At 62.2% G+C, this 110,990-nt stretch carries 114 protein-coding genes, 1 tRNA gene and 1 pseudogene (2 of these 116 only partly in view); 46 read left to right on the top strand and 70 right to left on the bottom strand.

The features are described from left to right. From infB to PSV05_RS08115, 20 genes are all read right to left on the bottom strand, one after another. Positions 1–1,752, bottom strand: the 5' portion of a protein-coding gene (infB, locus tag PSV05_RS08210; RefSeq protein ID WP_300063986.1) for a translation initiation factor IF-2. Its footprint begins 861 nt before the window's first position; only the first 1,752 of its 2,613 coding nucleotides appear in the window; it begins with the start codon at positions 1,750–1,752; its stop codon lies beyond the left edge, outside the window. Between the two features lie 113 nt (positions 1,753–1,865). Beyond that, positions 1,866–3,353 (bottom strand): transcription termination factor NusA, encoded by a 1,488-nt coding sequence (nusA, locus tag PSV05_RS08205; RefSeq protein WP_300063984.1) that lies wholly within the window; start codon positions 3,351–3,353, stop codon positions 1,866–1,868. A gap of 6 nt (positions 3,354–3,359) precedes the next feature. After that, complete coding sequence (rimP, locus tag PSV05_RS08200) at positions 3,360–3,998, bottom strand: ribosome maturation factor RimP (protein ID WP_300063982.1); 639 nt, start codon at positions 3,996–3,998, stop codon at positions 3,360–3,362. Positions 3,999–4,274: 276 nt separating this feature from the next. Continuing rightward, positions 4,275–4,351 (bottom strand) — tRNA-Met (locus PSV05_RS08195). 73 nt (positions 4,352–4,424) lie between these two features. Then, positions 4,425–5,879 (bottom strand): NADH-quinone oxidoreductase subunit NuoN, encoded by a 1,455-nt coding sequence (nuoN, locus tag PSV05_RS08190; protein ID WP_300063979.1) that lies wholly within the window; start codon positions 5,877–5,879, stop codon positions 4,425–4,427. A gap of 15 nt (positions 5,880–5,894) precedes the next feature. Then, positions 5,895–7,421 (bottom strand): NADH-quinone oxidoreductase subunit M, encoded by a 1,527-nt coding sequence (locus tag PSV05_RS08185; protein ID WP_300063977.1) that lies wholly within the window; start codon positions 7,419–7,421, stop codon positions 5,895–5,897. Between the two features lie 16 nt (positions 7,422–7,437). Continuing rightward, positions 7,438–9,516, bottom strand: a complete 2,079-nt coding sequence (gene nuoL, locus PSV05_RS08180; protein WP_300063975.1) for an NADH-quinone oxidoreductase subunit L — start codon at positions 9,514–9,516, stop codon at positions 7,438–7,440. A gap of 3 nt (positions 9,517–9,519) precedes the next feature. Continuing rightward, entirely contained in the window at positions 9,520–9,843 is a 324-nt protein-coding gene (gene nuoK, locus PSV05_RS08175; RefSeq protein ID WP_300063973.1) for an NADH-quinone oxidoreductase subunit NuoK, read from the bottom strand. Further along, a complete protein-coding gene (locus tag PSV05_RS08170; protein WP_300065405.1) occupies positions 9,840–10,502 on the bottom strand; it encodes an NADH-quinone oxidoreductase subunit J in 663 nt (220 codons plus the stop codon). The genes nuoK and PSV05_RS08170 overlap by 4 nt, the downstream gene beginning before the upstream one ends. A gap of 23 nt (positions 10,503–10,525) precedes the next feature. Next, entirely contained in the window at positions 10,526–11,014 is a 489-nt protein-coding gene (gene nuoI, locus PSV05_RS08165; protein ID WP_300063971.1) for an NADH-quinone oxidoreductase subunit NuoI, read from the bottom strand. A gap of 7 nt (positions 11,015–11,021) precedes the next feature. Continuing rightward, positions 11,022–12,098: an NADH-quinone oxidoreductase subunit NuoH gene (gene nuoH, locus PSV05_RS08160; RefSeq protein WP_300065403.1), complete on the bottom strand. Its 1,077-nt coding sequence runs from the start codon at positions 12,096–12,098 to the stop codon at positions 11,022–11,024. Positions 12,099–12,118: 20 nt separating this feature from the next. Beyond that, entirely contained in the window at positions 12,119–14,371 is a 2,253-nt protein-coding gene (gene nuoG, locus PSV05_RS08155) for an NADH-quinone oxidoreductase subunit NuoG (RefSeq protein WP_300063969.1), read from the bottom strand. After that, a complete protein-coding gene (gene nuoF, locus PSV05_RS08150; RefSeq protein WP_300065402.1) occupies positions 14,368–15,732 on the bottom strand; it encodes an NADH-quinone oxidoreductase subunit NuoF in 1,365 nt (454 codons plus the stop codon). Before nuoF ends, nuoG begins: the two co-directional genes overlap by 4 nt. A gap of 12 nt (positions 15,733–15,744) precedes the next feature. Beyond that, positions 15,745–16,272, bottom strand: a complete 528-nt coding sequence (gene nuoE, locus PSV05_RS08145) for an NADH-quinone oxidoreductase subunit NuoE (RefSeq protein ID WP_300063967.1) — start codon at positions 16,270–16,272, stop codon at positions 15,745–15,747. Next, the gene (locus tag PSV05_RS08140; protein ID WP_300063965.1) at positions 16,269–17,573 is read right to left on the bottom strand and encodes an NADH-quinone oxidoreductase subunit D; all 1,305 of its coding nucleotides are present in this window, start codon (positions 17,571–17,573) and stop codon (positions 16,269–16,271) included. The genes nuoE and PSV05_RS08140 overlap by 4 nt, the downstream gene beginning before the upstream one ends. After that, entirely contained in the window at positions 17,570–18,331 is a 762-nt protein-coding gene (locus PSV05_RS08135) for an NADH-quinone oxidoreductase subunit C (protein WP_300063963.1), read from the bottom strand. The genes PSV05_RS08140 and PSV05_RS08135 overlap by 4 nt, the downstream gene beginning before the upstream one ends. Next, a complete protein-coding gene (locus PSV05_RS08130; protein ID WP_300063961.1) occupies positions 18,328–18,915 on the bottom strand; it encodes an NADH-quinone oxidoreductase subunit B in 588 nt (195 codons plus the stop codon). Before PSV05_RS08130 ends, PSV05_RS08135 begins: the two co-directional genes overlap by 4 nt. Beyond that, positions 18,906–19,262, bottom strand: coding sequence for an NADH-quinone oxidoreductase subunit A (locus PSV05_RS08125; protein WP_300063959.1), 357 nt, complete (start codon positions 19,260–19,262; stop codon positions 18,906–18,908). Before PSV05_RS08125 ends, PSV05_RS08130 begins: the two co-directional genes overlap by 10 nt. 133 nt (positions 19,263–19,395) lie before the next feature. Next, on the bottom strand, positions 19,396–21,264 hold the full coding sequence (locus PSV05_RS08120; protein ID WP_300063957.1) for an ATP-binding cassette domain-containing protein: 1,869 nt from the start codon (positions 21,262–21,264) through the stop codon (positions 19,396–19,398). A gap of 226 nt (positions 21,265–21,490) precedes the next feature. Then, positions 21,491–23,050, bottom strand: coding sequence for a protein adenylyltransferase SelO (locus tag PSV05_RS08115; protein WP_300063955.1), 1,560 nt, complete (start codon positions 23,048–23,050; stop codon positions 21,491–21,493). A 112-nt stretch (positions 23,051–23,162) separates the two neighbouring features. Between PSV05_RS08115 and PSV05_RS08110 the strand changes: the two genes are divergently transcribed. The 3 genes from PSV05_RS08110 (at position 23,163) to PSV05_RS08100 (ending at position 27,077) form a co-directional block, all read left to right on the top strand. Further along, the gene (locus tag PSV05_RS08110; protein WP_300063954.1) at positions 23,163–24,992 is read left to right on the top strand and encodes a DEAD/DEAH box helicase; all 1,830 of its coding nucleotides are present in this window, start codon (positions 23,163–23,165) and stop codon (positions 24,990–24,992) included. A 134-nt stretch (positions 24,993–25,126) separates the two neighbouring features. Further along, positions 25,127–25,882, top strand: coding sequence for a gamma-glutamyl-gamma-aminobutyrate hydrolase family protein (locus tag PSV05_RS08105; RefSeq protein ID WP_300063952.1), 756 nt, complete (start codon positions 25,127–25,129; stop codon positions 25,880–25,882). Between the two features lie 4 nt (positions 25,883–25,886). Then, complete coding sequence (locus PSV05_RS08100; RefSeq protein WP_300063950.1) at positions 25,887–27,077, top strand: NAD(P)/FAD-dependent oxidoreductase; 1,191 nt, start codon at positions 25,887–25,889, stop codon at positions 27,075–27,077. A 147-nt stretch (positions 27,078–27,224) separates the two neighbouring features. Here the strand turns inward: PSV05_RS08100 and PSV05_RS08095 are convergent, their stop codons facing one another. The 3 genes from PSV05_RS08095 to PSV05_RS08085 are packed head-to-tail and all read right to left on the bottom strand — an operon-like array spanning position 27,225 to position 28,933. Beyond that, positions 27,225–27,377: a hypothetical protein gene (locus tag PSV05_RS08095; RefSeq protein ID WP_300063948.1), complete on the bottom strand. Its 153-nt coding sequence runs from the start codon at positions 27,375–27,377 to the stop codon at positions 27,225–27,227. A gap of 30 nt (positions 27,378–27,407) precedes the next feature. Further along, the gene (locus tag PSV05_RS08090) at positions 27,408–28,157 is read right to left on the bottom strand and encodes a sulfurtransferase (RefSeq protein ID WP_300063946.1); all 750 of its coding nucleotides are present in this window, start codon (positions 28,155–28,157) and stop codon (positions 27,408–27,410) included. Further along, the gene (locus tag PSV05_RS08085) at positions 28,154–28,933 is read right to left on the bottom strand and encodes an arginine deiminase family protein (protein ID WP_300063932.1); all 780 of its coding nucleotides are present in this window, start codon (positions 28,931–28,933) and stop codon (positions 28,154–28,156) included. The genes PSV05_RS08090 and PSV05_RS08085 overlap by 4 nt, the downstream gene beginning before the upstream one ends. 69 nt (positions 28,934–29,002) lie before the next feature. On the opposite strand from PSV05_RS08085, the gene PSV05_RS08080 reads away from it, so the two are divergent. After that, the gene (locus PSV05_RS08080; protein WP_300063930.1) at positions 29,003–30,253 is read left to right on the top strand and encodes a TIGR03862 family flavoprotein; all 1,251 of its coding nucleotides are present in this window, start codon (positions 29,003–29,005) and stop codon (positions 30,251–30,253) included. Positions 30,254–30,301: 48 nt separating this feature from the next. Here the strand turns inward: PSV05_RS08080 and PSV05_RS08075 are convergent, their stop codons facing one another. Beyond that, entirely contained in the window at positions 30,302–32,035 is a 1,734-nt protein-coding gene (locus PSV05_RS08075; protein WP_300063928.1) for a M1 family metallopeptidase, read from the bottom strand. Positions 32,036–32,270: 235 nt separating this feature from the next. On the opposite strand from PSV05_RS08075, the gene PSV05_RS08070 reads away from it, so the two are divergent. Further along, entirely contained in the window at positions 32,271–33,632 is a 1,362-nt protein-coding gene (locus PSV05_RS08070; protein WP_300063926.1) for a hypothetical protein, read from the top strand. A 58-nt stretch (positions 33,633–33,690) separates the two neighbouring features. Here PSV05_RS08070 and PSV05_RS08065 read toward each other — a convergent pair whose 3' ends face one another. Continuing rightward, positions 33,691–33,954: a DksA/TraR family C4-type zinc finger protein gene (locus PSV05_RS08065; protein ID WP_300063924.1), complete on the bottom strand. Its 264-nt coding sequence runs from the start codon at positions 33,952–33,954 to the stop codon at positions 33,691–33,693. A 223-nt stretch (positions 33,955–34,177) separates the two neighbouring features. On the opposite strand from PSV05_RS08065, the gene PSV05_RS08060 reads away from it, so the two are divergent. Together PSV05_RS08060 and PSV05_RS08055 are read left to right on the top strand one after the other, a co-directional pair. Next, the gene (locus tag PSV05_RS08060; protein WP_300063922.1) at positions 34,178–35,272 is read left to right on the top strand and encodes a diguanylate cyclase; all 1,095 of its coding nucleotides are present in this window, start codon (positions 34,178–34,180) and stop codon (positions 35,270–35,272) included. A 96-nt stretch (positions 35,273–35,368) separates the two neighbouring features. Further along, positions 35,369–35,740, top strand: coding sequence for an OmpA family protein (locus PSV05_RS08055; RefSeq protein WP_300063920.1), 372 nt, complete (start codon positions 35,369–35,371; stop codon positions 35,738–35,740). A 50-nt stretch (positions 35,741–35,790) separates the two neighbouring features. Here PSV05_RS08055 and PSV05_RS08050 read toward each other — a convergent pair whose 3' ends face one another. Next, positions 35,791–36,093, bottom strand: coding sequence for a hypothetical protein (locus PSV05_RS08050; protein ID WP_300063918.1), 303 nt, complete (start codon positions 36,091–36,093; stop codon positions 35,791–35,793). A gap of 88 nt (positions 36,094–36,181) precedes the next feature. Between PSV05_RS08050 and PSV05_RS08045 the strand changes: the two genes are divergently transcribed. Both PSV05_RS08045 and PSV05_RS08040 read left to right on the top strand, forming a co-directional pair. Continuing rightward, positions 36,182–36,571, top strand: a complete 390-nt coding sequence (locus PSV05_RS08045) for a BlaI/MecI/CopY family transcriptional regulator (RefSeq protein ID WP_300063916.1) — start codon at positions 36,182–36,184, stop codon at positions 36,569–36,571. Continuing rightward, entirely contained in the window at positions 36,564–38,570 is a 2,007-nt protein-coding gene (locus tag PSV05_RS08040) for a M56 family metallopeptidase (protein WP_300063914.1), read from the top strand. Before PSV05_RS08045 ends, PSV05_RS08040 begins: the two co-directional genes overlap by 8 nt. An 88-nt stretch (positions 38,571–38,658) precedes the next feature. Here PSV05_RS08040 and PSV05_RS08035 read toward each other — a convergent pair whose 3' ends face one another. Continuing rightward, the gene (locus PSV05_RS08035; RefSeq protein ID WP_300063912.1) at positions 38,659–38,931 is read right to left on the bottom strand and encodes a hypothetical protein; all 273 of its coding nucleotides are present in this window, start codon (positions 38,929–38,931) and stop codon (positions 38,659–38,661) included. A 56-nt stretch (positions 38,932–38,987) separates the two neighbouring features. After that, positions 38,988–39,140 carry a hypothetical protein gene (locus PSV05_RS08030; RefSeq protein ID WP_300063910.1) on the bottom strand — a complete coding sequence of 51 codons (153 nt, stop codon included), beginning with the start codon at positions 39,138–39,140 and terminating at the stop codon, positions 38,988–38,990. On the opposite strand from PSV05_RS08030, the gene PSV05_RS08025 reads away from it, so the two are divergent. From PSV05_RS08025 to PSV05_RS07990, 8 genes are all read left to right on the top strand, one after another. Next, entirely contained in the window at positions 39,139–39,891 is a 753-nt protein-coding gene (locus tag PSV05_RS08025; protein WP_300063908.1) for a TMEM175 family protein, read from the top strand. The two genes, PSV05_RS08030 and PSV05_RS08025, sit on opposite strands and share 2 nt — an antisense overlap. Before the next feature lie 195 nt (positions 39,892–40,086). After that, positions 40,087–40,770 carry a methyltransferase domain-containing protein gene (locus PSV05_RS08020; protein ID WP_300063906.1) on the top strand — a complete coding sequence of 228 codons (684 nt, stop codon included), beginning with the start codon at positions 40,087–40,089 and terminating at the stop codon, positions 40,768–40,770. Between the two features lie 27 nt (positions 40,771–40,797). Then, positions 40,798–41,346 (top strand): peroxiredoxin, encoded by a 549-nt coding sequence (locus PSV05_RS08015; RefSeq protein WP_300063904.1) that lies wholly within the window; start codon positions 40,798–40,800, stop codon positions 41,344–41,346. Between the two features lie 127 nt (positions 41,347–41,473). Then, positions 41,474–42,184, top strand: coding sequence for a CSS-motif domain-containing protein (locus tag PSV05_RS08010; RefSeq protein WP_300063902.1), 711 nt, complete (start codon positions 41,474–41,476; stop codon positions 42,182–42,184). After that, positions 42,157–42,567 (top strand): EAL domain-containing protein, encoded by a 411-nt coding sequence (locus PSV05_RS08005; protein WP_300063900.1) that lies wholly within the window; start codon positions 42,157–42,159, stop codon positions 42,565–42,567. Before PSV05_RS08010 ends, PSV05_RS08005 begins: the two co-directional genes overlap by 28 nt. 474 nt (positions 42,568–43,041) lie before the next feature. After that, positions 43,042–43,998: an FUSC family protein gene (locus tag PSV05_RS08000; protein ID WP_300063898.1), complete on the top strand. Its 957-nt coding sequence runs from the start codon at positions 43,042–43,044 to the stop codon at positions 43,996–43,998. 3 nt (positions 43,999–44,001) lie between these two features. Continuing rightward, complete coding sequence (locus PSV05_RS07995) at positions 44,002–44,148, top strand: hypothetical protein (protein ID WP_300063896.1); 147 nt, start codon at positions 44,002–44,004, stop codon at positions 44,146–44,148. Positions 44,149–44,313: 165 nt separating this feature from the next. Next, the gene (locus tag PSV05_RS07990) at positions 44,314–47,409 is read left to right on the top strand and encodes a diguanylate cyclase (RefSeq protein ID WP_300063894.1); all 3,096 of its coding nucleotides are present in this window, start codon (positions 44,314–44,316) and stop codon (positions 47,407–47,409) included. A 16-nt stretch (positions 47,410–47,425) separates the two neighbouring features. On the opposite strand, the gene PSV05_RS07985 is transcribed toward PSV05_RS07990, so the two are convergent. Continuing rightward, positions 47,426–47,893: an Lrp/AsnC family transcriptional regulator gene (locus PSV05_RS07985; protein WP_300063892.1), complete on the bottom strand. Its 468-nt coding sequence runs from the start codon at positions 47,891–47,893 to the stop codon at positions 47,426–47,428. A gap of 92 nt (positions 47,894–47,985) precedes the next feature. On the opposite strand from PSV05_RS07985, the gene PSV05_RS07980 reads away from it, so the two are divergent. Further along, positions 47,986–49,194, top strand: coding sequence for a PLP-dependent aspartate aminotransferase family protein (locus PSV05_RS07980; protein ID WP_300063890.1), 1,209 nt, complete (start codon positions 47,986–47,988; stop codon positions 49,192–49,194). Positions 49,195–49,232: 38 nt separating this feature from the next. Here the strand turns inward: PSV05_RS07980 and PSV05_RS07975 are convergent, their stop codons facing one another. Beyond that, positions 49,233–50,753, bottom strand: a complete 1,521-nt coding sequence (locus tag PSV05_RS07975; RefSeq protein WP_300063888.1) for a M20/M25/M40 family metallo-hydrolase — start codon at positions 50,751–50,753, stop codon at positions 49,233–49,235. A 122-nt stretch (positions 50,754–50,875) separates the two neighbouring features. After that, the gene (locus PSV05_RS07970) at positions 50,876–51,325 is read right to left on the bottom strand and encodes a cupin domain-containing protein (protein WP_300063886.1); all 450 of its coding nucleotides are present in this window, start codon (positions 51,323–51,325) and stop codon (positions 50,876–50,878) included. A gap of 114 nt (positions 51,326–51,439) precedes the next feature. Between PSV05_RS07970 and azu the strand changes: the two genes are divergently transcribed. After that, the gene (gene azu, locus PSV05_RS15080) at positions 51,440–52,129 is read left to right on the top strand and encodes an azurin (protein ID WP_345782242.1); all 690 of its coding nucleotides are present in this window, start codon (positions 51,440–51,442) and stop codon (positions 52,127–52,129) included. An 89-nt stretch (positions 52,130–52,218) separates the two neighbouring features. Here azu and PSV05_RS07960 read toward each other — a convergent pair whose 3' ends face one another. Further along, positions 52,219–54,018, bottom strand: coding sequence for a CPBP family intramembrane glutamic endopeptidase (locus PSV05_RS07960; protein ID WP_300063884.1), 1,800 nt, complete (start codon positions 54,016–54,018; stop codon positions 52,219–52,221). 172 nt (positions 54,019–54,190) lie between these two features. Here PSV05_RS07960 and PSV05_RS07955 point away from each other — a divergent pair, with 172 nt between their 5' ends. Beyond that, on the top strand, positions 54,191–54,928 hold the full coding sequence (locus tag PSV05_RS07955) for an rRNA pseudouridine synthase (RefSeq protein WP_300065400.1): 738 nt from the start codon (positions 54,191–54,193) through the stop codon (positions 54,926–54,928). A gap of 48 nt (positions 54,929–54,976) precedes the next feature. Here PSV05_RS07955 and PSV05_RS07950 read toward each other — a convergent pair whose 3' ends face one another. Genes PSV05_RS07950 through PSV05_RS07940 form a run of 3 tightly spaced genes read right to left on the bottom strand, consistent with a single transcriptional unit; the run spans position 54,977 to position 57,614 of the window. Further along, positions 54,977–55,897 carry a M14 family metallocarboxypeptidase gene (locus tag PSV05_RS07950; RefSeq protein ID WP_300063882.1) on the bottom strand — a complete coding sequence of 307 codons (921 nt, stop codon included), beginning with the start codon at positions 55,895–55,897 and terminating at the stop codon, positions 54,977–54,979. Positions 55,898–55,943: 46 nt separating this feature from the next. Beyond that, positions 55,944–56,687, bottom strand: a complete 744-nt coding sequence (locus PSV05_RS07945; protein ID WP_300063880.1) for a histidine phosphatase family protein — start codon at positions 56,685–56,687, stop codon at positions 55,944–55,946. 60 nt (positions 56,688–56,747) lie between these two features. Beyond that, positions 56,748–57,614: a PA4780 family RIO1-like protein kinase gene (locus PSV05_RS07940; RefSeq protein WP_300063878.1), complete on the bottom strand. Its 867-nt coding sequence runs from the start codon at positions 57,612–57,614 to the stop codon at positions 56,748–56,750. A 173-nt stretch (positions 57,615–57,787) separates the two neighbouring features. Here PSV05_RS07940 and PSV05_RS07935 point away from each other — a divergent pair, with 173 nt between their 5' ends. Then, entirely contained in the window at positions 57,788–58,630 is an 843-nt protein-coding gene (locus tag PSV05_RS07935; protein ID WP_300065398.1) for an SAM-dependent methyltransferase, read from the top strand. Positions 58,631–58,788: 158 nt separating this feature from the next. Then, entirely contained in the window at positions 58,789–59,037 is a 249-nt protein-coding gene (locus PSV05_RS07930) for a DUF6522 family protein (RefSeq protein ID WP_300063876.1), read from the top strand. Here PSV05_RS07930 and PSV05_RS07925 read toward each other — a convergent pair. The 4 genes from PSV05_RS07925 to PSV05_RS07910 all read right to left on the bottom strand — a co-directional run bounded on the left by PSV05_RS07925 (position 59,034) and on the right by PSV05_RS07910 (position 61,679). Next, positions 59,034–59,570 carry a cytochrome b gene (locus PSV05_RS07925; RefSeq protein ID WP_300063874.1) on the bottom strand — a complete coding sequence of 179 codons (537 nt, stop codon included), beginning with the start codon at positions 59,568–59,570 and terminating at the stop codon, positions 59,034–59,036. The two genes, PSV05_RS07930 and PSV05_RS07925, sit on opposite strands and share 4 nt — an antisense overlap. A gap of 132 nt (positions 59,571–59,702) precedes the next feature. Beyond that, positions 59,703–60,623: an alpha/beta fold hydrolase gene (locus PSV05_RS07920; RefSeq protein ID WP_300063872.1), complete on the bottom strand. Its 921-nt coding sequence runs from the start codon at positions 60,621–60,623 to the stop codon at positions 59,703–59,705. A 135-nt stretch (positions 60,624–60,758) separates the two neighbouring features. Next, the gene (locus PSV05_RS07915) at positions 60,759–61,061 is read right to left on the bottom strand and encodes a hypothetical protein (RefSeq protein WP_300063870.1); all 303 of its coding nucleotides are present in this window, start codon (positions 61,059–61,061) and stop codon (positions 60,759–60,761) included. 195 nt (positions 61,062–61,256) lie between these two features. After that, complete coding sequence (locus PSV05_RS07910) at positions 61,257–61,679, bottom strand: hypothetical protein (RefSeq protein ID WP_300063868.1); 423 nt, start codon at positions 61,677–61,679, stop codon at positions 61,257–61,259. A 232-nt stretch (positions 61,680–61,911) separates the two neighbouring features. On the opposite strand from PSV05_RS07910, the gene PSV05_RS07905 reads away from it, so the two are divergent. Next, entirely contained in the window at positions 61,912–63,024 is a 1,113-nt protein-coding gene (locus PSV05_RS07905; RefSeq protein WP_300063866.1) for an NAD(P)/FAD-dependent oxidoreductase, read from the top strand. A 21-nt stretch (positions 63,025–63,045) separates the two neighbouring features. Here PSV05_RS07905 and PSV05_RS07900 read toward each other — a convergent pair whose 3' ends face one another. Together PSV05_RS07900 and PSV05_RS07895 are read right to left on the bottom strand one after the other, a co-directional pair. Beyond that, complete coding sequence (locus PSV05_RS07900) at positions 63,046–63,282, bottom strand: helix-turn-helix transcriptional regulator (protein WP_300063864.1); 237 nt, start codon at positions 63,280–63,282, stop codon at positions 63,046–63,048. Next, entirely contained in the window at positions 63,282–63,791 is a 510-nt protein-coding gene (locus PSV05_RS07895; RefSeq protein WP_300063862.1) for a DUF2975 domain-containing protein, read from the bottom strand. Before PSV05_RS07895 ends, PSV05_RS07900 begins: the two co-directional genes overlap by 1 nt. Positions 63,792–63,885: 94 nt before the next feature. Here PSV05_RS07895 and PSV05_RS07890 point away from each other — a divergent pair, with 94 nt between their 5' ends. Further along, complete coding sequence (locus PSV05_RS07890; RefSeq protein WP_300063860.1) at positions 63,886–64,821, top strand: ABC transporter ATP-binding protein; 936 nt, start codon at positions 63,886–63,888, stop codon at positions 64,819–64,821. Between the two features lie 13 nt (positions 64,822–64,834). Beyond that, the gene (locus PSV05_RS07885) at positions 64,835–65,584 is read left to right on the top strand and encodes an ABC transporter permease (protein WP_300063858.1); all 750 of its coding nucleotides are present in this window, start codon (positions 64,835–64,837) and stop codon (positions 65,582–65,584) included. Positions 65,585–65,599: 15 nt separating this feature from the next. On the opposite strand, the gene PSV05_RS07880 is transcribed toward PSV05_RS07885, so the two are convergent. From PSV05_RS07880 to PSV05_RS07865, 4 genes are all read right to left on the bottom strand, one after another. After that, entirely contained in the window at positions 65,600–65,773 is a 174-nt protein-coding gene (locus PSV05_RS07880) for a DUF1328 family protein (RefSeq protein WP_300063856.1), read from the bottom strand. Between the two features lie 218 nt (positions 65,774–65,991). Next, on the bottom strand, positions 65,992–66,687 hold the full coding sequence (locus tag PSV05_RS07875; protein WP_300063854.1) for an ABC transporter ATP-binding protein: 696 nt from the start codon (positions 66,685–66,687) through the stop codon (positions 65,992–65,994). Further along, on the bottom strand, positions 66,680–67,882 hold the full coding sequence (locus PSV05_RS07870) for an FtsX-like permease family protein (protein ID WP_300063852.1): 1,203 nt from the start codon (positions 67,880–67,882) through the stop codon (positions 66,680–66,682). The genes PSV05_RS07875 and PSV05_RS07870 overlap by 8 nt, the downstream gene beginning before the upstream one ends. A 2-nt stretch (positions 67,883–67,884) precedes the next feature. Beyond that, positions 67,885–69,123, bottom strand: coding sequence for an efflux RND transporter periplasmic adaptor subunit (locus tag PSV05_RS07865; protein WP_300063850.1), 1,239 nt, complete (start codon positions 69,121–69,123; stop codon positions 67,885–67,887). A 77-nt stretch (positions 69,124–69,200) separates the two neighbouring features. On the opposite strand from PSV05_RS07865, the gene PSV05_RS07860 reads away from it, so the two are divergent. After that, positions 69,201–69,887 carry an NAD(P)H-binding protein gene (locus PSV05_RS07860; protein WP_300063848.1) on the top strand — a complete coding sequence of 229 codons (687 nt, stop codon included), beginning with the start codon at positions 69,201–69,203 and terminating at the stop codon, positions 69,885–69,887. Positions 69,888–70,164: 277 nt separating this feature from the next. On the opposite strand, the gene PSV05_RS07855 is transcribed toward PSV05_RS07860, so the two are convergent. Further along, a complete protein-coding gene (locus PSV05_RS07855; RefSeq protein ID WP_300063845.1) occupies positions 70,165–72,141 on the bottom strand; it encodes a CocE/NonD family hydrolase in 1,977 nt (658 codons plus the stop codon). Positions 72,142–72,319: 178 nt separating this feature from the next. Further along, a complete protein-coding gene (locus PSV05_RS07850; RefSeq protein ID WP_300063843.1) occupies positions 72,320–72,868 on the bottom strand; it encodes a YdeI/OmpD-associated family protein in 549 nt (182 codons plus the stop codon). Between the two features lie 132 nt (positions 72,869–73,000). On the opposite strand from PSV05_RS07850, the gene PSV05_RS07845 reads away from it, so the two are divergent. Beyond that, the gene (locus PSV05_RS07845; protein ID WP_300063841.1) at positions 73,001–73,153 is read left to right on the top strand and encodes a hypothetical protein; all 153 of its coding nucleotides are present in this window, start codon (positions 73,001–73,003) and stop codon (positions 73,151–73,153) included. A gap of 59 nt (positions 73,154–73,212) precedes the next feature. Here PSV05_RS07845 and PSV05_RS07840 read toward each other — a convergent pair whose 3' ends face one another. Both PSV05_RS07840 and PSV05_RS07835 read right to left on the bottom strand, forming a co-directional pair. Beyond that, entirely contained in the window at positions 73,213–73,797 is a 585-nt protein-coding gene (locus PSV05_RS07840; RefSeq protein ID WP_300063839.1) for a DNA-3-methyladenine glycosylase, read from the bottom strand. 4 nt (positions 73,798–73,801) lie between these two features. Further along, positions 73,802–74,173, bottom strand: coding sequence for a DUF488 domain-containing protein (locus PSV05_RS07835; RefSeq protein ID WP_300063837.1), 372 nt, complete (start codon positions 74,171–74,173; stop codon positions 73,802–73,804). A 206-nt stretch (positions 74,174–74,379) separates the two neighbouring features. Here PSV05_RS07835 and PSV05_RS07830 point away from each other — a divergent pair, with 206 nt between their 5' ends. Both PSV05_RS07830 and trmY read left to right on the top strand, forming a co-directional pair. Then, on the top strand, positions 74,380–75,003 hold the full coding sequence (locus PSV05_RS07830; RefSeq protein ID WP_300063835.1) for a sterol desaturase family protein: 624 nt from the start codon (positions 74,380–74,382) through the stop codon (positions 75,001–75,003). Between the two features lie 97 nt (positions 75,004–75,100). Beyond that, positions 75,101–75,694, top strand: coding sequence for a tRNA (pseudouridine(54)-N(1))-methyltransferase TrmY (gene trmY / locus PSV05_RS07825; RefSeq protein ID WP_300063833.1), 594 nt, complete (start codon positions 75,101–75,103; stop codon positions 75,692–75,694). A 115-nt stretch (positions 75,695–75,809) separates the two neighbouring features. On the opposite strand, the gene PSV05_RS07820 is transcribed toward trmY, so the two are convergent. Further along, positions 75,810–76,034 carry a tautomerase family protein gene (locus PSV05_RS07820; RefSeq protein ID WP_300063831.1) on the bottom strand — a complete coding sequence of 75 codons (225 nt, stop codon included), beginning with the start codon at positions 76,032–76,034 and terminating at the stop codon, positions 75,810–75,812. A gap of 129 nt (positions 76,035–76,163) precedes the next feature. Here PSV05_RS07820 and PSV05_RS07815 point away from each other — a divergent pair, with 129 nt between their 5' ends. From PSV05_RS07815 to PSV05_RS07800, 4 genes and pseudogenes are all read left to right on the top strand, one after another. Further along, a complete protein-coding gene (locus PSV05_RS07815) occupies positions 76,164–77,759 on the top strand; it encodes a winged helix-turn-helix domain-containing protein (protein WP_300063829.1) in 1,596 nt (531 codons plus the stop codon). Between the two features lie 227 nt (positions 77,760–77,986). After that, positions 77,987–78,679, top strand: a complete 693-nt coding sequence (locus PSV05_RS07810; protein WP_300063827.1) for a type 1 glutamine amidotransferase domain-containing protein — start codon at positions 77,987–77,989, stop codon at positions 78,677–78,679. Between the two features lie 31 nt (positions 78,680–78,710). Continuing rightward, positions 78,711–79,067 (top strand): annotated as a pseudogene (locus PSV05_RS07805) (PAS domain S-box protein); the annotation flags it as partial. Next, positions 79,047–79,586: a GGDEF domain-containing protein gene (locus PSV05_RS07800; protein WP_300065396.1), complete on the top strand. Its 540-nt coding sequence runs from the start codon at positions 79,047–79,049 to the stop codon at positions 79,584–79,586. The pseudogene PSV05_RS07805 and the gene PSV05_RS07800, both read left to right, overlap by 21 nt. Here the strand turns inward: PSV05_RS07800 and PSV05_RS07795 are convergent. The 4 genes from PSV05_RS07795 to PSV05_RS07780 form a co-directional block, all read right to left on the bottom strand. Beyond that, complete coding sequence (locus PSV05_RS07795) at positions 79,583–83,098, bottom strand: EAL domain-containing protein (RefSeq protein ID WP_300063825.1); 3,516 nt, start codon at positions 83,096–83,098, stop codon at positions 79,583–79,585. The genes PSV05_RS07800 and PSV05_RS07795 overlap by 4 nt on opposite strands. Positions 83,099–83,323: 225 nt before the next feature. After that, positions 83,324–83,689 (bottom strand): DUF6164 family protein, encoded by a 366-nt coding sequence (locus tag PSV05_RS07790; RefSeq protein ID WP_300063823.1) that lies wholly within the window; start codon positions 83,687–83,689, stop codon positions 83,324–83,326. Positions 83,690–83,729: 40 nt separating this feature from the next. Next, positions 83,730–84,842 carry an AI-2E family transporter gene (locus PSV05_RS07785; RefSeq protein WP_300063821.1) on the bottom strand — a complete coding sequence of 371 codons (1,113 nt, stop codon included), beginning with the start codon at positions 84,840–84,842 and terminating at the stop codon, positions 83,730–83,732. 146 nt (positions 84,843–84,988) lie between these two features. Further along, entirely contained in the window at positions 84,989–85,582 is a 594-nt protein-coding gene (locus PSV05_RS07780) for a hypothetical protein (RefSeq protein WP_300063819.1), read from the bottom strand. Between the two features lie 152 nt (positions 85,583–85,734). Between PSV05_RS07780 and PSV05_RS07775 the strand changes: the two genes are divergently transcribed. Continuing rightward, the gene (locus PSV05_RS07775; RefSeq protein ID WP_300063817.1) at positions 85,735–86,064 is read left to right on the top strand and encodes a hypothetical protein; all 330 of its coding nucleotides are present in this window, start codon (positions 85,735–85,737) and stop codon (positions 86,062–86,064) included. Next, positions 86,054–86,353 (top strand): hypothetical protein, encoded by a 300-nt coding sequence (locus PSV05_RS07770; protein ID WP_300063815.1) that lies wholly within the window; start codon positions 86,054–86,056, stop codon positions 86,351–86,353. Before PSV05_RS07775 ends, PSV05_RS07770 begins: the two co-directional genes overlap by 11 nt. Before the next feature lie 91 nt (positions 86,354–86,444). On the opposite strand, the gene PSV05_RS07765 is transcribed toward PSV05_RS07770, so the two are convergent. The 6 genes from PSV05_RS07765 to PSV05_RS07740 form a co-directional block, all read right to left on the bottom strand. Continuing rightward, positions 86,445–87,023: a hypothetical protein gene (locus PSV05_RS07765; RefSeq protein WP_300063813.1), complete on the bottom strand. Its 579-nt coding sequence runs from the start codon at positions 87,021–87,023 to the stop codon at positions 86,445–86,447. A 194-nt stretch (positions 87,024–87,217) separates the two neighbouring features. Next, positions 87,218–87,859, bottom strand: coding sequence for a maleylacetoacetate isomerase (maiA, locus tag PSV05_RS07760; protein ID WP_300063811.1), 642 nt, complete (start codon positions 87,857–87,859; stop codon positions 87,218–87,220). Between the two features lie 8 nt (positions 87,860–87,867). Further along, positions 87,868–88,578 carry a DUF1499 domain-containing protein gene (locus tag PSV05_RS07755; protein ID WP_300063809.1) on the bottom strand — a complete coding sequence of 237 codons (711 nt, stop codon included), beginning with the start codon at positions 88,576–88,578 and terminating at the stop codon, positions 87,868–87,870. 58 nt (positions 88,579–88,636) lie between these two features. Beyond that, positions 88,637–89,734 carry an NAD(P)-dependent alcohol dehydrogenase gene (locus tag PSV05_RS07750; protein ID WP_300063808.1) on the bottom strand — a complete coding sequence of 366 codons (1,098 nt, stop codon included), beginning with the start codon at positions 89,732–89,734 and terminating at the stop codon, positions 88,637–88,639. 126 nt (positions 89,735–89,860) lie between these two features. Further along, on the bottom strand, positions 89,861–90,544 hold the full coding sequence (locus tag PSV05_RS07745; protein ID WP_300063806.1) for a DUF5666 domain-containing protein: 684 nt from the start codon (positions 90,542–90,544) through the stop codon (positions 89,861–89,863). Between the two features lie 145 nt (positions 90,545–90,689). Then, positions 90,690–90,974, bottom strand: coding sequence for a DUF427 domain-containing protein (locus PSV05_RS07740; protein WP_300063804.1), 285 nt, complete (start codon positions 90,972–90,974; stop codon positions 90,690–90,692). 389 nt (positions 90,975–91,363) lie between these two features. Between PSV05_RS07740 and PSV05_RS07735 the strand changes: the two genes are divergently transcribed. The 3 genes from PSV05_RS07735 to PSV05_RS07725 all read left to right on the top strand — a co-directional run bounded on the left by PSV05_RS07735 (position 91,364) and on the right by PSV05_RS07725 (position 94,135). Then, complete coding sequence (locus PSV05_RS07735) at positions 91,364–92,641, top strand: phosphatase domain-containing protein (protein WP_300063802.1); 1,278 nt, start codon at positions 91,364–91,366, stop codon at positions 92,639–92,641. A 37-nt stretch (positions 92,642–92,678) separates the two neighbouring features. Next, positions 92,679–93,584 (top strand): formate/nitrite transporter family protein, encoded by a 906-nt coding sequence (locus tag PSV05_RS07730; RefSeq protein ID WP_300063800.1) that lies wholly within the window; start codon positions 92,679–92,681, stop codon positions 93,582–93,584. A gap of 68 nt (positions 93,585–93,652) precedes the next feature. After that, positions 93,653–94,135 carry a pyridoxamine 5'-phosphate oxidase family protein gene (locus tag PSV05_RS07725; protein WP_300063798.1) on the top strand — a complete coding sequence of 161 codons (483 nt, stop codon included), beginning with the start codon at positions 93,653–93,655 and terminating at the stop codon, positions 94,133–94,135. A 208-nt stretch (positions 94,136–94,343) separates the two neighbouring features. On the opposite strand, the gene PSV05_RS07720 is transcribed toward PSV05_RS07725, so the two are convergent. Then, positions 94,344–95,882 carry a M20/M25/M40 family metallo-hydrolase gene (locus tag PSV05_RS07720; protein WP_300063797.1) on the bottom strand — a complete coding sequence of 513 codons (1,539 nt, stop codon included), beginning with the start codon at positions 95,880–95,882 and terminating at the stop codon, positions 94,344–94,346. A 31-nt stretch (positions 95,883–95,913) separates the two neighbouring features. Here PSV05_RS07720 and PSV05_RS07715 point away from each other — a divergent pair, with 31 nt between their 5' ends. The 3 genes from PSV05_RS07715 to PSV05_RS07705 are packed head-to-tail and all read left to right on the top strand — an operon-like array spanning position 95,914 to position 98,652. Beyond that, positions 95,914–97,065 (top strand): SPFH domain-containing protein, encoded by a 1,152-nt coding sequence (locus tag PSV05_RS07715; protein ID WP_300065394.1) that lies wholly within the window; start codon positions 95,914–95,916, stop codon positions 97,063–97,065. Between the two features lie 22 nt (positions 97,066–97,087). Then, the gene (locus PSV05_RS07710; RefSeq protein WP_300063796.1) at positions 97,088–98,389 is read left to right on the top strand and encodes a TFIIB-type zinc ribbon-containing protein; all 1,302 of its coding nucleotides are present in this window, start codon (positions 97,088–97,090) and stop codon (positions 98,387–98,389) included. Then, positions 98,386–98,652 (top strand): hypothetical protein, encoded by a 267-nt coding sequence (locus tag PSV05_RS07705; protein ID WP_300063795.1) that lies wholly within the window; start codon positions 98,386–98,388, stop codon positions 98,650–98,652. Before PSV05_RS07710 ends, PSV05_RS07705 begins: the two co-directional genes overlap by 4 nt. Positions 98,653–98,741: 89 nt before the next feature. Here PSV05_RS07705 and PSV05_RS07700 read toward each other — a convergent pair whose 3' ends face one another. Further along, positions 98,742–99,503 (bottom strand): hypothetical protein, encoded by a 762-nt coding sequence (locus tag PSV05_RS07700; RefSeq protein WP_300063794.1) that lies wholly within the window; start codon positions 99,501–99,503, stop codon positions 98,742–98,744. Between the two features lie 78 nt (positions 99,504–99,581). Between PSV05_RS07700 and PSV05_RS07695 the strand changes: the two genes are divergently transcribed. The 3 genes from PSV05_RS07695 to PSV05_RS07685 are packed head-to-tail and all read left to right on the top strand — an operon-like array spanning position 99,582 to position 102,513. After that, positions 99,582–100,580, top strand: a complete 999-nt coding sequence (locus PSV05_RS07695) for an NAD(P)H-quinone oxidoreductase (protein WP_300065392.1) — start codon at positions 99,582–99,584, stop codon at positions 100,578–100,580. Continuing rightward, positions 100,574–101,707 (top strand): FAD-dependent oxidoreductase, encoded by a 1,134-nt coding sequence (locus PSV05_RS07690; RefSeq protein WP_300063793.1) that lies wholly within the window; start codon positions 100,574–100,576, stop codon positions 101,705–101,707. Before PSV05_RS07695 ends, PSV05_RS07690 begins: the two co-directional genes overlap by 7 nt. A 47-nt stretch (positions 101,708–101,754) precedes the next feature. After that, entirely contained in the window at positions 101,755–102,513 is a 759-nt protein-coding gene (locus tag PSV05_RS07685) for a hypothetical protein (protein ID WP_300063792.1), read from the top strand. A 138-nt stretch (positions 102,514–102,651) separates the two neighbouring features. Here the strand turns inward: PSV05_RS07685 and PSV05_RS07680 are convergent, their stop codons facing one another. From PSV05_RS07680 to PSV05_RS07670, 3 genes are all read right to left on the bottom strand, one after another. Next, positions 102,652–103,407: a class I SAM-dependent methyltransferase gene (locus PSV05_RS07680; protein WP_300063791.1), complete on the bottom strand. Its 756-nt coding sequence runs from the start codon at positions 103,405–103,407 to the stop codon at positions 102,652–102,654. A gap of 195 nt (positions 103,408–103,602) precedes the next feature. Next, complete coding sequence (locus PSV05_RS07675; protein WP_300063790.1) at positions 103,603–105,255, bottom strand: PA domain-containing protein; 1,653 nt, start codon at positions 105,253–105,255, stop codon at positions 103,603–103,605. After that, entirely contained in the window at positions 105,248–105,766 is a 519-nt protein-coding gene (locus PSV05_RS07670) for a hypothetical protein (protein WP_300063789.1), read from the bottom strand. Before PSV05_RS07670 ends, PSV05_RS07675 begins: the two co-directional genes overlap by 8 nt. Positions 105,767–105,888: 122 nt before the next feature. On the opposite strand from PSV05_RS07670, the gene PSV05_RS07665 reads away from it, so the two are divergent. After that, complete coding sequence (locus tag PSV05_RS07665; RefSeq protein WP_300063788.1) at positions 105,889–106,284, top strand: hypothetical protein; 396 nt, start codon at positions 105,889–105,891, stop codon at positions 106,282–106,284. A gap of 189 nt (positions 106,285–106,473) precedes the next feature. Here PSV05_RS07665 and PSV05_RS07660 read toward each other — a convergent pair whose 3' ends face one another. From PSV05_RS07660 to fdxA, 4 genes are all read right to left on the bottom strand, one after another. Beyond that, positions 106,474–107,070 (bottom strand): hypothetical protein, encoded by a 597-nt coding sequence (locus PSV05_RS07660; RefSeq protein ID WP_300063787.1) that lies wholly within the window; start codon positions 107,068–107,070, stop codon positions 106,474–106,476. 106 nt (positions 107,071–107,176) lie between these two features. After that, positions 107,177–108,346, bottom strand: coding sequence for a hypothetical protein (locus PSV05_RS07655; RefSeq protein WP_300063786.1), 1,170 nt, complete (start codon positions 108,344–108,346; stop codon positions 107,177–107,179). Between the two features lie 143 nt (positions 108,347–108,489). Beyond that, complete coding sequence (locus tag PSV05_RS07650; RefSeq protein ID WP_300063785.1) at positions 108,490–108,921, bottom strand: VWA domain-containing protein; 432 nt, start codon at positions 108,919–108,921, stop codon at positions 108,490–108,492. 1,108 nt (positions 108,922–110,029) lie between these two features. Continuing rightward, positions 110,030–110,353 (bottom strand): ferredoxin FdxA, encoded by a 324-nt coding sequence (gene fdxA, locus PSV05_RS07645; RefSeq protein ID WP_300063784.1) that lies wholly within the window; start codon positions 110,351–110,353, stop codon positions 110,030–110,032. A 138-nt stretch (positions 110,354–110,491) separates the two neighbouring features. On the opposite strand from fdxA, the gene PSV05_RS07640 reads away from it, so the two are divergent. Beyond that, positions 110,492–110,935 (top strand): group III truncated hemoglobin, encoded by a 444-nt coding sequence (locus PSV05_RS07640; protein ID WP_300063783.1) that lies wholly within the window; start codon positions 110,492–110,494, stop codon positions 110,933–110,935. A gap of 21 nt (positions 110,936–110,956) precedes the next feature. Here PSV05_RS07640 and PSV05_RS07635 read toward each other — a convergent pair whose 3' ends face one another. Further along, positions 110,957–110,990, bottom strand: partial view of a DMT family transporter gene (locus PSV05_RS07635; RefSeq protein WP_300063782.1) — the final stretch only. It continues 860 nt past the right edge of the window; the window shows 34 of its 894 coding nt (coding positions 861–894); the start codon falls outside the window, past its right edge; the stop codon is at positions 110,957–110,959.

Raw genomic sequence — 110,990 nt, 5'->3', positions numbered from 1 at the left:
ACCGTACTGGATGCCGCAGACCAGATAGTCGCCCTTGGCCAGCATGCCCTGCTGCACCAGCACCGTGGCAACCGGGCCACGGCCCTTGTCCAGCGAGGATTCGATGACCACGCCGCTGGCGCGGCCGTCAAACACCGCGCGGAGGTCGAGCAATTCGGCCTGCAGGCTGATCGCGTCCAACAGGTCATCCACGCCCAGGCCAGTCTTGGCCGACAACTCCACCATCTGGGTGTCGCCACCGAAGTCCTCGGACACGACATCGTGCGCAAGCAGTTCGTTCTTGACCCGCGACGGATCGGCACCGGACTTGTCGATCTTGTTGATCGCCACGATCAGCGGCACCTTGGCAGCCTTGGCATGCTGCACCGCTTCAATCGTCTGCGGCATCACGCCGTCATCGGCAGCCACGACCAGGATCACGATGTCGGTCAGCTTCGCGCCACGCTGGCGCATCTGGGTGAACGCGGCATGGCCCGGGGTGTCGAGGAAACTGATCACACCCTTCGAGGTTTCGACGTGGTACGCACCGATGTGCTGGGTGATGCCGCCGGCTTCGCCCGAGGCAACCTTGGTGGTGCGGATGAAATCCAGCAGCGAGGTCTTGCCATGGTCGACGTGACCCATGATGGTCACCACCGGCGGACGCGGTTTCTGCTCGCCCTGAACGTCTTCCACGTGCGCCAGCAGTTCGCTCTCGGCATCGCCGGCGTCCTCATGGACGGCGGTGTGGCCAAGCTCCTCGGTGATCAGCACCGCGGTGTCATGATCGATGGACTGGGTAATGGTAGCCATCACCCCCATCTTGAACAGCGCCTTGACCACGTCGCCACCCTTCAGCGCGAGCTTCTGCGCGAGGTCGGACACGGTGATCGCGTCGCCGATGGCGATTTCACGAATGATCGGCGCGGTCGGCTTGGTGAAGCCGGTGCCGGTGCGCGACTGATCCTGCCCGCGCTGGCGCTGCTTCGGCTTGCCGCGCGAGGATGCGCCGCGACGAGCGCGATCGGATGCGGACAGGTGCAGCTGGCCGGCAAAGCGCTGCGCCGCGCCTTCGTCGTCCTCGACACCGGCCACCATCGCGTGCGAGCCGCGATGTGGCTTGGCTTTGTGCGCAGCGCCCTTTTCGGGCTCGCGCGACGGCGCCGGCGCTGGCTTGGCATGGCCATGATGACCAGCCTTTGGCTTGGTCGCTTCTTCTGCGACCGCGACTTCGGCCGCCGCGGCGGTTTCCATACGCAGGCGCTCGGCCTCTTCCTCGGCCTTGCGCCGCTGCGCGGTGAGTTCCTCGTCGCGGCGCTTGTCGGAGTCGGCCAGGCGCTGCTGCTCGGTCAGGTTGCGAAGCCGGGATTCTTCCAGCTTGCGCAGGATCTCGGCGCGCTCGGCATCGGGCTCATCGCCTGACTTGGTCGGGCGCGCGGTTTCGGCACCTGGCTTGAGGGTGATTTTCTTGCGCACCACCACATCAATGGTGCTGCTGCCGCGGCCGGTCTTGCCGCTGCCGCCGACGGTGATTTCCTGCTTGCGGCTACGGCTCAAGGTGATCTTGCCCGGCGCGACGATGTCGTCCGCGGCCAGGTCTGCCTTGCCATGCGAGCGCTTGAGGAAGCCCAGCAGCTTCACTTTCTCCATGCTGGTGACAACCTGGTCGGGCCCGTTGAAGCTCATGCCGGCCTCGGCCAGCTGCTCCAGCAGTTTCTCGACCGGCGTATTCACCAGTGCGGCGAGCTTGCGGATGGTGGTTTGCTGCGACATTCGGATTCCGGTGCATTGCCAGGGACAAGTCCCGGGCGGGGGTGGGCGAGTTTATCGCGTTACGACCTTGCGGCGCTCGTGCAGGCCAACGGTTCGGCCTGCAGCGCGATGACTCATTCGAACCAGTGCTTGCGCGCTTCCATGATCAGGACAGCGCCGCGTTCGTCGCCGACACCCTCGATGTCGGCGATTTCATCGGTCGCCATTTCGGCAAGATCCTCGCGGGTGCGGATGCCACGTTCGGCAAGCGCATGCGCGGTGGGCTCGTCCATGCCTTCCAGCGACAGCAAGTCCTCGGCAGGCTGCTGGTCTTCCAGGCCTTCTTCGACCGCAAGCGCTTCGTTGAGCAGCGCATCGCGTGCGCGCGAGCGCAGTTCCTCGACGATGTCCTCGTCGAAGCCCTCGACCGCAAGCAACTCGCCGACCGGCACGTAGGCGATTTCCTCGACCGTGCTGAAGCCTTCGGTCACCAGGATGCCAGCGATTTCCTCATCGACTTCCATCTTGTCCATGAACAGCTGGCGTGCGGCGACCTGCTCGGCCTCCGACTTCGCCTGAACCTGGTCGGCGGTCATCACGTTGAGCTGCCAGCCAGACAGGCGACTGGCCAGGCGCACGTTCTGGCCACCACGACCGATCGCCTGCGCCAGCTTGTCCTCTGCGACCGCCAGATCCATCGAGTGCTTGTCCTCATCGACAATGATCGACTGCACTTCAGCCGGCGCCATCGCGTTGATCACGAACTGCGCGGCGTTGTCGCTCCACAGCACGATGTCCACGCGCTCGCCGTTGAGCTCGTTGGTCACCGCCTGCACGCGCGAACCGCGCATACCGATGCAGGCACCGATCGGATCAGTGCGGTTGTCGTGCGCGAGCACCGCGATCTTGGCGCGGTCGCCGGGATCGCGCGCGCAGCCCATGATCGAGACCAGGCCCTGGCCGACTTCCGGCACTTCCAGCTTGAACAGTTCCATCATGAATTCCGGCGCCGCGCGACTGATGAACAGCTGCGGACCACGCGGTTCGGAACGCACGTCGAACAGATAGCCGCGCACGCGGTCGCCGGTACGCAGCACATCCCGCGGGATGCCCTTGTCCTTGGAGATGATCGCTTCCGCATTGCCGCCCAGGTCGACGTAGATGTTGCCGCGCTCGACGCGCTTGACCACGCCAGTGACCAGCTCGCCGACGCGATCCTTCCACGCGTCAACGACTTGCGCGCGCTCGGCTTCGCGCACGCGCTGCACGATCACCTGCTTGGCGGCCTGCGCGGCGATGCGACCGAAGTCGGGATTCTCGATCTGCTCTTCGATGTAGTCGCCGACTTCGGCGTCCTCGCTTTCGTCGATCGCATCCATCAGGCGCAACTGGCGGTCCGGCGATTCCATCACCACGTCGTCGGCCACCACTTCCCAGCGGCGGTAGGTCTCATAGCTGCCGTCTTTCGAGTCGATCGCCACGCGCACCAGCACGTCCTGCTCCGCATAGCGCTTCTTCGCCGCCGAAGCCAGCGCCGCTTCGATCGCTTCCAGGATCACCGCTTCCGGGACGCCCTTCTCGGCCGCCACCGCATCCACGACCAGCAACAGTTCCTTGCTCATTCCTGATTACTCCGCATCGGACGGCTCGTGCGCCGCCGGGTTGATTGATGACTTCGTTGATGACTTGGCACCCGGCTTCCGGCCGGCCGCCTTTTTCTGCTTGCCCGGCCGCGCATCGCGTCCGGATTTGTCCACGGCCGGGGCCAGCCCGAGGGCGATCCAGTTCGGCATGACGCGCGCTTTGTCGATGTTGTTCGCATCCACCGTGAACTCGGCGTTGTCCACGCCAAACACGATGATCTCGCCCTCCACCCGCAGGATCGCGCCCTGCAGGCGCCGGCGGCCGTCCTGCGGCAGTTTCAAGGTGACCTTGGCCGACTCGCCGATGAAGCGCGCGAATTGCGTGGCGCCAAACAATGGGCGGTCGATCCCGGGCGAAGACACTTCCAGCGTGTAGTTGCCGGTAATCGGATCTTCGACATCGAGTTGCGCGGACACTTCACGGCTGACCGACTCACAATCCTCGATGCCGACGCTGCGCTGTTCCGTTTCAACGCCTGAGGCCTCGACTTGTGGCACGTCGATGTACAGGCGCACGAGCGCGCCGCCCGGTGCAGGCAGGTATTCAATGCCGAGCAATTCCAGACCCAGCGACGTCACCGTCGGGGCCAGCAGTCGCGCAATGTCTTCAGCCTTGTCCGTCATTACTTGCAGCAAATTCCAAAATTATGAAGCGTGTTCGTGGGAGTTAATTTTTCTTGAAGCCATTTCATGAAGAGTTCATGGCGCAGGTCATGCATGGAACCGAAAACGAAAAAGGACCCATTGGGCCCTGGTCCGATACCGCTGGATTCCGGTGCGGATGCGCCCTCATCGGCGCGTCCGCAAAGCCCGTGCTGCCTTCAAGCACGACCCGCCGGCAAGGGCATGGCCGTCAAAACAAAAAAGGCTCCGAGGAGCCTTTTCGCCAGTCCGTTGGACTGGTAGCGGGGGCAGGATTTGAACCTGCGACCTTCGGGTTATGAGCCCGACGAGCTGCCAGACTGCTCCACCCCGCAGCAGAAGCGGAATTATGCGGTGCACCGCATTTTTTTGCAAGCCCTAACAGGCATGGCATACATGTCGAAGTCTTCAGGCAAACGCTTGCTGGCACCACGCCATCATGGGGTTCCAGAACAGGCCGAGCACCAGCAGGCTCAGGGCATTCACGCCGAACACCATGCGCAGCACAAGGTTGTCGCGCGGTTGCATCGGCTCGCCCGAGGGTTCGTCGAAATACATCACCTTCATCACGCGCAGGTAGTAGAACGCACCAATCACCGCGCACACGATGCCGACGATCGCCAACCACAGCAGATCGCCCTGGATAGCTGCACGCAACACAACGAGTTTCGCCCAGAAGCCAAGAAACGGCGGCACGCCGGCCAGCGAGGCCATCACGCACAGCACCAGGCCCGCGCTCCAGGGATCGCGCGCATTCAAACCCTTGAAGTCGTCGATGCGATCGGCTTCGAAGCCGCGCCGCGACAGCACCACGATCGCGCCAAATGCTGCAGATGCCATGATCGCGTAACTCAGTGCGTAGAACATTGCCGCCGCATTGCCTTCCGCCCCGCCACCGGCCAGGCCGAGGAACAGGAAGCCTACGTGCGAGATGGTGGAGTACGCCAGCATGCGCTTGAGGTTGGTCTGCGCCAGCGCGACCAGGTTGCCGAGGATCAACGACAGTGCGGCCAGTCCCGCCAGCATTGGCTGCCAATGGTCACCCAGTGCACCCGCACCGAAATCAAGCAGGCGAATCGCCATCGCAAAGGCTGCCAGTTTTGGTGCCGAACCAATGAATAGCGTGATCGGGGTCGGCGCACCGTGGTAGACATCGGGCAGCCACATGTGGAACGGCGCAGCACCGAACTTGAAGGCGATGCCGGCAACCATGAACGCGACGCCCGCCAGCAGCATCGTCGGATGCGCGACGCTGGCCGCACTCGTGCTGATGGTTGCCAGGTCAATGCTGCCGGTCGCGCCGTACACCAACGACATGCCGTAGAGCAGCATGCCGGAGGCGAGCGCGCCCAGCACGAAGTACTTCATCGCCGCTTCCGAGGCGAGCGGGCTGTCTCGATCTATTGCAACTAGCGCGTAGGAGCACAGCGCCAGCAGTTCCAGGCCGAGGTAGACCATGACCAGGCTGCCGGCCGAGATCAGCAGCATCATGCCGGCCACCGCGAACATCACCAGCACCGGCACTTCACCCTTGTACAGGCCACGTTCGCGCAGGAACGACCATGCATAGACCAGCGCGACCGCGGACACCAGGCAGGCGCCGATCTTGAGCACGTCGGCCATGTCATCGCGGATGAACATGCCGGACAGCACCGTGCCCTGCCCGCCCACGCCCATGATGATCATCACTGCAACCACCACCAGGCTGGTGATTGCCAGCACATGGGTCACTACGCGCTGCTTCTCGCTCAGGAACAGGTCGAGCATCAAAAGCGCGAACGCGGCGCCGACCAATACGAGCTCCGGGAGCAACGGCATCAGGTCTGCAACGGTGGGCATGTTCTGCATCATCGGCATATCCATAGAAGCGGGTCCACCTCAGAGCTTGGTCGCGGCGAGCTGGCTCGCCAGTTGCGCGATGGACGGCTCCATCAGGTCGGTCAGCGGCTTCGGAAACACACCCAGCGCGATCACGCCGATGGCGAACACGCCAAGCACGATCCATTCGCGCATGTTGATGTCCTCCAGCGCGGCGACATGGGCATTGCCGACATCGCCCCAGATCACGCGTTTGGTCAGCCACAAGCTGTAGCCGGCCCCAATAATGAGGGTGAACGTGGCCGCGAACGCGATCAGCGGATGCGCCTGGAAGCTGGCCATGATCACCATGAATTCGCCCACGAACCCGCTGGTGCCAGGCAGGCCGGAGTTGGCCATCGCGAACAATACCCAGAACATCGCGAACCACGGCATCACGTTGGCCACGCCGCCGTAGTCACGGATCATGCGGGTGTGCATGCGGTGGTACAGGATACCGACGAGGGAGAACATTGCTGCGGAGATGAACCCATGCGAGATCATCTGCACCATCGCGCCCTGCAGGCCAAGCTGCGCCGCGTTGCCAAGATCCGCATCACGCACCAGCGAGAAGGCGATGAAGGTGCCGAGGATGACAAAGCCCATGTGCGCAACCGAGGAGTACGCGATCAACTTTTTCATGTCCTCCTGCACCAGCGCCACCATGCCGACGTAGATGATCGCAATCAGGCTTAATGCGATCATCAGCCATGCGAATTCATGGCCGGCATCAGGCACGATTGGCAGGGTGAAGCGCAGGAATCCGTAGCCGCCGATCTTCAGCATGATCGCAGCCAGGACCACCGAGCCGCCGGTCGGTGCCTCGACGTGTGCATCCGGCAACCAGGTGTGGACCGGGAACATCGGCACCTTGATCGCAAACGCGCCAAAGAACGCAAAGAACAACCACGTCTGCTCGGTCATGCTCAGCGGCAACGCAGCCATGTCGGCGATCTGCCAACTGCCGCCTTTCAGGTACAGGTAGATCAACCCGACCAGCATGAACACCGAGCCGAGGAAGGTGTACAGGAAGAACTTGAGCGAAGCGTAGATACGGCGAGGGCCACCCCATACACCGATCACGATGAACATCGGGATCAGCATTGCCTCGAAGAACACGTAGAACAGCATCGAGTCGAGCGCGCAGAACACGCCCACCATCACACCTTCCAGGAACAGCAGGCAGGCGAAGTACTGGGCCACGCGCTTTTCAACCGAGTCCCAGGCTCCCACCAGCACCAGCACGCCAACCAGTGTGGTCAGGCCGATCAGCGGCACCGACAGCCCGTCCACACCAAGGTGATATTGGATGTCGTAGGCTGGAATCCACGCATGCAGTTCGACGAACTGCATCACCGCACTGCCCATTTCGAATCCGCTGAACAGCGGAATCGACAGCGCGAACGTCAACAGCGCAAAGCCAAGCGCGATCCAACGCGCAAGCTGAGGTCGCTTGTTGCCGGCAAGCAGGGAGAGCACGCCGCCAAGGATCGGCAGCCAGATCAATAGACTCAGCAGGTGCGACTGGATCACGCTTGAAATTCCCATCATGAAGTCGTCGAACTCATAGCCAGTAATGGTTGGCCAGCGCGAGCAGCGCGACCAGGCCCAGGATCATGGCGAAGGCGTAGTGGTACAGATAGCCGGACTGCAGTTTGCGGACGAGGCCCGCAACCAGCCCAACCGTGGCGGCGCTGCCGTTGACGACCACGCCATCGATCACTTTGCTGTCGAACAGACGCGCGAGCTTGCCCAGCGCCACACTGCCGCCAGCGAAGCCCTTGATCCACAGGTCGTCCGCCCAGTATTTATGCTCCAGCACCTTGATCGGCAGCGCCAGCGAACGGTTGATGACCTTGCGCCATTCCGGCATAACCAGGTACAGCAAGGTCGCCGTGAAGAAGCCCATCAGCGCGAGGAAGAACGCGGGCGACTTGAAGCCATGCAGGGCGAAGGCTACCGGACCATGCCATTCCTTGGCCAGCAAACCAACCACGTCTTTCGTCTTGTCCAGGTCGATCGAACCGAGGAAGAACGGCAGCTGCTGCACCTGACCCATCACGTCGGTGCCGAACAGCATCGGCCCGGCGGTGAAGAAGCCGATCAGCATCGACGGAATCGCCAGCAGCACCAATGGCAGGGTCACCACCCACGGCGACTCGTGCGGTTCATGCACGCCATGCTGTCCGTGGCCATGATCGTCATGTGAATCGTTGCCATGCCCATCGTTGGCATGCACGTCCGAATGCGCATCCACGTTGCGGAAGCGTTCTTCGCCGAAGAAGGTCATGTACAGCAGGCGGAAGCTGTAGAAGCTGGTGACGAACGCACCCAGCAATACCGCCATGTTGGCGTACTGCGCGATCCAGTCGCCATGGGCCGCGGCGTGATGCTGGGCCGCCTCGATAATCGTGTCTTTCGAATAGAACCCGCTGAAGAACGGCGTGCCGACCAGCGCCAGGGTGCCGATCAGGCTGGTGACGAAGGTGATCGGCATGTACTTGCGCAGGCCGCCCATCTTGCGCATGTCCTGCTCATGGTGCATGCCGATGATCACGCTGCCGGCAGCCAGGAATAGCAGCGCCTTGAAGAATGCATGGGTCATCAAGTGGTAGACCGCCGCCGAATACGCGGACAGGCCCAGTGCCACGGTCATGTAGCCCAGCTGCGACAGCGTGGAATAGGCGACGACGCGCTTGATGTCGTTCTGCACCATGCCAATCAGGCCGGTCCAGAACGCGGTAGTGGCGCCGATGAACAAGATGAAATTGAGCGCGGTCGGCGACAGCTCGAACAGCGGCGACATCCGCGCCACCATGAAGATACCGGCGGTGACCATGGTCGCGGCGTGGATCAGCGCCGAGATCGGGGTCGGGCCTTCCATCGAGTCCGGCAGCCACACATGCAGTGGCACCTGCGCCGATTTGCCCATCGCACCGATGAACAGGCAGATGCAGATGATCGTCGGCACCGACCATTCATGGCCCGCGAAAATCGTGAAGGTGGTCTCGCGGATGGTAGGCGCGTTGGCGAATGCGGTCGCGTAGTCCAGCGTGCCGATCCAGTACAGCACACCAGCAATTCCGAGCAGGAAACCGAAGTCACCCACGCGGTTGACCAGGAATGCCTTCAGGTTGGCGAAGATCGCGGTCGGCTTCTTGAACCAGAAGCCGATCAGCAGGTAGGACACCAGCCCCACCGCTTCCCAACCGAAGAACAGCTGCAGGAAGTTGTTGCTCATCACCAGCGTCAGCATGCTGAAAGTGAACAGCGAGATATAGCTGAAGAAGCGCTGGTAGCCGTCGTCCTCGGCCATGTAGCCAACCGAGTAAATATGCACCAGCAACGACACGAAGGTGACCACCACCATCATCATCGCGGCGAGCTTGTCGACCATGAAACCGATATGCGCGGACAGGTCGCCAACCTGGAACCAGGTGTAGAGGTTCTCGTTGAATGGCGACGCGCCCTGAAGCAGTTGCCACAGCACCCAGCACGACAGCGCGCAACTGGCGGCGACGCCCAGGATCGTGACGCTGTGTGCGCCGACGCGGCCGATCCGGCGGCCGAACAGGCCAGCCAGCACCGCGCCAAGCAAGGGCAGCAGCACGATCAGCACGAGTTGGATTTTGGAGAGAACCATCCGTCAGCCCTTGAGCGTATCGATGTCCGCGACGTCGATCGTGCGACGGTTGCGGAACAGTGTGACCAGGATCGCGAGACCAATAGCGGCCTCGGCCGCGGCCACGGTCAGGATGAAGAACACGAATACCTGCCCGGCGGGATCGCCCAGCGAACGCGAGAACGCAACGAAGTTGACGTTGACCGCGAGCAGCATCAGCTCGATCGACATCAGCAACATGATCACGTTCTTGCGGTTGAGGAAGATGCCCGCGACGCTGATGCTGAACAGCACCGCGCCCAAGGTCAGGAAGTGGCCGAGGCTCAGGCCCGACAGCAACGTGCTCATGGCGTGGCCTCCGTCGCCGAATCCGGGGCAGCCGCTTCGACCGGTGTTGGCGGTTTTTCTGCGTCCATCTTGATCATGCGCAGGCGGTCAGATGCTTTGACTCGAGATTGTTCGCTCGGGTTCTGGTGGCGCGCACCGGGTCGGCGACGCAGGGTCAGCATTACCGCTGCGACGACCGCCACGGTCAGGATCACCGCGGCGACCTCGAACGGCAGCATGAATTCGGTGAACAGCGCCCGTGCCAGCCAAGTGGTATTGGGCACATCAACCGTGGCGACCGCAGCGTTGTCTGCCAATGGCGTCTGGCTGAGTGCGCGCACGCCGATCAAACCCAGCATCTGCACCAGCATCACCACCGCGACAATCAGGCCGATCGGCAGGTAACGCACGTAGCCTTCGCGCAATGGCGCCAGGTCGACATCCAGCATCATCACCACGAACAGGAACAGCACCATCACAGCGCCCACGTAGACCAGCACCAGTGCCACCCCGAGGAACTCGGCGCCGCCAACGATCCAGGTGCAGGCCACCGAGAAGAACGTCAGCACCAGCCACAACGCGGCATGCACCGGATTGCGCGAGGTAATGGTGGCCAGCGCGGCCCCGGCGGCGGTAGCCGCAAAAGCGAGGAACGCGAGCGTGGTGAAATCGAATGACATGCTCATCTCTTAGTCGGACAGCCTCAGCGGAACGGGGCATCTGCAGCGCGGCGCTCGGCGATCTCCGCCTCCAGGCGGTCGCCGATGGCCAGCAACTGCGGCTTGGTCACGATGTTCTGACCTCGCCGGTCGAAGTGGTATTCGTGGATATGCGTTTCTACGATCGAATCGACCGGGCAGGATTCCTCGCAGAACCCGCAGTAGATGCACTTGAACAGGTCGATGTCGTAGCGCGTGGTGCGGCGGGTGCCGTCGGCGCGCTGCTCGGAATCGATGGTGATTGCAAGCGCCGGACACACCGCCTCGCACAACTTGCAGGCGATGCAGCGCTCTTCCCCGTTCGGATAGCGGCGCAGCGCGTGCACACCGCGAAAGCGCGGGGACTGCGGCGTCTTCTCCATCGGGTACATCAGCGTGTACTTCGGACGGAACAGGTATTTCAGGGTCAGCCACATGCCGCTGAGGAGTTCCAGCAGCAGAAGACTCTTGAAATAGGAAACAACCTTGCTCATGCCGGCCTCACTGCCCCGCCTGGAAGACGCCGAAATACACCATCAACGCGGTCACGAAGATCCAGGCGATGGTAATCGGGATGAACACTTTCCAGCCCAGCCGCATGATCTGGTCGTAGCGGTAGCGCGGGAAGGTGGCGCGGAACCAGATGAAGCAACTGGCGAAGAAAAACGCTTTGGCCAGCAACCACCACCAGCCATCGCCCAATACCACCGACAACACTGGCACATCGGGGATCCACGCTGTCGGGATCGGCGACAGCCAACCGCCGACGAAGAACAGCGAGGTCAGGAAGCTGACCAAAATCATGTTGGCGTATTCGGCCAGGAAGAACAGCGCGAACTGCGAACCGGAGTACTCGACCATGTGGCCGGCCACAATTTCCGACTCGCCTTCGACCACGTCGAACGGCGCGCGGTTGGTCTCGGCCACGCCGGAGATGAAATACACCACGAACAGCGGCGCCAGCGGCACCCAGAACCACTCCAGGAAACCGGCATTGCCGGACTGCGCCATCACGATGTCGGTCAGGTTCAGGCTGCCGGCGGCAATCAGCACGCCAACCAGGGCGAAGCCCATCGCGATCTCGTAGCTGACCACTTGCGCGGCGGCGCGCATCGCACCGAGGAAGGCGTACTTCGAGTTCGATGCCCAGCCCGCGAGGATCACGCCATAGACGCCCATCGAGGTCATCGCCAGCAGATACAGCAGGCCGGCATTCGCGTTGGACAGCACCACCTGCGCATCGAACGGCACTACCGCCCACGCTGCGAACGCCGGCACCAGCGCGATCAATGGCGCCAATCGATACAGCACCGGAGCTGCGACGGTCGGCTGCAACACTTCCTTGAACAACAGCTTGAACACGTCGGCAAAGGTCTGCAGTACGCCCATGCCGATGTACATCGGCCCATGGCGAACGTGCATCCAGCCGATCAGCTTGCGTTCCCAGTAGACATAGAAGGCGACCGACAGGATCAGTGGCACCGCGATCAGCAGGATCTTGAGCAAGATCCAGACCAACATGCCGATGGTGCCAAACGACAGCAGCAAGTCGCGGAACGGATCCACCACCTGGGTCATCAGTGGATTGACGGAAGCGATCATGCGCGGCTGACCTCCGCCCTTGCCGAAGCTGCCAGCGGCGCGGTGGCGCCATGGCCGGATTCGATCCACACACTGCCCTGCGCAACGCCCGCATCCAGCACGACCTGCAGGCCGGCATTGCCGATGTCGGTGGCGAACTTCGCCATCGCGCCATCGGCGATGCCGGCATTCGCAGCATCCACGGGATTCATCACCGCACGCGGCCCGACATTGAGCGGATGCGCCTGCAGCGCTTCGGAGCGACGGATCACGCCATCGACACGATAGATCGCCTGGGTCACCGCGATTTCAAGGCCAGAGCCCGCGGTCGACGGTGCCTGGCCCTTGCTGGCTTGCACTTCATGCTTGCTTGTCATGCCTGCGCGCAGGCCGGCGATGTCGGTGAATTCGAAACCGGGCAACGCAAGCGCATCGGCCAGTGCGCGCAACACGCGCCAGCCGGGACGGGCCTGGCCCGGCGGCTTGCCGGCGGCGCTGGTGCGCTGGTCGAAGCCGTCAAGATTGGTCAGGGTCGCTTCGATTTCCGGCAATGCGGCGATCGGCAGGATCACGTCGGCCACGGCACGCGTCGACTTGCAGGCGAACTGGCTGAATGCCACCACCTGCGCCTCGCCCAGCGCTTTCAGCGCCAAACGTTGATCGGCGAAATCCAGGCCCGGTTCGATGCCATGGATCACATAGGCCGAACGCGGCTCGCGCAACATCGCCTGCGAATCGCGCGACGCCGGCAACACGCCATGTCGCGACAGCCCCAGTGCATTCGCGCCCTGTGGGATCCGGCACAGCTTGGCGCCGGTCTTGGCCACGAAGGCGTCGGCAGCCGTGCGGATCGCGGCCGCATGTGGTCCGTTCTCGGCCACGCCGCCCACGATCAGCGCGATATGCCCGGCATCACCAAGGTCGAGCTTGCCTAGCGCACCGGCAAGCTGCGACGGCGGCATGATCTGCTTGCTGGCGATCCCGAACGCAAAATCGAAATCGACCGGATTGACCACATGCACCTTGGTGCCGCGCGCCACGGCCTTGCGCACGCGTGCATGCAGCAGCGGCACTTCATGGCGCACATTGCTGCCGAGGATGACGATGGCATCGGCCTGTTCGATCTCGACCACCGACATCGCGAATGCCTGCGAAGGCACGCCATCGGACAGGTCGTGCTGGCTGATGCGGTGATCGAGGTTGCCGGTGCCCAGCGCCTCTGCAAGGCGAGCAAGCAAGGCTCCCTCCTCGTTCGAGGTCGACGGATGCACCAGCATGCCGAGGCCGTCGCCGGCGTTGTCGCGCAGGATCTTCGCGGCCTTGGCCAGCGCTTCTTCCCAGCTGGCTTCACGCCAGCCGTCATTGAGAGCTAGGTCGCCGTCCTTGATCAGCGGCACCGTCGCGCGGTCGTCCGCGTACAGGCCTTCATGCGCATAGCGGTCGCGGTCCGACAGCCAGCATTCGTTCACTGCCTCATTGTCACGCGGCACGCTGCGCAGGATCTCGCCACGGCGGACGTGATGGAACAGGTTGCTGCCGAGCGCATCGTGGTAACCCAATGACGACTTTGCAGTCAGGTCCCACGGCCGCGCCTTGAAGCGGAACACCTTGTTGGTCAATGCACCGACCGGGCAGACGTCGATGACGTTGCCGGACAACTCGGTGGTCAGCGGCTTGCCGTCGTAGGTACCGATCTGCAGGTCTTCGCCGCGCTGCATGCCGCCCAGTTCATAGGTGCCGGCAATGTCTGCGGTGAAGCGGATGCAGCGCGTGCAATGGATGCAACGGGTCATATCGGTGGCAACCAGCGGACCCAGGTCCTCGTCGGCGACCACGCGCTTGCGCTCGACGAAACGGCTGACCGAACGCCCATAGCCCAGCGACAGATCCTGCAATTCGCATTCGCCGCCCTGGTCGCAGACCGGGCAGTCCAGCGGATGGTTGATCAGCAGGAATTCCATCACGTTGCGCTGCGCCTTCAGCGCCTTCTCATTGCGCGTGAACACCTTCAGGCCGTCCATGACCGGAGTCGCGCAGGCCGGTGCGGGCTTTGGCGCGGCACGTCCGCCCACTTCGGTATCGACCAGGCACATGCGGCAGTTCGCGGCGATCGGCAGCTTCTCGTGGTAACAGAAGCGCGGGATCGGGATGCCGGCCTTGTCGGCGGCCTGGATGATCATCGAGCCCTTCGGCGCGGCGAGTTCCTGACCGTCGATGAAGACGGTGACGTGGTCCGGCGGCAGGTTCGGATTCACTGGCTGTGCGCTCATGCCGCCACCTGCTTGTTCACCACAGTGCCGGCGCGCTGGTCATCAACCAGGAAGCGCTGGTTGACGATCGCGTATTCGAATTCGTCCCAGAAATGACGCAGCATGCCCTGCACTGGCCACGCTGCTGCCTCGCCAAAGGCGCAAATCGTGTGGCCTTCGATCTGGCCCGCAGCGGCGCGCAGCATCTGCAGGTCGTCCAACGTGGCCTGCATCTCGACGATGCGGGTCAGCATCCGGTACATCCAGCCAGTGCCTTCGCGGCACGGCGTGCATTGGCCGCAGCTTTCCTTGAAATAGAAGCGCGAAATGCGTTGGCAGGCACGCACCATGCAGGCCGTTTCGTCCATCACCACCACCGCGCCGGAGCCCAGGCCGGAGCCGGCCTTCTGCAAGCAGTCGTAGTCCATCGTCGCGGCCATCATCGTTTCCGCCGGCAATACCGGCATTGACGAACCGCCGGGGATCACGGCCTTGAGCTTGTGGCCGTTGCGCACGCCACCGGCCATCGCCAGCAGGTCGGCGAACGAGGTGCCGAGGCGAACTTCGAAATTACCAGGATTGTTGACATGGCCCGACACTGAGAACACTTTCGGCCCACCGTTATTCGGCTTGCCGAGGCTCGCGAACCACTCCGCTCCATTACGCACGATGGCTGGGACCGACGCATAGGTTTCAGTGTTGTTGATCGTGGTCGGCTTGCCGTACAGGCCGAAGTTGGCCGGGAACGGCGGCTTGTAGCGCGGCTGGCCCTTCTTGCCCTCGAGCGATTCCATCAACGCGGTTTCTTCGCCACAGATATAGGCGCCGGCGCCGAGCACATTGTGGATGTCGACATCAATCCCGCTACCAAGGATGTCCTTGCCCAGCCAGCCGTTGGCGTATGCCTCGCGGGTGGCTTCTTCCAGGTGCTCGAACGGCTCGTGGTGGAACTCGCCGCGCAGATAGTTGTAGGCAGTACTGGTGCCGGTCGCGTAACACGCGATCGCCATGCCTTCGATCACCGCATGCGGGTTGTAACGCAGGATGTCGCGGTCCTTGGCGGTGCCCGGCTCGGATTCGTCCGAATTGCAGAGGATGTACTTCTGCATGACGCCCTTGGGCATGAAGCTCCATTTCAGCCCGGTCGGGAAGCCAGCACCACCGCGGCCACGCAGGCCAGAGGCCTTGACCATGTCGATGACGTCGGCCGGCGCGATCTTCTCTTCGAGGATCTTGCGCAGCGCACTGTAACCACCGGTCTTGAGGTAGTTCTCGTACGACCACGGCTTGTCGAAATGCAGCGTGGTGTAGACGACGCTGTGCTCGACCGGTGCGGGACCGACCGGGCCGTAGCCTTCCGAATTGTGCGAATGATCCGCCATCTCAGCCATATCTCACTTCAGCCCATCGAGCAGCGCGTCGACTTTCGCCGCATCGAGCTTCTCGTGGTAATGCCCGTTGATCAGCATCACCGGCGCGCCGCAGCACGCGGCGACGCATTCTTCCTCGCGCTTGAGGTAGACGCGGCCATCGGCGGTGGACTCACCCAGCTTGCAGCCCAGCTTCTTTTCGGCATGCGTGACCAGGTCTTCGGCGCCGTTGAGCCAGCAGCTGATATTGGTGCAGAAGGCGACGTTGTTGCGGCCAACTTTCCCGGTCTCGAACATCGAGTAGAAGGTCGCGACTTCGTAGGCCCACACCGGCGGCAGCTCGAGGTACTTGGCCACTGCGGCAATGAGTTCGTCGCTCAGCCAGCCGCCATTCTGTTCCTGCGCAGCGAACAGGCCCTGCAGCACCGCCGAACGCTTTTGGTCGACCGGAAACTTGGTCAGCCAGTGGTCGATGTGCCCGCGCGTCTTGTCCGACAGTGCAAGCATCGGATCGACGCTGCGGCACGCCTCGAAATTACCTGTTGCTTTCATCGATCGATCTCACCAAATACAACGTCATAGGTGCCGATCATGGCAACGACGTCGGCCAGCATGTGGCCCCTCACGAATTCGTCCATCGACGAGAGGTGGATGAAGCCCGGCGCGCGCAAGTGGCAGCGGAACGGCTTGTTGGCGCCGTCGCTGACCAGATAGCAACCAAACTCACCCTTGGGCGCTTCCACCGCAGCGTAGGTCTCGCCGGCCGGCACGCAATAACCTTCGGAGAACAGCTTGAAGTGGTGGATCAGCGCTTCCATGTCGTCCTTCATCGCTTCACGCGACGGCGGCGCCACCTTGTAATTGTTCAGCATCACCGGGCCTGGATTGGCCTTCAGCCACTTCACGCATTGCTTGACGATGCGGGTGGATTCGCGCATTTCGGCCATGCGCACCAGATAGCGGTCGTAGCAATCGCCATTGACGCCAACCGGGATGTCGAAATCGACTTCGGCATACTTCGCGTACGGCTGCTTCTTGCGCAGGTCCCAGGCAATGCCAGAACCACGGATCATCGGCCCACTCATGCCCCAGGCCTTGGCCTGGTCAGGGCTGATCACGCCAATGCCGACGGTGCGCTGCTTCCAGATGCGATTGTCGGTGAGCAGGACCTCGTACTCGTCGACGCGATTGGGGAAGTCCTCGCAAAAATGCTCGAGGTAATCCAGCAGCGAGCCTTCGCGCCAACTGTTGAAGCGCTTGAGCTTGGCACCCTTGCGCCATGGCGATTCCTTGTATTTCGGCATTCGGTCCGGCAGGTCGCGATACACGCCGCCGGGACGGTAATAGGTCGCATGCATGCGCGCGCCGCTGACCGCCTCGTAGCAGTCCATCAGCTCTTCGCGCTCGCGGAAGGCGTACAGGAATACCGCCATCGCGCCGAGGTCGAGCGCATTGCTGCCCACCCACATCAGGTGGTTCAGGATGCGGGTGATCTCGTCGAACATCGTTCGGATCCACTGCGCGCGTTCCGGTGCCTCAATGCCGAGCAGGGTTTCGATGGCACGCACGTAAGCATGCTCGTTGCACATCATCGACACGTAATCCAGGCGATCCATGTAGCCGATCGACTGGTTGAACGGCTTGGATTCGGCCAGCTTCTCGGTGCCACGATGCAGCAGGCCGATATGTGGGTCGGCGCGGCGCACCACTTCGCCGTCCATTTCCAGGATCAGGCGCAGCACACCATGCGCGGCCGGATGTTGCGGACCGAAGTTGAACGTGTAGTTGCGAATCTCTTGCTGCGCTTCGGCCGGATTGCTGGCGAAGGCCTGATTGCTGGGCACCGCGCTCATCGGCTGGCCTCCCGGTCAAGGATGCGGTTGTCGCGCTCGCCCTTGGCGGTGCGCAGGCCGGCATCGTTGCGGATCACGCGCGGCACGCCGACACGCGGCTCGACCGAGGTCACCGGCTCGTACACCACGCGCTGTTTCTCGGCGTCGTAGCGGACTTCGACATTGCCGATCAACGGGAAATCCTTGCGGAACGGATGCCCGACGAAGCCATAGTCGGTCAGGATCCGGCGCAGGTCCGGATGACCTTCGAAGATGATCCCGAACAGGTCGAAGGTCTCGCGTTCGAACCAGTTCACGCCGGGCCACACCGAGGTAATCGACGCCACCACCGGCAAGCTGTTGTCGGCGGCGAAGCACGACACGCGAATGCGCTGGTTATGTTGCACCGACAGCAGATGCAGGACCACGGCATAACGCTTGCTGGCCAGTTCGTCGAGCGTGACGCTGCCGGGTTCGGCGACCTGGTGGCTGGGCTGCTCGCCCCATTTGAAACGACCCGGGCCTTGTCCTTCCACGCCACGGCTGAAGCCTTCGGCGGAGACGCCCTCGGTGTCCCACTCGTCGTTACCGTAGCTGAGGTAGTCGACGCCACACAGGTCGATGAAGGTGTCGAAGCCAAACTCATCGCGCAGTGCGCGGCAGGTCTCAAGCCAGTCGGAAGGCGCAACCACCAGGCCGGTTTCGCCGCGTGGCTGCGCGACTTCGAGCATCGCACCACTGAAGCGCGACGCAAGCTGACTCACGAAGTCGGCGATCATGCGCGCGCGCCTTCGACGCGCGGCGTGTTCGAGAACGGGTTCTGTTCCATCCGGCGGATTTTCTTCTGCAATTGCAGGATGCCGTAGACCAGCGCTTCCGCAGTCGGCGGGCAACCCGGCACGTACACATCAACCGGCACGATGCGGTCGCAGCCACGCACCACGGAATAGGAATAGTGATAGTAGCCGCCGCCATTGGCGCAGCTGCCCATCGAGATCACCCACTTCGGGTCTGGCATCTGGTCGTAGACCTTGCGCAGCGCCGGGGCCATCTTGTTGCACAGGGTGCCGGCCACGATCATCACGTCAGACTGGCGCGGCGACGGGCGGAACACCACGCCAAAACGATCCAGGTCCAGGCGCGCCGCACCGGCATGCATCATCTCGACCGCGCAGCAGGCCAGGCCAAACGTCATCGGCCACATCGACCCGGTGCGCGCCCAGTTCCACAGCGTGTCCAGGTTGGTGGTGACGAATCCATTTTGCAGCAACGGATTGTCGCCTTCTGGCCGCAGGATGTCGTCCAGCCGACCTTCCGGAATCGGGTTGTGCATCAGCCCTGAGATGGTCTCGCTCACTCCCATTCCAGCGCTCCCTTCTTCCACACGTAGATGAAGCTGATCACCAGCAGCGTCAGGAACACGCCCATCTCGACCAGGCCGAACATGCCGAGATCGCGGAACACCAGCGCCCACGGAAACACGAAGGCGATTTCCAGGTCGAACACGATAAACAGGATCGCGACCAGGTAATAACGCACGTCGAACTGCCCGCGCGCGTTCTCGAATGCGCTGAATCCGCACTCGTAGGGCGACAGCTTGTCGGCACTAGGGCGCTTGGGGCCCAGCACGTTGCCAACGATGATCAGGGCGATCCCGATCCCGGTGGCAACGATCAAAAACAGCAGGGTTGGCAAGTATTCGGCCAGCACGCGTGCCTCGGTCTTGTAGTGGGGGGTGCCGGCCAGGGCCGATCACTTATCCCCAATAGTGTAGCCGGGACGGGTCTGCAACGAACAGACCCGAATGTGTCGCTGACAGTGAAACGTGGCCAATGACACGTGATCAACCGCCTTCCAGTTGCTCCCAGTGCAGGTAGGCGGCGTCAAGATCCGCCTGCAGGCTGGCCATCGCGGTGTTGTCCACAGTGATCGCCGCGGCATCGCGCTGGAAATAATCCGGCTCATGCATGCGCGCGCCGAACTCGGCGATTTTGGCTTCCAGCTTCGCTATCAGCCCCGGCAGCGCTTCCAGTTCGCGTTGGACCTTGAAGCTGAGCTTGGTCTTGGCAGGCACCGCAGGTGTTGACTGTGTAGTCGCAGTCGCATTTTTTGATGCCTCGGCAGCGACGGCCGCCGTGCGTTGCCGCACCCAGTCCGTGTAGCCGCCGACGTATTCGCCCACCTTGCCCTCGCCTTCCATCACCAGGGTCGAGGTCACCACGTTGTCGAGGAAATCGCGGTCATGGCTGACCAGCAGCAGCGTACCCGGGTAGTCGGCCAGCAGTTCCTCCAGCAATTCGAGCGTTTCCACGTCGAGGTCATTGGTAGGTTCGTCCATCACCAGCAGATTGGACGGCTGGGCAAAGAGTTTCGCCAGCAGCAGCCGGTTGCGCTCGCCACCCGAGAGCCGGGTGATTGGCGACCGCGCACGCTCCGGGGTGAACAGGAAGTCCTGCAGGTAGCCGATGACGTGCTTCGGCTTGCCATTGATGGTGACGCTCTCGCGGCCTTCGGCCACGTTCTCGATCGCGTTCCAGTCCTCGCGCAGGGTCGCCCGGTACTGGTCGAAATACGCGACCTGTAGCTGGGTACCACGGCGGATCTCGCCCGACTGTGGGGTCAAATCACCCAGCAGCAGCTTCAGCAGCGTGGTCTTGCCGCTGCCATTCGGGCCAATCAGGCCGATCCGGTCGCCGCGCAGGATCACCGTCGACAGATCGCGCAGCAGCACGTTGTCGCCATGGGCGAAGCTGGCGCCGATAGTCTCGATCACCTTCTTGCCGGATGAGCCTGCATCGGACGCGGCCAGCCTGACGTTGCCGGTATGGGCTCGCCGCTGGCTGAATTCGGCGCGCATCGCCTTGAGCCGGCGCACGCGACCTTCGTCGCGGGTGCGGCGGGCCTTGATGCCCTGGCGGATCCAGACCTCTTCCTGGGCCAGGAACTTGTCGAAACGCGCGGTTTCCTGGGCTTCGGCATTCGCCCGCTCTTCCTTGCGGCGCTGGTAGTTCTCCCAATCGCCGGGCCAGCTGGTGAGCTGGCCACGGTCGATCTCGACAATGCGTGTGGCCAGCGCACGCAGGAAGCGGCGGTCATGGGTGACGAATACAAGGGCGCCATTCCACTGCTTGAGGAAGCCCTCGAGCCAATCGATTGCGGCGATGTCGAGGTGGTTGGTGGGTTCGTCCAGCAGCAACAGGTCCGGCTGCGAGACCAGCGCCCGTGCCAACAGCACCCGCCGCTTCATCCCGCCGGACAGGCGGCCGAAGTCGGCATCGCCATCCAGCGACAGCCGTTCCAGGGTCTCGGTGACGCGCTGGTCCAGGCCCCAACCGTGGGCGGCCTCGATCTTGGTCTGCACCTCGGCCAAGGCGTCGGTGTCGATCTCGTCCTCATGGATCAGGTGGTGATAGTCGGCCAACAACTGGCCCATCTCGCCCAGCCCTTCGGCGACCACGTCGAACACGCTCCCGGCGGCACCAAGCGGCACTTCCTGCTCAAGCCGACCAATCCGGCGACCGCCTTCCAGGCGGACTTCGCCGTCGTCCGGCTTGATCTCGCCGGCCAGCAGGCGCAACAGGGTGGATTTACCGGCGCCATTGCGACCGATCAAGGCAATTCGCTCGCCTGGCTCGATGGCCAGGTCCACGTGTTCAAGCAGAAGCGGCCCGCCGACGCTGAAGTCGACGCCGTGCAGAGAGATGAGTGACATCGAAATATTGTACGTGGGATGCGCCAGGAGCCGCCGAACGTTTCATAATCAGCTCGCCCCACCACCCCAACCCTTCATGAGGAGAGCGCGATGAGCAAGGGCATGGACCAGAAGAAGACCGAAAAGAAGAAACCGGAAAAGTCGCTGAAGGAAAAGCGCGCCGCCAAGAAGGACAAGAAGGGCAAGTAAGCCCTGTCTTATCGATGGCAATGGGGCTCGATGCCGGTCAGGAACTGCAGGACAGCATCGAACAACCCGCCTTCACTTTCGCCCAGTCGGGGCGCTTGGCCGCAAAGGCCTGGTTCCCCGGCTGGTCGTCATATGGCCTGCGCATCACCTCGAGCAATTCGCCGATGCCGGCCATGTCGCCAGCGTAGGCGCGGTCGATTGCCTGCTGCGCCAGCCAGTTGCGCAATACGAATTTCGGATTTGCCTTGCGCATGACCTCACTGCGCACCTCCGCCGACAACGGATCATCCTGCAGCCTTGCTTCGCGGCGTTGCAGCCAATCTGCGAAAGCCGCCTCGCCCGCCACACGCTTGGCGTCATCGTAAAAGGCGTGCTCAAAATCCTGCAGTGATGGCGGAGTTGGCACGGTGTCAGCCAGCGCCCGGAACCACAAGGTCATGTCGACCTCATGCGCATGCAACAAGCCATGCAGGTCCTGAATCAGCTCGACGTCGCCGTCCCGGCATTCAGCCAGGCCCAGTTTCCGCGCGGTGTTGGCGCGTTCGGCCTCTGCGTAGGCATCGGCGAACCGCTGCAGGCCCGACTGCAATGTCTCTTTGTCCTCGAACAAGGGCGACAGCGCCCGCGCCAGCTGGCCAAGGTTCCAGTAGGCGACCCGCGGCTGCCAGCCGAAGCGATAGCGGCGGCCTTGCACGTCGGTGGTGTTCGGGGTCCAGTCAGGATCGTAGTCCTCGACCCAGCCGTACGGGCCGTAATCAATTGTCAGGCCCAGAATCGACATGTTGTCGGTATTGAGCACGCCGTGTACGAAGCCGACCCGCATCCATTCGGCGGCCAATCGCGCTGTGCGTTCGCAGATCTCGCCGAACCAGTCCGCATAGAGCGTCTCGCCATTGCCCTGCAGGTGCGGGAAGTCACGGGCGACGCAGAAATCGGCAAGCCTGCGCAGCAACTCGACATCGCCACGCATCGCCGGCAATTCGAAATGGCCGAAGCGCAGGAACGACGGCGCGACGCGGCACACCACTGCACCGGGTTCGGCCTGCGGATGGCCGTCGTAGAACATGTCGCGGACCACATCCTCGCCAGTGCCAACCAAGCTGAGTGCGCGCGTGGTTGGGATGTCGAGATGGTACATAGCCTCGCTGCACAGGAATTCACGGACCGACGAGCGCAGCACTGCGCGGCCATCGGCGCTACGCGAATACGGAGTCGGTCCCGCACCTTTCAACTGCAGCTCGAGGCGTCGGCCACTGTCCAACACCGCTTCGCCCAGCGAAATCGCGCGCCCGTCGCCAAGCTGGCCCGCCCAGTGGCCAAACTGGTGGCCGCCGTAATTAGTCGCAAATGGCTGCATGCCTGGCAGCAATGCATTGCCGGAGAAGACCTGCGCGAATTCCGGGGATGCGACATCGGTCTCGCTGAAGCCGAGTTCAGCCGCCATTTCACGGGAATGCGCCAGCAGGCGTGGCGCGGCAACGGGTGTCGGTTCGACCGCCGACCACAGCGCAGCCTGCACTTGGCGGGGGAATACGCGGGCCTCGGGATCTCCCGGAAGCGCGCGCAGGAAGGCATTGTCGAACGTCGGAAAGTGCATCAGCCATGGTAGCCCGGCGCACGTTGGAGTCTTCGCCCAAGCCAGCGGGCGTACACTACGCGGTTCAAACCCGCGGCGGTCACGCCCACTAATTGATTCACATGAGACGCATATGAGCGCCGAAGCCACACCCGACATCAAATTTTCCGACCTCGGCCTGCCCGAATCCCTGATGCAAGCCTTGCGCACCGTCGGCTATGAGTCGCCCAGCCCGATCCAGGCTGCGACGATTCCGCCGTTGCTGGCTGGCCGCGACCTGATCGGACAGGCACAGACCGGCACTGGCAAAACTGCTGCCTTCGCCCTACCTGCCCTGGCGCAACTCACTTCCCCGGCCGGCAAGCCACAGGTGCTGGTGCTGGCACCGACCCGCGAACTGGCCATCCAGGTCGCCGAGGCGTTCCAGAAATACGCGACGCATATCCCCGGCTTCCATGTGCTGCCGATCTACGGCGGCCAGAGCTACCAGCCGCAGCTGAGTGCATTGAAGCGCGGCGTGCATGTGGTCGTGGGAACGCCCGGTCGCGTCATCGATCATCTGGAGCGCGGCTCGCTGGACTTGTCCCAGATACGCTGCCTGGTGCTGGACGAAGCCGACGAAATGCTAAGGATGGGCTTCATCGACGATGTCGAGGCCGTGCTGAAGAAGACCCCGGAATCGCGACAGGTTGCCCTGTTCTCGGCCACGATGCCGTCGCAGATCAAGCGCATCGCCCAGACCTACCTGAAGGACCCGGTGGAGATCTCGATCAAGTCGCAGACCGCCACTGCCGAGAACATCCGCCAACGCTTCTGGATGGTCAGCGGGATCAACAAGCTCGACGCACTGACCCGGATTCTGGAAGCCGAACCGTTCGAGGCGATGATCGTGTTCGCGCGAACCAAACTCGGCACCGACGAGTTGGCGGAGAAACTCGCAGCACGAGGGTTCTCGGCTGCCGCGATCAACGGCGACGTCGACCAGAAGATGCGTGAGCGCACCATCCAGCGCCTGAAGGATGGCCAGATCGACATCCTGGTGGCCACCGACGTGGCCGCTCGCGGGCTGGACGTGGACCGCATCAGCCACGTGCTGAACTACGACATCCCGTACGACACCGAAAGCTACGTGCACCGCATCGGCCGCACCGGCCGTGCCGGTCGCAAGGGCGAGGCGATCCTGTTCGTGGCCCCGCGTGAGCGCGGCATGCTGGGCGCGATCGAACGCGCGACCCGACAGAAGATCGAGCAGATGAACCTGCCCAGCGTCGATGCGGTCAACGAGAACCGCGTGGCCAAGTTCCTCGGCAAGATCGAGGGCGCACTGGCGCACGAAGACCTGTCGGTGTTCCGCGACCTGGTGGAACGCTACGAGCGCGAGAAGAACGTGCCGGCGGTGGAGATCGCCGCTGCACTGGCAAAATTGATGCAGGGCAAGACCCCGCTGCTACTGGCCCAGCCGGTGCGCGCGGAGCGCGCGTTCGAGCCGCGCGAGGCGCGGCCTGTCCGTGATCATGGTGAGCGCCCGCAACGCGAACGTACTGAACGTGCACCGCGCGAACATGCCCCCAAGCATGGCGCGCCGGAAGTCGGCATGCGGACTTACCGCATCGATGTCGGTCACCAGCATGGCGTGCAACCGGGCAATATCGTCGGTGCGATCGCCAATGAGGCCGATCTCGAGGCGCGTTTCATCGGCCGCATCGACATTCGCGACGATTTCACCTTGGTCGACCTGCCCGACGGCATGCCAGCGGAACTGCTGGCCCACCTGCAGACCGTACGCGTGGCCAGCAAGCCACTGCGCATGCGAGTGGCCGAGGATGCCGACATCAATGCACCTTCGCGCAAGCGCAGCTTCACTCCGCCGCGTGGCGACCGCCCCGGTGGCCCGCGCAAGCCGGGCGGGTTTAATTCGGGCACGGGCAAGCCCGGCGGGTTCAAGCCGCGTCCGCCGCGCTGAGGCCAGCGGATCTTGTAGAGCGCAGCTTGCTGCGCTTGAAGCGGGGCAAGCCCCGCTCTACGGTTCAACTGCAACGCATACCCATATGCCGGCGTTGATTTCTACATGAGGCACGCTTTTGGCATAGTTCCGCCATGCCCCGCATCCTGGTCTTCCAACACGTCGCCGCCGAACCCCTGGGCACGCTGGATCCGCTGATCCGGCGGCGCGGCCACCGGATCCGCTTCGTCAATCTTGAACGCGAACCGGACGCGCAGCCGCAAGTGGATCGCTATCGCGGCCTGATCGTGCTCGGTGGCCCGATGAACGTCGATGACCAGGCCGAACGCCCGCACCTGCGCACCGAACTACGCGTGATCGAAGCCATGCTCAAGCAAGGCAAGCCGGTCCTCGGCATATGCCTGGGCGCACAACTACTGGCGCATGCACTCGGCGCGCCAGTGCGCCGGCATCCGGTAACGGAAATCGGCTGGCACCGACTGCAACTCACCGATGCCGGTCGCGCCGACCCAGTGCTTGCACCGCTCACGAACGACGCACCGGTATTCCAGTGGCACGGACAAAGCTTCAGCATTCCTGATGGCGCGCAGCACCTGGCCCGCACCGAGACCTGCGAACCACAGGCCTTCCGTTGGGGGACCAATGCGTATGGCTTGCAGTTTCATCTGGAGATGGATGCGCCCTTGATCGAACGCTGGCTGCAGAACCCCCTCTATCGCGAAGAACTTGATGCCTTGCATGGCGAAACCGGCGCGGCCACGATCCAGTCCATGACCAGCGAGCACATTGCCGGCATGCAACAACACGCGGACGCTGTATTCAACGGTTTCCTGGACCTGGTTGGCCGCCCGCAGCGAATTTACACCCTGCCATCGCGTGAATGGGTATGAGCGCGTGACCGGAAATGCGAACTTCGATGCAATCGTCATCGGCGCTGGCGCAGCCGGTTTGATGTGCGCCATCACCGCTGGCCGCCGCGGCAAGCGCGTGCTGATGCTGGACCACGCCAACAAGGTCGGCAAGAAGATCCTGATGTCCGGCGGCGGGCGCTGCAATTTCACCAATACCGGCACCACGCCGGACAATTTCCTGTCGGCGAATCCGCATTTCTGCAAGTCAGCGCTGGCGCGCTTCACACCGTGGCATTTCATCGAACTGGTGGAACGGCACGGCATTGCCTGGCACGAGAAGGAACTTGGCCAGCTGTTCTGCGACGAATCGTCGAAGCAGATCGTGAAACTCTTCCTGGACGAATGCGCTGCGGCCGGCGTCGAAGTGCGCACGCATTGCAGCATTGAACGCGTTACCCAACCCGATGCCGGTGGCTTCAAGCTGCACACCTCGCAAGGCACGTTCGATACGGATGCAGTGGTAGTCGCTAGCGGCGGTTTGTCGATTCCGAGCATGGGCGCCAGCGGCTTCGGCTACGCGCTTGCGAAACAGTTCGGCCATGAAGTGTTGCCGACCCGCGCCGGGCTGGTGCCGCTGACCCTCACCGGCAAGCATGCTGAGCGCATGCAGGACTTGGCGGGAGTGTCGTTGCCGATCGAGGCGCGCTGCAACGGCACGAGTTTTCGCAACTTCATGCTGGTCACCCATCGTGGGATCAGCGGGCCGTCGATCCTGCAGATCTCGAGTTTCTGGCAACCCGGTGATGACCTGCGCCTGGATCTGCTTCCCGGGCACGATATCGACGCGTTATTTCGCGAATGGCAGCAAAGCCGGCGCGACGCGGAGCTGAGAACGCTGCTCGGCGAAGTCCTGCCCAAGCGCTTTGCACAACGATTGTGCGAACACTGGATCACCAACAAATCGCTGCGGCAATACAACGATCCGGAACTTCGCGGGATCAAGGAACTGTTGTCGTCATGGCCACTTATCGCAAGCGGCACCGAGGGCTATAGAACGGCTGAAGTGACACTGGGCGGCGTGGATACAGACAGCCTGTCATCGACCACGATGATGTCGCGCCATGTGCCGGGCCTGTATTTCATCGGCGAAGTAGTCGATGTCACCGGCTGGCTTGGCGGCTACAACTTTCAGTGGGCGTGGGCGTCAGGCCACGCCGCCGGCAGCGCGCTTTAACTGGACTGACACGTACCACGAATCAGCACAGCGGCGAGAGCGTCGGGTGTTCGCGTAGCGGCATTTCGAGCCGCGTAGCGAACGCGCGTCGCTAGGCGCCGGGACCCCGCGCAAACACGCTCACAGCGGCCCACCGAAATCAAAGCATCAGAAAAGCTTCGGAAGTCCGAGATACGGCGCCAGGAACCAATACGCAACGCCAAGCACAGCCAGCCAAACCGCAAGCTTGAACGCCGCGCCGACCACCTTGATGGCCAGCCAGGTGCCGAGGATGATCGCGATAATCGCAATCCAGCTCATGCACGGGTTCCTTGCCGAAATGCCACGAACTCAAGCAGTCGCATGGTTATCCACCAATGGCTGTAACGAAGAATCCAGCGCCACCCGCTCGTCGAACACGAAGCAACGGCCGTCGTAGCCGAAGCCACCGACCTGTTCGAAATACCCAAGGATGCCGCCGTCCAGCTGCAGCAGGTTGTCCATGCCGTCATGGCGCAGCCACAACGCGGCTTTCTCACAGCGGATGCCGCCGGTGCAGAAACTCACCACCGTTGAATCACGCAGTGTTTCGCGATGCAACGCGAGCGCGGCTGGCAACTCGGTGAAATTGTCGATTGGCAACGTCAACGCACTGGTAAAACTGCCGAAAGTGACCTCCTCGCGGTTGCGGGTATCCAGTAACACCAGTGGCTTGCCGGCATCGTCATGGCCTTGTTCGATCCAGCGCACCAAGGTAGCTGGATCCACCGATGGTGCACGCTCGCGATCAAGCGGCACGGCAGCATCGCGACGGAACGCGATGATCTCGTCCTTGCGCTTCACCTTCAGTCGCGCGAAGGGCAGCGTCTCGCTCCAGCTTTCCTTGGTTTTTATGCCAGAAAATCGCGCATCGTCCCGCAGCCAGTCGAGGAACCCGCGCAACGGCGCTTCACCGCCAGCCAGGAACAGGTTGATGCCTTCTGGTGCCACCAGCACGCTACCGCGCAGTGCAGCGGCCTCTGCCTGCTCGCGAATCCGAATCGCCAGGCCATCGGCATCGTCAATGCCGACGAACAGATAGGCGGCGATATTCAGGATCATGCAGGTGTCGAGGTGCGCAGCAGCAGGCTGCAGCAGGTCACGGCGCCCTCGGCCTTCTGCAATTCGGACACATCGACAGTGGTGACGTGGATGCCTTGCGCCCGCAACCGCGCAAGGGTCTTCGGGAAACAATCCGGATAGAGAATTGCGTTGCCGACGCGCACCGCGTTCGCCGCGTGCTCCTCGTCGGGATCGACCTCGAGCATCCGGAAGCTGGCAAACGGCGAAGCGTCCGCCAGCCAGGCAGGATTCACCAGTAGCATGTCGTCGGCGACCTGGGTCACCGCCGATTTCAGATGCAGGCATTCACGGGTTGCAACGCCTTCCACCGTGTAGCCATGTGGGGCGAGCAATTTGCGTAGCTGCGCCCTGCCCGCCTCGTTACTGCGCGCGGAGATACCCACGAACACACGCTTGCCAATGCGCAATACGTCGCCGCCATCCAGCGTGCCATGGGCCTGTATTCGCGACAGTGGCCGCAAACTGCCAAGCACTTCATGCACCGCATCGCCTTCGCCACGGCGGGATTTGGCGCCAGGACGGGTCGCGATGGCGACCTCGTCGAACACCAGAGCCACGTCCTCGACGAACACTGAGTCCGGATAGCCCGGCAGCGCTGGAAGCTCGATGACGTCGCAACCCAGCGATTCAAGCGCACGGCAATAGGCCGCGTGCTGCCGGCGCGCAAGCGCGATATCAATCGGATTGCGCGGCACGAACGAGAGTTCACATCCGGCCAGCGCAGGGCTGACTTCACGGGTAATGGCGGTCCACATGGCCTCATTGTACGGATGTGGTCCAACCCGGGCATCGGCATTCGCGGCCAGCCGTGGAATCATGTGCAGATGCCTGTCACGCAAACCACTTCCAAACGCCTCGCCATTGTCGGCGGCGGCCCAGCCGGCCTGATGGCCGCCGAGGTCGCGAGTAAAGCGGGCCTGGCGGTGGATCTGTTTGATGCGAAAGGCTCCGTCGGTCGCAAGTTCCTGATCGCCGGCAAGGGCGGGCTGAACCTGACCCATTCCGAAACGCGTCCCGGCTTCGATGCGCGCTATCGCGAACGCGCTGCCGAGGTCGGGCGCTGGCTGGACGATTTCAATGGCGATGCCCTGCGCGAATGGGCACGCGGATTCGGCATCGAGACCTATGTCGGAAGCTCAGGCCGGGTGTTCCCGATGGACCGCAAGGCTGCACCATTGCTGCGCAGCTGGGTACGGCGATTGCGCGAATCCGGCGTCACATTCCATGTCCAGCATCGCTGGCTGGGCTGGAGTGAAAACGGCGACCTGCGTTTCGCTACGGCGGACGGCGAGCGATGCGTTGCCGCCGATGCGGTGGTGCTGGCGATGGGCGGTGGCAGTTGGCCGGAGCTGGGCTCCGATGGCGCATGGGTCGAGGCGTTGACCGAACACGGCATCGATGTCTCCCCGCTGCAACCGGCCAACTGCGGCTTCGACATCGGCTGGAGCACACATCTTGCACAGCGCCATGCTGGCGCGCCGCTGAAACCGGTGGTCGCGCATTGGCGCGATGCGAAGGGCATCGAACATTCCCAGCAGGGTGAATGCGTCATCACTGCAACCGGCATCGAAGGCAGTTTGATCTATGCGCTATCCGCAGACCTGCGCGATGCAATCGCTCGTCATGGCGAAGCCAGGCTCACCCTCGACCTGGTGCCGGGCCGCGAACTGGAACGACTGCAACGCGACCTCGGCAAGCCACGCAACGGCCGTAGCTTGAGCGAATACCTGCGGCGGCAGGCCGGCCTTACCGGCGTCAAAACTGCCTTGCTGCTTGAAATATTGAACAAGGATGAGTTACACGACATGTCGCACGTGGCTACGACGTTGAAGCGATTGCCATTGCGTCTGACTGCAGCTCGACCGATTGCGGAAGTGATCTCAAGCGCCGGTGGCGTGCGCCTGGGAACATTGGACGATGGCCTGATGCTGCGCAAATTACCTGGCGTGTTTTGCGCGGGCGAGATGCTGGACTGGGAAGCTCCAACCGGTGGCTACCTGCTTACAGCATGCTTTGCCAGCGGCCTGCGCGCGGGGTCTGCAGCGGTGCGGTGGCTTGAAAAGGGGTCAGAGTGAAGTTTCCTGACTGAGATCAGTAATAGTCGAGCAATTCCTGCAGGAAATTCACTCTGACCCCTTTTCAGCTTTCGCGGCAGCCGCTTTGGCTCGTTCAGCAGTATCGCGTTGCATGACCTGGATTTCCGGCGCATCGCGGAGCACGCGCGAATGCGGATCCAGGGTCCAGCTCTCGTCGGCTGCAATCGCGGTTTCGCCGTGACCACCCACCATCGCCAGGTCAACGACCCGGTCGCCAACCCGCACCTGCACCGGCAACGGGAACGGCTTGTCGCCCGGCGCTTCCCAGTGCACGCGCAGGACTTTTCCATCGCGTTGCGCAAGCAGCTTCGGCATTGCCGACTGGCGCAGGTAGACGTCGAAGAACCAGTTCCAGTCGCGCCCGGTCACCTGGTTGACGATGGCGATGTAATCGGACGTGGTCGCATAACGCGGGTGGAAATTACCCGGCTTCGGGTCGGACCGCCCATAGACCAGTTCACGCACGGTCTTCAGGAACGCCTTGTCGCCAATCTGGTTGCGCAGTGTGTGCAGGATCCACGCACCCTTGAAATAAATATCGTCACCGGGATTGATCGCTTCGGCTGCCGGATCACCTTGCGGGCGGCTGTGGCCGCTAATCATCGGAAACTGCTGGCGGATCATTGCGCGCTGCCGCAGCATCTCGGCAAAGTAATTGGCGTCGCCCCGAAGCCATTGCAGGTATAGCGGCTGCATGTACATGCCGAAGCCTTCATGCAGCCACAGATCACCCCAGTCGGCATTGGTCACCTGGTTGCCGAACCACTCATGCGACAACTCGTGGTGCAGCAGCCAGTCGTAACCGTTCACATCTTTTTTATAACCATTTCCATAAGCATTGATCGTCTGGTGTTCCATGCCCAAGTGCGGGGTCTCGACCACACCCATTTTTTCGTCGCCCCACGGGTATGGGCCCACGGTTTCCTCGAAGAAATCCAGCATCGGGGTGAATTCTGCGAACAGGCCGTGCGCCTTGGCTTCATTGCCTTTCAGATACCAGAAGCGCATCGGAATGATGTTGCCAAAGCGCGAGTGATAATCCGCCTGTAGCAGTTCGTACGGCCCGATGTTGAGTGCGATCGCATAGGTGTCAGGATTGCGCGCGCTCCAGTGGTAGATGCGCCAGCCGTCTTTCTCGTCCATGCCCTTGGCGATGCCGTTGCCTGCAGCCACCAGCGGCGCCGGCACCGTGATGTGCTGGTCTACCCGCAGTGGCTCACCCATGGGATGGTCGATGCACGGCCACAGCAAGTCGCAACCTTCGCCCTCCACGGCGGTTGCGATCCATGGCTCGCCGGTTGGCGCCTTCGCCCAGACGATGCCGCCATCCCAAGGCGCGCGTTTGGCTTCATGCGGTGAGCCGGCATAGCGAATGCGCAGCACTGTCCGGCTACCTGCGACCAATGGCTTGGGCAGATCGACGCTCATCCGCCCTTCCGGGTTGCGCCATGCGCCCTGGGCAATCGCAACGCCATCGACTTCGACCAGGTCGATCCTGTAATTGCGATCCAGGTCCACTACCAGCCGCGAGATCGGCTTGGTGGCAAGGAAGGTCAGTGTTGCATCGCCGTCCAGCCATTTGCGCGCAGGATCGACCTTGAAGGAGAGGTCCGCCAGTTCGAAGCTGACCGCTTCCTGCTCCGGCGCCCGCGGCAAGCCACTTGCCAGGGTGGTCGCAGTCAAGGGCGGCTGGTCCGCAGCCGGTACCGCGAACGCGGTGAAGGCGAGTGCAGACGCGAGCAGTTGGAGGAACAGCTTCATGTCGAATCCCCTGGAAAGAGACGCGAGCATCGCATATCAGATTCCTGCCCGACCCTGACTCTGTCACGCCATAAAATGGGGGAGAACCCTTCCAATGGCTGCGAAGAAAACTGAATACGCGCTTTCGGATATCTGGCCGATTGGTCGTCACCGGTGAAATCTCAGCATCGATTCATCCACCCAACCGTTAACTGACAGTGAGGCGCGCGAATGGTTCGCGCCGCAGGAGAACGAAATGACCCGCATGTCCACCCGTACCCTGACCACGGCCGTGCTGGGCGCCCTGCTCGCCCTTGGCGGCACCGCGCCAGCATTCGCGCAGCGCCATACGGATACCGATGCTGACCAGCAAAAATCTGGCAAGCAAAAGCGAAACGAAGAACGCCAACAGGCGCCAGAACGCGAGCAGTCACCCCAGCGCGTCGAATCACAACAGACGCAGCAACGCCCAATAGCAAGACCGGTACCGGAACGAAATGAAAACTGGGGCGATCAGGCACGGCAGCAGGCCGAACGTCGTGCGCAGCAAACGGATCAGGCGCCGGATCGCCGCGAACAGATGGCGGAGCGCATGCAACAGCAGCGTCAGCAGCAAGCCGAGCGCCAGTCGCAACAACGCGATGACGCGTCACAGCGCATGGCGGAACAGCGTGCGCAGGACGAACGCCGCAACAATGCCCAGCAGCAGCAAGCCGAGCGCCAGTCGCAACAACGCGATGACGTGTCACGGCGCATGGCGGAACAGCGTGCGCAGGACGAACGCCGCAACAACGACCAGCGGCAGCAGCAGGCCGAACGCGATGCACCTGACCGTGCGAAGATCAGCCAGCGCGTGGCCGACCAACAGCGTGCGCGGAATGACCGTAACGACAACCGTGGCCAGGATTGGCGCAATAATCCGGATAGTCGGAACAATGATCGCAGCAGCAACAACCTTGGCGACAACCGTGGCGAAAACGGGCGCGACCATCGCAATGACGACTCCCACGACCGGCTACCACGCGACCAGCAGCGCCGGCTGATCGACCAGCAGCGCAATCATGCGATCAGCTGGCAACGCGATGAGGGCGCGCGTCGCTCGCAGATCGAACAGCGCTCTCGCGAGCTAGAACGGCAACGGCGTCATTCGCAATCTCGCTACCAAAGAGACTATTACCGCCGCTGGCTGGCGCAGCAGTCGCGCTGGAATGCATCACGCCATGACTACTACAACGATCCCTACTACTACACAGCATCCAACTATCGCTATGGTTATGGCGGCAACTCGTACAACACCAACCAGTACGGTGCACAACTCCTGCAGCGCGCCGTGCGTGATGGTTATCAGGAAGGCTATTACGCGGGCCGAGCCGACCGCCAGGACAGCTGGCGCTTCGACTATCGCAACAGCTATGGATATGTCGATGGGAGCTACGGGTACAACGGTTACTACGTCAGCCAGAACGATTATCGTTACTACTTCCGCCAAGGCTTCCAGCGCGGCTACAACGATGCCTACTACGGCCGTAACCAGTACGGTCGCTACGACAGCAGCAACGGGCTGGCGATCATCCTTCCGGTCATCCTCAGCGCAGTCCTGGGCTTCCGGAGCTACTGATCCCGATCAGTTGTGCACTTCAACGCCCGGCCATTGGCCGGGCGTTTCGTTTTCGGGTTCATCGCAATTGGCTGTCCTTGCTGCCACGGCGGTTGTAACCGCTCGAGTCCGCCTCGCGGTCATGCGCTTCCTGGCAGGGCACGCACAGCCGTACGCCCGACATCGCCTTGCGGCGCGCTTCCGGGATCGGGCTGTCGCACTCTTCGCAACGCTCCAGGCCAGGACCACTGGGCAGCTTGCTGCGCGCGCGCTTGATGCCGTCCTTGACCGTGGCGTCAATCTGGTCCTGTACCGCACCATCGCCAGCCCAACCAGTTGCCATCAGCCTTCCTCCCGGTCGCGGAACCTGGATTCGAGGATTAGAGGCAACAGATGGCACGATCTTTGCTTGGACATATCTCTATAGGTATGAATGGGTGCAGGAAATCGCTGATGACGATGGCATTACTCATGCAACTGGGCAAGGCATCTAGCAGGCAATTGCACGAAGTCAGCTGCCCGGGCGCATGCCATCAGCGCCACAACCATCCACAGGGTTCGGTCACATGAGCATACGAGCGGCTGCCACGGAAACAACCCCGGCCAGCCCGATCCACCTGCAAACACTCCCAAAGCGGGTCTATCGATTCCGCACCCTGGGAATGGGCCTGGGATTCTTGCCGATTTCCGCGGTGCTCATCGAACTGGACGCATCGTGGCCAGCTTGGACCTGGGCCGCCTTTTGTTGCCTGCTGTGGCCACACCTGGCCTACCAGCTGGCATCCCGCAACGCCGATCCGTTCCACGCCGAGCTTCGCAACCTGACCATCGATTCCGCGCTTGCCGGCAGCCTGGTGTCATTGATGCACTTCAACCTGCTGCCCTCGGTGGTGCTGTTGACCGTGGTCAGCGCCGACAAGATCAATACCGGCGTGCGCGGCCTGTGGTTGCGCTCGCTGCCCGGGATGTTGATTGGCATGCTCGCCGTGGGGATCCTGACTGGATTTTCGATGCAGCCAGCGACCAGCACCACGGTTCTGCTGGCAAGCCTGCCGATCCTGATCATCCATACACTGGCGGTCAGCTTGAGCAGTTACCAGTTGATCCGCAAAGTGCAGTCCCAGAACATGCGTCTGGACGAACTCAGCCGCGTGGACACATTGACTGGACTTGAAAGCCGCGGGCACTGGCAGGAACAGGTCAGCCTGCTGTTGGCCAGCCACTTGGCTGGCACCGCACAAGCCAGCATGCTGCTGATCGACGTGGACCGATTCAAGCAGATCAACGACCACCATGGCCATGCCATGGGCGATGACGTGCTGCGCGCGATTGCCATCGCCATCGAAGCGGCGCTGCCGCCTGGCAGCCATGCCGGGCGCATCGGCGGCGATGAATTCGCGGTCGCGGTTCCCGTCGATGAACAGTCGGCGAGGCAGATCGCAAGCACTATCCTTGCCCGGGTGGAAGCACTGCAATTTGCGCGGATTCCACCACTGCGCTGTTCGGTCAGCATCGGCATCGCCGAGCCCATCTGCGGTGATCACAGCCTGCGTGCATGGCTCGAAGCAGCGGACCACGCGCTGTACCGGGCCAAGGCGGCTGGGCGCAATCGCATTGCCAGCCGCGAGACAACGCGGCTGCGCACACCAGTTCACGCATGACCCATATGCAGGCCCCGCCCAGCCTGACCGGTGGCCACGAATCCACGCCTTCTGCATATATTTCAGGTATCCGTGCTGATTCCCGTGGGAAGCCGCATGAACGCGAACACCGCGCTTGCCCTGGACGCGAATGGCCACGTGGCCCTGCAGGTCAATTTCGATGTCGACAAAGCTACCCTGCGCCCGGATGCCACCGCCGTCCTCGACGAGATCAGCGCGTTGCTACTTGCCAACCCGTCACTGCGATCGTCGATCGACGGTCATACCGACAGCACCGGTAGCACCGAACACAACCGGACCTTGTGCGGCGAACGCGCGGCAGCCGTGGTCGCGGCACTGGTCGGCAAGGGCATCGATGCCACGCGCCTGAAGTCACAGGGATTCGGCCCGGACGAACCCGTGGCCGATAACACCACTGAAATCGGACGCGCGCTGAATCGAAGGGTCGAGCTGGTCAAGCTGGACTGATCGGACGTTGTTGCTTACGGGGCCGATCAGGTAACCAGCATTGATATCGCTCAGATGAAGCTTGCATAGTCGGCCAGGCGCAGGCGTTCGATGGCAGGCACCCAGCAATCTTCGGCAGGATGCCCAACCACCAATAGCAGATAGGGCATTTCGTTTTTCGGACGACCAAGGATGTCGTTGAGGAAGGCCATCGGGCTGGGCGTATGCGTCAGTGTAGCCAGACCCGCCAGGTGCAGCGCTGCGATCAGCATGCCGCAGGCGATACCGGTCGACTCATGCGGGTAATAGCGCTTCTGTTTCAATCCGGTGATGGCTTGTCGCCATCCTGCCATGCCGTTTCCGATCCGCAACATGCACGAATTGCATCTAGACATTTTTATCTAGACAAAGTGTTCTACACCAATTAGAGTTGCTTCCACGCTCCAGCCAGACCCCAATGTAATGACCAATAGCAAGCGCCTTCCAAAGCCCACGCCCGCCGAACTCGACCTGCTGCGCACGCTCTGGCAGTTAGGGCCGGCCTCGGTCAAGCAGGTGCATGAAGCCAAGCAATCCGAACGCCCCGACCTGCCTCATGCCAGCGTGCTGCGACTGATGCAGATCATGCATGGCAAGGGCCTGCTCAAGCGCGATGAAAGCCAGCGCTCGCACGTATATGCCGCTGCGCAACCGCAGAAGACGCTGCAGACGCGACTGATGGATGACCTGATCCACAAGGCATTTGCCGGCTCCGGCCGCGACCTGGTGATGGCGGCGCTGCGCAGCCAGCGCGTCAGCGACGACGAACGTGCCGAGATCCAGCGATTCCTCGAGGAGACCCGCGATGACTGACCTGCCCACTATGCTGGTTACGGCGCTGGCACTGGCCCTGTTGCATTTCCTCTGGCAAGGCGCGCTGGCCGGCCTGCTGGCCTGGCTGGGGCTGTTGCTGTTGCGCAACGCCCGGCCGCAGGCGCGCTATGCCGTCGCCTGCCTTGCCCTGCTGGCCTGTGCATTGCTTCCAGTCATCGACCTGATGCTTGGCCTGCGCGGCAGTGGGCTGGCGTTGTCATCAATTTCTGCATCACCCGGATCCGCAACAGCCCCCTTCGCAGTCACGCCCGCCTCGCTCATGTTCGATGCCGGCATGCTGCAAACAACATCGGGCAATGGCCTCGCATGGATCGTGGCGTTCTGGGCTGCAGGCGCGGGCCTGTTGTCGCTGCGCATGACGCTGGGCGTGCTGTGGGTGCGCCGCCTGTGCGGCGATTCGATTTCAGATGCAGGCCAGCAATGGCAGGCCTGCGTGGATCGCCTGGCGAAGAAATTCGGCATCCCTCGCACGATCAGCCTGCGCATCGTCGAAACCGGCGACAGCCCGGTCTCGGCCGGCTGGTGGCGCCCTGTCGTATTGCTGCCAGCTGCGGTCGTGGCGCGGCTTCCTGCTGATCTGCTGGAAGCCCTGATCGCCCACGAGCTTGCCCACATTCGTCGTCACGACTACCTGGTCAACCTGCTGCAGTCCGCAGTGGAAGCGATGCTGTTCTACCACCCCGTGGTGTGGTGGTTGTCGCACCGCATCCGCGTCGAACGCGAACTGGTCGCCGACGACCTCGCCGCAGATGTCCTGGGCGAACGCCGCCGCCTTGCGATTGCCCTGTCCGAACTCGATCGCGTCTCCTGCACGCGCTCGCCCTTCCCGCATTCCCAACTTGCGCAAGCCGCGCATGGAGGCCACCTGATGTCCCGCATCCAGCAATTGCTTCGCCCGCAGCGCCGCAGTATTGGCTCTACCCTCACATTCCCCCTGCTTGGACTCCTCGCTGCAGGGATGGCGTTTTACGCTCACGCCGGTTACCAGCCTCAAAACAATACTCGCGCGCACGCGGAAGCGACACCCGAAGTGCAAGCGCGTCCTGCGACAAGGCCAGTGACGCCACAGGCGAACATGGAAGCGACTTCTGCGACATCGTTACCTTCGCCTCCACCACCGCCCGCGCCGCCCGCGCCACCCGCACCGCCGCCACCTCCAGCAATGTCGGCGCCGCCCGCACTTCCCCCACCTCCACCACCCATGCGGCATAGGCAGGACACGCTTGCCATGCATGAGAATCCCAGGGAAGGCAGCTATGCCTTGGTCCGCAAGGGACGCGAAGGTTTTTCAATGAGCGGAACGAATGATGATGCCGATGCCATACGCCTCGCACGGCGCAGCATCGATGCCGACTTCATCTGGCTGCGGCGCGATGGCAAGGCCTTCGTGATTCGCGACGCCGCCGTACTGGCGCGCGTGGAAAAGTCCTGGCAGGCAACCGATGCACTCAGTGCACGAATGGATGTGCTCACCGCGCGGATGCAGCCGCACCAGAAAAAGATGGAAGCCCTGCAGAAACGCATGGAACATGCACAGAAGAAGGCGGTAGAACCCGCGGCCATGCATGAGTCGCAGCTGCAGATTCAAGCCTTCAGCCGACAGATGGAGTCACTGGTCCAGCGGCAACAGGTTCTGGCCCGGCAGATGCCCAATGGCAACGATGCACAACGCGATGAACTTTCACGCAAGATGGATGCGCTGAACCTCGAACAGGATGGGCTGGCGAAGCAGATGGACCAGCAAGCACGGTTAATTGACGCAGCGAGTCGCGAGCTTGAACGCATGCATGCACCGATGGAAGCAATTGGCGAGGAAATGCAGGCCGCCGCGCAACCGATTGAGGCCATCGGCAATGACATGGAAACGTTGGGTGGGCAGATCGAACGGGAAGCAAACATCGCGGATCGCGAGGTGCGCAACGTCATCCAGGATGCCGTGCAACATGGCCTGGCCGTGCCAGCACCTAGCCGCCGGTGAACCAGTGGTCGTTGAGTCCATAGAACGAAATCGTTGAATCGGATTCCTGTGTTGCTCGCACGCCGCAACTATATGCGGCGTGCGGCGGTCAGGAATGCAACGCAATCAGCGAGACCCGCAGGCTGGCATCTTCGAGAAACTGGCGCAGGCGTCGTTCCACTTGCGGCAGATCATGGATCTGCTGAGGTCCATACAACGAGTAGATCGGCCGATCAACTGCACCAAGCCCACCCGGAACATGCCGGCTGACCGCAACTTTCGAGGTCTGGCAGGCACGTGCCCACAAGGCCTGCAACGCAGTAGGGCTGATGCTCTGGTCGTTGCCCAACGTGAACTTGAACAACTCGATCTGGGAATTCATCCGCATACTCATGTCGGGCATTCGAGTATGCGCGCTTTTACCTGACTCGACCGACGTCATGCGGCGCGCTTCGTGAACACAGCACGCAAATGCGACTGGAACCGGTCATTCTTGCCTGCAGGACAATAGGCGATGCGCAAACAACCAGCATCCTGAAAAGGCAAGCCTTCGCACGTACCATGCACGCCTTCCCTATCGTGCACGCCCATGTCATTGCATCCTGCACAGAACCCCATAGCCACGAAGTCCGCAAAGCCTGCACTGCTGGATCGTGGCGAAAGCACCACGCGCGTCGAGGCCTTCGTGGATGCCGCATTCGCGTTCGCACTGACCTTGCTGCTGATCGCCGGCGACCAGATTCCCTCCAGCGTGCATGCACTGGTCGAGGCGATGAAGGGGTTGCCAGCATCTGCCCTCAGTTTCATGCTGATCCTGAAGTTCTGGAGCGGACACGTCAGGTGGACCAAGCGCTATGGACTGGATGACGTGCTGACCAACCGGCTCAGCCTGTTGCTGGTGTTCCTGGTGCTGATCTTCGTGTATCCGATGCGGATGGTGTTCGAGGTGCTATGCAATTCGCTGAGCCGTGGCTATCTGCCGGCGACCTTCAGCCCTGTGATTATCGACATCCCGGCGCTGTTCATCGTATTCGGATTCGCATTTGGTTCTTTGAGCTTGGTGATGTGTTGGCTCTACCTGCACGCTTGGCGGCAACGCGATGCATTGCGACTGAGTGAGGCAGAACGCATCCACACCCGCATCGATGGGTTGAACTGGCTGCTGGCCACGGTGGTCGCCGTGATCTCCATCATCTCCGCCCTGCTGATCCCCGCAACCCCGCGAAGCGGCTGGTGGATTGGTTTTCCAGGCTTCCTGTATTTCAGCCTCAACATTACCGCTACGTTGATGCACAGGCATGCCGACAGACTGGTCGCACGCTTGCCGCAAGCCGGGGGTTGAATAAAAAAATATTATTTCGGGAAATTTCCGCAACCGGATTCACGGGCGGCGTGTTGCCACTGGGTTAAAGTGCGGGCCAGCACTACGCCAGCAACCTACCGGCGCCGCGCGTCTCGCGTGACCGCACCTGTCGCCCGCCTCGCTTACCTTCATGCGTCATCGCCCGTTCGCGGGCGACGCTCCCCAGGAAGCGCCGTGCCCGGTTACGACACCCGCGTTATCACTGTCCACGTCGGTGGACACCCCTACACGCTGCGCGTACTCAGCGACCGTCAACAGTTCGCCGATCCGGACGGACATGGCAAGCAGATGGGCATTTCGTCCGCGCAATGGAGCCTGTTCGGCCAGCTGTGGCCAGCCGGGCGCCTGTTGGCACAGGCAATGCTGCATATCGACATCCAGGGCAAGCGCATCCTCGAACTTGGCTGTGGCATTGGCTTGGCCAGCCTGGTGTTGCAGCGACGCGGCGCAGATATCGTCGCTTCCGACCTGCATCCGCTGGCCGAACCGTTCCTGGCCTACAACGCCGCGCTGAACCAATTGCCTGCCGTGCACTTCCGGCAGATGCACTGGAACCGCCCGCTGCCGACATTGGGCGAATTCGACATGATCGTGGCCAGCGACGTGCTGTACGAACGCGACCACGCATCCCTGCTGGCAAGCGTGGTCGAACGCCACGCGCTCCCATCCGCCCAAGTGGTCGTAACCGATCCCGGCCGCGGCAACAGCGCACCGTTCACCCGCATGCTGGCGATGCAGGGATTTGAAATGACCCAGGAGCGCTGCGCGATGGACGACGACGATGCCGGACTCGGACGCGGCAACATCCTGCGTTACCAGCGGAGCAGCCTCGCCGCCGCAACGGGATCGGTTGTATAACGAACTCCTTCCATCGGAGTAGCCCCAATGAGCCTGACCCGCAACCTGGCCACCCTCGGCCTGATCGGCACCCTCGCCTTCGCATCCACCGCCATTGCCGCACTGAAAGTGGGGGCAAAGGCGCCGGACTTCAGCGCACCTGCCTATCTCGCCGGACAACCCTTCACCTTCAACCTCACCGACGCGCTGAAGAAAGGTCCGGTCGTGGTCTACTTTTTCCCGGCGGCGCATACCTCCGGCTGCAACGTCGAAGCCCATCTGTTTTCCGAGGCCATCGACAAGTTCAAGGCGCAGCACGCCACGGTAATCGGGGTCACCGCGGGTAACCTCGATGAACTGGCGGACTTCTCGAAGGAAACCGAACATTGCGGTGGCAAGTTCGCGGTAGCGGCCGACAGCGGCGCCAAGATTGCCAAGCAATACGACGCGCTGCTTAAGCTCAAGCCAGGCTGGTCGGACCGAACCTCCTATGTTATTGCCCAGGATGGAACGGTCGCGCATGCCTACTCGGCAATGAGTCCGAACCAGCACGTCAAGGAAACCCTGGACGCGTTAAGCGCGTTGGCGAAGAAGTAGCCTCCCGCCACGGATCGCCTTGCCTAGCGGCTGTTGGCCTAACCCATCCGGGGGCGGACAAGCCGGTACGGCTTGATGCATGATCGCCACGAGGGGCCCGACGCCATGGGCCGGGAACGTTGAGTGCATGCGCAAACGCATCGCCACCTGGGTCACACTTGCGGCAGGATTACTGGCAATCCTGTCCACGATCTCGGCTGCGTTGTACCTGGCCCATCGCCAGAGTGTCGCCGAGGAATCGGCGGCAGCATCGGCGATGACACTAGAACTGCTGCGCCGCGCCGACGCCATGGGCGCCGAAGCGGTCGATGCCTATCGCCAACTGGACGAGGCGCACCTGACTGACCCGTGTTCGGACGAAGGCCTCGTGCTCATGCGCGACATCGGCATGAGGTCGAATTTCCTGCAGGCGGTGGGCTACGTTCGCGATGAACGCCTGCAATGTTCGTCATTCGGACGCTATGGCGAAGGCCTGCCACTGGGGCCCGTCACCTATGTCAGCAGCCTGGGCACACGTGTGCGCCCATCGGTGGACTTGGGCTTGGGCAAGGATCGTCTCTTCCTGGTATTTGAACTGAGCCACTATGCAGCTGCCATCCGTGCCAGCACCATCCTGGATATCTTCACCGACAAGCCAGACATCTCCCTGGGCCTGTTTGGCAGGGCGAGTGGCATTCCACTCGCGGTACGCGGAATCTTCGACCCGGCATGGACCAAACACCTGGACAAGGGTAACCGGGTCACATTCTTCGACGGCCATTACCTGGTAGTTCTCCAGCAATCGCCGAATCACTCAGGCGCCTGCTTGCAGTGCCCGGCATTTCAGCTGCCAGCCTGATGGTCGAAATGACCGAGCATTCCTTCCTCGACGCAGAACGCGCAAGCCAGGCTGTCAAGGCCATCCGTGCGTTGGGCATCAGGGTGGCCATCGACGATTTCGACACGGGGTTTTCCAACCTCTCGCACCTGGCCAAGCTGAAGACCGATTGCCTGAAGATCGACAAGGTCTTCATAGAAGCCATCGGTACCGATGCACCGACCAGCGAGGTCGCGCTGCACATCATCCACATGGCCGAATCGCTCGGTCTGACCGTGATCGGCGAAGGTATCGAAACCGAGGCGCAGGCGCAGTTCCTGCTTGAGTACGGCGTTGGATATGGCCAGGGCTGGCTGTATGCGCGCGCCGTGCCGATGGCGGAGCTGCTGCGGAACCGCGCTTGATGGATCTGCGTTGATGTTCTTCCTGGAACGTGCAGGCGGCCACGCATTGCGCGATGCCACCGTCACCATGACGGCCCTCCTGGCAACGCTGGCCTGCGCGATGGCGATCAATCCGCAACCTGGTCTTGGCGTACTCGCGGTGGTGCTGTGCCTGTCGTTCTCGCGAAGTCACCTGGATCGCGACCTGCGTGGCCGGCTTGAGGCTGCCATTGCACTGCCCGTGGTGGGGCTGGTGGCGGTCGGGGTTGGGATACTGTTGCTACACCTGCGCTGGATCGGCGCACTGGTATTCGTGCTGGGCATGTTCATCTCGATCTGGCTGCGCCAGTTCGGCCCGATGACCCGTCGTGCTGGCGCGTTGATCACATTGCCGCTGGTGGTGATCCTGACCACGCCGCATGTCACCGGCATACATGCAAGTCCGTTGATGTCGGCCATGCTGCCGGTTGCCGTCGCGTTGCTTGCTGTGTCTGGGTGGCGACCACGCAGGCCCTGGCGCGCTGGCTGCAGGTATTGCCGCGGCAACAGGCGGCGACGCATACCGGCCTGCCGGCCATTGTGCGTGAGAGCACGCTGCGGCCGAATCCCACTACGCGCCTGGCTCTGCAGATGGCAGTCGCGATCGCGGCCGCATTCGCGGTCGGCTTCCTGGTTTTCCCGCAGCGCTGGGCATGGATCGTACTCACTGCATTCATCGTCAGCAGCGGCAACCGCGGTCGGCTCGATGTCGCCTATAAAAGCGTGTTGCGCGTACTGGGCGCAGGCGCCGGAACCTTGGCGGCACTGGTCTTCAGCCTTCAGTTTGGCAGCCACGTCGAACTCACCGTGGCGCTGATCCTGGCTGCGGTCTTCCTCGGAATCTGGCTGCGTCCGCTGAATTACGCGTGGTGGGCGTTGTTCGTGACCCTGGCCTTGGCGTTGTTGCAGGGATTCGAGGGAGTCTCCGCGCAAGCCATGCTGCTGCGCCTGGAGGAAATCGCGATCGGTGCGCTTATTGCTGTCGCCTCGGCATGGTGCGTGTATCCGGTCCGCTCCACCGACGTATTGCGGCGACGCATTGCCGATGTATTGGCGCAACTGTCCGATGCCTTCGACCCGGACACACCTGCCCAACCGCCCGACACCCTGGATGCTGCATTCACGGGGTTGGACGAAGTCGCCCCGTCATTTCGTGCATTGCGCTGGGCGACGAGTCGCTTCAAACCCGCGCAACCTGCCGACTGGATCGACACAACACTGGCCTGTCGCGAGCCTGCGTATGCATTGATCGCACAGCAACAAGCCCCGGTGGAGATCCGCAAGATCATTGGCTCTGCACGCAGGGCATTGCGTGCACCAGAGGCATTTCCGGGCGCATTGCAGGCACTCCTGGGAACCCTGCAGGCTGCGTGGCCTACAATAGAAGACCCAGAGCACGAACAAGCAGGTTGAATGATGGCAAAGCCGAATTATTCCTTCGAAAAACGCCAGCGCGAACTGGCAAAGCAGAAGAAGCAGGACGAAAAAGACGCGAAGAAGCGCGCCGAGCGCGAAGCCGCGAAGGCCGCCAAGGGCGAATCGGACGGCACTCCTTCCGAGTGATCCATCGATGGTGGCCACACCACCGACAATGAAGGGTTGAGGCAACCGACCTTCATTCACTTCCGGCATGAATGCCGTTCATGTTGATGGCTGCTCGTACTCACTGAATTCCAACTTGTTGCCCGCCTGCTGCTGCATACTTCAAGGCAGGGGGAATTGCAGTACATGTCAGGAATCAAGGCGTTTTGCCTCGTGCTGTTGCTATGCGTCGCCAACCCGACATGGGCGCGCGACGCCGCGTCGCAATCGGCATCGAAACCACGGGAAACCCCCAAACCGCTTGATCTGATGGGTCTTGGCTCGCCGGCGTTCACCAATTTTTCCGCGCGCGACGGTTTGCCGGATGCTGTCACGGTCGATATCTGCACTGATCGCGACGGCTTCGTCTGGGCAGCATCGCCAGTGGGCGTGTTCCGTTACGACGGCCGTCACTGGGTCGGTAGCGATGATCCCGCGATGGCGCATTCGGTCCACAGTCTGTGGGTGGACTGGCAAGGCACGCTCTGGGCCGCATTCCGCAATGAAGGACTGGCCCACTACGACGGCAAGCGCTGGCACGTCGAGAACCTTGCATCCGGCCTGCCCTCACAGCAGGTCCGTCGTTTTACCGAAACCGTGGATGCAAGCGGCGCACGCACGCTGTGGGCACTGACCTGGGATCACGGACTGATGCTGCGTCGCTCCGGCCGCTGGCAGGCCGACCCGGATAACGCCAGCCTGCCGCACAGCTCGATCCTGTCGATGGCACAGACGCGCACGCTGGGTGGCCCGCTTCGGCAGTGGGTCGGCACCGGCAGCGAGGGCCTGTGGTATCGCGATACGGGCACCCAAGGTTGGCGGCAATGGCATGCTGACCGACTCGATTCCGCCCAGGTCGAGTACCTGCTGGCAACCGAGCGCAATGGCCGCGAGGAACTGTGGCTATCGGTCTTTGGGGTCGGCTTGTGGCGGTTGTGGGAAGACGGCCTGCAACGCTGGTCGAAGGAAGACGGCACGCTGCCGACCAACGAGCTGTACGACATCGCGTCCACACCATTGCCCGGACCATTGGCACGCGGCGATCGCGATATCTGGGTGTCGTCGCGCTCTGGCCTGTTGCGCGTGCACGACGACCATGTGCAAGCGTTTGATCGCCGCCATGGCCTGCCTTCGGACGTGATCCGCGCAACCTATGCATGGCGCAGCCCGAGTGGCGACGATGTGGTCTGGCTGGCCACCGAAGCCGGTGTGTCGCGAACAGTGCTGGGCGCCAGCCCTTGGGTGACTGCCTCGTTGTTGGGCTCGCGCTCGGTCGGTGTGTTCGGGGTACTGGTGGAGCCCGATGGCCGGGGCGACGAACGCCTCTGGGTCGGCGCCAGCGAAGATGGTGTGGCCCTGTACGAACAGGGTCGCTGGCAATATTTCAATACTGCGAATGGTGCGCTGCCCACATCCAACGTCAGCATGCTGGTGGCAACCGATGCTGCAGATGGCAGCCGAACGCATTGGGTCGGCCTGCGCGGCGGCGACCTGCTGCGCGTGCGCGAGAATGGCATTGACGGAGTCTCGTTCGAACGGCAGGACACGCCATGGCCCGCTGGCAGCGGCGAAGCACCGCTCGACATCCTGGTGCGCCAGGTCGACGGCCACGAGGAACGCTGGGTCGGCACTCGCCAGTCCGGTATCTGGCGCTGGCGCAAGGATCAGGGCAAGGGTCGCTGGACCGAATTCCACTCACCCCAGGCAAGCGGCCAATGGCGCGTGACCCGCTTCCAGCAACAGACCGATGCAAGTGGACGCAACTGGATTTGGGCCAGCACCAACCAGGGACTGGCCCGCTTCGACGGACGGCAGTGGATGCTGTTCGGCCGCGATGCTGGGCTGCCCGATGCCGAACTGATCAGCATGCGCCTGATCCTCGATCCTGGCGGACGCCCGATCCTGTGGATCGGCAGCTCCAGCGCCGGCATCATTCGGGTCGACATCAGCGACCCCCTGCATCCCGCGGTCGTGCACGACAGCTTGCCGGCAGCAGCCGACCCAACCGCCTACGGTGCGCTGAGCGACTCCACCGGACGCATCTATATCTGCACCAACAATGGCGTGCAGCAACTGACGCCCAGTCTGCAAAACCCCGGTAGCTATCAGTCCCGCATCTTCACCCGGCGGGACGGCATGGTGCATGACGAATGCAATACCAATGCCCAATTCATCGATGCCCACGACCGCTTCTGGACCGGCACCCTGGGTGGACTTGCCGTCTTCGATCCGCATCGCGAGAAACGCGACAGACAACCCAAGCCGTTGCGGATCACCGAACTGCGCATCGGCGGCAAGTCGGTAGCCGGACCCGGCATGCACATCGGCGCCGATGTACAGACGCTCGAAATCGATTTCGCCCTGCTGTCATGGACGCGCGAGGGCGAATCGCGCTTCCGCACCCAGCTGATCGGCTATGAGGACACACCCGGCGAATGGTCTGAACAGGCATCGCGCACGTTCAACGCATTGCCGCCAGGCAGGTACACGTTACGCATCGAAGCGCGCGACCACGCCGGCAACCTGAGCGCCCCCCTGGAAGTGCCGATCGTCATCGATGCGCATTGGTGGCAACGCCCCCCTGCCTACATCGCCGGTTTGGTGGCGTTGCTGCTGCTTGGCTATGCCGGGACCCAGTGGCGCACCCGCACGCTGAAGGCACAACAGCGCGTGCTGGAACGACGTGTCGCCGAGCGCACAACCGAACTGGATGCCGCCAACGCACGCCTGCTGGAACTGTCTTATCATGACGCACTGACCGGTCTGGCCAACCGCCGGCGCCTGCTGGAGCGACTGGAAGCACCGCCTGCGGCCACGCCTGCCACGCCAACCGCATTGATCCTGGTCGATGTTGACCACTTCAAGGATTACAACGATAGCCTTGGCCATCCTGCCGGCGACGAAGCCCTGCGCGGCGTCGCCAGGATGATGAAGGATTGCGCACCGGCCGAAGCCCTGGTCGCCCGTTATGGCGGCGAAGAATTCGCCTGCCTGCTACCCGGCACCGACATCGCCGATGCCGTCGCACTTGCCGAACGCATGCGCATCGCGGTCGCCGGTTGCGACATCCCGGTTCCCGGCGAAAGCCGCACGATGCACGTCACCATCAGCGCCGGCGTGGCCAGTGCAACACTTGCCGACAGCAACGACGCACACCTGCTGATGCGCAATGCCGACATCGCGCTGTACCAAGCCAAGCGCGACGGGCGCAACACTGTTCGTTCGCAAGACGCCACGGGTTAGCAGCGACGCGCCGGGATTAACGCTGCAACAGGTTGGCCAGTTCGGTATTACGCTGGAATTCGAAAATCAGATGGGTCTGGATATGCGCCACCTCCGGCCGCTCTGTGAACGCGGTCAGGGTGAAGTCGCGCATGTGCTGGCTGTCGCGCACGCCGACATGCACCAGGAAATCCTCTGCACCAGCCACGTGATAGAAGGCCAGCACCTCAGGCAGCGTACGCAAATGGGCGTGGAAACTGTCGAGCAATTTTCGCGAATGGCGGGTCATGCGTACCGCGACCAGGGCCTGCAGGCCGATACCGACGGCCTCCGCGGCGACCTCGGCATGGAAGCCCTTGAGCACATTTTCCTCGCGTAGCCGGCGCACCCGTTCCAGTGCAGTCGATGGCGCGATTCCCGCAGATTCAGCGAGGTCCTTGTTGGCCATCCGCGCGTTCTTCCGCAACAGCCGCAACAGTTCGAAGTCAATTCGGTCTAGTTCCATGAAATCGAGCATAAACGAAATATTATTCGAACATGAAATGATGTACCGCAGCAGGTTTCATAATTCATGCATCCAGAAAAATCAGGTGCGTCATGTCTACCTCCACGCCAACCGCCTTCGAAACCCGTACCGTGCATGCCGGCCGTGAGGATTTCGCCAGCCTGGGTGTACACGCACCGCCGATTGACCTGTCGACCACCTATCCTGTCGCCGACCTCGACATAGGCACCGCCAGCTTCGATGCGCTGGTAGCCGGCCAGGCCACTGCGGCCAATCCGATCTATGCGCGCCTGCACAACCCGACCGTGGCACGGGTCGAACGCGCACTGGCCGATCTTGAAGGGACCGAAGCCTGCGTGGCCTATGGTTCCGGCATGGCTGCACTGACCGCGCTACTCGGCGCGATGCGCCTGCAGGGTGGCCGCCATGTGCTGGTGGTGCGGCCACTGTATGGCACCTCCGACCATCTGCTCGCCTGCGGCCTGACCGGGTTGGACGCCGAGTTCGTGCAGGCCGACGAAATCACCGGGAAGATTCGCGGCGACACCGCGCTGGTGGTGATCGAAACCCCGGCCAATCCGACCCTGGACCTGGTCGATATCCGCGCAGTCGTCGCGGCCGCTGGCAACGTGCCGGTGGTGGTCGATTCCACCTTCGCCACGCCGGTGCTGCAGCAGCCTGCCCTGCTCGGCGCGCGCTATGTCTTGCACAGCGCAACCAAATTCCTCGGCGGCCATGGCGACGTGATCGCCGGCGTGCTGTGTTGCAGCGAGGTCGATGCCGCGCCACTGCGTCAGGTGCGTGCCGCTACCGGCGGCCTTCTGCATCCGCTCGGGGCCTACCTGCTGCATCGCGGCCTGCCGACGCTCGCCTTGCGGGTCGAACGCGCGCAGGCCAATGCCATGATCATCGCCGAACGCCTTGCGCGCCACCCTGCCGTCGCCAAGGCGTTCTATCCAGGCCTCGGCACGGTGCGCAATAGTGATCTCGTGAAAACCCAGATGCGCGGCCCCGGTTGCCTCATCGCATTCGAATTGCATGGCGGCCATGCCGCGGCAGCATGCGTGATGGCATCAGTCCGATTGATGACACCAGCGGTCAGCCTGGGCTCGGTGGACACCCTGATCCAGCATCCTGCCGGGCTGACCCATCGCGTACTGGATGAGGCGACTCGTGCCGCCACCGGGATTACGCCGGGCCTGTTGCGCTTGTCGGTCGGCATCGAACACGCCGACGACCTGTGGCAGGACCTTTCGCAGGCGCTCGATGCAGCTTCAAGCATGCTGGCCAAAGCCGCCTGACTACAGTCGGCTTACGAAATATCGACAGGCGCGGTGGGTTACTTGCCCAGTTCGTAGAGATAGTCGACGAATGACATCACCGCGCCGTCGTACCCCTGCACCTTCGGGTTCGCCGACTCGATCAGGTAGTACTCATCCGGCCCATGCGCGCCCGTGCCATAGCCCAGCCCGAAGTGGCCCGAGGCGAGGTTCAACGGCGCGCCGGTGAACACGATGCCCGGATAGGAACCGGCCATTCGCGGCCACAGCATCGGGTCGAGGCCAGCGTTACGCAGCACCGCCAGTTGCGCCTGGATCAATGGCGAATCCGCGCGCGTGCTGGTGGGTCCGTAGCCGCCACTGACGTTGACCTCGATGTCGCCATAGCCGCGCTTGGCAAGATGCGCCTTCAGCGCGGCGACCGCGGCTTCCTTGGACATGCCCGGTACTAGCCGCAGGTCGATCTTGGCCACGGCCCGATGCGGCAGCACGGTCTTGCCACCAGGGCCGGTGTAGCCACCAACCAGCCCCTCGATGTTCACCGTGGGCTGCGAGACCAGGCGCTCGTTGGCGGCCTGCCATGACAGGTCGTCGATCCAGTGCGACACGCCAAGCCGTTGCTTGGCGTTCGCTTCGCTGCTCTTGGCCACCGCCGCCGCAACCATCGCCTTTTCTTCGGCGCTGATCGGCGGGGCCGCCGGGTAGCCCTCGATCGTGATGGTATTGCCGTCCTCCGACACCAGCGTATCCAGCGCCTTGACCAGCCGCCACGCCGGGCTGTCCACCATCGCCTTCAGTGAGGAGTGCACGTCCTTGGATGGACCGCGCCCCCATTTCTCACCGCTGGCGATCAGTTCCAGTTCCACCGCGCCCTTGGCGCCCAAGCTTACGGTCACATTGCCATCCTGGTCCTGCGATGCCGAAGGCATGAACACGCCAACGGTCTTCGACAGTGCCGCCGAAATATCGGGCCGCTGCACTACCTGGCTGAAATGCGGCGAAGCGATCTCCTCCTCGCCTTCGGCAACCAACACCAGGTTTACCGGCATGGCTTGGTTGGCTGCTTTGATCGCATGCAACGCCGCCAGCAAGGCCGACTCCGGGCCCTTCTGGTTGACCGCACCGCGGCCCATGACAACCTTGCCGAGGCCGGGCTTGTCGACGATGCGGGCTTCAAGCGGCGGGGAACTCCATTCGGCCGTATCGAACTGCTTGACGTCATACATGAAGTACAGGCCGACGGTTGTTTTCGCGCCCGCGTCCAGGGTCGCGAATACGCCCGGCTTGCCATCGGTCTGGACAATCTCCACATGCTGGAAACCGGCATCGCGCGCCAGCTTCGCCATGTACTCGGCACCCTCCTTCGAATTCAGGCTTTCGGCTGCGATCGACGGCAGCGCGATCCAGTCCTGCAGGCGCTTGACCGAGGTAGCGTGCTGGCGGACGACTTCGGCGCGAATGGCCGCACGGTCATGGTCGGCAGCGAACCCAATATTGGAACCGAACAGCATGGCGATGACGGCAGCAAGCCAAACGGCGTGCGTGCAACGGCGGGGCCTGGCGAGTACTGAAAAGGTCATGGAGCGCTCCGTGACGAGGTGACTGCAGCGGACCATCCGCTTCAGCCTGTCACCACTCCCTACGAAAATTACAACAGCAAACGGACGCTGCTCCGTCATCCGGGACTTGATTGAGACATCGCTCAATCGAACCCGGAACCATCCTTGCGCGTGAACGTGCCGCCAGCGGGCAAGTGCATGTCGATGTCGGGGTAATGACAAGTGCCGACCGGCGGCCGCCCGATAGCGAGATAAACGCAATCGGCGTTGCTGTCGTTGCGCAGGCAGTGGCCATTGCGATCACTTTTCGGGAAAGCCACGATATCGCCGGGACGCATGGCGGTTTCGCCATCGTCGTCGACCAATACTGCTTCGCCTATGATCATCACGACCAGTTCGTCCTCGCCTTCATGCCAGTGACGCTGTGCCGACCATGCGCCGGGCTTGAGGGTCACATGGCTGGCACCGAAATCGGATAGCCCGGTTGCGGGGGCAAGGCGCCGATACCAGCGACCGGCAACGACATCGGCATACACAGACGGATAACCGGTCGCGTTGGTTGGATGAATTTCGGAAAGATCGATTTTCGGCATGACGCGTCACCGTTGTGTATTCGATGGTCTGGAAGATTACTCTGCGGCAGGCCCTGACTTGCGCCAGCCATGACATGACCTGCATCAAAGCCAATCTTGGGCGTCGGATCCATCATGGAGACCGGCAATGCGGCAGCGAATTTTCACATGCTGCTTGCATTGCTGATTCCACACTATTCACCCCCACAACTGGAGTTCTTCATCATGTTCAACCTGCGAACCACCCTTCTGGCAACCGCCTGCGTCCTGGCGCTGGGCGCCTGCAGCGACAAGAATCCGCCAGCTGCGGAACCCGCGGCAACCACGCCGGCCGCCACGGAAGCAGCCCCTGTCACGCCAACCGCGGAACCTGCTGCTGAAACCACGCCTGTAGCACCCGCCGTTGCTGCCAGCGATGCAAAGGGCGCCGCGGTCGTCAGCGACTGCGCCACCACGATCGACGGCAGTGATGCGATGCAGTTCAACGTATCCTCGATCACCGTGCCGAGCTCGTGCGCGCAGTTCACGGTCAACCTGACCCACAGCGGCCAGATGCCGGTCGCGGCGATGGGCCACAACGTCGTGATCAGCACCACCGCCGACATGCAGGGCATCCTCAATGAAGGCATGGGTGCAGGCGTCGCCAGTGATTATCTGAAAGCCGGCGATACCCGGATCATTGCGCATACCAAGCTGATCGGTGGCGGCGAAAAAGCTTCGGTGACCTTCGATGTCGGCAAGATCAAGGGTGCTGGCCCGTATGAGTTCTTCTGCAGCTTCCCGGGCCACAGCTCGATGATGAAGGGCACGATCAGCGTCGGTTGAGTGTCAATTGACGGGCCCGGGCAGATACCGGGCTTGTACTGAATGCATTGGCGAGCATGGAATTCACCATGCTCGCCACACTGTCTGTTCTATCCCGCACCGGCAAACCGAATCAACGTCGCCAGCGCGTTGTTGGCGCCATGCAATGCGATGCCGGGGCCGAGCGATCTGGACTTCCTGGCCAACCAGCCCGAAAGCAGTCCAAGCGTCAGGTAGAACACGAAACGCGGACTGTCACCGTGCACGAGGGCGAACAGCAGCGCCTGGATGAGGTTGGCCCAGCCAAATCCGATATGGGCGGTCATGCCTCCCATCAGCAAGCCGCGAAACACCAGTTCTTCGTAGATCGGGACCAGCACCGCCATCAGCAGCAAGGTCATGGCCAGCCCGTATTGTTCAACGCCACCACCCACCAGCGAATCGACCATCCTGGTCTGCGCGGTGCTGGTGTCTCCGGCATTCCGGTTCCAGGCGGTGACCGCCATGCTGACCGCGATCAGGATCGCCCAGGCCAGCAATACCCGCCACCAGCTCCGCCACACCACGCGATCGCCGAACAGCGTGCGCCAGCCCAACCTGCGCATGCAGGGAAGCAACAGCAGCAAGCCCGCCACAGAACCCCACAGCGTGATCCGCAACAGCGCCTGTTTGTCTGGAAGCTCGTCGCCCCCGAACATCGTCGCCACCGAACCCGGCGCGACCACCAGCGCCACCATCATCGGAACGCAGATCGCGACGGCGGCGCCCAGCCAGGCATGGCGAAGATTGATGCCATCGAACAACGGAACCGCGAGCTTGCCGCGCACGCGGCGCACCATCCCGCGATAGTGGACCGGCAACAGCACAAGCCCTGGCGCCAGCGCCATCAAGGCCAGCACCATGACCATCACCAGCAGCATCAACAGCATTGCGGCGGATAACAGCGCCGCTGGCGACCGATTCGCCACAAGGGCAGCCCGCTGCATGGCCATCGGGAAATCTGAACTGTCGTCGAGGCTGATTTGCGCCGCTGCCGCCTTCATGTCGCCGGCAGCCAATGCGGCTTCGAACCTGGCGTCCTTCAGCGCTGGTGTTGATGCAGGGGTGTCCAGCAACTTGCGTGCCGCGGGGATATCGCCGGCACGCAACTGTGCCTTGGCCGCTACCACCGCATCCATCTCGAACCCTGCATCCTTGTAGCGACGCAGTTCGGCAAGCGCTGCCATCCGATCCGGCAAAGCCAATGCAGCGGTGACGCGCTGCTTGGCCTGCAATGCAGTGGTGGCAGCAGGTGCCTGGCGCAGCAATGCCTCGGCTTGCGCTTGCTTGTCGGTTTCAACCAGGTAAGTCACCGCACTGGCGACGCGCGACGCTTCGCCCAGCTTTGCAGCCATGACCGCCAGCTCGCCACCGCGCACGCTGGCATCGTCCTGATTCTCGTAGGCCACCGAAACCTTGGTCAGCAGTTGCCGGCGCAACGCGGGCGGCCATGCAACAGCTTCGCGCACCAGCTTGTCGCCCAGAGTGATGGCCTCATCACCCCAAACCTGTTCAAGGTCAAACAACTGGACATTGGGGTCGTGTGGCCAGCGCGCCTTGATCGCCTTGCTGCAGGCTTCGAAATCCGCTGGTGCGGCGTCGACCGGGTCATAGTCCTCATCAGTGAATTGGCGGATGAACCGGCATTTGGACACGGCCAGCGCCGGATTGTCCGGTGCGGCGCGAATCGCGGCATCGAACTCAGCCACAACCGCACGATAGGCATCGTCCCTACCCGCATGCACGCGCGCAAGGCTGGAGTCGGGATCCGGAACCTGGACGGGCTCCACCGCGAACGCACATCCGGCCCATAGCAAGCCCAACACCAGCAGCATGCCGCGAAGCCTCGTTTGCTGGCCTCCGGTATTCATCACCACACGCCTGCCACACATCCACCCGATACGCTTTGGCATCCCTGTCCCTTCGCCTGCTCCAAGCGTCGATTAGGCCGAATCCATGGTTCGGTTGCAATCTGGGCAGGCACATGGGCACAGGCCGCTACACTGCCTCCCCTACCCAGCGATTTTTCCGATGCCCGCCCTCATCCCCGAACCGATGCGCCTTGCCCATCGCGTTGCCCAGCTGTTCGGCTGTTCGCGCGACGACGCCGAGCACTACATCCGCAATGGCTGGGTCACGGTCGACGGCGTTGTGGTCGAAGCGCCGCAACATCCGGTCACCGTCGAGCTGGTCGAATTGCACGGCGGCGCGCGCCTGGAGCCGGTGGAACCGGCGACCATCCTGCTGCACAAACCTGCCGGCTTCGATGCGATCAGCGGCGCGAATCCGGCTGCGGCGCTGGTCACGCCGGAAACGCAATGGGCCGATGACCCGTCCGGCATTCGCCCGCTGCAGCGCCATTTCCATCGATTGACCCCGCTGGTATCGCTGGATGCCGAGGCCACCGGCTTGATGGTGTTGACCCAGGATGGCCGCGTGTGGCGCCGGCTGAGCGAGGACGGCGACGAGATCGAACACGAATACCTGGTCGAGGTCAGCGGCGAGATCGCACCCTACGGCTTGCGCAAACTTAATCACGGTCTGCACTACAACGGCCGCGCGTTACCGCCGTGCAAGGTCAGTTGGCAGAACGAAATTCGCCTGCGTATCGCGATCAAGGGCGTTCAAGGTGATCAGCTACGCGACATGTGCGCGCAAGTCGGGCTCGATGTCGTGGCGATTCGGCGCTTGCGGATCGGCAAGGTACCGATCGGCAAGGGTCCCGATGGCGCGATGCCGCCGGGCCAATGGCGTTACCTGCCGGTTGGCGAACGGTTCTAGCCCAACCACATCATCTGTCGACGGCGTGCCCGTCTGCTCGCAAAGTTTCTAACGATGCCCCAGCGCGTACTCGATGCCGGCGCACACCGCCGCCACCTGCGCGTCGTTGCACTGTTGCGGCGTTGCGCGCGGGCTATCGGGATAGACCTCAGTGACGGTCTTGAAACGCGCGCCGGTGATGCCGGCACACAGGCCCAGTGGCACCAGTGCATATTCGATGACGCCTGGCGCGACCACGGGTGAGCCAATGATTTCGCCGCTGGCATCGGCCGGCGCGACATGGGTGACTTTGGAAACCGCGTCAATCATCGCCTGCTGGAATGCGGGCTGCGGGGCTTCGCTATCATCAACCAGGTAGAAGCCATCAGGAATCAGGCCGGGTTCAAACGGCTTGCCATCGCGCGCGGCAAGTGCAGGGCGGAATTCCGACTCATCACTGTCGGTGGTTTCATGCAGGTCGATGTGCATGACTACACGCTCGCGGAGCGGTGCGATCAATTGCATCAAGGCAGCTGGTTCCTGCGCCGGAGTATCAGTGTAGAAGCAACGGTTGGGATCTAACGCATCGGAGTTCCAGCGCTGGATCCGCTCGTAACCCCATGGACTGACGCAGGGCGCCACCAGCAGGTTGATCCGACCCGCAAAGTCGGCGGCGTGTCGCTCGACGAACTGAAGTGCGCCGTGCACGCCACTAGTTTCGTAACCATGCACGCCACCCGTCACCAACATGATCGGCAGATCGTTCTGCCAATCGCGACTCCGGATCGCATACAGCGGAAAGCGCCCCGCCGGGTAATCCAGTTCGCCATACTGCTCGACATCGAAATCGGTGCGCAGGCAATCGATGATTGCCACCACTTCATCGGCGTAGCTGCGCTGCACGCGTTGGCTTGCGCGCCATTCGGCCTTCTCGGCATTGCCCCACGGCTGGCCTGGGGTACCGATCGGACAGCGGGAAACGTTCGTCATGTGATGTGACCTCCGGACTCCGCGCAATCAAACTTGCGCATGGCATTCAATGGGCTGGTTCGATCTCGGGCATCTCGCGCAATTCTGGAATTGCCAGGCTTCGCCTGGGATCTCCAGTCGTGCCGGTGCGCATGTTCGGCGGTATATGGCCGACATCGCCGACTGCAATCACCTTCAAGCGGCCATCGGCTTCGATGCGGATCGTGGTGATGCTGGCATGGCCCACCGACATCTCCAGCCATGCCGTGGTGTCGACGCCAAGCGCACGTGTAACCAGATAGCGGATCACGTTGCCGTGGCAGACCAGCATGTCGGCCTGGTCGCCTGCCGTGGCCGGCTTGAAGAAACGAGTGAACACACGATCGAGTTTCTGCTTGCAGGCGGCAAGCTCGGCGGGCTTGTCGTCCTTGCTGATCTCGGTGCGGCGGGTCGGTGGCGTGCACTCGGCAAGATCGTCGATGACTTCGAAACCGCGACCCGGAAAATCGCCGGCAATGACCGCAGCGGTATCGCGCGCACGCTGCATAGGACTGGCATAGAGATGATCGAAATGCACAGGCAAGCCCATCAGCGCAGCACCCGCAAGCTGCGCCTGCGCCACGCCAAGCGGCGACAGGGACGGGCCGATCTTCTCGTCGATGGCAGGGTCTGCCACGTAATTGCCGTGACGCACCAGCACAATCGTGCGCATTGACTGCGCCTGCGGCTCGGCCGCGTGCGCTGGTGCATTGATGGCGAAGGAAAGGAACACGCAGCCCAAAGCAATCAAGCCAAGCAGAAGTCTGTTCATCGGCCAAGTATCGCAAACAATCGACAGCGTTGACCCACCAACCGCACGAACAGCAAGCCGCTAGCCTTCTGCTTCGGCTTCCGCCTTGGCCTGCCGACCCTGCTCACGTATCAGGGCTTCTTCGCGCGCATCGTTGATTGCGTGGCGCACGCTGTCCAGGTCAATCGTGGATTCATCCTGCACGAACATGCCGGTCAACTCGGAATCGGGTTGCAACGCGCCCGCCTCGAACAAGGCCCAGAGTTCCTCGCCATACCAGGTCTCCAGCAGGTCAGGCGCCCAACGGCCCAGGCTCGCGGTGAGATTGTTGACGTCACGCAGCAGCATCTGGCGCGCCGCGTTGTTGCCGGCGGCGCTGACCACCTGCGGGAAATCGATCACCACCGGACCGTTTTCCCCGACCAGCACGTTGTAGGCCGACAGGTCGCCGTGGATCAGGCCGCAACACAGCATCAGCACCACTTGCCGCACCAGGATCCGGTGATAGTCGCGGGCTTCATCAGCACTGAGTTCGACCTCGCCCAGCCGCAGCGCCGAGAAACCGCCGGCATCCGTGACCAGTTCCATCACCAGCACGCCATGGAAATAGCCATAGGGCTCGGGCACCAGAACGCCGGCATCGCGCAGCTGGTACAGCGCATCGACCTCGGTGTTCTTCCAGGCAGTTTCCTCCTGTTTGCGACCGTACTTGCTGGCCTTGCCTACCGCCCGCGCTTGCCGGCTACCGCGCACCTTGCGCCCTTCCTGGTATTGCGTGCGCTGCTTGAAACTGCGTTGCGCCATGTCCTTGTAGACCTTTGCGCAACGCACATCGTCGCCGCTGCGGACCACGTATACCGCGGCTTCCTTGCCACTCTTGAGCGGGCGCAGCACTTCGTCGATGACGCCGTCATCGATCAGCGCCTGCAGGGCTTCTGGGGTCTTCATAAGATCGGGGGAGTTTGGCGGGCGCTGGCGACGCAGAAGGGGCGTGTATTGTTGCAGCAATCCTTGATCGTGGTCGGCATCCACGCTGTTAATCGCCACAACGGACCGCAGGCATGCGCAATGTCCTTGCGCCGCTGTACCCTGAACCGTCCTTTTTTGAACCCGCCGCATCGATGCCGCGCTATTCCGGCCCACTGCTGACCCATGCCGTCGCCGATGGTTTGCTCGCTGCGCGCGATGCCGGCGCCGCCACTTGGAACGGCTCGTTCGACCTCGGCATGTCGAATGACGATGTCACGCTGCACGCGGAGGCTTGGGCGTGGCGCGGCCAGTGCCATCCCTACCCGGCCAAGCTCAAGGACCGCACGATCTACTACCAGGATGGCAAAGATTTCACGCCAGTGTCGCGCTATGCCGGGTCGCTGATCAAGCTGGTACCCACCCAATGGGACACGCCGACCTTCGAGATCGACGGCATCAAGATGCTGCCGACCTCGAAGGAATCGCCGCTCGACGACGCGCGGCGCAAGGTGGCGCTGGTGCAACCGCGCGGCAAGATCATCCTGGACACCTGCGGCGGGCTGGGCTATTTCGCCGCCTGCTGTCTGGATGCCGACGTGGCACAAATCCATTCGTTCGAGAAGAACGCCGACGTGTTGTGGCTCCGCACGCTCAACCCGTGGTCACCGGATCCGGACGCGCCCAGCAGCAGTGGCCGCTTGCAACTCACCCATGCTGATGTAACGGCGGCCATCCTGGATATCCCCGACACCAGCGTCGATGCGCTGCTGCATGATCCACCGCGCTTCGGCATCGCCGGCGAGTTGTATTCACAATCGTTCTACGATCAGCTGGCGCGGGTGCTGCGTCGCGGTGGTCGCTTGTTCCACTACACCGGCAGTCCGAACAAGCTCACCAGCGGCCGCGATGTGCCACGCGAAGTCCAGAAACGACTGGAGAAAGCCGGATTCAAGGCAGAACTTGCGCTGGATGGCGTGCTGGGAACGAGGCGTTAGCTGGTGCAACCTCTGCCTTGCTGCGGCCAAACATGGATCTGGACGACGGCTGATCCATGTCAATGGCCATCAGCAGCATCAAGGTCATGCTGGAATCCCGAAATCACGGTCCGATCCAGATGCATACATTCAGGCTGAATCCAACCAGAAGAGTTGCCTTGCCTTCCATCGAAATCGATTCGGCGTTGATCGCGCCCGGGCTTGGTCTGGTTCCCGCCGAGTTCCAGCGATTGCTCGACACCGGCAAAATCCGTGTGCTGTGCGAGCGCGGCACCGGCGAGGATGCCGGTGCCTATCGCGCAAGCTTCTACTTGGGCGATCAACGCGTGAGGCTCTTGGTCGATGCCGACGGCCGCCTGTTGCAAGATCCCGAAGTGCGGGACGCGACCGCCACGCGACAACCCTAGAGCATGCGTTTCAGGGTGTTGTCCTTGCGTATCAGGTGGTGCCACAGGGCAGCAAGCACGTGGATGCCGATCACCCAGTAGAAGAGGTTGCCGATGGTGACGTGCAGGTATTCCAGGGTATGCGCCAGGTCCTTGTTCTCTGCCAACAGCGCCGGCAATGGGATGCTGGTAAACGGAATCAGCACGGCCTTGCCGTCCGACCATGCCGTCGCCAATCCCAGCAGCGGCTGGACCAGGAAGAACAGATACAGCGCCACGTGCAGCGTTATGGCCGCGAGCGCATTCCAGCGATCCAGTGCAGGCGTCACCGGCGGTGCCCCATGGCGACGACGTATCAGCAAGCGCCAGCAGGCCAGTCCGAAGATGGTCAGGCCGGTCCAGAAATGGCCCTGCATCATGAACGTACGTCCCACACTGCCCCGGGAAAACAGGCCACGTTGCTCGATCAGCACATAGGCGATGGCTACCAGCAATGCCATCAACCAATGCAGGCGGCGCTGTGCGGGTGTGAAACGTTGTGCGGGAGTGGCCATGCAGTCGGCAAGCTTTGAGGAGGAGTTGCCTACGCTAGCGCATCCGAACCCGGGGTGCATCGATTTCATGCCTCGCCATGCCATGTCCGCATCGCACGCAAATAATGTAGATGTAAGCCGCCACGGCTATTGCTACTTCAGCGTGGCCAGCCAATCGAGCACGGCCTTCGACAATTCGACCCGTTTGTCCGAATAGGCGTGGTCGGTCGACAGGTGCATGGCGGTGACATGGGTATCGCCGGCTTGCATCAGCGCGGCAACGAATCCGGAATTGGACGCTGCCAGCCCATCATCGGACGTGATGACCAATGCGTTGCGATTCTTCAACGTGTCAATCTGGTCCATGAACGGCCATCCGGCCGTGTGCATGGCCAGTTCATTGGCGAGGCCTTCCGGCGTACATCCTGCCAGCGGCGCCATGCCTTCTTGCGCCAAGCCGGCAGCCATCGCTGAGACGGCTTCATCGCGCGGCTTCTGGCTGAGCAGCAAGCGCATGTAGCCAGGCATGTCTGCGGCGGAAATGGTGGCGAAGGCCCTGATCTTCGGATCGTTGGCCGCGCCCTGCACGGCCATGAAGCCACCCATGCTGTGCCCGATCAGGACAATACGGCCCGGATCCACGCGCAACGACTTCGCCACCTCGGGCTGGCGCAAATAAGCAATCGTCGATGCAGTGTCCTCGATGCTGTTGGCGAACGAGAACTCGCCCGGCGTGCCCCATGCGCCGCGGTAGTTGAAGTACAGGACATTCCAGCCCGCACGCCGTATGTCCTGGGCCAGGTCCAGGTTGCGCTCGTTACCGGGGAAGCCGTGCAGCAGGATCACCGTCGGATGTGGCTTGGCGCCGGCTGCGACATACATCAATGCATTCAACTGCGCGCCATGGCTGGGGATCTGCATCGACTGCATTTCCGCCCGGTTGGCCGGCTCCGGCGATGCGGCTTGGCCATCCTCGACGAATGACGCGGCAGAAACAGACAAGAACGCGCGGACGGGACAGGGTGCAAGCGCCATGCATGCGGCGAGCGCAACGACGAACGGGTAGTGCTTCATGAAGCCCCCTGTTTCGTTTGATGGTGATCTTGGAAAGCGTGGACTCATGGTATCGAAATGAAAAGAGGACGGCTGGACCACCTCGCAGTCCATGCCATCCCCTCGACTATCTGCTTTCGACGCCGCGTGCCGCTGTTATGGCTTGGTCGCCGACGTCTTCAGGTAGGCATAGACATGACGCGCGTTGTCGTCTTTCTCTCGTTCAGTGCCATCGCAACCCAAGCCGTGGAATGCTGCTTCCAGTGCGGCCGCATCGTCCGCCGACATCGCCTTGCGCCAGATGTACCAGTGCTTGGCCTTCGGCACCAGATGCTCGCCATACAGGCGAGGCTTGACGCGCGATGCCGTGCCGACATACCAGGAACCCATCTGGCCGCCTTGTTTCTTGATGTGGGCGGAGATTTCTGCAGTGATCGTCTTCGTGTCCTTTGCTGCCATTGACTACTCCCTGAATGTCTGGATGCTGATTACGCCGGTATGCAATGCATTGCACATGGCCAGCTTATGCCACCCAACATAACAAACGTGGCTGTAGGCAAGCTGAGGCCTTGCTTCGTTACAGGCTGAGCTGCCGTGGTTGCCTTCGAATACCAGAGCGCGCATCCGATACCGCTGGCAGGGCACCGGATGCGATCATTCCGCCGATTCCTGAACAAGCACATCGGTCCGTTCAACGATCAATTCCTCGCTCAACGTGTCCTCGATGGACAGGCGTTGCGCATCACGGCCGTTGCCGTTCGCTGGACGCGCGGGTTCCTCGTAGCCCCAGGCCGATTGCGCATCACGCCAACCTACCGTCACCCGGAAATCCCACTGCTCGTTGCCGGCGCTGGTCCGTGGCTGCGCCATGCGGATCCAGAGGACGCGACCCTTGGTCTTCTCCGCCTGTAATCCCGGCAACTTGTTCTTCTTGAACAGCGCGATGAACTGGTTGGTCTTGCCCGGCTTGACCCAGTAGGTTTGTTCCATCACGAACGCTGCGCCCTGCTGGGCGCTCGCGACCAGCGGAACAACGAGCATCAGCAATGAAAGAAGAACAAGCGTATGGCGTCGCATCAAGGTGCTCCCTGCACATCGCATCCAGATCCGGACTGCACTGACCCGCAAGCCATGCAGGATAAGCCATGCCGAAAATCATCACCGGATAATGTGCAATACAACCGTTGCATTGTGATGCGTCCGCAACGCATTCCGGGATGCGCTGAACTTCAAATCCACTTCACGCAACCACCATCGCCAGCGCACCGATGGCACGCATCGTGTGACCGAGCCAGCCGTCGGGAACAGCATGCAAGTCAATTCAGCGAAGGAAGGATCAGGATTCGATTTCGATGTCGTCATCGTCGGTGCCAGCTTTGCGGGTACTGCTTGCGCAATCGCCGCGGCGCAGCGCGGTCTGCGCGTCTGCGTGCTGGAGCGCAAACGCGACCCTGGCGACAAACTGCGCACCACCGGCATCATCGTCAAGGAAGCCGCCGAGCACACCCTGCTGCATCGACTGCCCGCACACATGACCCGGCGCATCGAGGCGGTGCACCTGTACGCACCCAGCCTCAAGCAAGTGGCGCTGGCCGCGCCCGGCTACTACTTCCTGGGCACCGACACGCCCGCGGTCATGCGCTGGCTGGCCGAGACGATGCGCGCGCATGGCGTAGACCTGCGCCTGGGCTGTGCATTCACGGATGCCGAACGCATCGCCCATGGCTGGCAGGTCCACGGCGCCGGTACCGCGCGTTACCTGGTCGGAGCAGACGGCGCGCGCTCACGGGTGGCGCGGCGTTGTGGCCTGGGTGAAGTGCGCCAATTCCTGTACGGCATCGAATACGAATTCCCGGGCTCACGCCTGGCCATGCCCGATGCCCTGCACTGCTTCATCAGCAAGCGCTATGCACCGGGCTACATCGGCTGGCTGGCGCAGAATCCCACCGGCGTGCAGGCTGGTCTGGCCCTGCGCCACGATCCTGCCAACGCGCGCGTGCCGGACATTGATGGATTCTTGCTGCGCGTGGGCATGGCGGGGGGCCTGCCCCGCCATCTCAGCCCAGGTCCAACCCGCGCCGGCCTGATCCCGTGCAGCGGGCCGGTGTCGGTGCTTGCACGTGATCGCGCGATCCTCACCGGCGATGCCGCCGGCATCGTGTCGCCAGTCACTGCCGGTGGCATTCATGCCGCATGGGACCACGGCTGGACGGTGGGGCGCGCCATCGCCTCGCACGTGCGCGACAACGGACCGCCGCCGGAACTGGTCGCGATCGATGCCGCGCCGCGCTTCCGCACCAAAAAAGCCCTGCGCTGGGCCTACGACCGCCTGCAATTCGACTGGCCGTTCGACCTGCTGCTGCATTCGCCACCGCTGCGCTGGGCAGCCGAGAAGGTGTATTTCCACAAGCGGCGCTGCTGACAGCCGGGCTTTGCAACTGGTTCAGTCGGTGTCGACACCCTGCAGGTCATCCGCGATGTAGTCGTAGTCCAGCAGGTCGCCTGGCGTGCACTCGAGCACTGCGCACAATTTGGCCAGCGTGCGGAAACGAATCCCCTTGACCTTGCCGCTGCGGAACAGCGACATCTGGGTCTCGCTGATGCCGACTCGTGCCGCCAGTTCGCGTGCCCTCAAGTCGCGACGGGCCAGCATCTCGTCCAGGGTCACCCGGATCGGCATCAGAGGATCTCGTCCAGTTCGGCTTGCAGCGCCCGCGCCTGGTCGACGAGGCGCGCGAGCAGGATCAGCGCTGCGCCGACCACGCCCAGCACGATGCCCGACAGGTCGAAATACAGATAGCTGCCATGTCCGCCCAGGATCATCCGGGTCAGGTTGGTCACCGCGAACACGTTGAACAGGGCGCCGACCAGCACGCCGATGCCTATCTGCCGCATCGCCCGTGCCACGGTCGGATGGAACAGGCGCCCGCCGGCAAGATCGGCCAGCGCGCGCTGCACTGCCCACAATGCCCACAGGTAGCCGAGCGCGGGCAACCCGGGTACCAGCATCAGCAGGGTTTCGCGGGGGCCATTGCCGCTTGGCAAGGCCTGCATGTGCAAGCTCGGAAGGCCGATCAAGCCCAGCGACAGCATCAACGCCAGACCAAGGAACACCACCAGGGTGGCGATGCGCAGCAGTCGGCACTGGGCACGGAATCGGTCGGGCATGGTCATTGGCAGATCGCTCATTGCGGTGCATCGGGGCAAGATGAAGTTTAACCTTGACTTAAAGTTTTTTTTTGAATTACTTTATGTCTTAATTAAATTTAACGCATAAGCCGCCATGACGCACGCCATCCAAACCCAAGGCCTCACCCGCCGCTTCGGCGACCACACCGCAGTCGACCATGTCGGCATGACGGTACCGGAACGGAGCATCTATGGCTTCCTCGGACGTAACGGCGCCGGCAAGACCACCACGATCAAATTGCTGCTTGGTCTGCTGCGCCCCGATGCCGGCAGCGCATGGGTGGCCGGCATCGACATTGCCAGCGATCGCATTGGCGCCGCACGCAAGGTCGGTGCATTGCTGGAAGCACAGGGCTTCTACCCGAACCTGGCCGGCCGAGAGAACCTAGACCTGAGCCGGCGCTTGCTGGGCCTGCCTGCCAACGAAGTCGACCGCGTGCTGGAGGTGACCGAACTCACCGTGCACGGCCGCCGCCGCGTCGCTGATTATTCGCTGGGGATGCGCCAGCGCCTGGGCCTGGCCCGCGCCATGCTCGGCGCGCCACCAGTGCTGATCCTGGATGAACCCACCAATGGGCTGGACCCCGAGGGCATCGCCGACATGCGCGGATTTTTGCGCGAGCTGCCTGCCCGTACTGGCGCCACGGTGCTGCTGTCCAGCCATCTGTTGGGCGAGATCGAACAGACCGCGACCCACATCGGCATCCTCAGCCATGGCCGGCTGGTCCTGGAAGGCGCGCTGGACGAACTCAAGGCTGGCCTGGCGTCCGAAGTCGCAGTTGAAACCGACACGCCCGAGCGCGCCATGGCCATCGCGCGTGAGCATGGTTTCAACGTCGTGCATGCCGACGATGCGCTGGTGGCCCGCTTCGCACCCGGCGAGGAAGTGCGTACCGGCACCGCTGCGCTCAACCGCGTTTTGTGCGTCGCCGGCATCCATATCCATGCACTCGCCCCCCGGCAGCGCACGCTCGAAACCCTGTATCGCCAGGCTGCGCTATCCGTCGCGCCTGCCCCTGCACAGCCCTGACCCGGAGCCCGCCATGGCATCCCCGCTTTCGCCCCGATTCACGACTGCCCTCGCCGTCGAAGCCTACAAACTGCGCCGCTCGCTGGCCCTGCTGCTGGCAGTGGTCGCACCGCTGCCGATCGCAGTGTTCGTTTTCTTCAACCTGCTGCGCATGGACAAGGCGATGACCTGGCAGATGACCCTGCAGTCGTCCGCAGCGATCTGGGCGTTTTTCATGCTGCCGATGAGCGTCACCGCGTTGACTGCACTGGTCGCGCACACCGAGCACGGGCCGCGCACGTGGGATCACTTGCGCGCATTGCCACTGCCACGCTGGCATTTGTATGCGGCCAAAGCGGCGAGCGTGCTTGGCATCGTGCTGTTGATGAGCATGGCGCTGGCGCTGATGACCTGGCTCGCGGTGCAAGCGGCAGGCTGGTGGAAACCTACCGTCGCCGCAAGCGGTGCACCTGATATCGCCACCTATCTGTTGTTGCTCGGTCGCATTTTCCTGGCCGCGTGGCTGCTAGTCGCCGTACAGCTGTGGATCGCGTTGCGCTACGTCAATTTCGTGCCCGCGCTGGCAGCCGGGATCGGCGGCACCTTTTTCGCAGTGGTCGCGACCTCGGCCAAGATCGGCGTGTTCCTGCCGTGGCAGATCCCGGTCAACCAGCTCGCATCTGATCCCTCTCGCGCCCAACTGACCTTGCTGCTCGGCTTTGCAGGCGGCTGCGTTGCACTGGTCGCGATGACCTGGCAACTGAGCCGGCGCGAGGTGCTCTGACAGGTGCGATGAAGGCTACGTCACTTTCTTGAAGATCGTCACGCCCAGCAAGAACAGCACCACGGCAATGATGATCGCCGCCCAGAACAGGAATTTCGCGATGCCGAACGCGCCACCGGCGATCCCGCCGAAGCCGAGCACGCCGGCAATCACGCCGATGATGGCAAAAATGATGGCCCACTTGATCATGCCGGCGGCGCTCCCTTGCTGATGGTGATGGCTCAGTATCCTAGCGACGGCAACGTCGTGCCGACGTGAGCTTGCCGGGCTCGAGAGCCAAACGGCAATCCGGGCAATGCCGGATTGAGCGCGACCAGGTCCGCAATGGGAGATGGCGCCCGCGGGCACGCCTCAACTGACAAAAACATCACGAACGAGGTGGACTTGGTGTGTGCCGGCGCTGCCGATCAATCCTGCGCGATCATCCCGTCGCGCAGGGTCACGACGCGGTCGCAGGCCTGTGAAATGCGGGTATCGTGGGTCACCAGCAGCACCGCGCAGCCGAACTTTTCATTCGAGCGACGGAACAGTGCAAACACATCATCGGCCGACTGGCTGTCCAGGTTGCCGGTGGGTTCGTCGGCCAGCAGCAATGCCGGCCGGGTGACCAGGGCACGTGCAACTGCGACACGCTGCTGCTGGCCACCAGACAGCTCACCTGGTTTGCGATCGGCGAATCCTTCCATGCCGACTTCCGCCAGCAGGCTACGGACCATGTCGGTGTCGGCGGCGGATGGCCTGCCTTTGGCGATCATGAGCGGCATCAGCACGTTTTCAAGCGCGGTGAAGGCTGGAATCAGGTGATGGAACTGGAACACGAAGCCGATCGCACTGCCGCGCAGCGCGGTGCGCCGCGCATCGTCCATGTCGCGAGTCGGCTCGCCCAGCAGGAACAGCTCGCCCGCGGTGGGCACGTCCAGCAGGCCGATGATGTTGAGCAGCGTGCTTTTGCCTGAGCCCGAAGCGCCGACCAGCGCGGCAAAGTCGTGGCGTGCAAGGCTCATGTCCAACCCGTGCAGCACTTCCACCTCATTCGGCTGCCCCACGTTGTAGGACTTGCGCAGTCCCTGCAGGCGCAATACGGGTGACGTGGACTCAGGCATTGCGGATCGCCTGTACCGGGTCCATGCGCGCCGCGCGGCGGGCCGGGATTGCAGCGGAAATGATGCCGGTGAGGGTCGCCAGCACGGATGCCGCCAGCAACAATATCGGGTTCAATGGAATGTAGAACAGGCCCGGGCCGAGGTTGTTGAACAGCCACACCATCCCGTAGCCCGACAGGCCGCCGATTAGCGAACCCGCCAGTCCAAACAGGCCGCCCTGGATCAGGAACACCCACAACATCTGCCGACGGGTGATACCCATCGCGCGCAGGATGCCGACCTCGCGCGTGCGCTGGATCACGCTCACGAACAGCACGCTGGCGATCCCCAGTGCGACCGACACCGCCACGAAGAAACTGATCATCTGCGTCGACAGACTTTGCGACTTGAGCGCGTTCATCAACTGCCCGTTGGTTTCGATCCAGCTTTCGGCCTTCAAACCGGTCAGGCGCGCAATTCGCGCGGCCACCGTGTCGGCGGCGAAGATGTCGCGCACGGTGACGTCGATGACGGTCGCCGCACCCGGCAGATCCAGTAGCGACTGGGTCTGCTTCATGTCCAGGTAGACGTAACGTGCATCCAGCTCACGCACGCCAAGCTCGAAGATGCCGGCGATGTTCACCACGCTGCCGCCGCCCTGCCCGGCATCGAGCCGAAGCTTGTCGCCCACGCCCACGCCCAGGTCATGCGCCAGCTGGCTGCCGATCACCGCATCGCCCGCACCCACCCGCAACTGGCCGGCGATGATGTCATCGCGCAGCGGCAGGATCCGTGTGTAGCGCGCCACGTCGATGCCGACCAGTGCGACGGATTCCACGGCCTCGCCGCGACGGGCCAGCGCTGGCCCGGAAACCACCGGCGACACCGCGGTGACGTCGGGCAACAGGTCCAGCGCATCGCGCACCTGCTGCCAGTTGTTGATAGAGCGCAGCCGCTGGGCGCGCGGCGTCTCCAGTATCAGTTGCACCACGCCTGCGGATGGCGGAAACACCCGGTTGACTTCATCCGGCGGCAGCACCCGGATATGCGCCTGAGTGCCCAGGGTGCGGTCGATGATGTTGTACTGCAGGCCGGTGATCAGCGCGGTCAGGAACACAATGACCGCGACCCCGACCGCAATCCCGACCAGGATCAGCGCGCTCTGGATGCGCCCCTCGCGCAGGAACCGGACTGCGAGCGTCCATTCGATCCACATGGTCAGTTGAAACGCACCGGCAGCTCGTTGCGACTTGCATCGCCAGTGTCCGCCATCGGCACTTTCTGCCTGTCGACGCGAACCCGTTGGCCATCAGCAAGGTCGGCGGCGCCATCGGCCAGCACCAGGTCTCCCGCCTTCAATCCGGAGACCACTTCCGACGCCGTCAATCCGCGCAAGCCAAGCGTGACCTGGGTACGGATCACCTTGCCGCCACGCACGACCCATGCCATGGCCTTGCCGCCGGCGACGGCTGCCAACGCATCATTGGGCACCACCAGGGCAGCTTCGCGCCGCCCGGTTTGGACATTGACCGACACGGTCATGTCCTGGCGCAGGTCGCCAGGCACCGGGGACACCTTCAGCCGCATCTCGACCGTGCCGCGCTGCGGATCCACGCTGGGCGCGATGAACGCCACGATCGCCTTGAACGGACGATCCGGAAATGCGTCGGCGATGCACTGCGCCGGCTGACCAAGCGCAATCGCGCCAAGGTTCTTTTCGTCCAGTGGAACCAGTACTTCGGTATCGCCTTGCCGTGCGATCTCGAACAACACCTTGCCAGGCTGGACTACATCACCGGGCTCGGCATTGCGGGTCAGCACTGTGCCCGCCACCTGTGCACGGATAAAGGTCTTGCCCAACGCTGCACGCGCCGCCGCCAATCGCTCGCTGGCGACCGTCTCTCCGGGTGCACCGGCTTCCAGCATGCCTGCCACCGCTTGCGCCTGCTCCACTGAGGCGCGTGCGGCGGTTTCCGCCTCCACTGACTGTTCCAGGGTTTCGCGTGCGATCAACTGCTGCTTCAGCAGTGTTCGTCGGCGTTGGGTTTCACGGCTGGCCTGCAACAACCTTGCCTGGGCATCGCGCAGCACCGCCTGTGCCTGCGGCCGCGACCCTTGCCGCAACTGCGCCAGTGCTGCTTCAGCTTCACGCACAGCAGCTTGCTGGTCGTCGGCGCGCAAGACCGCAAGGATATCGCCAGCTTGCACCAGGTCACCCTCGCGCACGCGTCGCTCGACGACGACGCCGCTGATCTGGCTGCCAACCTGCGCGCGCGAGACCGACACCACCCGGCCGGTCGCCACTACTGTTTGCACGAGTTGCCTTGTTGCCACTTCGTAGGCCGCCAACTGCGGGCCTTGCCAGTGGCGAAGCAATCCAAACGCCAGCAAGGCCAATGCGACGACGGCCAATGCGATCCAGATGGCGCGGCGCGGGAAATGCTTCAAGATGACCATGCCTATTCAAGCCAGAATGGCCACAGTACCGGATATCGTTAAGATCCCTCGGCACACCTCCTGACGTGATAACGACCATGACCTCCATCACCCCCATGCATGTCCTGATCACCGGCGCCACCGGCTTGGTGGGCCAGGGCGTGCTGCACGAAGTCTTGCGCGATGCGCACGTGACCAGGATCACCGTGCTTGGTCGACATCCAACCGGTCGCAGCGATCCACGCCTGCATGAGGTGCTTGTGCAGGACTTTTCGGACCTGGGTGCGGTGGAGGAGCGACTCAAGGGCATCGACGCCTGCCTGTACTGCGCGGGTGCACCGCCGATTGGCACACCCGAGGATCTCTACCGGCATGTCACAGTGACATTGACAAAATCAGTGGCAAGCACCCTTGCCCGCCTCAATCCCGGCATGCGCTTCCTGTACGTGTCTGGCGCCAACGCCAACGCCGCCAGCCGCTTCATGCCATTGCGGGTCAAGGGCGAAGCGGAGCAGGCGCTGCAGGCGCTCGCCTTGCGTTGCACGATGCTGCGCCCCGGCGGCATCCAGCCGGCCCATGGCGAGCGTTCCCCGCATCGCGGACTGCGCGCCCTGTACGCGCTAGGCGCGCCGCTGATGGGTATCGGGGTGGCGCTGGCGCCCTCGTTGATGACCAGCACTGCCCTGCTCGGCAAGGCCATGCTTGCCCTGCTGCAGATGCCCGACCCGCCGGCGGTCGTGGAGAACGCGCGGATCAACCAGCTTGGAAAAACAACATCCAGCTGATCATGCCGGCATTGCCGGCATTGCGATTCAGGCTCGCGTTGGAAAGCCCTGTTGCGCCAACCAGCATGGGTCATCATCACCAGCTGTTTCCATCGAACATTTCCTGCTCAGAACTTATCCTCGCCACATGCCACGACCACCTCGCCTTCGTAGCCGCCGGCGCGGATCGCGGCCAGTGGAAAACAGGGTCAGAGTGGACTTTTATTGTTGAGCAACCCAGCCCTTGTGGAACTTGAGAAAAGTCCACTCCGCACCCTATTTTCAGACGAGGATTACCTCACCTTGCCGTGCCGGGCACCACCGGCAACGCAATGAAGCTGTCTTGCCCCGCTGCTCCGCGGTAGATCCGCTGCGTGGCAGCGCGGTAGTCCGCTGCCTTTGCATGAAAAATGCTTGTCACGAAGGTCTGCGGGTTGCGATCGTAGAGTGGGAACCAGCTCGACTGCACCTGCACCATGATGCGATGCCCAGGCAGAAACACGTGATTGGCGTTGGGCAGGGTGAAGCGGTAGTCCAGCGCCTGGTTTGCGGCGATCGGCTTGGACACCGTAAAGCCCTCCCGGTAACGACCACGCAGGATGTCCATCGACACCGCCAATTGGTAACCGCCCATTTCCGGTTGCTCGGCGACCTGGTCCGGATACACGTCGATCAGTTTCACCACCCAGTCGCTGTCGGTGCCTGACGTCGAAGCGACCAGGCTCACTTCCGGCGCGCCGGAAATCTTCAGCGGCTCGGTCAGCGGTTCGCTGACGTAGGTCAACACGTCGGTGCGTCCCGATGCCTCGCGCTGGTCGTCCACCAGCCACTGCGGCCAGGTCAGCACGCCATAGCCAATCGGCTGGATCGGGCGTGCGCGAAAGGGCACCGGGTGCGCGGGATCCGACACGTATTCGTCATATGCCGCAGCACTATCGGCAGCACCGGCTGGGGCTTCGAAACCGACGCGATGACCGGCCTGCAGGTAGAGATTGCGCGACTTGATGGCGCAGCCGTCGGCGCAAGCCAAAGGCCAGCGGTCGAGCCGCTGCCAGCGGTTGCCACCGGTCTCGTAAGCGGTCACCGGCGCAATGTCGGCCTTGGGTGCGCCATCCTTCAGGTATTGCGCCAGGTATGGGCGCAGGATCTGTTGGCGGAAATACTTGCCGGTATCGCTGCCAAAGCGCAGCGCACCGAGTGAACTGGCATCGTCAATTTCCTGGCCGTGGTGCCAGGGGCCCATCACCAGCTTGACCATCTGGCCGCTGCTGTCCTTGGCCTTGATCGCGCGATACACGGCAGTCGCGCCGTAGATGTCTTCCTGGTCCCACAGGCTGTGCACCAGCATCACCGGCACCTTCAGCGGCTGCGCGGCCAGCAGCTTGTCCAAGGCCTGGTCACTCCAGAACGCGTCGTAGTCCGGATGCGCCAGGAGTTTGTTCCAGAAGCCAAGCTGGCCCATGCCATAGGCTTCGCCCACCGCGCCGGCTGAACCGTAGTGCATGAACAGGTCGTATTCGTCGTGGTAGTTGCTCCACCACTTCTCGCTGTTGTCGCGGGTGGCGGTCTGCTCGTAGATGTACGACATGTTCTGCTGGCGGAAGGCGCCGTTGTGGAACCAGTCGTCGCCCATCCAGCCATCGACCATCGGATTCATCGGTACCGACACTTTCAGCGCCGGGTGCGGATTCACCAATGCCATGAGCGGCTCAAAGCCATCATATGAAATGCCCAGGATGCCGACCCGCCCATTGGATTCAGGGACGTGCTTCACCAGCCAGTCGATGGTGTCGTAGCAATCGGTGGCGTCATCCACGGGAGAGGGATTCTGCGGCCCATGCACCGGTCGGTTCATGACGTAGTCGCCGCCGGAACCGTACTTGCCGCGCACGTCCTGGACCACGCGGATGTAGCCGTCCTCGATAATTACGTCGGTGGCGTTGTCGTAACCCTGCAGCGAGGTTGCGAGGTTACCGCTGCGGGTGTTGTTGGTCAGCGCGTTGGCATCGTAGGGCGTGCGCGTGAGCAGGATGCCCTCGTGGCGGGCGCCCTTCGGCAACAGGATCACGGTATGCAGTTTCACGCCGTCGCGCATCGGTATCTCGACCACCCGGCGCACGTAGTCGTGACCATCGGTAGTGGGAATGAAGGTGACCGGCGTTTCGCTCGGGTAGTCCGGATAGTGCAGCGCCTTGGGATCACTGCTGGCCAGGGCACTGGCAGTCAACGCAATGAAGAGTGCGGCGAAGGCCGCGGCAAGAATGCGTGGCTTCATCTCGTTCCCCAGGCTGACCGAAGCCGCGAGTATCGCCTCGGTGGGTCGACTCTGCAAAACCCGGATCGCAAACCGGGACGGAGCCAGTTAAACCAGCTTGATTACCTCCGTCCCAGTTTTCCCAGTTTTCCGGTGCCATAGCCGACGATGGCGATTCGAAGAGGCTTCGACATGAGGACTACTCCGCCGCTTCGGGCGCTTTCATGCTCTTGCTATACATCCCCGAGCAGTCAAAGCAGCAGGCACGACGCTTGCCGGCTGCCAGCATCGAGCAGGCCGTGGCGATCCGCCGCCCGCGGGTCTCCGCTTTCTTGCCGGAGGTGATCCAGTGGATCCAGTCACGTCGCGCGACCGGCGTGATGTCGGACCAGACTGCATGTGCCTCCGGCGCCGCCACGAGTGCCTTGCGCACATCCGCCGGCACGCGGGGTTCAGGCTCCACCGACACCGGCGTGATCTCCATGGCAACCGTGTCGCCAACCTGGGCGTGGGCCGTCTCACGCATGGCCTTGGGCACCTTGAGCCAATGACTGCCTTCGCCATCGGGTTCGAGCGTTGCGCGGAAGGCGTGGCCATCGATGCTGCCGTCGACGCTGGCCATGCTGCGCGTCGGCAGCTTTGCGCTGGCGCCGGCAGGCAGGATGAGGAAGGACCATGCGGCGCCTTTCGGGCTCGCTGGCCGGAGCAGTTTCGCCTTGAATCGTATTATCTCGGCTAGCTCGGGCATGCAGGAACACTATCAGAACCCCGGATGGCATCAGGGACAATTGGAATTGAGCAGGAGTAGGCTCTGCGGCGTGACGGCACCGCGGTCTACCGTCGGCTCCCATTCCATGTACCGCGACCCAAGGTAACCAACATGAACATGCAGACTGGCGACATCGACGAAGATGACGACAACATGATCGACCAAGAGGAAGAGGGTTCGGACAAGGCCGAGCAACGCGGCGAAATCCACATCACATCCACGAGCGAGGTCTCGTCGCGCGACCCGATCATCATCAATCGATAAACTTCCGAAACAGGCCCAGTACTTCACGCACCTTTGGTGACGAGGGCAGGCCAGTGCGACTAGCGTGTAACGTCAGGGTTGCGCCAGCGCCACGGAAAATCCTTCGCGCGGCTGATGCCGACCCGAGGGCCCATCCTCGGTTGTGCGGGCGGCAGCGTTCCATCCGTTCGCACGCTCACGCCGCGATCGTCCAGGACGATATCCGCGCCATCGAAACTGCCATCGATGCCCATTGCCTGGGTCAGCTTGGCGGGGCCGTTGGCCAGTTCGCGATCGCTGCGTGCGCCACCCCTGGCACTACGCATCCGTTCGATGTCGGCTATCGGCACGACTGCGCGCAGCAGCACGCCCCAGCCTTCTCCCTCCGGACCGCAAACCGTGTTGCAGCACCAGTGCATGCCATAGGTGAAATACACGTACAGATGCCCGGCCGGGCCGAACATGGTGTGGTTGCGTTTGGTCATTCCGCGGAAGGTGTGTGCAGCCGGATCATCAGCGCCACAGTAGGCTTCGACTTCGATGATGCGCCCTGCACGGCCGTCGTCGCGCACCAGGATCTTGTTCAGAAGTTCGGGAGCAACTTCCCTCGGGTCGCGCTCGAAGAACGCACGCAGCAACGGCTGCAAGGCAGGCATCCCGGGCATGGCGTCAACGTGCTTGATGACCCTTTCCTGCTCGGCCCTTGACGAAGTCCATCAGGACGATCGCCGCATTGTGGATTTCGTCCTTGGACCCGTAGACGAACGTTGCCTTCTTGTTTCCGATCGCCTCCTTCAGCTCCGCCACCTGCTCGTCATTGCCCCGGAGTTCAGCCCGATAGCGTTTCTGGAACTCCGTCCACTTGTCGGGATCGTGGCCGAACCACTTGCGCAGCTTCGTGCTTGGGGCGATTTCCTTCAGCCACAGGTCGACTTGTGCTTTCTCCTTGGTCAGCCCACGTGGCCAAAGTCGTTCCACGAGGATGCGCTTGCCGTCGGTTGCGTCCGGCTTCTCGTAGACCCGTTTGAGTTCGATATCCATGGGTTGATACCTATTCCGACTCAGGCAAGCAGGGGCTTGGTAAGACGGACATTACGCCAGAACCACATTTCCAGTGCTTTCCGGGCAGTCCCACTACCCGGCGCGGCGGAACCATCACCCTGATCAAGCAGTCACAACCCGATTGCAGGACAATCGACCGATCGGGCCAGGCCCCCTGACCCATCACCAACACAGGAGCGCCGGTAATGCGTAGCTTGCGTGAGCCCATCCGTCGATCCTTCGACCGGGCAGTTGCGCCGATCGTGCGGATGTCGGAGACCCGCGCCAATCATCTTGGCAGCCTGTTCACCGACGTGCTGGTGGGCGCGGCCCTGGTCTGGGCGGGCCTGTATCGCACCGGGGCGCATCCGGGCATGGCATTGCTGGCGTTCGGCATGGGCTTGCTGGCATTCAGCTGGGTCGAGTACGGCTTTCATCGCTGGCTGATGCACGGGCAAGTCCCACTGTTGGGACCGGGGCATCGCAAGCACCATGAAAATCCGACTGGCCATGATTCGATGCCGTTCTTCCTGCCGCCCATGATCCTGGCGGTGCTGGTGAGCCTGTTCGCGCTGCTGATGCCGGTCGGAGATGCCCTGCTCCTGGCTGGTGGGCTGGCCTGCGGCTACGCAGCCTATGGCCTGAGCCACGCCGTCATCCACGTCAAGCGCTTCCGCCACCCCCTGGGCCGGCGCTGGGCTGCCGTCCATCACGTCCACCACTACCACCCGGATGCCAATTTCGGGGTCACGACCCCGCTATGGGACATCGTGTTGGGCACACGGTATGTGCGAAATCAGGAGGGGACGGAGCGCATCAAGCGCGCTTGATCCCTCAGCCCCTCTTGTCCGTTGTTGCCGTTGTTCATGGAAAATTGGTGGGCCGCACGCCCTGTGCGGCAAGACAACGACTCATTGGTCACGACACATGCGAACCTTTGTACTGAGAGCGCGGGCGGCACCCACGGACAGCCAGAAGCTGTTGGCGTCCGTAGGCCAAGAGGCCCACACCGAAATCCTGGCGCACACGCTGATGAACGCGATCTTCGTGGCGCAGTCGCATCGCGCGGATGTGACGGTCTACCTGGTGCTGGAAAGCACCCAGGATTTCTCCCGCACGATTCGATTCGACGCCAACGCCATGCATGACATCGGCGGCTTCAACGAGCAGGCACTGCTGGGCAAGGTCGCCAAGGCGCTGGATGCTTCCAGAGGCATGGACAAGGAAGAGACGCGACCGGTGGAATCGGGCGTGACGGTGCGCACCTTGAGCTTCGAACGGCTGGTGCAGGAACTGGCCGAAGGCCATCAGCTGTTCGTGATGGACAGGAAAGGCACATCTATTCGTGAGCAGGTGTTTGAAGACAATCCCTGTTTCCTGCTGACCGACCATATCCCGATGCCGAAAAAGACCTTCCACAGCCTCGAACGCCTGGGTGCGAAGAAGATCACACTCGGATCGAAGATGCTGTTTGCGTCGCAATGCGTGGTGTTGATCCACAACGAGCTGGATCTATGCTAGAAGCAAGCAGAAATTGTCCCTGGCACCTTTTTCCACCTTTTTCCTGTCCGGTACCCTGCGAACCGCATCGCCCCATCCCGTAGATCGGGTCCAAGCCTGCCCTACCCGGGTTCGATCAGGCCGCTTTGGCAGCAGCGAGCGCGTGGACGTCGGAGGCTGTGAGCGCCTTGCCACCGATGGCCCAGTCGCCGCCTTCGAACTCCTTGATGCGAACCCAGGTGACACCGCGCAGGCTCTCGCCTTCCACGGCGACAACGGCGTCGGTGACCTTGCTGATGAGCGATTGCTTCTGGATCGGGGTGAAGACGTCCTTGATGACATCAATGGTGACCATGGGCATGGGAATGCTCCTTTGAGTGTTGGATGAGTGTTGGGAACCGGCATCAGGATCAGCCCTGACGCCTTGGATGAAATTTCAACACGTACCCAATTTCCATACTTGGAGGTTTGCTGGAGAAGTACTGGAGATATGCCGGAGATTGCACTGCCGCTGCTCTATGCTGCAGGAATGATCTACCGTTTCGATACATTCGAGCTGGATCTCGCAAAACTGGAACTGCGCGCCGACGATGCGGTGCGCCCGGTGGAGCCGCAGGTATTCTCCTTGCTTGCGTTGCTGGTCGGCAATCGCGAGCGAGTGGTCTCCAGGGACGAGATCATCGAAAACGTGTGGGACGGGCGCGTGGTATCGGACTCGGCCATCGACAGCCGGATCAAATCGGCGCGACAGGCGCTCGGTGACGATGGCACCACGCAGCGTTTCATCAAGACCATCCACCGCAAGGGTTTCCGTTTCGTAGCGGATGCGCGCGTCGTTGGATCGGGATCGGTGGCGCTTGCTGGCGCTGCGGAGGCATCCGCGGCTCCTGCCGGGCATGGCGCGCGGCCATCCATCGCGGTGCTGCCGTTTCGCCATGTCGGCGTGATTGGACCGTACGCAACGCTTGCGGATGCGTTGCCGCACGAACTGATTTCCGATCTCGCACGCCTGCACTGGCTGTTTGTCACCGCCCGCGAGTCATCGTTCCGGCTGCGTGGCGCCGAGGCCGATCCTGGAGAAATCGGCCGACTGCTGGATGTTCACTACTACCTGGCGGGTAGCGTCGAAATGATCGGCAACCGGCTGGCGGTGATGGTCGAGTTGATCGATACCCGTGATGGCGGCATCGTCTGGGCCGAGCACTTCGCTGTCGGGATCCAGGATGTGCACCAGTTGCGCGAGGATATCCGCGCGCAGACCCTCGCTGCGCTGGAGATCAGGATTCCGCTGCATGAGGCGTCGATTGCGCGTCTGTCGGTGAGCGAAAACCTCGATGCCTGGTCGGCCTATCACCGCGGCCTGCAGCACATGTACCGCTTCAATCGCACGGACAATGCCGCGGCCCTGGCACTGTTCCAGCAATCGATCGCGAGGGACCCGGGCTTCGCGCGTGCGCATGCGGGACTTTCGTTCGTGCATTTCCAGAGCGCCTTCATGCACCACACGGACGACGTCGCTGGCGAAGTCGCGCTGTCGCGGCAATTCGCAACACGAGGCCTGGAACTCGACCCGATTGATCCATTCGTCAATTTCGCGATGGGCCGCAGTTTCTGGCTCGAAGGCGATCTGCAGAGCAGCCTTGGCTGGCTCGAACGCGCCACCACGATCAGCCCGAACTATGCGCAAGGCATCTACGCCCGCGCCTGGGCCGAATCGCTGGCGGAACGCAGCATTGAAAGTCGAAAACACGTCGACCTGGCAATGCGCCTGAGCCCACTCGATCCCCTGCATTACGCCATGGTCGGCACGCGCGCCTTCATCCACATGATGCAGGGCGAGGACGCCGAAGCGGCCGACTGGGCCGAGCGTGCGGCACGCGCACCCGGCGCCCATGTGCTGATCGCCATGATCGCGATAGCCGCGCATGCCTTGGCCGGCGATACGGCCAAGGCCACTGCGTGGGCAGCCAATGTGCGCGCACGCAATCCGGCTCTGGGCCGCAATGACTTCTTCCGTGCCTTTCCAATGCAGTCGGCGACAATGCGTGCGCGCGCGTCAAAGGCGCTCGCCACATTCGAGTTCTGAAGACCAGTGGGGGAATAGCGAAATTAAAACATGGGTCCGAAAACATGGGTCAAAGTGGAATTTTTACTACCCAGCACCTTCAGCCTCGACGCAATCTGAAAAAGTCCACTCTGATCGCTTTTTTCTCGCTTTATCTCGACCCTATTTTCTCGCTTCAGCCGCATGTTTCACGCTGGGCTGCATGGAGTGCCTCCAGAATAGGGCATCCCCACTGCATGGAGCGCTGAATGAAAATCCTGATGGTCCTGACGTCCCACGATCGCCTGGGCGATACAGGCAAGAAAACCGGCTTCTGGCTGGAGGAGTTTGCTGCGCCCTACTATGTATTCAAGGACGCTGGCGCAGATATCGTGCTGGCCTCGCCCAAGGGTGGCCAGCCGCCGCTTGATCCCAAGAGCGACGAGCCCGATGCGCGCACGGCTGCCACCCACCGTTTCCGTGAAGATGCCGAGGCCACCGCCGCGCTTGCTTCGACGCACGTGCTGGCGGATGTCGTGAACGACGACTTCGATGCCATCTTCTATCCCGGTGGTCACGGCCCGCTATGGGACCTGGCCAATGACGAAGACTCCATCCGCCTGATCGAGTCGAACTATGCCGCAGGCAAACCCCTCGCATTCGTCTGCCACGCGCCGGGCGTGCTGAGCCAGACGCGCACGGCGACCGGTGCGCCACTTGTCCAAGGCAAACAGGTCACCGGTTTCACAAATAGCGAAGAAGCTGCGGCCGGATTGACCGACGTCGTACCGTTCCTGGTCGAAGACATGCTCATCGCCAATGGCGGCGGCTACAGCAAGGTGGAAGATTGGGCATCGCACGTGGTGATCGACGGCAATCTGGTGACAGGCCAAAACCCGGCCTCGTCGGAAGCCGCTGCCGAAACACTCTTGAGCGTCCTGAAACGACCCAACGTGTCGTGACCGCTGACAACAAGGCTCAGCAAAAACAAACATGATCTCGAAACTTCCACCCTTCGCTGAGTTACTCGACCTTTTGCCGGATGCCGTGTGTGTCGTCGATACAGAGGGCCGGTTCCTGTACGTCAACGCCAGCTTCGAACGCATCCTCGGGTAAGCGCACGACGAAGTGCTGGGTCGGCACACCTTCGACTTCATACACCATGAAGACTTGGCGTTGACCCTGCAGCAGGCCGAAGAGGTGATGGCAGGCGCATTGCAACGCCACTTCCGCAATCGCTACCTGCACAAACACGGGCACAGCGTCGACATCCAATGGTCGGCCCGCTGGTCACCCGAGTACGGGGTGCGCATTGCCGTCGCCCGGGAAGTGACTGAGTTGAGGCGCGCCGAGCGCGAGCTGGAGCATCTTGCCAGCCACGACCTGCTTACCGGCTTGCCTAATCGACTTGGCCTGCAACAGGAAATCGAACGCGCACTGGTTCGTGCGCAAGACGCGGGTGGCAGTCTCGCCTTGCTTTACCTGGATCTGGACGGGTTCAAAGTCGCCAATGATCGCGGCGGCCACGAGGCGGGGGATCGGGTGTTGTGCGAAGTCGCCGACCGGCTGAAGCAAAGCATCCGGCATGGCGACCTGGTGGCTAGAATTGGCGGCGACGAATTCGCAGTGCTGCTGCCGGGATGCCCTGATGCTGCCGCCGCCAGGAAGGTCGCCGACATGCTGCGGATGCGGTTACGCTCGTCCTACTCGATGCCAGACGACACGCTGCACCTGGATGCGAGTTTCGGAGCCGCCTGTTTCCCGCAAGACGGCCGTGACCTGGAATCGCTGCTGGCACATGCTGACAAGGCGATGTATGAAACCAAGCGCCAGCGGGCCGCGGAGGCTGACGGGTACGGCGCGGCTTAGGAGCGCACCTGTGTATTGCCGCTGGATTCTTTTGCCAGGCGCGCGGCGAGCAAGGCGTCCATCTTGGCCACCGGCAACGGTTTGCTGAAGTAGTAGCCCTGCGCTTCGTCGCAACCCTGCTCGCGCAGAAACTCCAGTTGCTCGACAGTCTCGACACCCTCGGCAATAGTCTTCAGTCCGAGACTCCGTGACATGCTGATGATCGCCGCCACGATTGCCCGGTCTTCGCTATCGGTGGTGATGTCCTGGATGAACGACTTGTCGATCTTGAGCTTGTAGACGCGGAATTTCTTCAAATAGTTCAACGACGAATAGCCGGTGCCAAAATCATCGATGGACATGCGGATTCCGCGTTCGTGCAGATTATTCATCACCTGTATCGCGCCCTTGGGGTCGTGCATCGCCACGCTCTCGGTAAGCTCCAATTCGAGCAACTCGGCCGGCAGGCTCGCCTCGGCCAGGATGCTCTTGACCAGGTCGGGCAAGCTGCTATGGCGAAACTGCACGGCCGACAGGTTCACCGCCATGATCATCGGTGGATAACCACGATCCAGCCATTGCTTGAGCTGGTGCACGGCAGTCCTGATCACCCACTCGCCGATCGGCAGGATCAGACCGCAATCCTCGGAAACGGGAATGAACTCCATCGGGGAAATCGCACCCAGCTCGGGATGTTCCCAGCGCAGCAACGCCTCTACACCGATCATCTGGTCGTTGCCGAGGGAAAACTGTGGCTGGTAGTGCAGCTGAAACTGATCCTGCTGCAGTGCTCGACGCATCGCATTCACCAGCTGCATGTGCCGGGTCGCATCGGCCTGCATTTCGGCCGTGAAGAAGCGAGAGCCGTTGCGGCCATCTTCCTTGGCCCGGTACATGGCCGTGTCTGCACTTCGCAACAGCGACTCCAGGCTCTCGCCGTCATGCGGATAGATGGCGATGCCGATGGAGGCGGTAACAATCAGGGCATATTGCTCGACCTGGTATGGCAGGGCGATCGCTTCCAGCAATTCGTTTGCGATCTTTGCCGCCGCCTGTGCATCCGTGTCTGGCAGCACCAGGATGAATTCATCAGCGCCCAGCCGTGAGACGGTATCGGACTCGCGAAGCACGGTTTTCAGCCGCGCACCGACTTCGATCAAAAACGCGTCACCTACACTGTGGCCCAGCGTGTCATTGATCTCCTTGAAGCGGTCCAGGTCGATGAATATCACTGCCAGATGACCGTTACTGCGCTTGGCCATGCTGATCGCATACTGCACGTGATCGGCGAGAAGGTTGCGATTTGGCAGCCCGGTCAACGCATCGAAATTGGCCAGATACTGGATCCGTTTTTCGGAATACTTGCGTTCGGTGATGTCGCGACTGATCCCGAGCAAGGACACGATCTTTCCGTCCGCATCGCGCATCGGCGCCGCATGGGTTTCAAGCCAGCGCCGCGTACCCTTTCGCCCGACGATCTCGAACTCCAGCATGCCGCTCTCGCCATTCATCACGCGTTGGTGCAGCTCCATGAAGGGCTCACGATGTTCGGGCAGCAGGAACGCAGGCAAGCTGCGACCCCTGGCCTGCTCGATCGAGTCCACCTCCAGCATGGCCAGGCCGGCTGCGTTCATTTCGAGCAGCTCGCCGCCCTGCCCGATCACCTTGACGCACTCCGGTTCGGTTTCGATGATCGTGCGCAGGTGCAACTCACTTGCGCGCAGCTTTTCACTGCTGAGCTTGCGATCGGCTTCACTGGCAAATCGATCCAGCGCAAAGCTGATGTCCGCCGCCATTTCGATCAGCAGGTCTTGCGCGGCCTTGTCGAAGGCGTCGCACCATTCCGAATACACCGCCAAGGCACCGACCACGACGCCCCGCTGATACAGGGGTAGCGAAGCTGATGCATTCCAGCCCATGCTGGCTGCTCTTTCCCGCCAGGCCTCGGTGCACGGGTCGTTCAGGAAGTCCTGGCACCAGTAGGGCCGGTTCTCGCGAATGGACGTAGCTGTCGGCCCACGACTTTCCGGGCCGTCGCCATGCAGCGGAATCTCGAGCGAATGGGCATACGCTTCACCCACCCCGAACGACGTAACTCGCTGGATCATGCACGTGGATTCGTCGACCTTGCCAATCCATGCCATGCGCATGCCGCCAAACTCCACCGCGACACGGCAGATCGTCGGAAACAACTCCTCCTCGCTCTCGCACCTCACGATCGCCTGGTTGCATTGGCTGAGCGCGGCATACAGGCGCGTCATTCGCTCAAGTGCCATTTCCGCCGTCATGCGCTTGGTGATGTCGAACATGGTGCCCAGCAACACGTCGGCATCCGAATGGGGATCGCGGGTCAGCTCAGCTTGCGCCTGCACCCAGATGACACGCCCGTCAGCGTGGACGATGCGGTGAATGATGTTGTATTCGTCCAGCCCGAGGATGACTTGCTGCAACGCGTCCTGCACCATTTCCAGATCGTCGGGGTGGACAACTTTCCCGATGATGTCCGGGCTCGCAAATCCCGCCTCACACTGGAGCCCCCAGAGGCGATTCGCCTCGTCCGAGCAGTACATCGCATTGGTCTTCAGGTTCCACTCGAAAAAGCCAAGGCACGCCACCTTCTGCACCGTGACCAGCCGCGCGTCCATTTCCTTCAGCGCCATCTGTTCCCGGTGGCGGCTGATGGCAATGGAAGCCATGTGCACGGCCGACTCCATCAACCACAGATGCCCAGGCCCGGGTAACGCCGGGTGACGGTGGTACATGGCAAACGTGCCCAGCACGCGTCCGCTGCCATCCATGATCGGTTGCGACCAGGCAGCAACCAGCCCCAACGGCATCGCCAGCGCACGGTAGTCGTCCCATAGCGGATCGGTCCTGAGGTCCTCTACGTAAACCGCTTCACCCCGGAATGCCGCCGTCCCGCACGACCCTGCATGCGGCCCGATCGGCTGCCCGTCGACAGCGGCTATGAAATCGGCAGACAGGCTTGGCGCCGCCCCGTGGCGCACATGCACGCCATCGTCATCCAGCAGCAACACCGAACCGAGCATGCCCGGTGACTGGCCCTCGATCGCGCCGACCAGGGTATCCAGAATCAGCGGCAGCTCGGCCCCGTCGACCATCATCTCCAGCAATTGCTTCTGTCTCTCGAGCCATGTTTCGGCTTGTTTGCGCTCGCTGATATCGCGAACGCTGGCAAATATGACCTGCCCGCCATGCAAGGAGATAGGCTGTGCGTGGATCTCCACGTCGAGCAAGCTGCCGTCACGCCGCTGATGGCGCGATTCGAACATCGCTACACCCGCGAACATGCCATCGAGCCGGGTTGCCGCCGCGTCCCTGAGCTCAGGCGCGGCAAGCTCGGCCGCATTAATCTGACGCAGCTCCTCGACCGCGTAGCCGTAGCACTGCGCCGCCGCCAGGTTCGCATTCAGGATCCGGCCACCCGGTCCAAGGATAAAAATTGGATCAAGGCTCGCATCGAGAATCGCCTGATTCTCGATGCCCGGAAAGCCTGATGCAGTCTTTTCCATGGGTTCTCCCTGATACTCCTTCAAACGACACCACGGGCGAATGCAGGACATGTCGGTCAGTTGCTACAAGTGAGATTCATCCATTGATGTTTGTTGGGTGTGAAAGCGGCTCCCCGAGCGCCCGAGCGCATGGTCCGGTGCCCACGCTACCAGTATCCGCGGCAAAATGGTGGCCGGGACAATTGATCACTGGCGCTGATCACTGGCGCCAATCCTTCGATCGCGCTACCCGCGCAACAGGATGATCGGAAGCGCCACCAGGCCCAACAAGAACAGGATGGCCAGCACACTCAGCGCGACGCGTCCCGGCTCAGCACGCAATACCGATACGAACGTCTCTGCGGTGCCTTCGCGCTTTGCAGCAGCATATTCGTCCCGGGCACGGGCGCCGCGCTGCTGCTGGTAGTCGGCCATCGCGTGCTTGGCGTTCGTGACGTCCGCATCCTCCGTCACCCAGATCCCGCCCGCCGAGACGCCCCACATGCTGGGCTTGGTCTCGTAAAACTCGATTCGGTGCGCATCGAGCAGCGCGCGCACGTCGTCGGCTTCGTCATCGGGTACGTTTCGCAGGTTCAGAAGCAGCTTCGACATGCGCACACAATATAGGGATGGAGGGAATTAAGTTGAAACCCTAATCTGCACGACTGGAACCATCCGGTTCAGTCATTGTTCCTGACGTCATTTTTCGGCGGTTCCAGACCTCCAGCAGCAGACGCGTGATGGCGAAAGTCACCGGCCCCAGGATCAGGCCGGACGAGCCGAACACGATCAGCCCGCCAACGATCGAGACGAAGGCCAGCAACGTGTGCATCTTCAGCCGCCTGCCCACCAGCATCGGGTAGAGCACGTTGTCGATGCCGCCTACCACGATCGACCCCCACAGCACGAGCACAAGCGCCTTGACGTCACTGCCGCCCAACAACAGCAAAATCGCCGCCGGGATCCACACGATGAAGGCACCAAGCACCGGCACTACCGCCAGCAAGCCCATCACGATGCCCCACAGCAGCGGCGCTGGCAGCCCCAACCACCAGAACATCAGTCCACCCAGCGCGCCCTGCACCATCGCGACGATCAGCGTGCCATACACGGTGGCGTGCACGGTGTCGTCCACGTCACCAAACATTCGCGCTGTGTCTGCCGCGGTCAATGGGGAGAGCGACTCGATCGATGCGAGGATGTTGCGACGATCGCGCAGGAAATAGAACAGCAGGTACAAAGTCAGCACCATGCCGATGAGCTGCAATACCGATTCACGCGCCAGCGATGCCATGCTGCCCGTTACCCACGACGTGATCGCGTTGACGGTGTCCGGGAGATCGAACTGGCGCTCTACCCAGCCCGCCGCCGGCGCCAGCAGCGGATAAGCCTCGAGATTCCGGCGCCATTGCCCGGAATCAACCATGGCGGTAACGGCGTCGGCGCCGGTTTTAGCTTCGCCGAGCATCCAGTCGCCGACCAGCATCGCCGGCAACAGCACCACCAATCCCACCAGCAGGACCAGGGTCCCGGCGGCAAGCCCTGGTGAGCGCAGTTTCGGTTCCAGCCAGCGCTGTACCGGCACCAGCAGCAGGGCCAACGCCAGCGCCCATGCGAGTGCTGGCAAGAACGGCGCCGCCATCCTGTAACACAGATACAGGCCGCCGATCGTCAACGCCATCAACACCAGCGAACGGACCTGGCTGCGCGATCCCCATTCGTTGGAATCTTCGGGAGGTGGTAGTGGCCGTTCGGATGCGCTCATGTGTGCCTGGTCAGGAAGTGGAAAACGCGAGCCAGAATCATAGGCGTGACGCAGGGTCACATGGTCGAAGCGAACAGGAAGTGAGAGTTATCGCGCGCGCGACGGAAATCGGCATTTATCTTGGCGAGATCGCGAGGAGAATGGTGTCAGGGCTTGCCTTGCTCACACAGGCGCTCGGCGACTTTTGCCACTTCCTCGCGGTAGGCCTCGGCGTCACCGAATTCCACAAACTCCCTGTAGTGCGGATGCGCACCGACCAGCTTTCGTGCGTGTTTGATCGGGCACCAGAATTGCTCCGTCCGCGAAGCGATCTCGCGGACATAGCCAATCAATCCGTTTCCGTAGGAGCAATACGCACAGTTGAGTTTCTCCAGCACGTTCAGGTATGCAAGGTAGCGACGGTCGAAGACCATGTAGTCACGGCGCTTCACCTTGGGGATGCCGTACACCGGAAAGCACACGGCCTGGTAGATCGTGACGAACACGTCCAGAAGCACAAACGGGACGATTAGCAGGTAAATGAGCGGCGCCGTCAGCGCGATCAACGGCCTGGCGCCCACGATGTAGCGGAGCAGGCGCGTCTTCATCTCGCGGTGCCGTTTCAACACTGCCTTGTCGAATTCGATCTTTCCATCCTCGATGCGTACATGCAGCTCGGCGCGCGCCAGCGCCATCTGCACTTCAAGCTCCGCCTCCATGGTGCGGATGCCATGCAGCAGCTCTTCGATTTTCGGATTCATTGCACAGCCTGATGCGGAGACGTAAACGGAATAGCGCCTGCGCACTCTGGCCCCTTTTGCGCAAGCTGTCTGGAAAACAGGGAAAAAGTGGACTTTGGTTGCCCAGCGGCCTCAGCCCCGATGCCAACTGAAAAGAGTCCACTCTGATTTTTTTGTTTTCCGGCTACCCTTCGCTTCACACCGTGTGGAAAGATGCGATAACCAGCTTCGAGTTCGTGTTCGGGATGATCTCGGTGATCACCTCACTGGCGCTGACCCGCCTGTTGAGCGGTTGCGTGGGTTTGTACCGGCACGCCGAACATATCCGCTTCTCCTGGCGGCGTGCGTGCTGGACCGCCATGGCCTTCATGTTGCTGCTGGGCAATTGGGCATCGTTCTGGAAATTTCGCGATATTCAAGCATGGCGAGCAATCGACGTGCTCAGCCCACTGATTCTTCGTCGGCGTGCTGTATGCGTTCTGCGATCTGGTCATGCCGGATGAACCGAAGCAAGGCCAGGTGCTGGACCTGCGCGATTACCACGCTCGGCAAGGCCGGCGTTACAAGACGATGCACCTGGTATTCGCAGTAGTGGCGTTGCTGGTCATCGCACACCAGAGCCGCGACTTCAGCGAGTGGCTCGCCGCATCGGCCTTCGCGCTTATCGCGGCGACGTGCACCGTTGTCGCGCTGCGGACCCGTCGTGTCTGGCTGGATACCCTGGCAGCGATCGTGCTGGTCGCGATGGCGCCTATCTTCCTGTGGATGAAGCTCAAGGGCCTGTCCGGGTAGCAGGGATTGTCCCTGACACTTTTTTTCATGCAACGACCACGAGAGTTTCGCCGATACGAAAAGCCCGCCAATCGGCGGGCTTTTCGCTTGCTCAATGGCCTCTTCCGGGATCGGGTACTGCAGCGGGTGCAGGGGTCGACGAAGCCGTGTGCGCAGGGCGGTCCATATTGCTTATATTGGGCATCGACGGTCGTTCATAACCGCGCCATGAGTCAGGCTGGTCATGGCGATCGGGGATGTACTCCCGGCGACTCCTGGAGTTCTGACTGGCGAGTGCAAGTTGGCGACCGTCCGTGTGGACCCAATACCATGAGCCGGGCGGTACGGGCGCTGTCGACACATAGGCAAACTTCACATCGTAGTCGCCATCAGGGCGCGGCGACGCGTGCAGCGCCAGATTCATGACGAACTGGCTGGACGTCGGGTGTCCCTTCTTGTCGATTGCCGGCGCGGTAATCATCTCGTCCAGGTTCGCGCGAAGCAGTCGCCTGAGCTTGGGTGGAAGTTCCGTTGCTGGCGACGCACTGGTGACCTTGCCATGCGAGTCCACCTGCACCAGCACCGGCAGCACCTTCGGTATGAATTCGCTGAGCGAGCCTGATCCAGCGGCTGCCATGCCAGTGGCAATGATCAGCGCGCCAAGTGCAAGCGATCGTTGGAAAGTCTTCATCGGATACATCCTGTTCGGGTAGCCCTTTTGACTGCTTTCGTAGTTGAGCCAATGTCCTCCGAGTGGCAATGGGTGTCAAACCACGCCAAGCGCGGAGCTGAACCAAGTCAGGGGGCAGGGTCGACTTTTCCAGCGTGTTTCGAGGCCGAGGTTGCCTGGCAATAAAAGTCGACCCTGACCCCTTATTTTAGTTTTTATATACCCGGTGCGCCCAATTGAAAGCGCGGGTGGGCAGCCGCGAACTCGGGTATCGCAAACAGACTCTCGCCTACAGCGGCGGTGCGTGGAAACTCCACAAGATCAACGCCAAAACGCGCGACACCAACAAGATGGCTGGCAAGTGCCAAGTCGGCGATGCTCAGCGCGTCGCCGTGGCTGCGCGTGGCGCCAGGCGCAAGTTGTGCTTCGTAAGCGACAAGACCCTCGCGAAACCAGTGCGCAGACCAGGCCCGCCCTGCTGTCTCATCCGATCCGAATTGCGTGACCAGTCTGGCCTGGACGCGTGGCACCACCAGAGGATGCGTGTCCGCGGCTGTCAGCAAAAAAAGAGAACGCACCTTGGCGCGCCCTTCTGCATCGGAAGGCAGAAGCGGCAGTGTCGGGTAGGTTTCATCCAGCCATTCCAGGATGGCCAGGCTTTGTGTGAGCGGCTGGCGCGTACCGCCTTCCAGGGCTGGCACCGCACCGGCCGGATTAAGCTTCCGGAACTCTGGCAAGTCATGCTCGCCCTTGCTCAGGTCATGGGCACGTTCTTCGAACGCGACACCCTTCAAATGAAGGGCAATGCGCACGCGGTAGGTAGCAAGCGACAACCAAAAAGAGTGGAGGATTAACATGTTTGCGTTTACGCGCCCAGCGTCCGCAGGAACTTGCGGATACGCGCGGCGTTGGCGCCCACGTCGCTCATACCGACACGGGATACCGAACGCACGTCGACCCGGCTACCGGCAGCATCGGGCTCGATCCGGATCACCACGTCGTCCTTGAAACCGAACCAGAACGTGGTGTCCGTGGCCTCGATGCGTCCGGCAGTTCGATCAATCGATACGATCTCCCAACCAAGCCCGCGCGCGGCCTGTTGCGCACGCTCGAACGCCTGTGCAGGTGCAGCGTCCATCTGATGCGTTTGCAGGTCGGGGTACGCAGCAATTTGCGCCGCCGCTAGCTCCGGTCCGCCGTACTCGGCCGAATTCGGCGCATCGGCGCGCAGCGGCAATATCGCGACGAATTCGGGTGGGCGTTTGGTGTCGGTGCTGATGTCATGGATCGGCGGCACCGAGCGGGCCCGTTGCATCCCGCTCCACGGCACGAACGCCACACCCAGTCCCAGCACCAGCGCCACCACCAGGCCGGCCAATCCACGGCGACGGATGCGGGGCAACAACAGCATCACCAGCGCCAATCCAGATGCAGCCAACCCGGTGTATGCCGCCCACTTCAGCAGTTGGAAGCCGGTACGGAATTCCCACAGGTCCAGGCGCGTACCCGGGCCTGATACCAGCAGCAGCAGGAACGCGATGATGCCAAGCAGAACGGGGATGTATGCGGGCTTCATGGAGACCTCGAGTCGTCTGGAAAAATTGGTGCCTGGGACACTCTAGACCATGCTGCGCTCAGCCTGGCTTGATCGCTACTTTCAGCACGCCATCGCGCTGATGGCCGAACAGCTCATACGCGGCCACGATGTCGTCGAGCTTGAAATGGTGGGTGACCAATGCGCCGAAGTCCGCGCGGCCCGAGGCCACGACGTCCATGAGCCGTCGCATGCGTTCCTTTCCGCCCGGGCACAGCGCCGTGTTGATGCGGTGGTCGCCCAGGCCGGCGGCGAACGCAGACAGCGGGATTGTCAGGTCGGTGGAATACACGCCCAGGCTCGACAGCGTGCCGCCGGGCTTGAGTACGCGCAGTGCCGATTCAAACGTACCCTGTGTGCCCAGCGCCTCGATTGATGCGTCCACTCCCCGGCCACCGGTGAGCTTCATCACCTCGTCCACCACGTCGCACTCATGGATGTTGAGGGTGATGTCCGCGCCCATCGCCTTCGCAATGCCGAGGCGATGGGCGTTGCCATCGATGGCAATGATGGTCGACGCCCCCAGCAACCGCGCCCCGGCGGTGGCGCACAGGCCGATCGGCCCCTGCGCGAACACGGCCACCACGTCGCCGATGCGGATGTTGGCGTTCTCGGCGCCGCGGAACCCGGTCGACATGATGTCCGGGCACATCAGCACCTGCTCGTCGCTCAGGCCGTCTGGGATCGGCGCCAGGTTGCCCTGCGCGTCAGGCACCAGGACGTACTCAGCCTGGGTGCCATTGATCAGGTTGCCGAAGCGCCAGCCCGCCGTGGCCTTGTAGCCATGGCAGCCGCAACGACCGCTGTCGATCAGGTAACTGCCGTCCTGCGAGGGCACGCCGTCCTGCGCCGCGTAGGAATTGAAGTTCGGGCAGATGGCGCCAGCGATGACGCGCTGGCCCTCGCGGTAGCCAGTGACCGCACTGCCGAGCTTCTCGATAATGCCCACCGGTTCGTGGCCGATGGTCAGGCCCTTCGCCACCGGGTATTCACCCTTGAGGATGTGGATGTCTGTACCGCAGATGGTGGTGGTGGTGATGCGCACCAAGGCATCGTTGGGACCGACCTCGGGGATGCGCTTGTCGGCCAGCTCGATGCGGCCTGGGGCCACGAAAATTGCCGCTTTCATCATGGTCATGACGTATGCCTCGCTGGGTTTGGACCGAGACTACGCAGGTTGCCTGTCCGGGAAATTGATGCAGATCAGGGGTGGCTGTCGCATCGCGCCAAGCGGGTAATCCCGTTTTGTTAGCGCAGGCACGGGCTAACGCCCAACCGAACGCTCCACAATGATGCGTACAGCCAGCCATTGGTTATTGCCCACTTGTCGCGCCTGTATACGCACGATGTCGCCGCGCTGCAGGTTCTCCGGACGGTAGCTGCGACCTTGGTATTCGACCGTGGTGCGGGCGTCGTAACCCACCTGCACGTCGTTGCCATAACCGGCGCCGTCGAGGCGGATCAGGCGCGCCCGCGTATCGACGCGGGCGACCGAGCCGCGCAGGTCGTTGCCGTAGCCGCCACTGTTACCGCCGTCACGGACATTGCGCACGAGCTCGATCGAGCGTGCCCAGAGTTCGAGCCCCGACTGCACGGCATCGATGCGGATCACGTCGCCACGCTCCAGGCCTTCGACCGATTGCTCGCGCCCTTGGTAGACCAGGCGGGTGCGCTGGTCGTAGCGCACTTCCATCCGCTGTGCGCGGCCGGAGCGTTGGTCGTCGACGACCATGAAGATTCGGTTGTAGCCGGGATCGACGCGCTCTACGGTGCCCTGCAACTGGCTGTTGGGCTGCGAGGGGTAGCCCGGTGCGGGCTGCCCGTAGCCGCCGGTATTACTTCCATAGCCGCCGGTGCTGCCATAGCCGCCCGGGGTGACGCAGCCGGCGAGCAGCAGGAGAACGCTCGTGACCAGCGCCAGGCCGAAGCCGCGGATTGTGTCGTTCATGGAATGCTCTCAAGGTCTCAAGAGCCCCATATGTACCCAGAGCTCGTGAACGCGGGGTCATTGCCGTGCGGTGCGACCGTGTGGCGCGTCGAACTTGATGGCTCGTGGCGCCTTAGGAAATCCCACGACCGACCTCACTGCTAACCTAAGCGCTGACCTGCACGCCCTTCCAGAATGCCACCCGTCCACGGATCTGCTCAGCCGCCTGCTTCGGCTCTGGGTAGTACCAGGCCGCATTGGCGTTGACGGCATCGCCCAGCACGACGTCGTAGTAGTGCGCGGTGCCCTTCCATGGGCAGATGCTGGTGTGGTCGGAGGGGCGGAAGTACTCGCGCACCAAGGCGTCGGCCGGGAAATAATGGTTGTTCTCAACTATGACGGTGTCGTCACTATGGGCCACAACGGTGTCGTGCCAGGTGGCGGTCTTCATAACATGGCTCCTGAAAAAGTAAGCGGACAAGTCCAGTAAGGAGACGGAGGAAATCAATCCTGACGCCTGCCCGTGGAATCCGGGTCAGTCCAAACCTTACCCTTTATTCGTGTTTTTTATGCTCACAGCCGGTGAAGACCCCGGCTAGTTTTCTGCTGACACTGGGCGCACGAAAGTTACCGCCCGCCCGCACGATGAATTCCCCTACCCATGCTTAGGCCGTCGCCCAGGCACACCCATGCCGCTCCGCTGTCATGAATGCCGTCTACGCTGTGCTAAACCCCATTCCCTTCGGTTGCTTCGTCGCAGCGCTGGTGTTTGACGTGGTCTATACCAACAGCACGTAGATCATGTGAACCAAGGCTGCTGCCTGGCTGATCACGATTGGCTTGCTGGAGGCCATCCTGCCGCGCCTCATAAACCTGGCGCAGGTACGGATCACCTTGTGGCGCTTGTCGAGCTCCGCCGAGCACATCGACTTCTGGCTCAACGCTGCCGCGATTGACACCGCCATCTTCAATGCCTTCGTGCATAGCCGCGACGCGTATGCCGTGGTGCCCGCGGGGCAATGGCTGTCATTGCTGACCGTCGCCCTGATCGCCTTGGGCCATGTCATCACCGCGACTGGCGTCGAGCTTGCCGGCCGTGTGCTGGCCAGCCCCCCCATGGGCGGACCACAGGATGATGATGGCTGGTGGGACAACCTGCTCAATACCTACCGTCGCTTCGATGCTGAAGACGCCCCGGGCATCGCGCTGCACGCGCGTTTCCGCAATGTGAGCGCGCAGACGGTGACCGATGCAGAAGGTTTCTATCGTGTTCGCCTGGAGACCGATAACGCAACAAGCGATGCGCTCTGGGAAAACGCCAGCGTATCGCTTGCGGATGGCAGCCTGTTGACGCCGCAACCGGTGCTGCAGGTCGGCCCCGATGCGCAGTTCGGCGTGATCTCCGACATCGACGATACCGTCCTGCAAAGCAGCATCCTTGACTGGAAAACCGCCGCGCAACTGACCTTCCTGCACAACGCCCGTACCCGCAAGCCCCTGCTCGGGGTTGCGGCGCTTTACCAGGCATTGCAACTGGGTACGCGGGGCAAGGTCGCCAATCCGATCTTCTACGTATCCAATTCACCCTGGAACCTGTATGACCTGCTGGATGATTTCCTCGAGCTCAACGGCATTCCATACGGTCCGATCTCACTGCGGCGTCTCGGGTTGCGCGAGCACGAGATCCTCGGCCCCGGCGGTGGGCAGAAATTCGAGCGCGTGCGCCATCTGCTGCAGCGCTACCCCACCCTACGCTGGGTATTGCTGGACGACTCAGGCCAGGCGGACGCCGAGGTCTACAGCCGGATTGCGCATGAATACGGCGAGCGCGTCATCGCGATATACATCCGCGATGTCGACTTGGAGACGCAGACCGCCCGCGATATCTTCGTTGAAAGTTTCGTCGAAAAGCTGAGCAGTACAAAGGTGCCGATGTTGCTGGCAGGCGACAGCTTGGTCATTGCGCAGCATGCACTGGGTGCGGGGTTGATCGCCGCCGACGCCATTGATGCCATCACCCACGAGGTCAAGCGCGACCAGCAGCGCGCCACCCAAGGTGAAGCCTCGTTGGATGCGATCAAGGATGACGTCAAGGACACGATGACAGTCAATCAATGAAGGCAAACAAGAATGTGCCAGCTGGAGACAAACACGCATGCACAGCAATAAGCAGGCCGACGAGCACGAGAAAGAGCAGGCCGACGAGCAGGAAGAAGCGGTGGTCCGGAAAAACCTCGAAGAGGCGTCCGGCAGCGGATTCTCCCTGTCCGACCATGAGCACGAGACAGTGGAGGACAGCAGCCCGCCGCGCGCGGCGGTGCTGCACGAGATCATCCGCCGCCGCGGCCAGGAGGAGCTGTCGCGCGGAGTCGCGGCACTCGCCTGGTCGGCGCTGGCCGCCGGCTTGTCGATGGGTTTTTCATTCGTGGCACGGGCCGTGCTGCACCGCTACGTGCAGGATGTTCCTGCGGGATTCCTGATCGAAGGCTTCGGCTATACCTTCGGCTTCATCGTGGTGATCATTGCCCGCCAGCAACTATTCACCGAAAACACGCTGACCGTGGTCTTGCCGGTCATGACCGCACCCAGCTGGCGCAAGTTCGGCCGCCTGTTCCGGCTGTGGGGCGTGGTGCTGGCCGGTAATCTGCTCGGGGTTACGCTGTTTGCACTTGGACTGCTGCACCTGCATCAGTTCGATGCCGCCACGCAGGCGTCGTTTGTCGACATCGGTCGGGAGCTGATGCATAACACGCCCTTCGAGATGTTCACCAAAGGCGTGCTCGCGGGCTGGATCATCGCGATGATGGTCTGGATGATGGCCGCCACCGAACAGTCGCGACTGCTGATCATCATCCTCTGCACCTACCTGATCGCGATCGGTGGCTTCACCCATATCGTCGTCGGCTCCGCCGAAGCGATGTACATGGTGTTTGCCGGCCAGATCTCGCTGGCTGATGCGGTATTGCGCTTCGCCCTGCCCACGCTTGCCGGCAACGTGGTCGGCGGCAGCCTGATTTTTGCCCTGATCAGCCACGCACAGGTGCGCAGTGACGTTCGCTAGGCGACATGACCTGTCCCTCACTCCGGATGCGCTACAACACCACTCTTCACCCCGCACGGACGATGACGATGACCACGCACAAGGAACTCAAGGCGAAATTTTGGGAGGCCCTGGACAAGGAACGCACCGCTATGCTGGGCTGCAGCGGTGTCTACCCAAAGCCGATGACGGCCCAGGTCGAGGAAGGCAATGGCCCGATGTGGTTCTTCACCGCACGCGAAAACGATCTTGCCGAAGCCACCACGCGCAAGCCGCAGCAGGGCCTGCTGCTGTTCACCAGCAAGGGCCATGACCTTTTCGCCACCGTCGGCGGCAGCTTGCGCCAGGACAACGACCGCAAGGTGATCGATCGCCTGTGGAATCCCTTCGTCGCTGCTTGGTACACCGGCAAGGACGACCCCAAGCTGCGCCTGTTGCGCTTCGACCCGGACACGGCGGAAATCTGGCAGAACTCCTCAAGCTTGCTGGCTGGCATCAAGATGCTTGTCGGCATTGATCCCAAGAACGATTACCAAGACGACGTGGCGAAGGTTCGCATGGGCAAGGGCTGACACGCGGCGGTTCCAGGCGCTTCGCCAGCCTGGACTTGGCTAACTCGCAAAAGGGTACTTGGCTTCGCTCCTGATGATCGATTGCATCTGCATGCTTTGCAAAACGACCTCGAACGGCGCTTGCACATGGCTTTTGCTGGTGGTCGGCCCAATTGCCACGCAATAGGTCGTCCCCGAAACCCGTGTTGGAGTCGGCTTTGTTGTTCGATTACTCCGCCAACGCCTTGACCAGGTCGAACAGGTAATCGCGGCCGACGCAGACCGCGCGCACCTCGAGCCGTTCGTTGAGGCCGTGGACGCCGTTACCGTCGGGATCGCCCCACGCACCGGGCACGCCGTAGGTCGGGATTCCCACCGCCGACAGGTAGAGCCCGTCGGTTGCGCCGGTCGATATCGACGGGATCACCGGCACGCCGGGGAAGTACTTCGCGCTCAGCGTTTCCATCGGGCCGATGATGGCCGGGTCGAGCGGGGGCGACGTGGCCAGTGGCTTGTCCTTGCGCGCCTGCTCGATCGAGATGGCCGGATTGCCGATGACCCTGGCCAGTTGCTCCTGAATCTCGGTTGGCGTATGGCCGGGGAAGATGCGGCAATTGACATTGGCATCGACCCGCTGCGGCAACGCATTGAGCGCATGGCCGCCGTCGATCATCGTCGCCACGCAGGTCGTGCGCAGCATCGAATGTAAGCCCTTGTCTGTATTGACCATAGCGGCTGCCTTGGCATCGTTGGGGTCCTTCACCAGCGCCACCATCGCCGCCCCCATCGCGCCCTTGCGCGCGGCGCCAGCGCGCGCGAAGAACACGCGGGTGGTGTCGTTGAACTCGGCCGGGAACTCGTGCTCGCGGATTTTCAGCAGCGCGTCGGATATCGCGTAGAGCGCGTTTTCGCGCACCGGCTGCGAGCTGTGCCCGCCGGGGTTGGTGGCGACGAGCTTGTAGTCCTGATAGATCTTCTCGCCGACCTGGATCGACTGCGCGACGATGTGGCCGTTGCCGTCGGTGTCCCCGCCGCCGCCTTCGTTGAGCGCAAAGGCCGCGTCGATCAGCTCGCGCTTGTTGTTGGCGAGGTACTGCGCACCGTTGAACGCGGTGTCGGTCTCCTCGCCACAGGTCAGCGCCATCTTGACCGTGCGCTTGGGCTTGTAGCCGCCCTGTTTGAAGCGAATCAACATATCGGCCCAGGTTGCCGCCATCATCTTGTCGTCGGCTATGCCGCGCGCGTAGTAGTAGCCATTCTCCTCGATCAGGGTGAACGGGTCGCGCACCCAGTCGGCGCGCTTGGCCGCGACCACGTCGATATGGGCCAGCAGCAGGATCGACTTGAGGGCCTTGGACGTGCCGGGATAGACGGCAACGATTCCGCCCTCCTTCGGGTGATCGGGCACCGAGAACAACGTGACCTGGTCGTCGGCAAAGCCCGCTGCCTTCAATCGCGTCGCGATTTGTGCGGCGGCCTGGGTGCAGTTGCCGTTGGTGACCGTGGTGTCGGTTTCGACTAGTTCCTTGTAGAGCTTGAAGAATTGTTGCTGGTCGGGACGCAGCGCGTCCATCGTGCCGGTCGGCACCTGTGCCGCCACCGGACCCGCCACGAGCGCTGCTGCAGCGAGCGCAAGAACTGCTGACTTCATGACCATCTCCTCTTGAGTTGTGCCCCAGATGCGATTCTTGCAGAAATTGCCCCGTGCACCACTTTTTGTCCGGCTGCGCCGCCGGGGAACGTATAGTTCATAGGGAATGGCGGGCACGGTGCGCGCCCACGAATCACGGAGAGATGTGATGGGTCTTATTCAGGCAGTAACAGGTGCGGTCGGCGGCATGCTCGGCGACCAGTGGAAGGACTTCTACACGGTTCCGGCCGGGTTGCCGTCGACGGCGGCGCTGTTCGCCGCGGTGCCCCACGGCACCAATGCCGGACGCGGTTCGAATACGAGCGCTTCCTCGAACATCATCACCAATGGTTCGAAGATCGTGGTTCCCGAAGGTTACGGGCTGCTGCTGTTCCAGGATGGCGCGATCACCGGCTTCGCTGCGGAGGCAGGCGGCTACGAATGGCGATCAGACGACCTCAACTCGAAGTCGATCTTCTCGGGCGATGGCCTTGTCGATTCGCTCATCAAGCAGAGTTGGGAGCGTTTCAAGTTCGGCGGCCAGCCGGGTTCGCAGCAGGCCGCCTTCTTCGTCTCGCTGAAGGAACTGCCGGACAACCGCTTCGGTACGCAGTCCGAAATCTACTGGGACGACGGCTTCCTGAACACCCAGGTCGGCGCGGTCACGCGCGGCTCCTACACGATGAAGATCGTCGATCCGATCCTGTTCGTGAAGAACTTCGTGCCTGCAACGTATCTGCAACCCGGCCAGGTCTTCGATTTCACTGACATCGACAATGCCGCCGCCAGCCAGCTCTTCAACGAAGTGGTGGGTTCGCTCGCACCGGCTTTCAGCCTGTACACGAATGATCCGAGCAAGGGCAATCGCATCACCAAGCTCCAGCAGGATTCAGTCGGCTTTGCCAAGAGCCTGTCCGACGCGGTGGAGAATGCCTATCAGTGGAAGTCCGATCGTGGTCTGGCCATCGTCAAGACCGCCATCATTTCCATCGAATACGACCCGAACACGCGGGAACTGCTCAAGACCGTGCAGCGCGCCGACGCGTTGTCCGGTTCGCGCGGCAATTCCAATTTGCAGGCCAGCGTTGCCGCGGGCGTCCAGTCAGCGGGCGAGACCGGCGGAGCGGCGGGCGTCATGGGCATTGGCATGGCGACGGGCATGCTCGGCGGCATCGGCAGTTTGCAGCAGCCGGTTGCGCCGGCCGCGCCAGCTGCCGACGATCCGATCGCCAAATTGAAGAAGGCCAAGGAGATGCTTGATCTCGGCCTGATCACCCAGGCCGATTACGACGCAGCAAAAACCAAAGCGCTCGGTCTCTAAGTCGCGTACCGCGCAACTACCCATGTCGAACGCCAATAGTCCGCCGCCACCAACCGGCCCCGGGTCGCCGCTGGACGTGCCGCCGCCACCGGGCAGTTTCCCGATCGACCCGGCCACCCTGCCTGAACCGATCCGCGACGAAGTATTGGCGCCCGACCCGGTTGCCATCGATACAGCCGCCGACGAACTCAAGGACGGCCTCAACCGCTGCCCGAAATGCGGCTCGACCGAAATCCGGCAGAAACCCGGCACCGACTTGCTGATCTGCCTGTTCTGCCGCAACGAATGGCACGGCGAGAGTGTCGAAGAGGCATTCGGGCTCGGCGAGGGCATCGACCAGCTCAAGGGCACGATCATCGCGTCCGGGGCGCAGGATATCGCCGCCGACGCCGCCAGTCTGATGACCTTCAAGTGCACCGCCTGCGGCGCTGAGGTGACCGTCAATACCGAAAGCGCGATGACCGCGCGGTGCCACTGGTGCCGCCACGTCTTCGGCGTCAACGAGCAGGTGGCGAACGGTGCGGTGCCAGATGCCGTACTGCCCTTCCACATCAAGAAGGACGACGCGGTCGCGCGCATCCGCCAGTTCGTGGATAAGCGGCGTTTGTTTGCGCTGAAGGCGTTCAAGGAACAGTTCACGCCCGAAAACGTCATCGCCGTCTACTTGCCTTACATGATCGTCGATGGCAACACGAGCGTCGACGTCGTCGGCGAAGGCGAAATCGAGACGCGCCGTTATACCGAAGGCAGCGGGGACAAGAAGAAGACCTACTACGATGCCGACGTGTACAAGGTGGAACGGCACGTGGACTTCACCGTGGACGACCTGCCGCTGGAGTCCTCCACCGAACGCGGCAACCTGGACACGCGCACCAACACCAACAACATCATCAACACGATCCTGCCATTCGACACCAAGAATGCGGTGAAGTGGAATGCGTCCTACCTGATGGGCATCACTTCGGAGAAGCGCAACCAGGACGTTGAACACCTGCGGCCGCGCCTTGAAGACCAGTTGCTGTCGATCGCCCGTTGTGAAGTCGAAGCATCGGTCGGTCGCTACGACCGCGGAGTGCGCTGGCAGCAGGAACGCCTCAGCGTACACGGCACTCGCTGGGTGTCGATGTATCTGCCAGTATGGCTTTATTCGTACCACCAGCCGGGCAGCAACGGCGGCCTGCTGCATTACATCGCGGTGAACGGTCGCACCGGCGAGACCATGGGCAGCGTGCCGGTGCAGCAGTGGAAGCTGCTGCTGGCCGCGCTCACCGTCGGCAGCTTTCTCGAAGTCATTGCACTCTGGATCGTGGGGAACTCGTCATGAGCGACGATGGCGGACTAGCGATACTCCTGCTCGGCCCGGCCGGCGCAACGGGGCTGTATTGGGCCTTGTACCGCTATTACCGCAACACCGACAAATCGCACGCGTTCGAGCACGAAACCGCCGTCGAGGCCAAGCCGGTGACCGGCTCCGACCAGGACATGAAGGTAGACGAGGTGAAGGGCACAAGGGAGACACGCATACGTGGCGACAACGTGCGTGAGTACCGCAAGCGGGTGCAGCGTGACCAGAGCGACACCAGCTGACTAACCCGGGTCAGGCAACATTTCGCCGATGCAGGCTCCCTTGGCGGTGCGTTACAGACAGACATGGGTCTCTGAATCCTCTGGGCCTCTTAGCCATAGCTCGCGCGATGGCGGTCGAGCGTACTCCTCACTTTTTCGAGTGCCAACGCCACTTCCTCTTCAAATCCACCCGTAGGCATCGTTCGGACGGCGGAATGCGCCGCGCATACGATGCGCGTGTCGGCCCAGTCCGCGGCAAGCGCACGCGCCCACGCTGCGTATGCGTCCGCCGCGCCGGCCTCTGCCTGCAGCGCTCGCCCCAACATCGGGTGCATGCGCAATGACGACACCGGAAACACACGACGCAGAAACCCGGGTGCAGCGATCACGTTGAACGTGTCGTCCACATGGACAATACCCGTCTGCCGATGTCGCACCAGCACGGACGCCACGTGCACGCGCTCGTCAGCAGACACGAAGTCCACGCCGTCGGGCACGGACAGGTCAAACAGATCCGCCAGCGGATGGTCATCATTCCACTCCTCCACGGGCTCCCTACTCCACGGCAACGCCGGGGCCAGCTTGTGGTGACGGGCCGTGCCGTGCAGTGTCGCGCCCGGAAACAGCCGATGCGTGGCCTCCACGTGCAGGGTGTGGAACGGGTGCACGTTCACCACCGCACTCACCCGCTCGCCGTTATCGGTGAGCTTCATGACCGAGGCGCGCTTGGATTCATCCAGGCCGCAGCCATCGATCACTACAAAACGACCATCACTGCGCTGGACCAGGGACATCTGCGTGCCGATGTCGAGTATCCCGCCAACGCGGTGCACACCACGGATGTTCCAGAATGTGTCAGCAAGTTTTTCCATGAGCGCAGGATAGGCGGTAGGCGTTAAGGCGCGGTGGACCCTTTTTTAACTCAATCTGACGGAGGCGATATGGCCAGTATGCAAGCCATCGAAATCACCCAGCCCGGAGCGGCGGACGTACTGCAACTCACCAAGCGCAGCATCCCCCGGCCCGGGCCGGGAGACGTGCTGATCAAAGTGGCGGCGTCCGGGATCAATCGACCGGATGTGTTCCAGCGCCAAGGCAACTACGCGCCGCCACCTGGCGCTTCGGATCTGCCCGGGCTGGAGGTCGCCGGTGAATTGGTCGAGGGGGATTTCGGGAGCGACAATCCGTTCGGTCTCAAGCAAGGTGACGCCGTCTGTGCGTTGCTCACGGGTGGGGGATATGCCGAATACGCCGTGGCACCACTGCTGCAGTGCCTGCCGGTACCCAAGGCCCTGACCTTGGTCGAAGCCGCTGCGCTGCCGGAGAACTACTTCACCGTATGGAGCAACGTGTTCAATCGCGGACGCCTGTGCAGCACTGTTGGCGGCATGCCTGAATCCCTGTTGGTGCAAGGCGGATCAAGCGGCATCGGCGTCACCGCCATCCAGTTGGCGCATGCGTTCGGTCACCAGGTATTCGCAACTGCGGGCACTGCGGACAAATGCGCGGCTTGCCAAAAACTGGGCGCACACGCCATCAACTACCGCGAGCAGGATTTCGTCGAGGAAGTGAAAAAGCACACGAACGGCCGCGGCGTGGACGTGATCCTCGACATGGTCGCCGGCAACTACGTGCCGCGCGAGTTGGAGCTACTTGCCGAAGATGGCCGCTTGGTGTTCATTGCCACCTTGGGCGGCAAGCATGCCGACATCGATGCATCGCTGATCATGCGACGACGGCTGACCCTGACCGGTTCCACGCTGCGCGCCCGGCCCATCGCGTTCAAGGCTGCGCTGGCCAGGCAATTGCATGAGCACGTATGGCCGCTGCTGGAATCGGGCAAGGTCAAGCCAGTCATCTATAAAGTCTTCCCTGCGCGCGAAGCGGCCAAGGCGCATGCGCTGATGGAGAGCAGCGAGCATATCGGGAAGATAATGTTGGAATGGTAAGCAGGAACGCACGCATCGCCATCGTCGGCGCCGGATTGAGCGGGCTGTATGCCGCTTCGCTGCTGGAGCGCCGTGGCATCCGGGACTACGTGCTGCTGGAAGCGCGCGATGTGCTTGGCGGCCGCATCGCGTCCTTCAGCGCATTGGGTCACGCGGCGACGGCGGACGCCATCGATCGCTTCGACCTGGGACCGACGTGGTTCTGGCCCGGCTACCAGCGCGAGTTGAACCAGCTCGTCAATGCCCTGGGCCTGGAACAATTCGAGCAATTCGAGACCGGCGACATGCTGGTGGAGCGCTTGTCCGACGAGCCGCCCACTCGTACGCGTGGCTATGTGAGCTCGCCGGCATCGATGCGCCTGATTGGCGGCATGGGCGCACTGATCGACGCACTGCGTCGCGCGCTGGAGCCGGCACGCATCCTCACCGGCCAGACTGTGCGCCGTCTGCGCAGCGTGGATGCGCATGTCGAGTTGGACAGCGAAGACGCCGCCGGCCGCGTCACGACCTGGCGTGTCGAGCATGTGCTGCTGGCGTTGCCGCCGCGCCTGGCCGAGGACCGTATCGAATTCATGCCGGCCTTGCCGCAGGCGCTGGCCCGGCAATGGCGCGGGACGGCGACGTGGATGGCGCCCCATGCCAAGTACATCGCCATCTACGACACCCCGTTCTGGCGCGAGCAGGGCCTGTCCGGCGAGGCCCGCAGCGCACGCGGCCCGCTGGGCGAGATCCACGACGCTTGCATGCCCGGCGGAAGTGCTGCGCTGTTCGGCTTCTTCGGTGTGCCTTCGCGCGTTCGCAAGAACGTCCCCGAGGACGTGTTGCGCACGCACTGCCGCGCGCAGTTCACGCGCCTGTTCGGGCCGCAAGCATCGGCGCCCCGCGCGGAGGTCATCAAAGACTGGGCGCAGGACCCCTACACGGCCACCGCCGCCGATGTCGACGTAGCGGCCCATCACGGCGAGCCCCCCGCAGCCACGGCCGAATCCGGCCCGTGGCACGGACGCATGACCGGCATCGCCAGCGAGTGGTCGCCGCAGTTTCCGGGCTACGTCGCCGGCGCCATCGAAGCCGCGGACCTCGGCGTGCAGGCCGCCCTGGGCGCCATCAGGTTGACACCCCGGTAACCCCTTGCGGCGCATGTTGGGTCAATCTCACCGATTGGAGCACTCCGATGACAAACCCACGCCTGCCACGCAACTTCATTTCACGAACCCACTTGTACCTGGCGCTGCTGGCGACGCTGGCTCTGGGCGCCACCGCATCGGCTGCGGACAACGGCGACATATTCCAGCAGATGGACGCCAACAAGGATGGCCGGATCTCGGCCCAGGAGCATATCAAGGGCGCCGCGGCGAACTTCGCGCGCATGGACGCCAACAAGGACGGCCAGCTGATGGGCGACGAGATGATGCACATGCGCCGCGCGATGATGGATACGCACGCCATGCAAGGCCCCGGCCACCAGATGACGATGATGGATGCCAACCACGACGGCGAGATCACTGCGGCCGAGCACGCGGCCGGCGCGGCGGCGATGTTCGCGCGCATGGACACCAACCATGACGGCCGGCTCAAGGGCGATGAACTCAATCACGGCATGGGCGGCATGCGCGGACCGGACGGCCATCCAGGGATGGGCAATGCGCATGGCGGGCAGCACGTGATGATGGACATGGACGATGCATCGAAGCAGGCGATGCACCACGATACGGACCACGATGCAATGAAGCCGGGCGGTATGGCGCATGACGGGATGGGCTATGGCGGCATGGGCGGCATGATGGATGCCAACCACGACGGCAAGATCACCGCGAAGGAACACGCGGCCGCTGCATCGGCGATGTTCGCCAGGATCGACGCCAACCACGACGGCTATGTGACGCGCGCCGAGTTCGATGCCGGTACGAAGGTCATGCCAGGCGCGCACTGATTCCCGCGCACTTAGCAAGAGGCCGCCCCCGGGGCGGCCTTTTTTATGCAGGACAAAATATGGTCAGGTTCATTTACAAAATAAATGCACCTGACCCCATTCTTGGAATTTTCCCTGCCACCATTTTTCGGTGCGGCTTCACACGGCCTCGCGCCGATCAAAAACCGCCAGGATGCAACGGCGACCGGAGCCGTGGAAACCCATGCTGTCGATCATGTGAATCTCGCATGCGCCATGGCGCAGAAACGTTTCCTCGGTGATCACCGAGAGGTGCCCGGGGCTCAGTTCGACTTCGTTGTACGGCGCATACAGGAACGCAAATCCGCGGCAGGCGCGCAGGACATCATTGATCATCTGCGTCGGATCGTCGAGGTGTTCGATCACATGGCTGCAGACAACAAAGTCCCAATGCCTGGAAGGCAATGCCGCCGACGCAAGCACCTGGTAATTCACATGTGGGTAGTGCATCGCGACCCAGCGCTGCCGCCATGGCACGTGATCCACAGCTTCGACGCGCAGGCGCGACCAGATCAGATTGTCACTGTGGAGCTGCGCCAATAGGTGGGTTCCAGCGGCGGAACCCGCACCGACATCGAGCACGCCAAGCTCATCGGAACGATCATAGTGCCGCACCATCTTGTCATGCAGGAACGGCAGCAGGTCGGCCATGAACTGGATTGACTGCGCACCCGAGGCATATTCGAATTTGCGTCGGTCCGGCTGCGAGTTTTTCGGGTTGGCCTGGAACACGGCATCTTTCATCGCCTCGGTCATCGCGTGCCATTCCGCGCTGAAACGGCGGAAATCCTGCCCATCCAGTGCCTCCACGGAAGGCATCAGCGCGCGCACGCGTGCCAACCCGTCGATCAACGCATTCGCCTGGTCCATGCTCATGTGCCCTTCGCCGCCTCCGCCGCTTGCAGCTTGCCTATCATCCGGAGCACGCGATCAGTCTCCCAGTCGTCTTTCGTATTGTGGATATTAGCCTAGACGCCGCAGCTTGCAGACCTTCTCCTGCCTGCGGGGTGGTGCCCCATAAAAAACCGGCGCCCTGAGGCGCCGGCTGAAAGTATTATTTACTTGATTGAATCAAGGCGTATTGAGCACTGCGCACTTTAATACCTGGCTGAACTCGACACTATTGATGAGCCCTTCTCGGCGCATCTGGTCACCTCGCACGGTCATGCATTTGCTGTAGAGCAACTTGTTGCCCTTCGCCTGCGTGGCGCAAATACCGCTCCATGCTGCAACATTGGCACCAATGATCAAACCGCCGTCGGTAACCGCGTCCACGGATGTATCGCACTTCCCGATCTTGCTGTTGCCCGGGTTGAGCTGCCAACCGATATCCGCGAAGATCGCCGGCGTCACGTCGACGCTGTATTGCGACTGGACATCCGGACTATCGAATGGCTCCATCAGCGCGTTAGGCGTCGCTGCAGTATCGACGTGCGAGAAGGTCGAGCCGCCCGCAACCGTGGTGGGAGAATACAACCGGAGCCGCCCGGCATTGTCGGCACCGGCCAGGAAGTTCGGGTCGAGGATCACACCTCCGGTCGCGGGTGCGCCGGACTTGATACGGCTGCCATCTGCCTGCGACACCATGACGCTTGGAATCGTCACAGTGATCGGTGGAACGCCGCCCATGTCGATCACCCCCGGCGCGTTGTTGGCAATCACCACGCCAATGGCACCACTGCTTTGTGCATTGGCCGCCTTCACCGCAAATCCGCATACGCCACGGTCCATCAGTGCGACCTTGCCGACTATCGCCGCGGCATTGACAAACGGCAACTCGCAGCCGTCGGTTACCGATCCACCTGCAACGCCATCATTGACAACGACAATCTGATTCGAGGTGAAATTGGACGGCGATGCGCGGGGACCGAACGACGTTGCAAACCCAACCTCGTACGACCCAGCGGCTGCCACGGGAGCAGTGACCCGCAGCGAGTTGCGATTGTCCAGAATCAACGCCGCATCGGCATTGGTGCGCGTGCCCGACCACACCGTGCGGCCCGGGGATTTCATCGCCAAAGCACGCTCGGCATTGGTCATCTGCTCGAAGTTCTTGTTCAACACGTTGTCGTAGGCATAGCGGGTATAGCTGTCCGAATACCCGGCATACAGGGCGCCCGTGGTCTTGCTCAGGAAACCAGACATGCCGAGTCCGTGCCCGATTTCATGCATCACGACATTCAGGAAATTGATCGACCCTGCCGGGGTCTTGCCATCTACGCCGTAATACCAGTTCGATCCTGGCAGGCAGCTAGGCTTGCCGAGATCGCCATTGAACTGGGAAAAGATGTCCGCTGGATCGGTCGGATCCTGATTGAGCAACACGCTGAGATCCTGCCCGATGAGCGAGTCGGCCAACGCCGCCGGATAAATGCGGGTAACTCCGGCTTCGGTCAACAGGTAGATCCAGTTTGCGCCGGCTTGCCCCAGGACTCCGGTGGTTGCGGTGCAGGTCAGCGGGGCAAACGATGCGTAAATCTTGATTTGCACCGGGCTCTGCACCACAGCACCCCACGTATCCATGGCGAACTGATAGGCGATCCGACGTTGCTCGCCGACTGTGCGGCCCGGATTGCCGCCTACTACTGGCGCGGGCGTGGTGTCGTTCAGACCCACGCCTGCAGGATCGACGTTGAGGAGGGTGATGTCTGCCGCCGTAGCGGTGCCGCTCAACCCGCAAAGACCGGCGACGACCATCGCTACAGCAAGAATCGACTTATTCACTGGCAGGCTCCTCGACATTGATTGCAGCACCAGGATCGGAACCATCAGAGTGCTGGACGGTCAGCGTGCCATCTGCATTCCGCGTCACCTGGATGGAGCTCATCATGTCGGCGGTGGGTTTGAACCCGGTGATTCCGTTCACGGTTTTCGCGTTCGAAAGCGACTCCTCGATCGTCACCGGCAAAGCAGTCGGTCCCATGGCGCTTGCGGAACGCTTGCCCACTTTGGCCTGTGCCCGCGCAGTCGCCAGCTGGCGGCTCTGGACATCGAGCGCGCTGCTCTCGGCTTCGGTCATTGCGCGGCGTTTGCCGGTCACCGGATCAATGGCAATCTTGAGCGAACTGGTTTGCGGAGCGACAACCTGCGGCGCCACTGGGTCAGCGGCTAGCGCCGAGCCCATGACTAGCAGCCCTGATACCAGCAACCAGGGTGTGGATTTCATCCTCATTTCTTTCTTTCCCTTCAGAAATTGTGTGCAAACGAATCCGCTGATCGCATCGCTTGCGACCAAGTCAGATCGACCCCTGCTGATATCGGATCCGTTCCAGCCCCCCCCCATACCAGCTGCCGGAGTGTGCTTGGTAAAGACGCCAGACTCAACTGTTTAATCATGCAGATTCGTGGCGTGCACCGATGATCCGCATCTCGCTGATCGCCCCGAACATTCGCACGCACCGCACCAAGATGATTTCAGCTCTTTTAATTGATGCCGTGGATGGACCAATAAAGGCGCAGCAATGCTGCAAAGCAGCATACTTTCGACCGCAAATACGAACGCTTTCGAAGTCCATCAGGTCGGCAATTACAGCCTACGACAGTGACGGCGGCAACGTGATCATTGTTAACGACCACCACGGCAATACTTCCTTCTTGGATTCGATCTCCAGCTATTCGGCGGTTGCCAGCTATGGCTGCACAGACTACAAGAGCGTGGTCGGCTCCAAGACGGCAGCGGCCGCTGGCACGAACTTCGCAGCGGGACCCCACCTGCATCGCCTCGGGTTACGCCGGCACGCCGCAGCCCAGTAGCCGATCATCAGCAAACGTCGCCTGCCAAATTTTGCGGGCATACGGACATAAAGAGGCCGATCCCCGGAATCGGATTTTTCTTTGGAGCAAAACAAGCGACAACGTTCATGCTGACCGCAAGCGTGCGAAGTTGATCCAGAACGACTCTGTCTTGAGTTTCCAGACCGTTTTTTCTCCCGATGACTGCATTTACTTCAGCTGATTCTCGGCCTGGGCGCAACGATCTTCAGCGGGCTGGCTAGTGAGCGCATTGAACATGCGTGTCGCGCTTCTGCAATTGTCAGGTATTGGCTGTTGCCCCAGGTTGCGCAGGCATGTGGTATCTAATTTTTCGGCTAGCGCATTGCACGTGGGCCCGGCGCCGTTCTCGGCATGCATGCCGGTATCCTTGCGCTGTCGTTTCTTCTGCAATGACTTCAGGTAGCTGGCACACACCGACTCGGCCACCTTGGCATTGCTGGTCTCCGAGCCGGCGTCAAACAGCGCTCCTGCTGCCTGCGTTTGCACCATATCCACTGCAATCAACTGGCTGTCGCACGACATGTCCAGACCTCGTGTAATGCTGTCCAGACACACTTTACGTACCTCGGCCATATAGGCCTTGCAGTTGCCGCCACGGTTACTGTCGGTTGCGGTGCCTGCTTGTGCCGAGTTGCTGACCGCAGGCGCTATGCCATCGCCATCGCCTGCGCTACATCCGGCAAAGACAAACAGCGAAAGGATCAGGCTTGCAAAAAAAAAGTACAGCCTCATGGGAATCCCCAGGGAAGAGTAGACGTCCACCATGCCAGAGAGGCAGATCAATTGCACAGAACCCGCAGGGAATTAAGCAAGCTTAATTCCCTGCGCCATTTTGTCGGTTAAGTGGCCATGCGCACTCCACATCCACAGATCAAGGACTGACCGTGATGGTCTTGCGCGCAAGCACAGTGCCTCCCTGGTTCTGGATGTAGCGCACTTCGTAGTCACCGGCTTCGGCCGGCATCAGCAGCTGCAGCGGCTGGCCCTTTTTGGTGTAGGTGTAATTGGCGTACTTGTTGCCGGCCGCGTCCACCTTGGCGACCGAAATGTAGTCGCCCTTGTAATCGGGCCCGGTCCAGCTCACTTTCACGGTTGAGCCGGCTGCGGCGGTGCCGGGGGCCTCGACACTAGCCTTCACGGCGGTCACCTTGATCGGCTCTTGCGCCAGTACCGTGGCACCCTGATGCTGGATGTAGCGCACTTCGTAGTCACCGGGCTCGTCCGGCATCAGCAACTGCAGCGGGTGACCTTTTTTGGTGTAGGTGTAATTGGCGTACTTGTTGCCGGCCGCGTCGATCTTGGCGACCGAAATGTAGTCGTTATTATAATCGGGCCCGGCCCAGTTCACAGCCAACATGGAGCCGGCCACCGCTGTGGCGGGGACATCCAGGGTGGCCTGGATGTCGGTGACGCCAATAGCCCGGCGCGCAAGCACGGTCTTGGTCTTGTGGTTGACGTACCGGATCTCATAGCCACCGGCGCCGGCAGGGAGCAGCAGCTCGAGAGGATTGCCTCGTACTGTATAGGCGTAGTTTTCATATTTGTTGCCGGGCGAATCAGGCTTCGCGACGGCGATGTAATCATTTTTTTCATCCGGCCCTTGCCAAGTCACCCGAATCTTGGACCCGGCGGCTGCGCTGTCCGGCGCCTTCACGCTGGCTGTGAGCTCGACCACGATCGGCAGCGTCAGTCGCGCGTTGCCGCCGGCATCAATTTGGCCATCGGCAGTCGCGCCATCGGACACGCGACGGACGCTGACATCATGCACACCGCGCGGAAGCTCAAGCTGTGCGGTACCGGTTTCATCGGACGTATAGATGACTTTGCCGGTTACGCCATGACGCACGGTCCAAATCAGCCCCTTTTTGATCAACGGACCGCCATCCTGGTCGGTAGCCTTCAGTATGGCTTCGACCATCTCCGGCACCGGTGCTGCCTTAGGCTCAGGCGCAGGCTTTTCAGCGCTTACCTGTGACAGTGCGTCGCGCAATTCAGCGGCATCGTCCGCTTCAAGAAAGCGCCCTCCGGTCGCCTTCGCCATACAACGCAACTGATCCTTGGCGCCGGCCTCTTTGTTACCCAGGCCAAAGCCGATGGTATGTACGGTCAGGCCAATGCCGAGCTTCTCCAGCTTGGTGGCAACCGCACATGGATCGGCCTTGCAAGTTTCCTTGCCGTCGGAAATCAGGATGACAGTGGCTTTTTTTCGGTAAATTTCAGCTCGTCGGCCGCATGTTCTACCGCCGCAGTCATCGGTGTCATGCCCTTGGGGTCGATGCCGGCGATGGCCTTGCTGATCGCAGCGCGGTCGGTGCCCACCGGCACCAGCGTCTGGATATCCGTGCAGTCGCCCTTGCGGCGATGGCCGTACGCCACTAGCCCCAGCCGCTGTTCCGGCGGCAGGTCCTTGAGCAGGCCCTGCACTACATCGCGTGCGATGGTGATCTTGGGAACGCCATCGATCTGGCCCCACATGGATCCGGATGCGTCAAACACCAGGATCGTGTCGCCTGCATTGGTACTGGCTTTGCCACTGGCAGTATTGTCCTGGGGCTGTGCGGCAATTGCGCTGCCGGCAAAACACACAAGCATTCCAAACATGATTGATCGAAGCATGAAGTTTCCTCCCCTTACCACTGGTTGATTTTTTTGCAGCCCAGCTGGAGATGGGTCCTAGTGCTGCGATCCAGTTCTGATCGCAGGCGTCCAGGGTAGCCTTCACGCTTATCGCGCCGCTGGGCTTCGATGTTTACGAGCGCCAGGCTCTTACCGCCCCGCTCGGCACTGTTCACTGTTTGACGCCCGCTTTTGCGGGGAGATTGTGGTCGCGGATTACCCGCGCACAAATAGCCTTACAACCACCATGACACATCACTGATACCTTCAAGGAACGCAAACTCGCCCGGGTACCGGCCATCTTTGCCGGGCGGGGGTAGGCTGGGTCGAGACCCTCAGTCCGAAATTGATCTTCTTACTTAGTGGACCTAGTCTCGAAAACTTGATGTTTTGAGCACAACCGAGGGAGAAGAAATTGATGACGCGGCGATTGCTACCGATCCCTGCACTTGTCCTCAGTGCCGCCGTGACTGCAAGTGCCCCCTGAAGGATCGATAGCAGATTTCCTCCATAGCGAGATGCCTGCTTCCGGCGTGCCCGGCTTGGCCTACGCCGTCGTGTCGATGGTGAAATCACATCGGTTGGCGCGCGCGGTGTTGTCAATATCGGAGACGACAGGAAAGTTACGCCGGACACGGCCTTCCTGACCGGCTCGATCTCCAAGAGTTTTTCGGCGCTGGCGCAATCACGATCCGGCAGCTGCTCAGTCACACGAGCGGCTTCTCCACACTGCAAGGAAACGCCTTGCATACGGACATCAGCAGCGGGAACGATGAGTTTGCACGCATCGTTGAACAGCTGGCAGAATCGCCCTACTACGGCTTTGGCTGATTCGTGGATACCGGCAACGGAAGTGTTTGGCATGACGGGACGAGCGTCGGTTTCGAATCGACCGCGACGATGGTCCCCGCCAAGAAGAAGGCGGCTGTCGTGCTGGTCAACGGCGGCAGTGGCCTACACCAGTAGGTCCAGCCCTGCCTGATCGCAGAGTATCGGGGTAATAACGGGGTCAGGTTCACTTAAGAATTAAGTGAACCTGACCCCGTTATTTTCAACCCACACCCAAGCATCAGGAATTGTCCCTGACACCCTATTTTCTCCGGGTGTTTCAGCGCTCCAGCTGCGGCAGCTTGTCGGGCACGCCGTCCCATTTGGCAGCGTCTGGTGGCGCGGGAATCTTGCAGGCAATCACCGGCCAAAGCGGCGCCAGTTCGGCGTTGATGGCGAGGAATTTTTCCTGCCCTGCCGGGACATCATCCTCCGCGAAGATCGCAAAGACCGGGCACTCCTCCACGCACAGTGTGCAGTCGATGCACTCCTCGGGATCGATCACCAGGAAATTCGGCCCCTCGTGGAAACAATCGACCGGGCACACCTCCACACAGTCGGTGTACTTGCACTTGATGCAGGCTTCGGTGACGACGTGGGTCATGGGCGTGGTGCGGGCCTTCGCTTTTCTGCAGTATCGCGTGTTGCGAGAATGACGTGGATCAAGACCATAACCGATGGTAGCTGCGATAATCCACGACCGGTGCCGTACTGCCGCATCGGTCCTGCATCCATGGCCAGCATGAACAGAGAAACCACCAACGATTCCGCCGGCGCAGCAGCCATTCCCAGCCGCGAGCAGCTTGCTGCCCTGGTCGACATGTTCTACGACCGCATCCAGGTCCATCCCGATCTTGGGCCGGTGTTCAACGCGGCGGTGCGCGACTGGCCCGAGCACAAGCAGCTATTGACGTCGTTCTGGTGTTCGGTGGTGCTGCGTGCCGGCACCTATCGCGGCAATCCCATGTCAGCACATCGTCCGCATGCAATCACCACCCGGCATTTCGTGCAGTGGCTGGCGCTATGGCGCGAAACCGCCGACGACGTGCTGGCGCCTAAGCAGGCGGAACTCGTCCTCGAGTACGCCAATCGCATTGGCCGCAGCCTGCGTTACGGGCTGGGGCTGCCTGAACCGGGTCAGGAGCAAATTCCAATGTGCCCTCGCCCCTCGCTGCGTCAAATTTAGGGCTAATTTCGGATCCCTCGTTCAGCGCCTCCGCGTATTGCCAAGTCGGATCCCG

It is taken from the genome of Thermomonas sp., assembly GCF_029945965.1.
Lineage (GTDB): Bacteria > Pseudomonadota > Gammaproteobacteria > Xanthomonadales > Xanthomonadaceae > Thermomonas.
Note: the sequence above shows the minus strand (reverse complement) of the source record. Positions and strands in the feature narration are given on the sequence as shown.

Excerpts from the sequence above, each read along its gene's own strand:
- nusA (WP_300063984.1), bottom strand. The coding sequence starts at position 3,353 with ATGAGCAAGGAACTGTTGCTGGTCGTGGATGCGGTGGCGGCCGAGAAG.
- rimP (WP_300063982.1), bottom strand. The coding sequence starts at position 3,998 with ATGACGGACAAGGCTGAAGACATTGCGCGACTGCTGGCCCCGACGGTG.
- nuoN (WP_300063979.1), bottom strand. The coding sequence starts at position 5,879 with ATGGATATGCCGATGATGCAGAACATGCCCACCGTTGCAGACCTGATG.
- PSV05_RS08185 (WP_300063977.1), bottom strand. The coding sequence starts at position 7,421 with ATGGGAATTTCAAGCGTGATCCAGTCGCACCTGCTGAGTCTATTGATC.
- nuoL (WP_300063975.1), bottom strand. The coding sequence starts at position 9,516 with ATGGTTCTCTCCAAAATCCAACTCGTGCTGATCGTGCTGCTGCCCTTG.
- nuoK (WP_300063973.1), bottom strand. The coding sequence starts at position 9,843 with ATGAGCACGTTGCTGTCGGGCCTGAGCCTCGGCCACTTCCTGACCTTG.
- PSV05_RS08170 (WP_300065405.1), bottom strand. The coding sequence starts at position 10,502 with ATGTCATTCGATTTCACCACGCTCGCGTTCCTCGCTTTTGCGGCTACC.
- nuoI (WP_300063971.1), bottom strand. The coding sequence starts at position 11,014 with ATGAGCAAGGTTGTTTCCTATTTCAAGAGTCTTCTGCTGCTGGAACTC.
- nuoH (WP_300065403.1), bottom strand. The coding sequence starts at position 12,098 with ATGACCCAGGTGGTGGATCCGTTCCGCGACTTGCTGCTGTCGTTTGGC.
- nuoG (WP_300063969.1), bottom strand. The coding sequence starts at position 14,371 with ATGAGCGCACAGCCAGTGAATCCGAACCTGCCGCCGGACCACGTCACC.
- nuoF (WP_300065402.1), bottom strand. The coding sequence starts at position 15,732 with ATGGCGGATCATTCGCACAATTCGGAAGGCTACGGCCCGGTCGGTCCC.
- nuoE (WP_300063967.1), bottom strand. The coding sequence starts at position 16,272 with ATGAAAGCAACAGGTAATTTCGAGGCGTGCCGCAGCGTCGATCCGATG.
- PSV05_RS08140 (WP_300063965.1), bottom strand. The coding sequence starts at position 17,573 with ATGAGCGCGGTGCCCAGCAATCAGGCCTTCGCCAGCAATCCGGCCGAA.
- PSV05_RS08135 (WP_300063963.1), bottom strand. The coding sequence starts at position 18,331 with ATGATCGCCGACTTCGTGAGTCAGCTTGCGTCGCGCTTCAGTGGTGCG.
- PSV05_RS08130 (WP_300063961.1), bottom strand. The coding sequence starts at position 18,915 with ATGGGAGTGAGCGAGACCATCTCAGGGCTGATGCACAACCCGATTCCG.
- PSV05_RS08120 (WP_300063957.1), bottom strand. The coding sequence starts at position 21,264 with ATGTCACTCATCTCTCTGCACGGCGTCGACTTCAGCGTCGGCGGGCCG.
- PSV05_RS08115 (WP_300063955.1), bottom strand. The coding sequence starts at position 23,050 with ATGCACTTTCCGACGTTCGACAATGCCTTCCTGCGCGCGCTTCCGGGA.
- PSV05_RS08110 (WP_300063954.1), top strand. The coding sequence starts at position 23,163 with ATGAGCGCCGAAGCCACACCCGACATCAAATTTTCCGACCTCGGCCTG.
- PSV05_RS08105 (WP_300063952.1), top strand. The coding sequence starts at position 25,127 with ATGCCCCGCATCCTGGTCTTCCAACACGTCGCCGCCGAACCCCTGGGC.
- PSV05_RS08095 (WP_300063948.1), bottom strand. The coding sequence starts at position 27,377 with ATGAGCTGGATTGCGATTATCGCGATCATCCTCGGCACCTGGCTGGCC.
- PSV05_RS08090 (WP_300063946.1), bottom strand. The coding sequence starts at position 28,157 with ATGATCCTGAATATCGCCGCCTATCTGTTCGTCGGCATTGACGATGCC.
- PSV05_RS08085 (WP_300063932.1), bottom strand. The coding sequence starts at position 28,933 with ATGTGGACCGCCATTACCCGTGAAGTCAGCCCTGCGCTGGCCGGATGT.
- PSV05_RS08080 (WP_300063930.1), top strand. The coding sequence starts at position 29,003 with ATGCCTGTCACGCAAACCACTTCCAAACGCCTCGCCATTGTCGGCGGC.
- PSV05_RS08075 (WP_300063928.1), bottom strand. The coding sequence starts at position 32,035 with ATGAAGCTGTTCCTCCAACTGCTCGCGTCTGCACTCGCCTTCACCGCG.
- PSV05_RS08070 (WP_300063926.1), top strand. The coding sequence starts at position 32,271 with ATGACCCGCATGTCCACCCGTACCCTGACCACGGCCGTGCTGGGCGCC.
- PSV05_RS08065 (WP_300063924.1), bottom strand. The coding sequence starts at position 33,954 with ATGGCAACTGGTTGGGCTGGCGATGGTGCGGTACAGGACCAGATTGAC.
- PSV05_RS08060 (WP_300063922.1), top strand. The coding sequence starts at position 34,178 with ATGAGCATACGAGCGGCTGCCACGGAAACAACCCCGGCCAGCCCGATC.
- PSV05_RS08055 (WP_300063920.1), top strand. The coding sequence starts at position 35,369 with ATGAACGCGAACACCGCGCTTGCCCTGGACGCGAATGGCCACGTGGCC.
- PSV05_RS08050 (WP_300063918.1), bottom strand. The coding sequence starts at position 36,093 with ATGTTGCGGATCGGAAACGGCATGGCAGGATGGCGACAAGCCATCACC.
- PSV05_RS08045 (WP_300063916.1), top strand. The coding sequence starts at position 36,182 with ATGACCAATAGCAAGCGCCTTCCAAAGCCCACGCCCGCCGAACTCGAC.
- PSV05_RS08040 (WP_300063914.1), top strand. The coding sequence starts at position 36,564 with ATGACTGACCTGCCCACTATGCTGGTTACGGCGCTGGCACTGGCCCTG.
- PSV05_RS08035 (WP_300063912.1), bottom strand. The coding sequence starts at position 38,931 with ATGAATTCCCAGATCGAGTTGTTCAAGTTCACGTTGGGCAACGACCAG.
- PSV05_RS08025 (WP_300063908.1), top strand. The coding sequence starts at position 39,139 with ATGTCATTGCATCCTGCACAGAACCCCATAGCCACGAAGTCCGCAAAG.
- PSV05_RS08030 (WP_300063910.1), bottom strand. The coding sequence starts at position 39,140 with ATGGGCGTGCACGATAGGGAAGGCGTGCATGGTACGTGCGAAGGCTTG.
- PSV05_RS08015 (WP_300063904.1), top strand. The coding sequence starts at position 40,798 with ATGAGCCTGACCCGCAACCTGGCCACCCTCGGCCTGATCGGCACCCTC.
- PSV05_RS08010 (WP_300063902.1), top strand. The coding sequence starts at position 41,474 with ATGCGCAAACGCATCGCCACCTGGGTCACACTTGCGGCAGGATTACTG.
- PSV05_RS07995 (WP_300063896.1), top strand. The coding sequence starts at position 44,002 with ATGGCAAAGCCGAATTATTCCTTCGAAAAACGCCAGCGCGAACTGGCA.
- PSV05_RS07990 (WP_300063894.1), top strand. The coding sequence starts at position 44,314 with ATGTCAGGAATCAAGGCGTTTTGCCTCGTGCTGTTGCTATGCGTCGCC.
- PSV05_RS07985 (WP_300063892.1), bottom strand. The coding sequence starts at position 47,893 with ATGGAACTAGACCGAATTGACTTCGAACTGTTGCGGCTGTTGCGGAAG.
- PSV05_RS07980 (WP_300063890.1), top strand. The coding sequence starts at position 47,986 with ATGTCTACCTCCACGCCAACCGCCTTCGAAACCCGTACCGTGCATGCC.
- PSV05_RS07975 (WP_300063888.1), bottom strand. The coding sequence starts at position 50,753 with ATGACCTTTTCAGTACTCGCCAGGCCCCGCCGTTGCACGCACGCCGTT.
- PSV05_RS07970 (WP_300063886.1), bottom strand. The coding sequence starts at position 51,325 with ATGCCGAAAATCGATCTTTCCGAAATTCATCCAACCAACGCGACCGGT.
- azu (WP_345782242.1), top strand. The coding sequence starts at position 51,440 with ATGGAGACCGGCAATGCGGCAGCGAATTTTCACATGCTGCTTGCATTG.
- PSV05_RS07960 (WP_300063884.1), bottom strand. The coding sequence starts at position 54,018 with ATGAATACCGGAGGCCAGCAAACGAGGCTTCGCGGCATGCTGCTGGTG.
- PSV05_RS07950 (WP_300063882.1), bottom strand. The coding sequence starts at position 55,897 with ATGACGAACGTTTCCCGCTGTCCGATCGGTACCCCAGGCCAGCCGTGG.
- PSV05_RS07945 (WP_300063880.1), bottom strand. The coding sequence starts at position 56,687 with ATGAACAGACTTCTGCTTGGCTTGATTGCTTTGGGCTGCGTGTTCCTT.
- PSV05_RS07940 (WP_300063878.1), bottom strand. The coding sequence starts at position 57,614 with ATGAAGACCCCAGAAGCCCTGCAGGCGCTGATCGATGACGGCGTCATC.
- PSV05_RS07935 (WP_300065398.1), top strand. The coding sequence starts at position 57,788 with ATGCCGCGCTATTCCGGCCCACTGCTGACCCATGCCGTCGCCGATGGT.
- PSV05_RS07925 (WP_300063874.1), bottom strand. The coding sequence starts at position 59,570 with ATGGCCACTCCCGCACAACGTTTCACACCCGCACAGCGCCGCCTGCAT.
- PSV05_RS07920 (WP_300063872.1), bottom strand. The coding sequence starts at position 60,623 with ATGAAGCACTACCCGTTCGTCGTTGCGCTCGCCGCATGCATGGCGCTT.
- PSV05_RS07915 (WP_300063870.1), bottom strand. The coding sequence starts at position 61,061 with ATGGCAGCAAAGGACACGAAGACGATCACTGCAGAAATCTCCGCCCAC.
- PSV05_RS07910 (WP_300063868.1), bottom strand. The coding sequence starts at position 61,679 with ATGCGACGCCATACGCTTGTTCTTCTTTCATTGCTGATGCTCGTTGTT.
- PSV05_RS07905 (WP_300063866.1), top strand. The coding sequence starts at position 61,912 with ATGCAAGTCAATTCAGCGAAGGAAGGATCAGGATTCGATTTCGATGTC.
- PSV05_RS07900 (WP_300063864.1), bottom strand. The coding sequence starts at position 63,282 with ATGCCGATCCGGGTGACCCTGGACGAGATGCTGGCCCGTCGCGACTTG.
- PSV05_RS07895 (WP_300063862.1), bottom strand. The coding sequence starts at position 63,791 with ATGAGCGATCTGCCAATGACCATGCCCGACCGATTCCGTGCCCAGTGC.
- PSV05_RS07890 (WP_300063860.1), top strand. The coding sequence starts at position 63,886 with ATGACGCACGCCATCCAAACCCAAGGCCTCACCCGCCGCTTCGGCGAC.
- PSV05_RS07885 (WP_300063858.1), top strand. The coding sequence starts at position 64,835 with ATGGCATCCCCGCTTTCGCCCCGATTCACGACTGCCCTCGCCGTCGAA.
- PSV05_RS07880 (WP_300063856.1), bottom strand. The coding sequence starts at position 65,773 with ATGATCAAGTGGGCCATCATTTTTGCCATCATCGGCGTGATTGCCGGC.
- PSV05_RS07875 (WP_300063854.1), bottom strand. The coding sequence starts at position 66,687 with ATGCCTGAGTCCACGTCACCCGTATTGCGCCTGCAGGGACTGCGCAAG.
- PSV05_RS07870 (WP_300063852.1), bottom strand. The coding sequence starts at position 67,882 with ATGTGGATCGAATGGACGCTCGCAGTCCGGTTCCTGCGCGAGGGGCGC.
- PSV05_RS07865 (WP_300063850.1), bottom strand. The coding sequence starts at position 69,123 with ATGGTCATCTTGAAGCATTTCCCGCGCCGCGCCATCTGGATCGCATTG.
- PSV05_RS07860 (WP_300063848.1), top strand. The coding sequence starts at position 69,201 with ATGACCTCCATCACCCCCATGCATGTCCTGATCACCGGCGCCACCGGC.
- PSV05_RS07855 (WP_300063845.1), bottom strand. The coding sequence starts at position 72,141 with ATGAAGCCACGCATTCTTGCCGCGGCCTTCGCCGCACTCTTCATTGCG.
- PSV05_RS07850 (WP_300063843.1), bottom strand. The coding sequence starts at position 72,868 with ATGCCCGAGCTAGCCGAGATAATACGATTCAAGGCGAAACTGCTCCGG.
- PSV05_RS07845 (WP_300063841.1), top strand. The coding sequence starts at position 73,001 with ATGAACATGCAGACTGGCGACATCGACGAAGATGACGACAACATGATC.
- PSV05_RS07840 (WP_300063839.1), bottom strand. The coding sequence starts at position 73,797 with ATGCCCGGGATGCCTGCCTTGCAGCCGTTGCTGCGTGCGTTCTTCGAG.
- PSV05_RS07835 (WP_300063837.1), bottom strand. The coding sequence starts at position 74,173 with ATGGATATCGAACTCAAACGGGTCTACGAGAAGCCGGACGCAACCGAC.
- PSV05_RS07830 (WP_300063835.1), top strand. The coding sequence starts at position 74,380 with ATGCGTAGCTTGCGTGAGCCCATCCGTCGATCCTTCGACCGGGCAGTT.
- trmY (WP_300063833.1), top strand. The coding sequence starts at position 75,101 with ATGCGAACCTTTGTACTGAGAGCGCGGGCGGCACCCACGGACAGCCAG.
- PSV05_RS07820 (WP_300063831.1), bottom strand. The coding sequence starts at position 76,034 with ATGCCCATGGTCACCATTGATGTCATCAAGGACGTCTTCACCCCGATC.
- PSV05_RS07815 (WP_300063829.1), top strand. The coding sequence starts at position 76,164 with ATGCCGGAGATTGCACTGCCGCTGCTCTATGCTGCAGGAATGATCTAC.
- PSV05_RS07810 (WP_300063827.1), top strand. The coding sequence starts at position 77,987 with ATGAAAATCCTGATGGTCCTGACGTCCCACGATCGCCTGGGCGATACA.
- PSV05_RS07795 (WP_300063825.1), bottom strand. The coding sequence starts at position 83,098 with ATGGAAAAGACTGCATCAGGCTTTCCGGGCATCGAGAATCAGGCGATT.
- PSV05_RS07790 (WP_300063823.1), bottom strand. The coding sequence starts at position 83,689 with ATGTCGAAGCTGCTTCTGAACCTGCGAAACGTACCCGATGACGAAGCC.
- PSV05_RS07785 (WP_300063821.1), bottom strand. The coding sequence starts at position 84,842 with ATGAGCGCATCCGAACGGCCACTACCACCTCCCGAAGATTCCAACGAA.
- PSV05_RS07780 (WP_300063819.1), bottom strand. The coding sequence starts at position 85,582 with ATGAATCCGAAAATCGAAGAGCTGCTGCATGGCATCCGCACCATGGAG.
- PSV05_RS07770 (WP_300063815.1), top strand. The coding sequence starts at position 86,054 with ATGCCGGATGAACCGAAGCAAGGCCAGGTGCTGGACCTGCGCGATTAC.
- PSV05_RS07765 (WP_300063813.1), bottom strand. The coding sequence starts at position 87,023 with ATGAAGACTTTCCAACGATCGCTTGCACTTGGCGCGCTGATCATTGCC.
- maiA (WP_300063811.1), bottom strand. The coding sequence starts at position 87,859 with ATGTTAATCCTCCACTCTTTTTGGTTGTCGCTTGCTACCTACCGCGTG.
- PSV05_RS07755 (WP_300063809.1), bottom strand. The coding sequence starts at position 88,578 with ATGAAGCCCGCATACATCCCCGTTCTGCTTGGCATCATCGCGTTCCTG.
- PSV05_RS07750 (WP_300063808.1), bottom strand. The coding sequence starts at position 89,734 with ATGACCATGATGAAAGCGGCAATTTTCGTGGCCCCAGGCCGCATCGAG.
- PSV05_RS07745 (WP_300063806.1), bottom strand. The coding sequence starts at position 90,544 with ATGAACGACACAATCCGCGGCTTCGGCCTGGCGCTGGTCACGAGCGTT.
- PSV05_RS07740 (WP_300063804.1), bottom strand. The coding sequence starts at position 90,974 with ATGAAGACCGCCACCTGGCACGACACCGTTGTGGCCCATAGTGACGAC.
- PSV05_RS07730 (WP_300063800.1), top strand. The coding sequence starts at position 92,679 with ATGCACAGCAATAAGCAGGCCGACGAGCACGAGAAAGAGCAGGCCGAC.
- PSV05_RS07725 (WP_300063798.1), top strand. The coding sequence starts at position 93,653 with ATGACCACGCACAAGGAACTCAAGGCGAAATTTTGGGAGGCCCTGGAC.
- PSV05_RS07715 (WP_300065394.1), top strand. The coding sequence starts at position 95,914 with ATGGGTCTTATTCAGGCAGTAACAGGTGCGGTCGGCGGCATGCTCGGC.
- PSV05_RS07710 (WP_300063796.1), top strand. The coding sequence starts at position 97,088 with ATGTCGAACGCCAATAGTCCGCCGCCACCAACCGGCCCCGGGTCGCCG.
- PSV05_RS07705 (WP_300063795.1), top strand. The coding sequence starts at position 98,386 with ATGAGCGACGATGGCGGACTAGCGATACTCCTGCTCGGCCCGGCCGGC.
- PSV05_RS07700 (WP_300063794.1), bottom strand. The coding sequence starts at position 99,503 with ATGGAAAAACTTGCTGACACATTCTGGAACATCCGTGGTGTGCACCGC.
- PSV05_RS07695 (WP_300065392.1), top strand. The coding sequence starts at position 99,582 with ATGCAAGCCATCGAAATCACCCAGCCCGGAGCGGCGGACGTACTGCAA.
- PSV05_RS07690 (WP_300063793.1), top strand. The coding sequence starts at position 100,574 with ATGGTAAGCAGGAACGCACGCATCGCCATCGTCGGCGCCGGATTGAGC.
- PSV05_RS07685 (WP_300063792.1), top strand. The coding sequence starts at position 101,755 with ATGACAAACCCACGCCTGCCACGCAACTTCATTTCACGAACCCACTTG.
- PSV05_RS07680 (WP_300063791.1), bottom strand. The coding sequence starts at position 103,407 with ATGAGCATGGACCAGGCGAATGCGTTGATCGACGGGTTGGCACGCGTG.
- PSV05_RS07665 (WP_300063788.1), top strand. The coding sequence starts at position 105,889 with ATGATCCGCATCTCGCTGATCGCCCCGAACATTCGCACGCACCGCACC.
- PSV05_RS07660 (WP_300063787.1), bottom strand. The coding sequence starts at position 107,070 with ATGGTGGACGTCTACTCTTCCCTGGGGATTCCCATGAGGCTGTACTTT.
- PSV05_RS07655 (WP_300063786.1), bottom strand. The coding sequence starts at position 108,346 with ATGGCGAAGGCGACCGGAGGGCGCTTTCTTGAAGCGGACGATGCCGCT.
- PSV05_RS07650 (WP_300063785.1), bottom strand. The coding sequence starts at position 108,921 with ATGCTTCGATCAATCATGTTTGGAATGCTTGTGTGTTTTGCCGGCAGC.
- fdxA (WP_300063784.1), bottom strand. The coding sequence starts at position 110,353 with ATGACCCACGTCGTCACCGAAGCCTGCATCAAGTGCAAGTACACCGAC.
- PSV05_RS07640 (WP_300063783.1), top strand. The coding sequence starts at position 110,492 with ATGAACAGAGAAACCACCAACGATTCCGCCGGCGCAGCAGCCATTCCC.